The sequence below is a fragment of the Scopulibacillus darangshiensis genome (assembly GCF_004341035.1).
GTDB classification, from domain to species: Bacteria; Bacillota; Bacilli; order Bacillales; family Sporolactobacillaceae; genus Scopulibacillus; species Scopulibacillus darangshiensis.
This window is the reverse complement of sequence record NZ_SLXK01000001.1, coordinates 230,687-319,421: the sequence shown is the minus strand read 5'-3', so window position 1 is coordinate 319,421 and position 88,735 is coordinate 230,687. Positions and strand designations below refer to the sequence as shown.

Sequence of the window (88,735 nt, the reverse complement as noted above, 5' to 3'; positions counted from 1 at the left end):
AAGAAAACTCGCCGATTGGCGAGCCTTTGGTGAAGACAGAGGCGTAGTTGCACTTATGTGCGTCAGAAAGTTATACTTTCTGATTAACTAAAAAATAGCTGGCGAATTGCGCCAGCTATTTTTTCTTATTCACTCACCCAAGTTGTAACTTCTTCCACCGGCTTTTTATCCGTTACTGGCTTATCGCCATTAGGATAGCCGAGATACACATATCCTAGAACAATGCCTTTATCTGATGTACAAAAGCTTTTCTTCATAATATCAGTATATGCTGTATCTCCAGTTCGCCAAATTGCCCCCAAGCCATTAGCATGGGCGGCCAGCAACATATTCTGAACAGCACAGCCTGTGGCCAGAATCTCCTCGATTTCTTTAACCCTTTCCAGCTCACTCGGTTCTGCCGTGACAACAATAATCACCGGTGCACGCAGGGCGGATTTAATGCCCTTTTCATAAGCACTGGCTTTTTCCTCCTCATTTGGATCGACAAGCTTTTCGGTATTAATTTGACCGTAAGCATCGCCAAGCTTCTTTCTGCCGTCCCCTGTTAGAACGGTAAAACGCCAAGGCTCGGTTTTAAAATGATTTGGCGCCCAGCGCGCCGCTTCCAAAACCTTTTCTATTTCGGCTTTTTCCGGCGTCTCCTCTTTAACCCTTCCTAACGACCGTCTCGTATGAATCGCTTCAATGACATCCATGATCTAACCCCTTTCAAATACTTTTTATGTACCCTTTTATATTGTATAACAAATCAAATGGTCATAAAAGAAGGAACATCCCGCCTTTGGCGGAATGTTCCAACTCATAATTCTCTAAAAGAATGGTGCGGCAAACATCATGATAACAATTGCCGCTATGCCGATGCCGATAGCCCAGGCACCCAAAGCACGTGCTCCCTGTTTGCGAGCGATGATTCCGACGATAATTCCTGCGGCGCCCATTACCACCGGCAAGAAAAACAATGCAATAACGGAAAGGACAATGGCCAGCCAGCCAATTCCTGTTCCCGCAGTATCTGTCGCATCATCCGTATCTCTCGTAAACATCCGGGTATTAACAGCTGATTCGGCGGCTGTCTCTTCGTTATAATCAACGCTTTCATCCCTCGCGTATTCTTCATCAAAAGAATCGCGGGTGACATCATCATCGTTGTATAACGATGTTTCCTTGTTAAAGTCGTTAAAGCGATCCTCAGCCATGTTGATCCCTCACTTTCTATTTTAGGATCCTTCTTAGTTTGGCACGATCGACCGCTTTTCATATATGTAAAACATACCAGTCAAAAAAACCATTACTTTTCCAAAAAAGGTAAGGTGAAAATAATTGTTGTTCCTTCTCCAAGAGTACTTTTAATAATAAAATCACCATAATGATCTTCCACAATCTTTTTACAAAGCGGTAAACCGATGCCCGTTCCGGTTTCTTTGGTAGTAAAAAACGGTTTACCTAGCTGATCGAGGACGGATTTCTTCATGCCCGGGCCATTATCGGATATGGTGACGCGATATTCGTCAGTATTAACAGCCGTTTTGATAACAAAATGCCTGTCGGTTTGATTTTCATCAAAGGCTTCAACCGCGTTTCTAAGCAAGTTAAGAATGATTTGTTTGATCATTGAATCATCAAAGTAAATTTTGCGTTCCGTTTTTTCAAAATCATAATCAAAATTAATTTTTCTTAACAAACATTCTGACCGAATGAGCGGTATAAGTGAATTAAAAAGGCCATTCGGGTCTTGAGCCCGTTTTCTTGATGTTTTCCTAGACAGAGATAAAAAGTCCTCAACAATATTGTTCATTCGGTCAATCTCCGACAGAATTGTTTGATAATATTTGCCGATATTATTTGTTAATCCGGATAATTGGATAAACCCTCTTATTACAGAAAGCGGGTTTCTAAGTTCATGGGCAAAGCCCGCTGCAAGATGTGAGACAGACTCCATTTGCTGCTTATGCTTAATTAAGCTGTTGAATTCATTCGTTTCGGTTCGATTATCAATAACAAAAATAATTTGTTCCGTTTCATCAAAATATATAGCATGAATATGAAATAAATTGTCTTTGTGGACATGAAACCATTGGCAGGTTGTTCTCTTGCGCCGAACCTCATTAATCATATTTTTCGCAAGATCACGGAACGAGTAGTCATCATTATGATTTTCCGGCCCGTCCACTTTTGTTGCAAATTCTTGGAAATCATTGTATATAAATTGATTATTCCTATCTACAAGCGCGACCGACACGGTTAAAGTGTTTAATATTATTTCCATTTTCCCTAGTAATGATTTTAACGATGTATCGACTTCATTGATTTCATAGCCCGCAAGTAAGATATGGTTGTCCTTACATTTCCCGCGATAACGGACCTTTTTTATTTTGTCGGAAACCTGATGATACAATACCTTTTCGATGACATCTGTCGAGCTGGTTATTTCTTTAAAAAATAAAAAGGCCTGGTGCCTATGATTTCTGGCAAAAGTGTAAAAAAATTGGTCCCCGATATCCTTAATTAACGCTTGCCCATTAGGATTACTATCTATAATTTTTCCATTCGGGGCAACGCGAAAGCGAATTTCGAACGATAATTCATTTTCAAAGGATTGATTTGTCAGGGTGGAAACTGAAGATTCATAACTGTAAATAACTAACCCCTCCCCTAATGAAATCACAAACATCCAAATAGTATGATATTTAATTATACAAGAATTATGGCGATTTATACAGATGGTTCTGATAGACAAAGTCCGACGAATGCTTGTCATAACTTTGTGGTTTCGATCACTTTTTGTTGAGTCACACTCTTCTAAAGCCCTTCATACCATATAGCAGACTTAAGGTAAGAGGTGAACATTGTGAATCAGATGATTAAACAGCTTGTTAATCAAAAAATCAACAATATGACCCCAGATGAACTGCTTAAAGTAAGCCGGCAATATGGCCTTTCGCTAAGCCGTTCCCAGGGAGCAAAAGTATCCGGGCTGCTAAAGGGAAGAGAAGTTGATATCTTTGATGACCATGAAAGGAAAGCGTTATTGAAAACAATCGCAAAAAATATCGACCCCGGTCTCGCCGTAAGTATGAATAAATTATTTAATCAATTTATTTAAACAGACCAAAATAACACGAGGTCTCCTCGTGTTATTGGTCCATAATGTCTTTAAGTAATCGGTCGTTGAATGTCTGTTCCTTAAGCATATCTATTTCAAATTTATATGGCGGTTTTTTATTTTTTTTGTCCTCACCAACATAGGGTGTCTCAAGGATCTTTGGAATATTTTCGAACTCGGGATGATGGACGATTTTGTTAAGGGCATCGAACCCAATATGCCCGCAACCGATATTTTCATGCCTGTCCTTTCGTGCACCGCAAGGATTTTTGCTGTCATTAACATGGATAACCTTTATACGATCCACGCCGACAATTTTATCAAATTCATTTAGTACACCATCGAAATCATTTATAATATCATAGCCTGCGTCATGGGTATGGCATGTGTCAAAGCAAATCGAGAGCTTGTCATTATGACTAACCCCATCGATAATTTCTGCAAGGTGTTCAAACTGATAGCCGCATTCAGAGCCCTTTCCCGCCATGGTTTCCAAGGCAATTTGCACCTTATCATCCTTTGACAACACATGATTTAAGCCTTCAATGATTTTTTTTATGCCTTTTTCTTCACCTTCACCGACGTGTGAACCTGGATGCAGAACGATTTGGCCCGCACCGATTGCCTCTGTACGATCAATTTCTTTTCGCAAGAAGGATACGCCAATCTCAAAAGTTTCCGGCTTAATCGTGTTTGCGATATTTATAATGTACGGGGCATGAACAACGATATCGTTAATATTGTTTTCCGCCATATGCTTACGCCCTGCTTCAATATTCAGCTTTTCGATCGCTTTCCTCCTCGTGTTCTGCGGTGCTCCGGTGTATATCATAAAAGCTGTAGAACCGTAAGATAACGCTTCTTGACTTGCCCCCAATAGCATTTTGTCTCCACTCATTGATACATGTGAACCAATTTTCAACTAAAACACCCCTTTCAATATGCTATTTTACCATAGTACCATTCGCTTTGGGTATGCCCACACCCATCCCTTGAAAAAGCATAAGATGTTATTGGCATTGTTTCTGTGCTTATTGGAGAGGAGTGAGATAAACATGTTTCCTTTCAAACAAACACCGCAGGTCCCCACACAGCCAATGAATATGGCACAGCCGCCATTCTTCGGCATGGGTTCCGGTATGGGCCCGGGCGCAGGCTCCGGCATGAGTCAATCCCCTTCAGGCTTTGGCGGCATGGGCGGAATTCCGGGAATGATGAACGGGGCCGCAGGGCAGGCGGCTCAAGCTCCCTCGGGTCTTCAATCAATTACAAAGTTCTTGAACCCGGGCGGTCTGGCAGGGAATGCCGGATCTGGGGCGGGAGGCGGCATGAACCTGATGGGGATGTTCCAAAATGTCCAAAAAGTTGTTAAAGGGGCTCAAACGGTCATTCCAATGGTTCAGCGCTATGGCCCTATGGTTAAAAATGTGCCAGCGATGTTTAACATGATGAAAAGTTTTAAGGAAATCAGTCAAATGGATGATAGTGACTCAGATAAAAAAGATGACTCTGCAGATTCGGATCAGGATTCAAACAAAGAAAAGGATTCAAAAACAGACAAAAATCAAGCCGAGGACAAAAAATCAAAGACGAGTAAAAATTCAAAAACATCAAGTGAAAAAGCAAAATCATCAAGTAAAAAAGCAAAATCATCAAGTAAAAAAACCACAGTAAAAAAAACAAGTCAGTCTAACAAAAAAAATGAAAGAAAACCCTCAACACCAAAATTGTATATCTAAAACCGCCGATTCATTGTCTTATTTCATTGCCTCCTTTATAATAAATAAAAGAATACGATACAATCAATTGACTGATCAGCTTCACAAGGAGGCTTATTTTTTATGGATGTTATTAAAGTTTCACCGCGCGGATATTGCTACGGTGTTGTCGATGCTATGGTTATTGCCCGTAAAGCCGCAATGACCGAGGAGCTCCCAAGACCTATTTATATATTAGGCATGATTGTTCATAACCATCATGTAACGGAAGCTTTCGAGGAAGAAGGTATTATTACCCTTGACGGTAAAAAGAGGGTTGAATTGTTAAATGGGATTGAAAAAGGGACTGTGATCTTTACAGCTCATGGGGTCTCCCCGGAAGTGCGGAAGATGGCCGAGGAAAAAGGCCTTACAACAATTGATGCTACATGTCCCGATGTCACGAAGACCCATGATTTAATTAAAGAAAAGAAAAAAGAAGGTTACCATGTCGTATATATTGGTAAAAAGGGCCATCCTGAACCTGAGGGCGCCATTGGTGTTGCCCCGAATATCGTCCACTTGGTTGAAACCCACGAAGATGTGGATAACCTTGAGCTTAATGCTGAAAAAATCATTATTACAAATCAAACAACAATGAGCCAATGGGATGTAAGAGAAATTATGAACCATGTTAAGGAAAAATACCCGCAAGCTCAGATCCATAATGAAATTTGTCTTGCAACACAAACAAGGCAAGAGGCTGTCGCTGAGCAGGCTCAAGAGGCTGACCTTTTGCTTGTCGTCGGCGATCCACGCAGTAACAATTCAAATCGCTTAGCACAGGTTTCTAAGGAAATCGCCGGGACAGAAGCCTACCGGATTGCTGACCTTTCAGAGTTAAAACTCGAGTGGCTCGAAGGTGTTGGAAAAGTGGCTGTAACCGCAGGCGCATCGACGCCAACACAATTGACAAAGGAAGTCATTCTATTTCTGGACCAATATGATCCGGAAGATCCAGCAACATGGGATATTGAAGGAAAAGTATCAAGGGGAAAAAGTATTTTGCCTAAAATAAAAATAAAAAAATAGCTGGTCCTGAAAACCCGGTCCAGCTTTTTTTATATAAACGTAAAAGGATTTGTGTTGACTCCGGAAATGACCACTTCAGTGCTTGAGCCGTTCTCTTGAACCACTTTGTCAAAGAAATCCTTAACAGGCTTCTTTAACACCTTTTCAATATAATGTCCGGCATCTATCAGCATCAAATCATTTAGGATCGCATCATGTGCTGTGTGATAATAGATATCACCGGTTATCAGGACATCCGCGCCTCTGTATTTGGCAAATGGCACAAGACTGTTGCCATCTCCGCCTGAAACAGCTACTTTTTCGATAACGGCATCAGGGTTTCCCGTCATGCGGACGCCATCGAGGCCAAAGCGCCGTTTGACTTCCAAAGCCAAGGCTTTCAATGTGATTGGCTGCTGCAGCTTGCCTATTCTTCCAAGACCATATGTCTCTCCTTGGTTCTCCATCGGAAAAATGTCATAGGCCACTTCTTCATAAGGATGAGCAGCAACCATTTTTTTAATAGCGGTTTTCAGTAAATGATCCGGAACGATCGTCTCAATTTTAACTTCATTCACTTTTTCAAGCTGTCCCTTGGCACCGATATGCGGGTTTGTCCCTTCTCCAGGCAGAAATGTGCCCGTCCCTTCACTATTAAATGTGCAATGACTATAGTTGCCAATCGCTCCCGCACCGGAGGCGCCTAATGCCTGCCGGACAGTTTCAGCGGCTTCCATTGGTACAAAGACAGCTATTTTGTGCAACGGTTCTGTATATGTCGGTTTCAGAATGGCGATGTCCTGTAAGGAAAGCTCCTTCGCTAATAAATCGTTCATTCCTCCCGCCGCAATATCAAAATTCGTATGGGCAACATATACGGCAATATCATGTTTGATGCATTTCGCTACAATCCGGCCCTGTCCTTGATCAGATCGGACATTTTTTAACGGCCGAAAAATCACAGCATGGTGGGCCACAATCAAATCGACGTTTTGCTCGACCGCTTCATCTACCACATTTTCAAGAACATCTAAAGTTACCATGACCTTCCTGACCTTTTTATTCAATGTCCCTATTTGACAGCCGATTTTGTCGTTTTCAAAAGCCAATGTCTTGGGGACCCATGATTCAAAAGCTTGAATCAACGTTTGGGCATGAATGGCATCACTCATTTATTTCACCTTCGATCATCTTTAATTTCGCTTCGAAATGGCACCTTTTTGCCATTATGTCAGGGGATTGATTGGTTTGATCCAGCGACATCAGTATTTGTTTTACCTTATGTGCCTCGCTTAACCATTTTTTCTTAAACACATCCCCGCGTGATTGAAGCAGTTTAGGTCCCATTAATAACTCCCTTCCGTTTAACCCACGATGCTGTTGGTTATAACGGGCAACGATAATCTCATAAATGTGACCGTCTTCTTCCAAAATATCCTCATCAGAGACGTCCCAAGAATGGGAATCCAGCCATCTTCTCAAAGTATCGGAGCCGACGTTCGGCTGAAGAATTAATGTCATATTGTCAGACAGTTTCGACGTGCCTTCATCCAAGATTGTTCGAATAAGACCGCCGCCCATTCCCGCTACGACAATAGTATCGACTGCATCAGCTTTATCAATCACTTCCAAACCATTTCCCATCCTGACCTGGACTGCCTTTTCTAAGCATAAGGATTGTACTTTAGTTATCGCTGATCGATACGGCCCTTCATTCACTTCTCCAGCAACCGCCTTAGCAGCCAGACCCGTTTGACATGCGAAGCATGGTAAATAAGCATGATCCGATCCAATATCCGCCAAAACAGCTCCCTGCCGGATGAATGCTGCCACCCGCCTCAGTCTTTCTGATAATTGTATTGCTTCCATTTTCATCACCATTTACTTATGTATTTGACTCTACTTTATCATAACGAATCCATTGCTTAAAGAAAACTTGGCTTATCGCCAATCTTAATGGCGAAAGCCTTAGTTGCACTTATACTTTATTCCGCTTTTTCGCTTTAGCGAAACTTAAACATTTTTAAAGTATAAAGAAAACGATCACCGGTTAAGTTCGGTGATCGTTTTTGTAGGCTATTTCTTTTTGGACAGCCAATCGGCTACTTTCTGAGCGGCATCTCCTGATATAAGATTACCAGGCATGCCACCGCCGCCATTTTTAATTTGATCTAAAATTTGCTTTTTAGATATTTTAGATCCAATTTTTTGAAGGTTGGGCCCAGCGCCGCCCTCAAGATTTTGTCCGTGGCAAGAGCTGCAGTTTTGGGCGAAAATTTTATCCGGCTTCATTTGTTCCTGTTTTTCGCCGCCGCCGTTCTTCTTAGCTTGACGGTCTTGTACGATATTGCCGCCCCAAACGGATAAGACGATAACAAAAACAATACCCAGTGTTGCGATAAGAGCGAACGGCATGAGTGGATTACGTTTCACCTTAACTTGCCTCCTTATGTATGCATATTTTGCTGTTTATGAGCCTTCAAACCGAATGAATAAAAGAATCCTTTTTTATTTTACTGTAAATTCGCAATTAAGAAAAGGGTTAACGGTGTTTTTTTCCTTATTTTTAATGAACAACATTGTTGCGCTTACCGTAAATTCCTTGAAAAGAAAACTCGCCGATCGGCGAGCAAGACAGCGATTAACGATTAGATCATATCCTTTTTTATTTTAAGTTGCTCCTGTGCCAGGCTCCTAAGTTTATATTTCTGTATTTTTCCCGAGGCCGTCATAGGGTACTGATCGGTGAAAAGGATATGCTTTGGGATTTTGTAAAAGGCAATTTTGCCTTTGCAATAGTCCTTAAGTTTTGCCTCATCAAGGGATGTACCTTGTCTTTTTTGAACGTATGCCACCACAGTTTCACCATACTTTTCATCAGGAATCCCGATGATCTGGACGTCCATAACATCCGGGTGGGAATATAAAAACTCCTCGATTTCACGCGGATAGACATTCTCTCCGCCGCGAATAATCATATCCTTTAGGCGGCCTGTTATTTTATAATAACCATGCCTATCAACCGTCGCCAGGTCGCCTGTATGAAGCCAACCTTCATCGTCAATGGCACTATTTGTGGCAGCGTCATTATTATAATACCCCTTCATGACATGATAGCCTCGCGTGTAAAGTTCCCCTTGAATGTCAATCCCGGATTCTTTTCCAGTCACAGGATCAATCACCTTTGCTTCAACTAATGGAAGCACTTGTCCGACGGTATTCACTTTCCGTTCGATTGAGTCATACGTCCTCGTTTGGGTGATGACCGGAGATGATTCTGTTTGACCGTAAGCAATCGTAATATCCGTCATGCCCATCTCTTCCATAACCTGCTTCATCACCTCAATCGGACAGGTGGAGCCAGCCATAATACCCCGCTTAAGGGTATTAATTCTAAAATCTTCAAAATGAGGATGATTCATCTCTGCGATAAACATCGTCGGCACACCATGCAAAGCTGTACACTTTTCGGCTTCGACAACCCTTAAAACTTCCTCGGGATCAAATGTGACAACAGGCACCATTACAGCCCCTACGGTTACGGATGCCAATGTACTCATAACACATCCAAAACAGTGGAATAAAGGAACGGGAATACACAGGCGGTCCCCATCCTTAAGCCCCATAGCTGTTGCCACTTGGAAGGCATTATTAATAATGTTCAAATGGGTGAGCATGACACCTTTTGGAAATCCGGTCGTTCCCGATGTGTACTGCATGTTAATCACATCACCGGGTTCCAGTGATGTCTCCCTTTCTTTAAGAGCCTTATCTGTGATTTCTTCCCCTAGTCCATTAAGGCTATTAAAATGCAACATATGATCAGGCGGCCCTTCATCACCGATATAAACCATCCTTTGCAGCTTTGGACAGGCACCTGACTTCCATACTTTTATTGCAGTATCTGTATAAGATACTCCTTTATAGGCATCTATCAGGAATAATGTTGTCGTGTCCGATTGTTTTAGTAAATATTCAAGTTCCTTTTCCTGATAACTTGTGTTTACAGTAACAAGCACCGCACCGATCCTTGCGGAGGCAAATTGGAGCAGGATCCACTCCGGAACATTGGTGGCCCAGACAGCAATGTGTTCACCTTTTTTAATCCCTAGTCCCATCAGCCCCTTAGCCAGCCTTGTTGTTTCTTCAAAGAAAGTTTTGTATGTAAAACGGAGACCGCGGCTTGAATATACAACAGCCTCCTGGTCCGCGCTCTGTTTTACCCGATCCGATAGGAGCTCGCCAATTGTTTGATTTATTAACTTTGCCATTCCAATCACCACACCTTAAAAAATCTTTTCTAGCAAATAAGGGTTTTTATCTCTTTATATGACAAAGTTTCTCTCCAATTTTCTAGCCTAACAGCCTATTTCTCTTGCTATGACCATCCGTTGAACCTCAGATGTCCCTTCACCGATTTCAAGCAATTTTGCATCTCTCATGTAGCGCTCAACTTGATATTCTTTCATGTAGCCGTTGCCGCCATGAATTTGAATGGCATCTCGGCAAGTTTCCATACAAATTTCTGATGCGTAAAGTTTGCACATAGATGCCTCTTTTGAAAATTTACGGCCATGATCTTTCAGCCATGCAGCCTTGTACAACATACCTCGGGCTAGTTCTAATTTCATCGCCATGTCGGCGAGTTTAAATTGAATAGCTTGAAACTTTGAAATAGATCTTCCGAATTGTGTTCTTTCTTTGGCGTACGCCAGGGCCTTCTCATAGGCTGCCTGAGCAATGCCAACAGCCATCGCACCAATACCTATCCTTCCCCCGTCTAAAGTAATGAGAAACTGTTTGAAGCCTTCTCCGCGTTTTCCAAGCATGAAGTCTTCAGGGACATGGACATCTTCCACATAAATTTCCGTTGTATCTGATGCGTTCAAACCCATTTTTTCGTACGGTGCTTTGACGGAAAACCCCATTTTATCTGTTGGTACAATAATGGCGCTTATTTCCTTCTTCCCATCTTTTCTTGCGGTAATGGCTGTCACAGGGACAATTTTTGCATAGGAAGCATTTGTGATAAAGCATTTGCTGCCATTAATGACCCATTCGCCATTAACGAGCTTAGCTTCGGTCTCAGTGCCGCCGGCATCCGAACCGGCGTTAGGCTCAGTCAATCCGAAAGCTCCAAGCGATTCACCTGTACAAATTGGGACTAAGTAATCCTTTTTTTGTCCTTCTGTACCAAAGAGATTAAGCGGGGCTCCTCCCAAAGATACATGGGCAGAGTAAGTAATTCCTGTTGAACCGCAAGCCCGGCTTAGCTCTTCCACCGCTATGGCAAAACTAATGGTATCAGCACCGCTTCCCCCGTACTCCTCTGGAAAAGGCAATCCCATAATACCGAGTTTCCCCAACTGATCAAAGATTTCTTTCGGAAACGCCTTATCTTTGTCTCTTTGTTCAGCGCCCGGAGCAACAACTTCATCAGAAAATTCCTTCATCATTTTGTAAATCATTTGTTGCTCATCTGTTAAATCGTAATTCATCTGTCTCTCTCCCTTTCGTGTCACGCGCTTGTATGCGCTTACAACTATTATAAAATGATTGCGCATTGCGTTTCAATCTTTTGAAAAAATTTAAAAAATTTTATATGAAATAATGGGAGTTTAAATAACCGACAGGAGGCTCATCACCCGCTCTTTCCTTTAAAAGAAAATGATTATTTAAAAAACTTGTATTTGCAAATCATAACAAAAGTCAGTAAAATATAGGTAGGAATTAAAAAAACAAGACCCAACAAGATATAACTTAAAAAGAAAAAGCTTACCTTCAAATGAAAGTAAGCTATGGAATGACCTATTCTAGAAAATCTTTAAGTTGTTTGCTTCTGCTTGGGTGACGTAGCTTCCTTAGAGCTTTGGCTTCAATTTGTCTAATGCGTTCCCTGGTTACACCAAAAACTTTACCCACTTCTTCCAAAGTTCTAGTTCGCCCGTCATCCAAACCAAACCGCAGCCGTAAGACGTTTTCTTCTCTATCAGTCAAAGTATCGAGAACATCTTCAAGTTGTTCTTTAAGTAGTTCGTAAGCTGCCGCGTCTGACGGTGCCTGTGCGTCCTGGTCTTCAATAAAATCGCCTAGGTGAGAATCATCCTCTTCGCCAATCGGTGTTTCTAAAGAGACAGGTTCTTGGGCTATTTTCAAGATTTCTCTTACCTTATCCGGCGGCAATTCCATCTCTTTTCCAATTTCTTCAGGTGTAGGTTCACGGCCTAGATCCTGAAGCTGCTGGCGTTGGACGCGGATCAGTTTATTAATCGTTTCAACCATGTGAACTGGAATCCGAATCGTACGCGCCTGATCAGCAATCGCACGAGTAATCGCCTGACGAATCCACCATGTCGCATAGGTGCTGAACTTGAAGCCTTTTTGATAATCAAACTTTTCAACAGCCTTAATGAGGCCCATATTGCCTTCTTGAATCAAATCCAAGAACAGCATGCCGCGGCCTACATAACGCTTAGCAATACTGACAACGAGCCTGAGGTTCGCTTCAGCAAGCCGACGCTTCGCTTCTTCATCGCCTTCTTCAATTCTTGTTGCTAAGTTAATTTCTTCTTCAGCCGATAGCAGGTCAACACGGCCGATTTCTTTTAAATACATTCTTACTGGGTCATTGATTTTGACTCCGGGGGGCACGCTGAGATCGCTGAGGTCAAATTCTTCCTCTTTTTCATTGCCTCCGCTTGGTTCAGCTTCATGGATTTCCTCCATTACATCAACACCTTGATCACCAAGGTATTCATAGAACTCATCCATTTGCTCCGAGTCTTGATCAAATGGCGCCAAACGTTCGGCGATTTCACGATAAGACAGCATACCGCGTTTTTTCCCCGTTTCAACCAGTTGCTCCTTAACTTGATCAATGGTCAGTTCGTGGTCTGTCTTATTTGGTTTCTCAGCCATTTGATCCCCTCCTTCCAATACTCTTAATTCTCATCATTAATGCCTCATCATCTCTTTTTTCATTGAAATGATTTCCGCAAGTAATCTTGCTGCCAGGTCGTCATCATGATTTTGTTCCGCCTTTTTTCTTTCGTCCTCTTTTTCCTCAATTAAAGCGGTATGAGACTGTTTTATAACCTGTTGGATATAATCATCGATTTCTTTTTCAGACGCCCTTTCATTGACCTGCATCATGGCAATGTCAGAAGCAGTCTTCTGTAATTCCGGATCACTCAAACGTTGAATAAATGCACTGATATCCGCTCGTTTTCCTTCAGAATAAAATGCGTATAAATGAGCCGCCAATGCTTGATGGATATCAATGTTAAAAAAGCCGCCTATAGCATCTTGCACCCGCTCTGCGATGTCCACATCTCTCATCATATGTGCGAGCAACTGTCGCTCTGCCATTTGGTAAGCGGGATATAACGTTATTTGGTTTTTATACTTTACTGGCTTTGATAAATCGCGGGCTTTGCCCTTTTTTTGCCGCTGCCGGTAAATTTGGAATTGCTGCTGTTTGAGCGCATCCAGAGAAATCGAAAATTCCTCGGATAGCTGCCTTAAATAATGGTCGCGTTCAACCGCCTGACGAAGATCGGCTATCTCCTTTAATACTTCTTCGATATAGCGCATCCGATCTCCTTCATCTTGCATTTTTCGACCGTTTTTAAGGAAATCCATCTTAAATGCCATAAGTGTCTGGCTGGCCCCTATTACATCGTTCCTAAAACGTTCTCCGCCAAACTTACTAATGTAGTCATCGGGGTCTAGACCTTTTGGTATTTTTGCCACTCTAATTATTCTTCCGCTGTCTTTCAGCATTTCAGCTGCTCTGAAAGTGGCATTAATTCCCGCTTCATCAGAATCGTAGCATATAATAATACTTTCGGCATTTCTAGTTAAAAGTCCTGCCTGTTCCTCAGTTAAAGATGTTCCCATAGAGGCAACAGCATTTGTCACACCGGCCTGATGTGCTTTAATGACATCAACATAACCCTCAAATAAAACCACCTGATTTTTTTGTTTTATAGAAGCTCTTGCCAAATGATAACCGTAGAGCAATTTGCCTTTATGAAAAATCACAGATTCCGGCGTATTCAAATACTTGGGCTTTTCGTCCGTCAGGACTCTCCCGGCAAAGGCAACAGTTTTGCCTCTATGATTCCAGATAGGAAATATAATACGGTTGCGATACCGGTCAAAATATTTATTATCAAACTGACGTGTTGATAAAAGACCAACATCCTCCATAAGTTCTAGAGGCACCCCTCTTTTTTTCAAGAAGCGTGTGGCTGTTTCCCAAGAGTTAACAGCGTAGCCAAGCTGAAACTTGTCAATCGAGGTTTCATCAAACCCCCGTTGTATTAAGTAAGCCTTCCCCGCCTGACCATATCGGGCATCATTAATAAGAAAATGGTAGAACTTTGCTAACAGCTCTAAAGCATGATATAAAGTTTCCTTCTCCCGATTCTTAGGTTCATTCTCACGTCCGGCCGACTCGCGATTTGGTAAATCTACATTTGCCTTTTCACCCAAAAAATAAACAGCTTCAACAAATGACAATCCTTCAATTTCCATAATGAAGGTATAGATGTTGCCGCCGACCCCACAGCCGAAGCAATTAAAAATTTGTTTTTCCGGGGACACAGAGAATGACGGTGTATGTTCATTATGGAAAGGACAAACGGCAAAATAGTTCCTTCCCTGTTTCTTTAATTGAACATATTCACCAATAATCTCAACAATGTCCAGAGATGTTCGTATTTTTTCGATTGTTTCTTCTGGTAACCGCATGTGCCATGCACCACCAATGCGCTTAAATATATTAGCTTTTGCCTTGTAATTGGCTAAGGAGCTCTTCTAAGGTTAGGCAAAAATTCCGGCGGTCTGTTGAACTAAAAGCCTTAGGCCCGCGAATTCGATGACCGGCTGAAAGTTCTTTGTATGACAGGTACCTTCTATGAAGGATATGGGGCATGTCTTCCTCATTTAATAATTTACCGTTTGCTGTTAAAACATAAACCTCCTTGCCCGTTAAAAGGCTGGCAAGTCCCATGTCCTGAGTAACGACAACATCACCCTTTCGGACATGATTGACGATGTAAATATCAGCCGCTTCACGATCAGGATCGACAAAAATCCACTCTGGGCCGCGGTTAGGGCCAAAATGTGCATACGATGCAATAAAAAATGGTGATATGTCATACTTTATTGCCATTTCACGTATTTCATTTTTCACGGGACATGCATCAGCATCTACGAATAGGCGTCTATCCTTTACCATATGTTCTTTATTCTATATCTCCTTATCAAAATCCTTCATGGTAAATCATGTTTAAATTTTTCGAAATTTGTCGAAGGGTAGCCAATTTAACTATCATTGTTATTTTAATCACAAATATGTATTATAATACATTTAAAATATAATCCGCAACTCCTTTGCCTAAATCCTCTAAAAATCCTTATGCCAATAATTACCTACTTTTTACCTAAATATAACGTTAAAATTTTATTTGCCGTCTCTTCCACGGCTCGATTTGATACATCAATGACTTTGCAGCCGATTTTTTCCACGATCCGTTCAAAATGATCCAACTCGGCTTTTATTCTGTTAATTTTTGCGTAATTAGCACCAGCATCAAGTCCTAGAGCGGCAAGTCGTTCTATTCTTATATGATTCAATTGTTCCGCTTGTATCCTAAGACCAAAACATTTTGCCGGGTCAACTTCAAATAATTCTTCTGGGGGATCAACCTCTGGGACCACAGGGACATTTGCTACTTTTAACCTTTTGAGTGCGAGATATTGAGACAATGGTGTTTTTGATGTCCGTGACACGCCGACGAGGACAATATCAGCGCGATGAATGCCCCGGGGATCACGACCGTCATCATACTTTACTGCAAATTCAATGGCTTCAACTCTTTTAAAATAATCTTCATCAAGTTTATGTGTTAAGCCTGGCTTATGTGTTGGGGTTTCAGCGAATATCTGCTCCATTTTATTTATCGTTGCCCCCATTATGTCCACGTATTCGACATGCTGCTCCTTTGCCTGAGCCATAAGATAATTTTTGATTTCAGGCACCACTAGTGTAAAAGCGATCATGGCGGAACTTTCCACTGCTGATCGGATAATCTCATCCACTGTGTCAATATCACTGACGTAAGGGAATTTTTCAACATCGACTTCGATCGCCTGAAATTGGCTCGCCGCTGCTCTAACGACGAACTCGGCGGTTTCTCCCACAGAATCTGATACGATATATATTAAACCACTTTTCTTTTTAAACACTTATGATCCCTCCTATGTATTATTCAAATTCTCCTTCTGCAAGTTCAACAAAAGCGCGGGTGATATTTGTCTTGGTAATCCTGCCTATAACCTCTAAGCCCTTCCCAGTTTCTTTCACAACCGGGAGACCGTCAATTTGCCGCTCAATCAATAATTTTGCAACATCAATAACCAGATCGTCACTGTGGCAAAGTGTGATGTTTGGCATTCTAGACATAATGACACTTACGGGTATCGTAGAGAGATCTTGATTGCCAAGACTAGCTCTTAATAAATCCTTTCTTGAAAGCGCTCCGGTTAATACACTGTCCTTATTGACAACAAACAGTGTTCCGACATCTTCAAGGAACATGGCACATATGGCATCGTAAGCCGATGATGATTCTTGTACGACAACCGGGATCGACTCATATGCACTAACCGTCATTTTTTTCACTTTATCTGTTAATAGCTGTGATTGGGTTTTACCGGTGTAGTAATAACCCACACGCGGTCTTGCGTCCAAGAATCCCGACATTGTCAATATTGCTAAATCGGGTCTTAATGTTGCCCGTGTGACATTTAACTTCTCCGCAATCTGCTCCCCAGTTATCGGACCGCTTTCCTTGGTTATTTCAATAATCATTTTTTGACGTTTGTTCAATTCCATACATTCACCGCCCTTCCATTGTATATTGTTTCATAATATGATCATGCGTCACCCTTTTACAAGGATAACACGTAACCCTCATGTTTTCTTTATATATTCGATTGAAGTAACGGTAACCCTTCTTTTAAAACTTAAATAGAACCCCTTTTCTTTAGATCTTCCTAAAGAAAGGAGTTCGTGTTTATTTCTTCACTATTTTTGTTCAAATGATGCCATTTGATCCAAAAAGCGTTTGGACTTCAGATGCAATCCTGAATACTGATCATAATATACCGTCATAATCCTTTTCATTTCTTTCACGGTTTCTGGTTTTAGATTAATCTTCCCTAGCCGGCTTATATCAATATGCTTGAAAAGCCGGAGCAGACGGGCGGCGGCTGCAGACATTGGCAAAGCATGTTCATCTGTGTGAGCGCAACGCTTGCATAGATAACCGCCTCTATCGACCGAGAAGCTGAAAGGACCAGTCTCTTCCCCGCAATGGACACAACCATCAAACCTTGCTTCAATACCCGCTGGGCCCATCATTTTAACGTCGAAAATGAGGGTCAATACTTCTGGGTCAACCCCTTCTTCAATATAGGTTAAAATCCTAATCAGCAAGTCATATAGAAAGGGATTTCTGACATTTTGTTCGGTTAATTTATCAATAACCTCTACAATGTATGCGGCATAGGCCATTTTAAAAATATCGGCTTTAATATTCCTTAGCGGTTCTATTGTTTCCCCTTGATATAAAGTACCAAGCCCTTTGCTTTTCTGATAAAGAAATTGACCGAAAAACAGGAGCTGACTGGCTGCTGAAAGCCTGCTTTTGGTCTTTTTCGCACCACGGGCCATTAATCCAACCTTCCCATGCTCTTTTGTAAACACGGTTATAATCTTATTGGTTTCTCCATAATTGATCGTTTTAATAACGATCCCTTCCGCTTTCTCCATTTGGAAGCTCACCTTCATTTACTGTGTGGGCTGATCCTCAAGGGCCTCCCAATCATCTATATCTATAAGGTCATCATGTTCACTTTCCATTTCTCTTAACAAAAGATAAGTGTCGATGTTTCCGGTCATGCAAAAGACTCTCCAAGTAAAGTCTAACATGGTTTAACCACCTTTCACACTTTTAACCTTTAATTTAGAGGCTTTCCATACTTTTAGGTTTTACGGAATCAGCAAAAACATGATAAGGAAATATTGTTAATGAAATTATTGGAAGCTTTGTCACGGCATCAAAGGGATTTAGTAGTCTTCCTCATTAAAGCCATAATCACGCAACTGTGATTCTTTATCCCGCCAATTTTTTTGTACCTTAACCCATAACTCCAGAAATACCTTGGACCCGAGAAGGGCTTCGATATCCTGACGGGCGAGTGATCCGACTTTCTTTAACATACCGCCGCTTTTGCCGATGATGATTCCCTTTTGGGAAGCACGTTCGACTATGACGGCAGCTTGGATATAAACGACATCCCGATCTTTCTTATAGGACATCTCATCGATTTCAATAGCGATGGAATGAGGGACTTCTTCCCTCGTTAAATGCAAAATCTTTTCCCTGATCAACTCCGACACTATAAATCGTTCGGGATGATCTGTCACTTGATCATCGGGATAGAATTTTGGCCCCTCTTCTAAGTATGAAGACACTTGTTGTAATAATGTATTCACATTATTGCCTTCTAGTGCGGATATTGGCACAATCTCATCAAATGTGTACTTATTCCGGTACATATCAATCAATGGTAGAAGTTCTTCAGGATGGATTTTATCAATTTTATTCATGATCAGAAACACTGGTGTTTTTGCACGCTCCAGCATATCAATAATATATTGATCCCCTTTGCCATAACCCTGTTCGACATCAACCATAAAAATAACCAGATCAACCTCGTTTAATGTTTTTTGAGCAATTCTTGTCATATATTGGCCAAGCTTATGCTTTGGTTTATGTATGCCGGGTGTGTCGATAAATACAATTTGAGCTTCGTCGGAAGTGTAGACACCGCGAATTTTGTTTCTGGTTGTCTGTGCTTTATCACTCATAATAGCTACTTTTTGTCCTAATACCTGATTTAATAGCGTTGATTTGCCTACATTCGGACGGCCAATCAGTGCAACGAATCCTGATTTAAATGTTGTTGCCATTACCTAGCCTTCTTTCTCTTATTGCAGTGTTGTAAAAATAATCATAAATCCAATGATGGCGGAGAAAATCGAAAACCAAAGGACCGCTCCAGCTGCGATATCCTTAGCCGCCCTTGCTAAAGGGTGAAGTTCTGTACTGATCAAATCAACAGCACGTTCAATCGCGGTATTGATTAACTCAAGGCTTATGACACCTGCCACAAGTATCAAAATGATCATAAAATGGGTCAGACTCACATGGATCATTATCGCGATGATGATCACACATAAGCCAATAACAGCCTGGATTTGCAGATTTCTTTCATGGCGAAAAGCCGAACGGATCCCGGACAGGGCATAACCGACTCTCCTGATAAAGGACACCTATTCGAACCTCGTAAGACCAAATGAGGTCAAAATGTCTTCCTGGAGGCCAAACATTTCTTTCTCATCAGCTTCAGTCATATGATCATAGCCTAGCAGGTGAAGCAGTCCATGAACGACTAAAAACCCAAGTTCACGTTGAAAGGAATGACCGTATGATTCAGCCTGTTCGCTGGCTTTCTGAACTGAAACTATAATGTCACCAAGAACTCTTGGCCCGTCTTCATCGATAATGTCAATTTCATCATCACCCATTTCTTCAAGCGCAAATGAAATGACATCAGTGGGTTGGTCCTTATCACGATACTGGGCATTAATTTCTTGAATTCTCTCGTTATCAACAAAACTCAGTGACAGCTCACACTCACCTTCCATTTTCATAACCTGTCTGGCATGTTCAAGGACATCCAGGACAAGTTGTACGTCGCTTTTTGACAGTTCCTCTGTTTCATCATATAAATCAATTGTTAGGGTCATTCATTCGTCACCTTCTTACGATTCACTTCGTCCGGGTATTCGATTCGCGAATGAAACATGCCTTTTATGGTTTCAAAAATCGATTCCCTGACGAGCTTTAGTTCATTCAAGGTTAAATTGCATTCATCAAATTGCCCGTCTTCCAGTTTTTCATTAAATATCTTTTGGACCAAGGATTCAATTTTTACAGGTGTTGGCTTGGCCATCGATCTTACGGCTGCTTCAATACTGTCAGCTAGCTCCACAACAGCCGCTTCCTTCGTTTGAACTTTAGGGCCGGGGTATCGAAACTCACTTTCCGGTATATCCTGTTTTGTTGCTTCCTGTGCTTTTATATAAAAATATTTTAACAATGACGTGCCATGGTGCTGTTCGGCGATATCGATTATTTCCTTAGGCATTCTATGCTCCCTAAGCATGTCTGCCCCATCATACGGATGAGAAATAATAATCGTCCGGCTGAGCTGCGGTGATATTTTATCATGGGGATTAACATGATTAAATTGATTTTCAATAAAAAAGTGAGGCCTTTTGGTTTTGCCGATGTCATGATAATAAGCGGCGACTCTCGCGAGCAGGCCATTCGCTCCAATTACCTCGCAGGCCCTTTCGGCAAGGTTTGCCACCATCACACTGTGGTGATAGGTGCCAGGTGCATCAATCAGAACTTTGCGCAGCAATGGATGGTTCGGATTTGATAATTCAATTAGTTTCATGGTAGATAAAATGCCAAACGTTGCTTCAAAGAATGGTACAAGACCGATTGTTAAAACAGCCGATAAGAAGCCTGACAGAAGAGCAAGCCCGATATTTAGACCAGTTTCGGCTACATGGAAAGGGCTGTTTTGCAGCATCAATAAGCATAAAACTGTAAGGACATTGACACCGGCTATGATGACACCCGCCCGCAAAATCCTTGGTCTTGTTTCATTGCCCCTTAATACAAGAGCGCCGGCTAGCGATGTCAAAAGAAGATACAAGCCCATCTGGACATCAAAGACAGCTGCTGTGTTTTCTCCCCCAAAAATCAAGCTCCCCGAAAGGGATAATATAATACTTGTAACTATAGCCATTCGCTCCGTAAAAAACATTCGGATCAGGAGCGTACCTGAGGCGAGCGGAATAACATAAATCATTCCCGTTATATGTGTGTAAATGAGATAACTATCGAGCTTAATTAATAACAGCATAAAGATGAAAATGACACTGTAAACCCATAGATCAACCGGGCGGAACTTTTTGCCCTTTTTTTCTTTTAAATGACGGCATTCAAAGACAATCAGAGTTGTCAAGAAGGCCACCATGACAGCAAGACCAATAAAAGGAATGATATTAAAATGATCATCTAGGAGACCGACAACCTTTAATTTGTGCATAACATCGCGTGTGACCAATTCGCCTTTTTTGACGATCACTTCACCCTGATGAATAACAACATTGTCCACTGATTTTGCCGCTTCCTCTTTATTTCGTTTCGTGGCATCAGCATCGAAAACATAGTTAGGGACAATAGCATAGTGTAAGACATCCGTAAGAGCATGGCGCAATTCATCATTTAAAACAGAAGATGGCAATGAAGCGGACGCTTTATTTTGGACACGTTCAAGGTCGCTCCATTTTATTTTATTGCTCATTGCTTCATAAATGGCTGTGCTTGTAATGTCCTGAGCAATGGTTAGCTCTCGTTCTGAAGTAGTTAAAAGGCTTTCTATTGTGTTATTTGATAAATCGTTTCCCGCGGGCTTTGCAAGCTTATCCTTAACAGCCTTTACCTGTCCGTCAAGTGAAGGGGGCTTATGATCACCTGTGTTTTTCTCAGATGAGTTTTTTGCCTTCTTTTTGATTTCGGAAATGACATCAAAAATATCACCGGCTTTTTCTACCTGAATAAGAGCTTCATTTTTATTATAAACATATGATGAAGGAGCGCTAGCTAGCGCCTCCTGCCTTTGAGCCTCAGTCGCTTGTTGATCGACGACTTCGACGGGGGATTGAATATCATTTTTGGCAATTTCATGGAGTGTAACATCTATTTTTTTTGGTGTGACTGAATTGATCATTAGTAAGTACATGACAACACCAAGAAGCAGATAGATCATCCAGGCGGAAAAAGGAGTTAACCTAAATCTCTCTATTATAGAAACAAAAGGTAATCGCTTCATGACTTTCCAATGCCCCCAATATTATCAAATAAGAACGTCTAGCTCTCATAAGCTTCAATAATCTTTTGTACAAGCGGATGCCGAACAACATCGACACGATCCAACTGGATAAATGCAATACCCGGAATATTATCAAGCATATCCTTAGCTGTCTTCAAGCCCGAATGTTTACCTTTAGGTAAATCAACTTGCGTAATGTCACCTGTAACGATCATTTTTGACCCAAATCCGAGACGTGTCAGAAACATTTTCATTTGCTCGGGTGTCGTATTTTGGGCTTCATCAAGAATGACGTAAGCATCCTCCAGTGTCCGCCCCCTCATATAAGCCAATGGTGCAATTTCTATCGTTCCTCTTTCAATTAAACGAAGGGTATGTTCAGCTCCTAACACATCATGTAAGGCATCATACAAAGGCCTTAGGTAGGGATCGACCTTTTCCTTCAGGTCACCAGGCAAAAAGCCTAAGCTTTCCCCCGCCTCAACCGCTGGTCTAGTAAGGACAATTCTTTTAATAATACCCGCTTTCAACGCTGATACAGCTTTAACAACAGCCAAATAGGTTTTTCCTGTTCCAGCCGGACCAATCGCGAAAACCATATCATGCTTGTTCATCGCATTAACATATTTTCTTTGGCCTAATGTTTTAACTCTAATTGGCTTTCCTTTAGCATTTACCGTGATTTCGCCTTCATACAATTCGGCTAATTCTTCAATTAACCCTTCATCAGCAAGCTTTAAGGCATAGACGACATCCCGTTCAGTAATATGTATCCCCCGCCTTATCAAGTCTAATAAAGCATTAAGAATGGATTCCACTTTCCGTAATGTTTCTTCATTTCCTGATACGCTGACCGCCCCGCCTCTGGTCACGATTGATACAGTCAATGTGTCCTCAATGACTTTTAGATTGGCATCTCCTGGTCCAAAAAGGGCTAACGCTTCATTTGCATTATCTAATTCTATATCAATTGTATATAAATCTGCTGGCAATCTTCTCAGTCTCCTTGGATAAACATGTTGTTTACCTTAGTTTACCATAATAAACCTCTTTAATTCCATTCCATATTAAAATAAGAAAAACCCGCCAAATGGCGAGTTCGTGCTGCAAAAAGCTGTTCGCTTTTAATTGTCTTGGCTTTTCTCTTCTTTTTCTTTTTCCTTTTCCTTCGCCTTTTCTATTTTCTCTTGTTGCTCTTCAGGGCTGATCAGATTTTGCACCGCGATATTTTCGTGGACAATATAGAAAATTTTAAGCGTCAAGACACCATCTTTTACATCCTTATTTTCCACTTTTCGGGAAATGATCTTGGCCTTATCAGGGAGCTTGCCCTTTAACTTTTTATATGCTGCTTCTTTGCCGGCCTTAACAGCAGCTTCCTCCGTGAGCTTTTTATTAGCCTGTTCAGTTTGACGATATGTGATGCGTTTATAGGCAATTGGCAGGTCCCAAATCAAGAAATGAACGGGTTTGACTGTGACTTCACGGTCGAATGTTTTATAAGGTTTCTTCTCTAATCCCCATAAAGGCATATCCCAGCCAAAAAGTCTCAATTGATGCTTGGTATAAGTATTGCCCGTATACGTTTTATAGTTTGATTTTAAAGGGACTGCGGTTGTGGACCGATACCAAGTTTCACCGATGACCTTTCCTTTTGCACCAACAAACTTTGGATCCTTTTCATTTCCAATCATTCCTGAAATCAAGAGCTGACCCGGCTGGACAACCTGATCAGGTTCAACGGCAGCTTGACCGTTTTCTACAAATATATCGTAAATGACGGCCTTTTTTGATGCGATTAAATTTCTTGGCCCTGGCTGCTTATCCTCTTTTGGCAATTCTTTCTGAACCACATCCACTCTATAAGTTGTCCCATCCTTTGACACACCAAGCCATGTAACCTTGGTTAATTTCCCTGAGAGGTATGATTCAATATCTTCTGTTGAAGGCAGGAAAAATTCAAAGGCACCGACATGCAGATCATTTTTTTTCAAAAGCTTTCTAATTTCTGATTCAAGCTTAGGGTCAGCCCCAGTTACATCGATGCGCCAGACGATATTCGACAGGACAAATAATATCGCGAGAAACAGAACCATACCGATGATAATGCCTGTCCTTGACAACAGGCGTTTCAATAAGAACGGAAAGCCCTTCCGGTCAACAAAATGAATGCGGCAGTCGGTTGATTTTAAGACTGGTTTAACTTTCCTTATGTCGCTTAAAAGAAGTGAACAGGAAACCGACTTATCATCAATCCGCTTTATATCCCATATGGTAATGCCATTTTTTACACAAAGATTAATAAATTGCTCTGGCAATCTGCCTTTAATCGTCACATTAACATGTCCAAAAAATGCTTCGTTCCAATTCTTTTTCATGACCGCTCCTCCGTTCCCCGTATCATTTTGCTTTTACTTCATTACTCATCTATGAAAAATACTTGTTTTATTAATCCTTCAAGTAAAATCTCTTCCGGTAGGATATTTTTCAATACGAAATTGTCGCCTTTTATTTGCAGGTGGCCATGCTTTAACGACAAACGCAGCTCATTATTGGAGAAGGCTAGGACACCTTTATGATTTTCAATATATATATGTAATTGACCAATGATTGTTATCCTAGGTAAATCCATGACCACGTCCGCAGGCATGTCGGTATGATTTACAAACCATTTTTTAAAGCTGTTTGGCCATTTTTGCACATCATTCACCCGCCTCTATATTCATTTTTATGTACCAACCTGTTCCCCTATCACTTAAAGATAAAGAAAACGAAAAAAGCAAGCACCTTGGCCAAAGTGCTTGCTTTTTTCTTTATTATGCTTTTCTTCGGTTTTTATCAACTGCATAATGCGGATTCTTCGCCCTCGGTTTGGACAGACATTCAGCTAGAATGAAAGCCTCCGCAATTTTTTGTTTGGAAAAGACCTCATGACCCGCTTGATGGACTTGCTTCTTTGCACCTAAAAAAGATGCTGTTTCTTCCGCCTGTTGACTTGTTTTAAAGAGCGGGGCTTTTCCGTCACCGCTTCGTTCAATCATTGACCGATCGATTGTTTTGTTATCATCCTTAGCCGGTACCTGAGATATAACATGCTTTATTTTTGGCTTTTCTCGCTTGTCACTTTGCCTTTTTTCCGTTTGTTTTGCAAATTGGATGATCGAAACAATTGCGATTATGATAATGATCACTACAATGCCCATGTGTCACCCGCTTTATTTGTCCTTTTTATTTTGTCCTTCATTCATATCTCCGACTGAATGACGCATTTCGGTATCAGCTTTGATATTATTATAATTCATATAATCCATAACACCCATATTGCCCTCTTTAAGCGCAGCCGCCATAGCCTGGGGTACCTCGGCTTCCGCTTCAACTACCTTCGCACGCATTTCTTCGACACGGGCGGTCATTTCTTGCTCCTGTGCGACCGCCATGGCGCGTCTTTCTTCGGCTTTTGCCTGAGCAATGTTCTTATCCGCCTCAGCCTGTTCTGTTTGCAGATGCGCGCCAATATTTTTGCCAATATCTACATCGGCAATATCAATGGATAAAATTTCAAATGCAGTTCCGGCGTCAAGACCTTTGGTTAAAACTGTTTGAGAAATCATATCAGGATTCTCAAGCACTTTCTTATGGCTGTCAGATGAACCGATCGTACTGACGACACCTTCGCCGACCCTGGCGATAATCGTATCTTCTCCGGCACCGCCTACGAGCCTGTCGATGTTAGCTCTCACTGTGATTCTTGCCTTAGCCTTCACCTCAATGCCGTCCATTGCGACACCGGCTATGAAAGGCGATTCAATCACCTTAGGATTCACGCTCATTTGAACAGCCTCTAGAACATTACGGCCGGCTAAATCAATCGCCGCACATCTTTCAAAGGTCAATTCAATATTGGCACGGTGGGCAGCGATCAAAGCATTAACAACCCTGTCAACGTTACCCCCAGCCAGATAGTGACTTTCCAGCTGATTGGTATTGATGCTAAGCCCGGCTTTTACTGCTTTAATAAGTGGATTAATGACGCGGCGCGGGATAACCCGGCGCAATCTCATTCCTACCAGTGTAAAGATTCCGATTTTTACCCCTGAAGATAATGCAGAAATCCAAAGCATGATTGGCACAAAAGTAAAGAAAATTGCTAATACAACAATAACAGCAGCTGCGATAAGTAAAATAGTTAATGTTCCCTGATCCAACACATAACCCCCTCTATTACTTTAACTTACCTGTACCTAATATTACGGAACATCTTGCAAAAGGTTTCGTCTTAAACAATAAAAAATCAAGCCCCGTTAAAGATTAAACAAGGCTTGATTCATACTACGATAGTTTATTTTGTACGATGCGGCTGACTTGGCCGCCATCTGCTCGACCCTTGATTTTTGGAATAACGGCATTCATCACTTTGCCCATATCAGCCTTAGATGATGCCCCTACTTTAGTAATCGTTTCATCTATTATTGCCTGAAGCTCTTCTTCCGATAGTTGTTCAGGCATATATAAATCGACCACAGTAATTTCCTTCTTGACACCATCAACTAAATCCTGGCGTCCTGCATTCTCAAACTCCTGGAGGGAGTCTTTCCTCTGTTTGAGTTCGCGGGATAAGACGGTTAGTCCTTCGTCTTCTGATAGTTCCTTACCGAGCTTGATCGATTCATTTTGCAGCGATGCCTTAATCATCCGGATGACTGACAGCTTTACTTTGTCTTTGTCCTTCATCGCTTGCTTCATATCTTGATTCAGACGATCAATTAAGCTCATCAGAACACCTCTTCCTTAAAACTTGCGTTTCTTTCGTGCTGCCTCAGATTTTTTCTTACGGCGAACACTTGGCTTTTCATAATGCTTGCGCTTCTTAACTTCAGCTAAAGTGCCAGACTTTGACACTGAACGTTTGAAGCGTCGTAGTGCGTCTTCAATTGATTCATTTTTGCGTACTTTAGTTTCAACCATCTTGTGTTTCCCTCCCTCCAAAACGCTACAGCTTAAGAGAGACATAAAAAATATGTCTTTTGCAATTATATACGAATAGCCGCAAATGGTCAACTTACAGAATGACCCTTAATTAAGAAATCAAACGAAAGAATTATTGGCCAAAAGCTCCCCTAGCTGCTTTTTTTTCTATTTTTTCCGGATCCTCAATTTGTTCGGTTAATTTTCCTTTTAATTGCTCTGGAATTGGCAGAGCGCGATTGTTTTTTGGTTCAAAGACGACGGTGACGGATTTCCCCTTGGCTATGACGTCCCCTGACTGTTCATCGAATATATCATGATTTAAAACAAAGCTTTTGTTCCCTATTTTTGATACATATGTTTCGACATTGAGATTTTGGTCAAAAAAGGCTTGTTTAATATAATCACAAGATGTTGACACAACAACAAAGCTTAAATCACCGGGTTTTTTGCCGATATGAAAACCTAACTCTTTCATAAAGTCAACTCGCGCTTGTTCAAAATAAATATAATAACTTACATTATTGACGTGTCCAAGTGCATCGGTTTCTCCAAAACGGACTGTGATTTTTGTTTGGTATGTCATGGACCGCCGCCTACATTATTGCAGTCTGGGGCTCGTTGGCATCCATGACCCGCACAAATTGGCCTTCATTATATGGGTAACCGGCTTTAGTAATTTTTACTTTCACCAGCTTGCCTTCCATTTCTGGTCCTACAGGGACTTTAACTTTAAGGTAGTTATCGGTGTAGCCAACATAGTTGCCTGTTGAAGCATCTTTCTTAAAAGGCTCTTCCGGAATGACTTCCAGCACTGCATTTTCGTATTTTGAAGCGTACTCTTTTGCCAGTTGATTAGAAAGTGATATCAATCGTTTGACCCTGTCATGCTTGATATCATCTGGAACCTGATTAACCATTCTCGCAGCTGGCGTTCCCGTTCTTTGTGAATAAGGGAAAACGTGCAGTTCTGAAAACCTTAAACCCCTAATAAACTCAAACGTTTCATTAAACTCTTCTTCCGTTTCACCGGGGAATCCAACAATGACATCTGATGTCAAGGCAAAGTCGGGCAAGGCTTTTCTAAGCTTCTCGATTTTCTCAGCAAAGAATTCTGTTGTATACTTTCTCCTCATCCGCTTAAGGACACTGTTTGAACCCGACTGTACAGGAACGTGGAGGTGTCTGGCAATCACTTTAGATTGGTCGATGACATCAATAACTTCGTCAGTAACCTGACTTGCTTCAATCGATGAAATTCTTAGCCGTTTTAGCCCTTTAACCTTTGCTTCAAGGTCGCGAAGCAGCTGGGCGAAGTTATAATCCTTCATGTCTTCACCATAGCCGGCCGTATGGATGCCTGTTAAGACAATTTCTTTATAACCTGCGTCAACGAGCTTCTGCGCCTGTTCAAGAACAGATTGAGGTTCTCTTGATCTGAGAAGCCCTCTCGCCCATGGAATAATGCAAAAGGTGCAAAAATTATTGCAGCCTTCCTGAATTTTAAGGGATGCCCTTGTCCTGTCCGTGAATGAAGGTACTTCAAGCTCTTCATAGACCCTGGCTTTCATGATGTTATTGACACCATTGATCGGCTCACGTTCTTTTTTATATTGCTCGATATAACCGAGCATTTTTTCCCGGTCTTGGGTTCCGACAACAATGTCCACGCCCGGTATCGCCATTATCTCAGCCGGTGATGTTTGGGCATAACACCCGGTTACACATATGACAGCATTAGGATTCGTACGAATTGCCCGGCGAATCACCTGACGGCTTTTTTTATCGCCAGTATTCGTTACAGTGCATGTATTAATAACATAAACATCAGCATTTGTCTCAAATTCTTTCCTCTTGTAGCCATTCTTTTCGAAAAGCTGCCAAATGGCTTCAGTCTCATAGTGGTTCACTTTACAGCCTAAAGTATGGAAAGCAACAGATGGCATAATTATTTCACCTCATTAATTAATTCAAAGTGGTAGGAAGCGGCAGATAAAACGAATAGCGAAGCCGTTTCAGTTCGCAAAATCCGGTTTCCCAGTCCGCACGGAATAAAATCGGCCCGCTTGAATTCATCCATCTCATTTGGAGAAAGCCCTCCCTCAGGTCCGATGACAACGAGACATTCCTCGCCGGAATCCATGCTATGAAAGACTTCAGGTAAGCCGCCCTGTTTACCCGCCTTTGCAGTCTCCTCATAAGCAACAATTTTATGCTGATATTCAGCACTCATTTTTATTAATGTCTTTATTGAAACCGGTTCGTTGACCATAGGAATCATAGCACGGTGGGATTGCTCAGCAGCTTCCTTGGCAATTTTCCTCAAGCGGTCGAGCTTCTTACCTATTTTGCCTGGCTGCCACTTCACGATAGACCGTTCAGCTTCATAGGGATAAAAGGCTTTGGCTCCACACTCTGTCCCTTTTTGGACAATGTATTCCAATTTATCACCCTTTGGCATCCCTTGAACGATAGTGATGCGAACGGGAAGCTCTTGTGTTTGCGGGCACTCATGGATGATTGCTGCCTCAACCTTTTCGGCGGTTATTTCTGTGATACGGCACAAAAAGGCCTGTTCCATACCGTTGGCACAAATTAGTTCATCACCTGGCCCCATCCGCATGACCTTGTGTATATGTCTGACATCGTCCCCGGTAATGACCACATTGTGTGACAGGATATGTTCCGGAGCGACAAAATATCGTTGCATGGCTCAATTCCTTTGTGCAACAAAAGCGATCCAATCGTCTTCTTCTAAAGTTTTTACAATCGAAAGACCGCTTTGTTCCAGTTTTGTTCGAACATCATCCTTTTTATTATAAATGATACCCGAGGTTATAAAAAAGCCTCCTGATTTTAACAAATTTACCGCATCATCGGATAAACGAATAACGATATCAGCAAGTAAATTGGCGACAATGATATCATAGGACTCGTTAAAGTTATCCACAAGATTATTTTGTTTTACAGTAACACGGTCATGGACCTTATTCAATTTCACATTCAATCTTGCGGATTGGACAGCCACATCATCAAGATCAACAGCCATAACGGACCGAGCCCCAAGCTTTGCGGAAGCGATGCTTAGGACCCCTGTTCCGGTCCCGACATCAAGGATCTCAGCCTTCTCCGGCATTACCGCCTCAAGCGCCTTAATGCAAAGCACAGTGGTTGGATGTGTTCCTGTCCCAAAAGCCATCCCTGGGTCAAGCTCAATAACCAATTCTTTATCACTTGCAGGCTGGTATTCCTCCCACGTTGGAGTAATCGTAATATGGTCGGTTAATTTGACTGGTTTGTAGTACTTTTTCCAGGCGGTCGCCCATTCTTCCTCATTTACTTCACTGATCGTTATCGTATTATGGCCAAGATCAATGTCATGAAGAAGGAGATTATTAATGCCTTGTTTGATCTCTTCAACCGTTTCTCCCAAAAAGCTGTTCACAGGCAGATAAGCCTTTATATAAACGCCTTCAACAGGGTAATCGGCGGGGTCAAGTTCATACACTTCACCTAAGTCAGTCGGCCAATCCTTTTGCAGGTCTTCAGGGTCTTCAATGACCACACCGCTTGAACCTGATTCGTGCAAAACATTCGTTATCGGATCAACGGCCTCTTGAGTCGTATGAATGCATAATTCCGACCATTTCATCAAGTCCAACTCCATTTCTTTTAATCCGCTTTAAAAGCTCGCTTAACTTTTGAAAAAAAATTGTCATTCTGTTCACCATTGACCGCATCACCGCTGATTTCAGCAAGGTCTTTGAACAATTGTTTTTCCTGTTCTGATAGTCGCTTAGGTGTGACAACCCTGACAGTGACGTGCTGGTCGCCTTGTCCGTACCCTCGAACATTTTTAATGCCTTTGCCCTTCAATCTGAATTTCGTTCCAGTTTGTGTTCCAGCCGGAATCTTCAGCTTCACTTTTCCATAAAGGGTCATGACTTCAATCTCATCCCCTAAAGCAACCTGTGCAAAATTAAGCGGGATCTCACAATAGACATCATCGCCCATTCTTTCAAAGAACTTGTGCGTCCGTACATTGAATACGACATAAAGATCTCCTGCCGGACCACCGTTTGCACCAGGTTCACCTTGACCGGAAATACGAATTTGCTGCCCGTCATCTACACCAGCAGGGATTTTTACATGAATCTTCTTATTTGTCTTTATTGTTCCGGATCCGCCACACGTGCTGCATGGGTCCTTAACAGTGGTTCCTTTTCCTTCGCAATAACGGCACACACGACGATTGACAACACGGCCAAAAGGTGTATTCTGCTCTTCATTCAGCTGACCGGAACCATGGCAATGTGGACATGTTTCGGGCTTGGAGCCAGGTTTTGCGCCGCTGCCATGACATGTTCCGCATGTTTCCTCTTTCGGAATATCAATATCGGTTTCCTTGCCAAACGCAGCTTCTTCAAAGCTAAGGCTCATGGTATATTGCAGGTCCGCTCCTTGCCGAGGAGCATTAGGATCCCTTCTTCTTGACCCGCCGCCTCCAAAAAACATATCAAATATATCGCCAAAGCCACCGAAGTCCCCGCCGCCAAAACCTTGCCCGCCGCCGAATCCTTGGTTAGGATCGGTATGGCCGAATTGATCATAATGGGCTTTCTTCTGCGGATCGCTTAGTGTTTCATAAGCATCTTTGGCTTCTTTAAATTTATCTGGCGCATCGGCATCCTTGTTAACATCAGGATGATATTTCCGAGCTAGTTTTCTATATGCTTTCTTAATCTCTTCCTTTGACGCATCACGGTTAACGCCGAGTACATCATAAAAATCTTTTTTACTCATGAAATCACTCCCGAAAAGTCTTCACATAGATAAAATAATAACACCTTTGTTTGCAAAGAAAAAGCCAAAGCCAAGACAAATGTCTGACTTTGACTCTTTTCAACATTTGATTATTTCTTTTCGTCGTCCTTAACTTCTTCGTATTCAGCGTCAACAACATCGTCTTGCCCTTTATTCTCGGCTTGTTCACCCTGAGCTTGCGCTTCTTGTGCGGCTTGCTCATAAAGTTTTACTGACAGCTGCTGGACAACCTCTTGAAGCGCATCTTTTTCTGAACGGATCGCTTCGATATCCGACCCTTCAAGAGCTTTTTGCAAGCTCTCTTTGGCTTCTGTTGCTTTAGCCTTTTCGGCTTCATCCACTTTATCGCCGAGGTCATTTAACGTTTTATCTGTAGTGAAGACCAGCTGGTCCGCTTCATTTCTTAGGTCTACTTCTTCGCGCCGTTTTTTGTCCGCTTCAGCGTTTTCTTCCGCGTCTTTCACCATTTTTTCAATTTCGTCCTCACTTAATCCTGATGAAGATTTAATTGTAATGGATTGTTCTTTGTTTGTGCCTTTATCCTTAGCTTTTACATTAACGATCCCATTGGCATCAATTTCAAATGTCACTTCGATTTGAGGGATTCCTCTCGGTGCCGGCGGAATATCAGTCAGCTGGAAACGACCCAGTGTCTTGTTGTCAGCAGCCATTTCACGTTCACCTTGTAAGACATGGATATCAACAGATGTTTGGTTATCGGCGGCTGTTGAGAAAATTTGTGATTTGCTTGTTGGAATTGTTGTGTTTCTTTCAATCAGTTTTGTAAAGACTGCGCCCATCGTCTCAATTCCAAGTGAAAGTGGTGTGACATCCAAAAGAACAACGTCTTTTACATCACCTGCAAGAACACCGGCCTGAATGGCTGCACCAAGTGCAACAACTTCATCAGGGTTAACGCCTTTATGAGGGTCTTTGCCGGTCAGCTTCTTGATCGCATCCTGTACCGCTGGAATACGTGTTGATCCACCGACAAGAATAACCTTATCAATTTCACTTGATGACATACCGGCATCGGATAAAGCCTGACGGGTTGGGCCCATCGTTCTTTCCACTAAGTCTGAAGAAAGCTCCTCAAATTTCGCGCGGCTCAATGTTAGTTCAAGATGTTTTGGTCCTGAAGCATCAGCGGTGATAAACGGTAGAGAGATTTGGGTTTGGGTCACGCCGGACAAATCCTTTTTCGCTTTTTCCGCTGCATCCTTAAGCCTTTGCAATGCCATTTTATCGTTAGAAAGGTCAATGCCATTTTCCTTCTTAAATTCTTGAGTTAAATAATCAATAATCACCTGGTCGAAGTCATCACCGCCAAGGCGGTTATCTCCAGCCGTTGACCTTACTTCAAAAATCCCATCACCTAATTCAAGAATAGAGACATCGAACGTACCGCCACCTAGGTCATAGACAAGGATCGTTTGGTCTTCGCCTTTTTCAAGACCATAAGCCAGTGAGGCTGCTGTCGGTTCATTGATAATGCGAAGGACATCAAGACCGGCTACTTTACCAGCATCTTTGGTTGCTTGACGCTCAGCATCGTTGAAGTATGCCGGAACGGTAATAACCGCCTGTTCAACCGTTTCCCCAAGATAGGACTCAGCATCAGATTTTAACTTTTGAAGGATAATAGCGGAAACTTCTTGTGGAGTGTATTCTTTGCCTTCAACTTCCACCTTATAATCTGTCCCCATATGTCTTTTGATTGACATGATAGTGTTTGGGTTTGTTACAGCTTGACGCTTTGCCACTTCACCGACTTGACGCTCTCCATTTTTGAAAGAAACGACTGAAGGTGTTGTTCTGTTCCCTTCAGGATTTGGGATAACTGTTGCTTCGCCGCCTTCCATAACAGCAACACAAGAATTTGTTGTGCCTAAGTCAATACCAATAATTTTGCTCATTTCAATAACCCTCCTATGTAAAATAAGGCGGAAAGCCGCCTAAAAAAGCTTTTTAAGAACTTACTTTGACCATGGCTGGCCTAATGACTCGGTCATTAAGAGTGTAACCGGATTGAAGGACTTCAACCACTGTATTTGATTCAAACTCATCACTTTCCACTTTCATAACCGCTTGATGGCTATTAGGATCAAATGGTTTTCCAAGAGCATCAATTTCTTTGACACCTTCTTTTTGCAAAGCATCCTTTAATTGACGAAAAACCATGTCTAATCCTGCCTTTAATCCATTGGTTTCATCCGATTCCGTCTGGATATCGAGTCCCCGCTGAAAATTATCGACGACTGGCAGAAGATCTTCCACTAAATTTTGTGCACCGTATTTCCTATTTTTTATCTTTTCCTCATTCGAACGGCGTTTGAAGTTTTCATAATCTGCTTGCACTCTTAGAAGGCGGTTTTGCAGCGTTTCCTGCTCTTCCCGAAGCTTTTGTATTTCTTCATCACTTTTTTCCGCTTCGATCGTTTCCGCTTTTTCTTCGTTTAAAATTTCTATGTCCTGTTCATCGATCGTAACCTGTTCAGTTTGCTCTTTTGTAACAGTTTCCTGGTCTGCATAATCTTGCTTAGAACGATCTGTCATATACTCACCTCCTAAAAATGTTTCCCCTAATCTCTTTCGTTTAATATTGCCGATAAACTATTTGAAAAAATATCCATCAATGTCACCACCCGGGGATAGGCCATCCTTGTCGGACCGATCACTGCAACGGTACCACAATGTTCACCGCTGACTGAATATGTCGTGGTAATGACACTGCAATCCTTGATCGCAACAAGATCATTTTCTTTGCCAATTTTGATATGCAGACCGGCAGATGGGGTCCGAAGCAGATCGTGAATGATTTCCTTTTTTTCAAATATGTTTAAGAGCGGCAACACTTTATCTATATCCTGGAATTCAGGCTGGGATAAAATGTTGTTTTTGCCTCCATAAAAAATTTTATCAGGCGAGTCAACATTTAATGTTTTCTCCAAAATGGTCATAACTTGATTATAGCTGCTGATGTTTTTTCTCAAAACATTTTTGACTTCCTGCTCAATCTTTTGATTAAGCTGATATAGCGGCACCATTTTAAGCTTTTCATTAAGGATGTTGACGAGTTTTTCAATATCCTGCTCATTAATCCCTGGAGGCAGTGATATCATCCGATTTTCGACATGCCCCGTATCCGTCACTACAATCATTACGGCCCGGTCATCATTTAAATGAATGATCTGGATATGTTTGAGCTTCGTATCCAAAAGCTCGGGACCCATGACAATTGTTGTGTAACTCGTAAAATTAGATAGCATTTCCGCTGTCACTTGGATCAGTTTTTCTAAACCCAAGTATTTCTCAGTAAATGCCGTTTTGATTTTATTCATTTCAGGAGCAGATATCATAACAGGTGACAACAAATGATCAACATAAAAACGGTATCCTTTTTCTGATGGGATTCTGCCTGATGATGAATGGGTCTTTTCCAAAAAGCCCATATCTTCTAAATCAGCTAGTTCGTTACGAATCGTGGCGGAACTGTAATGGACATCATCACGTTTTGAAATGGCACGGGAGCCAACGGGTTCAGCAGAGCGAATATAATCATCGACAAGAACTTGCAACAAAAATAACTGCCGTTCTGTTAACATCCCTCATCACCTCTGTTAGCACTCGAGACCAGTGAGTGCTAATTCTAAAATAAAATTTATCAATGATCGTGATATTTGTCAATCATTTCGTTATTTAATAAATGATTCAAAGACGGTATTTCCCAAGAAAACGCCCTGCTTCGTTAAAGCAACCCTTTTTTCATCTTCAGTCAAAAGGCCCCGCTCTTTTAAATCCGCTAATTCCCTGCTGTAGATATCATCAATAGTTTGATGATATTTAGTGTAAAAAGCCCGTTTACTGACGCCGGATAATTTTCTTAAACCTAAAAACATCTCTTCTTCAATTTTCTCTGTCCGAGTTACCTCATGTGTCGCCGTTCTGGCGTGCCCTTTTTTATTAACCTCGCGAATGTAACTTTTGATAGGACCGGCATTGACAACCCGCTTGTCATTAATATAACCATGGGCACCTGCGCCAAAACCAAAGTATTCATCGTTGTTCCAATAATGAAGGTTATGTCTGCTTTCATGTCCTTTTTTAGCAAAATTGCTGATTTCATAATGGATCAGTCCATTTGCCGCAAGTTCGTTAATAATCAATTCATACATCTGCGCTTCGATGTCTTGACCCGGCAAAACAAGCTTGCCTTTTTTCATGCGGTTATAAAAAATCGTTTTGGGTTCGATTTGAAGAGAATAAATCGAAATATGCTCAGGGTCAAGCCGAAGGGCTTCATTTATAGAAGCCCTTAGCATATCCTCGGTTTGGTTTGGCAGCCCAAACATGAGATCAATGGAAATATTGTCAAAGCCATAATGTCGCGCTTCCTGCATAACATGAATGACATCCCTATTAGTATGCGGCCGGCCAATCTCCGTCAACAAATCATTCTGAAAGGTTTGCACACCTAGGCTTAGACGAGTGACACCATAATTCTTCATCAGCCTCAATTTGGCGTTATCGAGATTCTCAGGGTTCGCTTCCACCGTATATTCCGTTATGCCATTATGATACAAATGGTCTTTTATCATCACCATAAGCTTTTCAAATTGCTCGGTATTAAGGGCGGTCGGTGTTCCCCCTCCGATAAAAATCGTCTCAATCTCGCAACTTCTGGGTTGATTAGTGATTTCCTTTTCAAGAGCGTTAAGATAGTCATCGACCGGCTGCTTTTGGATAAACACCTTATTAAAATCGCAATAATAACAGATATGCTCACAAAATGGTATGTGGACGTATGCCCCTTTAATCATGTTGCATCACAGCCTTTATTTATCTTGATCCATACGAAGAACAGCCATGAACGCTTCTTGGGGCACATCCACTTTGCCGACTGTTTTCATACGTTTTTTACCTTCTTTTTGCTTTTCAAGCAGTTTTCTTTTCCGGGAAATATCCCCGCCGTAACATTTGGCAAGAACGTTCTTCCTTAAAGCCTTAATCGTGGATCGCGCGATAACTTTTTGACCCAAGGTCGCTTGCACTGGTACCTCAAATTGTTGTCTTGGTATCAGTTCTTTCAGTTTCTCTACGATAGCCTTACCTCTTTCATAGGCAAAATCCTTATGGACGATCACGGATAAGGCATCAACTTTCTCACTATTAAGCAGAATATCCATTTTCACAAGATGTGATGGCTTGTAGCCTAAGAACTCATAATCGAGAGAGGCATAACCTTTCGTGTTGGATTTTAATTGATCAAAGAAATCATACACAATTTCCGACAGTGGCAAGTGATAAATCACATTAACACGGTTTTCGCTGAGATAGACCATATCGATAAATTCACCGCGTTTGCCCTGACAAAGCTCCATGACTTGTCCGACATAATCATTTGGTGTCATAATCGTTGCCTTAACGAACGGTTCTTCAATGGTTTCAATATCCTTCTTTTCAGGCATTTTCGAAGGATTGTCAACACGTTCCTTTACTCCGCCGATACGTGTCACGTCATATATAACACTTGGCGCCGTCGTGATTAAATCAATATTAAATTCCCTCTCGATTCGCTCTTGAATAATTTCCATATGCAATAAACCCAGGAAGCCGCAGCGGAAGCCAAATCCCAAAGCATCCGAAGTCTCAGGTTCATACTGAAGGGCAGAATCGTTAAGCTCAAGTCTCTCAAGAGCTTCTCGCAGGTCATTGTATTGTGCTGAATCAATTGGATACAGACCGCAATAGACCATCGGGTTCATCCGACGATAACCTGGCAGCGGGTCGTTTGCGGAATTAACAGCGCTGGTGATCGTGTCACCCACACGTGTATCGCTGACATTCTTAATCGAGGCGGTCAGGAAACCAACATCGCCAACAGTGAGTTCATCTTTGGCAATTGGTTTTGGAGTGAATACGCCGAGTTCAACAACTTCAAAGGTTTTATCAGTCGCCATCATTCGGATTTTATCACCCACTTTTACCGACCCTTCAACAACACGTATATACGTAATAACCCCGCGATAGGAGTCATAGACCGAATCAAAAATCAGTGCTTTTAATGGGGCATCAGGGTCACCCGATGGGGCCGGGATTTTTTCCACAATTTGTTCTAAGATCTCTTCAATGCCGATCCCTGCTTTAGCAGAAGCCAGGACAGCATCGGAGGCATCTAGTCCGATAACATCCTCAACCTCCTGCTTGACGCGTTCGGGTTCAGCACTCGGAAGATCAATTTTATTTATAACCGGAATGATTTCAAGATCATTTTCCAAAGCAAGGTAAACATTGGCAAGCGTCTGCGCCTCGATGCCTTGAGCAGCATCTACAATAAGCAACGCCCCCTCACAGGCAGCCAAACTTCGGGAGACTTCATATGTGAAATCGACATGCCCGGGTGTATCAATCAGATGAAAAATATATTCTTCGCCATCATTTGCTTTATAAACTAATTGGACCGCATTTAATTTAATTGTGATGCCGCGCTCACGTTCAAGGTCCATGGCATCAAGCATTTGTGCTTTCATTTCTCTATGAGTAAGCGCACTCGTCGCTTCCAAAATCCTGTCAGCCAATGTAGACTTTCCGTGGTCTATGTGAGCTATAATTGAAAAATTACGAATCCTAGATTGCCGACTCTTTTTGTTGTCTGACATTATAATCACTCCTACTTATCAAAAAAAAACATACTAGATCGATTATAGCATAAAGGGAAAGGGTCTGACCCCTCTCGGGTCAGACCCCTTTATAAAATCGCCTGAACAATGTTGTCCACAACAGTGGAGGTGATCGTTACGCCGGTTTTGATGACATTAGTCATTACTCCGGTCATGGCTTGTCCAATGCTTGTGACCGGCTGGACCGACCTGCTGTTCTCAAGCCGTTCCGCCCGCTCTGACAGCGTTGGTCCTTCATATTGCGCGGCAGAAGCATTTACCGTTTTTACTGATGTGTTCGAACCGGAAGATTGGATCTGTTCCTTTTGTTCTGATTGTCCCTGGAATGTCGTGGTGCCATCCTTTGCCGTTATCATCCCGTAGATCACGCATAATGATAGTAACACCAGCAAAAACATTGTTTTAAAAAGAAACTTTTTCAAGGTCAATCAGTCCTTTTAAAAAATTTTTAATGACTTGTCCAGTTATCCCAATCAGTTTTATTCATAAATATGATCAAAAGCAAAATGTATGACAGTTAATGTGTATAATGCCCCATATTTTTTTGCCCGACTTCACCATGTAAAGCTGTATTCAGCCCTCCCGCAATAACATTTGCCATATCCTCAACAAAAATATCAACTTCTTTCGGTGTCACCATCATGTTATTGCCAGTTGGTCCTAAAACTTCTTTAATCAGCTGATGCTTTTCTTCATCGGATAATGTACCGACCATGCCTAAGAATGACGCGCGATTCTCTTTACTTGGCATATCTTCGTCAGAGTACTTTTTCTTTTCACCAAATGTCATCCACGCTGGGGTTAAAGCCTTTGATGGCTTATTCTGCTCTTTCATCTCTCTGCCGAAATGCTTAAGCACCATATCAAGCGCATCGCTTGTTATTGTTACTGCATCCACGACAGTCGGAATCCCGATCGCAATGACCGGAATCCCCAAGGTATCCATGCTTAATTCCTTACGGTTATTCCCTACACCTGACCCAGGATGAATCCCTGTATCGGCAATTTGAATCGTCGTATTGACCCGCTCGATGGATCGGGAAGCAAGCGAATCAATGGCTATGACAAAATCGGGCTTGGTTTTTTCTATGACACCGAAGATAATATCGCTCGTCTCAATACCTGTCAGTCCCATGACACCTGGAGCTATGGCACTTACCGGCCGAAACCCTTCTTGTACATTCTGCGGCTGCAGATCAAATAGATGTTTGGTAATCAGAACATTTTCCACAGCATTGGGTCCCAATGCATCGGGAGTGACATTCCAGTTCCCCAATCCAACAATAAGACAGCTGGCGTCCTTAGAGATATTAATTTCTTTTAAAAAAGCGGCAAAGGTTTCAGCGAAAACCCGCTCAACGGTCTCTTGTAATTTAGTATCCTGGTTGCGTATGCCTTGAGCCTCAAACGTTAAATATTTTCCGGCTTTCTTCCCTAGCTTTTCCGCCGCTTTATCATTAATCATCATTTTTGTTAATTTGATGCCGTCCACATTTTCCTCTTTCATATCAATACCGGGAATGGGGGATTGCTTTTGTTGCTTTTGTTCCTCAACAACCATTTCCCGGGCTTCTATAGCAAGGTCAGTTCTAATTTTAAAAGCGTTGATATCCAAATTCTCGCCCACAGAGAGGCCCCCTTCCATTACAATTCCTTATTTAACATTCTGACCTTTTTTAAGTTTTTTCATTCATATTGCAAAAGACCGTTTGCTTTGGTACAATACACTTTGTCAATGAACTGCCTCAAGGAGGTGAAAGTATGCCTAATATTAAATCTGCAATCAAACGCGTTAAAAAGAATGATTCAAATCGTCAGCACAACGTGATGTTCAAATCAGCGATGCGCACATCTATTAAAAATTTCAATGCCAAAGTAGCTGAAAACGACGCAGAAGGTGCAAAGGAAGCATTTTTAGCCGCTACCAAAAAAATTGACAAAGCAGCTAGCAGAGGCTTGATTCATAAAAATAAAGCCGCACGTGAAAAATCACATCTCAGCAAAAAACTTAACGCTCTGATAGCGTAAATGTTTAAACAAAAAAGAGGTATCCATTGTATCATGGACAACCTCTTTTTTATTTCTCCGCTATTGTGTTGTTATTTAGCCAACTTGTGTATCAGCATTTCAAGGGCAAGCTTTTTTTCAACTGCACCGGTTTTCATTTTATAATCCGTTTCAGCACAAATGGCCAAAGCCCTTTTTAAAGTTTCGAGATGATAAAGTTTTGTTTGCCCAGCGGCTAATTTAACGGCGTATGGGTGGATCCCCAATTTGGCTGCCATATTTTTTTGGGTATAGCCTTCCTGTTGGTACAGTCCGACTTGATAAACGATACGAAGCTGCCTTGTGATAATGGCTAAGAGTTTGATCGGTTCTTCTTTTTGTTTAATTAAATCAGCCAGGAGCTTATAGGCATCCACCGGTTGTTTTTTCATGACCATATCGACGAGGTTAAAAATATTATTTTCCAAAGAACGCGCACCTAATTCGATAACAACGCTTTTATCTATAGGGCGTTCGTCACCGCAATAAAGTGCGAATTTCTCCACTTCACTGACAAGCTGCATGAGGTTAGGTCCAACCATAGCCAGCAGCTGATCATGCCCATCCCTTGTATAAAGAGCATTATACTTCTTGGCTGCTGTTTCAAGGATATTGAACAATAAATCGTTTGTTAACTGGGATAATTCAAAAGTTATCCCTTGCTTTCTTGCCAGTTTAACTATTTTTTTTCGCTGATCAAGCTTGTCGTACATTGCGAGGATAATAAAAATGCTGTCTGGCGACGGTTCATTGATGTATTGTTCCAGACGTTTCAGATCGTGATCTACCTTTGACTTTACTTTTGAAGCTGATAAAAAGTGCGGGTTTTCAATAATAACAACCCGCTTTTCCCCAATAAAAGGCAGTGTTTCAGCATCCTCTACAGCTGCTTCAACAGGTGATTCTGTCATGTCATAGACGGATAGGTTAAAATCCTTTTCATCCTTATTTAAGGCTTCATTCACAATTGACTCTTTCATAAATTGTATAAGATAGCTTTGTTTTCCAAATAATAAATAAACTGGTGCCAATGGTTTTTTTACAGTCAAATCCTTTTGGGTAAGCGCCATACTGATCCCTCTCTTTTCAATATTTACTTTAACCCAAATAAAGTGCCCGGGCAAGAAAAAAAGAAGGATCAGCGCACGTTGACTGACCCTTCTGTTTATATAAACGCCGCAAAGAAAAAGCCTAGGACAATAACTTTGCTGACGATGCTCTGGTTGTATTTGTTATGGTATCCTATGCTCATTCAAAGTATGGGTGACAACACTTAGCAATAGATAAAAAATTCTGGAAAGATGGATTTTTCCTGTATTTTAACTTATACTAGATGTGATATAGGAGGGGTGCGCCATGAACGATTTCGAAAAAGATGTCCAAAGCAAGGGCAATGATTTTGTTGATGCATTAAAAGGCTTTAACTATTCATTTGGATTTTTCGCGATTATATTCATCATTGGCATCGTGATCCAACAGATTATGTCGTGACCCTAAAAAGGACCGCACTGGACGCGGTCCTTTAATTAGCGCTTTTAACTGTTTTCACATCAATAAGGCCTTTTTTATTGAATGAAAATTGAACCGCCCCATTCTTATCGGTTCGGATAATCTTCATTTGGCGATTTTCCAGACGGTCTAACACCTCGGGACTGGGATGACCATAGCGATTCCTCTTCCCTACTGAAACAATGGCCACCTTTGGCCTAAGCTCATCCAGCCAGTCTTCAGTCGTTGATGTTTTACTGCCATGGTGGCCAACTTTTAGAATATCTACCGGTAAATGCCGATAATGTGTCAAGATATTCATCTCCCCTTCTTTTTCCAAATCACCTGTAAATAACCATGATACCCCCCCAAGGTCGGTCAGAACAACAAGGGAATCATTGTTAGAATCCTCCATTCCGTCCATTGGAGAGATGACTGAAAATTGATAATCGCCGAACTTCAGAATGTCTCCCGCCCTCACCCTTTTTATCTTTGTTCCTTTTTTAGCTGCCCTTTGAAACAGCTGTTCTTCCTTCTTTTCTACCTGAAAATAGTCGCTGATCACGATTTGCCTAATCTTAATTTTTCCAGCAAGAGATTTGAACCCGCCAATATGATCATAATCACGATGGGTTAGGATCAGCATATCAATTTGGCTAATCCCCTTTGCTTTTAATTCATGCAGAACGACATCGCGGCCGACCTCAAAAGGATGCGCCTTTCTTTCCCATTCCGGCTTCTTAAAGGGCAATATGCCCCCTGTGTCTATAAGGATGTTCCCTCGATGGAATGGCAGCTCAATGAGAATACTGTCTCCCTGACCCACATCCAAAAAGGTGACTTTGCCTGTGGAATGTAACATATTTACAACCGTACAGGTAAAATAAGTAACTATAAAAAAAGATACCAAGAACATAACCGCACGCTTTCCTTTGGCTTTTTCCCACAGGCAAAGAGATAGATATGCGCCAAGGCAAATCATCATGAGTAGACCAAACGGCGGTGAACCAAAGGTGAGTGTAGTAAAAGGGACTTTTTGAAGAGCGATAAGCAAGCGATGCGCATTTTCTAGGATGATATTCAGCATGACAGCCGGTCCGTGGGACAATGATGCTGTTATGTGCCCCGTTAAAAAAGTGACAAATGCTAATGGCAGAACAATATATGTTATAAGTGGGATAAAAATAAGATTTACAAGAAAACTTAAAAGAGAAAGTTCGTAAAAATGATAGATCACAATCGGGAAGGAAGCCAACTGGGCAATGATAGTTATGACTACTAGCCTGGTCAACGAAGAGACATATTTCTTAGCAACAGAAGGTGCTGACAAAAGGATGGAAAAAGTGACCAAAAAGGATAATTGAAAGCCGAGCTGGTAGAGAAAGTGAGGATTAAAGATAACCATAACGCCGCATACAAAACTAATGATATCAAGCGAATTCATTTTAATCTTAAAAAGAGACCCTATTATAACAGCCTCCGCCGTCAACCCAGCACGAATAACTGAAGGTGCACCGCCAGTTAACACGATATATATCGGGATGATCACCATAAGGCCTATCATGATGTGCTCTCTAATAAACCCCAGTCTTAACGCTATGAGATAAAAGGCTCCGATAATTAATCCAACATGTAAGCCCGATACAGCCAAAAGGTGGATAATGCCGAGTGACTGATAGGCATTAATGACATCCTGATCCATGCCCATTCGCTCACCAAAAACAAGGGCATTGATCATTTCACTAACCGGAGGATGATAACGTTGGCTCACTTCATACACCATGTTTTGTCTGTATTGCTTTAAGTGATCATATAATGTTAAGGCGGTATTCCTGCATGAGTTAATTTTGTTTGCTTCGAGAATCCAGAATATGCGTTGATGAAGCAAGTAGGCTTTATAATCGAAGGCATGGAAGTTAGAAGAAGGGTCGGGAGCGCTTAGCTGGCCGGGGGTTACACAATGCTGCCCGACCTTAAGGCGCTTTGAGAGACTCAGCTTTTCTTTATTGCTTTTTAGACGATAAGTCAATAACACCGTTTCACCTTCCCTTAGTTTGTATGGGAAAGATAAACGATTACCGTCAATTTTGGGTATTTCGTTTATTTTACCCGTAAAAAGCGTTTGACTCGGATTTAACGAGGATTCGGAAGGCAGAAACAATAAGATACTAACAGAGGTTAAGAAAGTGACCGCGAGGAACGCAAAGCCAAGCAACACATGTTTATAAAACAAATAACAGCCAAGTATGATTAAGCAGCCAAGCGGTATTAAGAATCTTTCACCTAATAAAACCCATTCGGAAAGGACGGCTGCGAGGGCTAAGAAATGGCATCTGCCCAAAAGCTTCGCCATTTAAACCCCATTTGAAAAAAGCCTTTGTGCCTGCTGATAAATATCGGTTATCTCCTGTTGTTCAATACCGGCGTCTTCAAGCTTTTTCAAAACATTAGCGATAATAACCAAGTTATCCTCATTATGCTCTACTTCTTTGTCAAAAAAATTCTCAAATGGCACACGCTTCACTTCAACGTCAGCATCTCTAAAAAGCTGTATGGCATAAGGATGGTTTTTATAATCATTGGCATAATAAATCACCTTAATGCCGCTTTGGATGATGGCTTTGCAGCATTGCAGACAAGGAAAATGCGTCACATAAAGCTCTGCCCCTTGAGTTGGCACGCCAAATTTTGCGCATTGGATCACCGCATTCATTTCGGCATGGATAGTCCGGACACAATGACCGTCGATCACATAACAGCCTTCATCGATGCAATGGACCCCTCCCGATATAGACCCGTTGTATCCTCCAGCAATGATACGCTTGTCCCGAACGATTGCAGCACCTACCGCTAACCTCGTGCACGTGCTCCGGTTTGCAAGCAAATGGCTTTGTGCCATAAAATATTGATCCCATGATAATCTATTCATAGTGACACCTCTCATCGATAAAAAATGACATACCCATATTCTTTCACCATTTTTATTTGCCGTCAATATCATTAATTGACAACAGCTTTTTCTTTAATTTTTTCAAGAGATTTATCCCCTATCCCCGTAACATTCAGCAGATCCTGAACCGAACGAAATGTGCCATGTTCCTCACGATAGCTTAAGATCGCTTCGGCCTTAGCCGGTCCTACACCGGGCAATTTTTCCAAGTCCTCCTTTGTCGCTGTATTTAAATTAATTTTCTGTTCACCTGCAATGCCATTTTCATTTGAGTTTGCTGTTTGTCCTGGGACTGCAGGCTTTTCTTCACCCTTTGCAGGAACATAAACAACCATTTCATCATTTAATTTCTGAGCAAGATTAATCTGCTTTTCATCTGCTTGTGAATTAAATCCACCAGCTTTCCTAATGGCATCAACCACTCTTTCTCCGCCCATCATCTTGTAGACACCAGGCTTTTTTACTGCACCTTTAACATCTATAACTAATTGAACGGGCTGTTTTTGAGTGTTTTGTTTTTGTGACTCATTACTTTTGTTATCCTTATTTTCCTGGTCGCCTTTTTCATTTGTCTTAACAACGGGTTCCGGCGCATTAAGAATATCCTGCCGGGGCGTCTCTTGCTTTTGATACACGACGATCAGTATGACAATAAGCACTGCAGCACCAATAAAATAAGGTAATTTTTCTTTTCTGAACAAATAAATCTCACCTCACAGGCATTCATAAAAGATAGGTGTTCAACATAGAGTGGTATAGGAATAGCAGTCAAGAAGGGGGCAAAAATTATGAAACTCGGTATTATCGGCACCGGGAATATGGGAACGATTTTGGTTCAATCACTAATAGAAAGCACGGCTCTCCCTCCAGCCGATTTGGTGATTACCAATCGCACTTTAACGAAGGCTAATAAATTAAAATCAGATTATCCAGACCTTACAGTGGTTCAAACTGCGAACGAAGCTGCAAAGCTGGCTGATATCGTCTTCGTTTGCATCAAACCATTGGACATTCAGCCACTGCTGGAACAATTAAGAGGAGTGCTCAAGCCTCATCAGCTTCTTGTTTCAATTACCAGCCCTGTAAGAGTTGATCAAGTTGAATCCATTGTGGATTGTCATGTGGCAAGGGTTATACCAAGCATCACTAACAGATCACTTTCGGGCTCGACGCTTATAACATTTGGAGAAAGCTGCGGGGATTACCAAAAAGAACTTCTAACAGAATTAGTAAGTTACATGTCAAAACCCGTCTTGATCGATGAAGCTGTTACGAGAGTAGCATCCGATATTTCCAGTTGCGGTCCTGCCTTTTTGTGCTTTTTGTTCGAACATTTTATTGATGCTGCAGTTAAGGAAACTGGCATATCTAAAGAACAAGCAACGTTGCTAACTAGCGAAATGGTTGTCGGCTTAGGAAAGCTCTTGGAGAAAGATATCTATTCATTGGAGAGCTTACAGGAAAAGGTGACAGTTAAAGGCGGTGTAACTGGGGTTGGTCTTGATGTGTTAGAAAATGAAATAGGGGATATGTTTGAACAACTGTTCCGTCAAACCCAAAATAAGTTTGCAGAGGATCACGAGGCAGTGGATAAACAGTTTGACTATCATAAAAAGATTTAGGATGAGGGATGTCCCTAGGCATCCCTTTTTCCCTTTTGTTTATTATTTCTCCCTCAAGAGCCTAAATCCTTTTTTGCTATAAAAAAAACTCTTTCCGATTCTTCATTCGGGGCAAGGGATGTGAAATCAGCCGAAAGATTCAAGCAGCATAGCCCCGCTTCCTGAAGTGCATTAAGATATTCCTTAACCGAATACGTCTTTTGGAAATGCGTTTCATCAAACCTTTGGTAAAGGCCTGACGGCAGTTCACTAAAGAAAGTTAAATCATGGTAAACACTATTTGGTTCAGGGCCAGGAAATGATTCCCAAATATAAGCCACTTTGTCCTCATTTAAACAAAATTGCCGGTTAACGAATAGCTCGTTGATCTTATGTAATGAGTGCACATCAAATAATAGAAGGCCTCCTCCGTTAAGATGCTCATAAACCTTAATAAAGGTTTCTTTCACATCATTAAGACTCTCCAAATAATTTAATGAATCACAAAAAATAATAGCCATATCAAATGTATCAGAAAGTGATAATTCCCGCATATCCTGCTGAAATAACGGAAAAAGCCTATTATCCTCCAGGGCTTTTTCCTGGGCAATCGCCAGCATATCATCAGAAATATCAACGCCTGTCAATGCGTAGCCAAGCTGTGCAAGCCTTAGACTGATCTCACCTGTACCGCATCCGATATCAAGAATGTGATGAATCGGGCGATCAGCAAATTTTGATGCCCTTTTGACAAATGTAACCCATTGATCATACGGGGCATCCTCCATTAAATCATCATAAAGGCGTGAAAATTGTTCGTAAGCCATTATAATCCCCTACAACAGCCTATTTTCTACTGTAATCATTGGCGCATCGCCCCACAATTTTTCAAGCTTATAGTAATCTCGCTCATCCCTATGGAAAATGTGGATAATGACATCACCCATATCAACAAGCACCCATCTCGCCTGATCATAGCCTTCCATTCGTCTGACGGGAATGTCTTTTTCAGCTGCCGCTTCCTTTAAACCCCTAGCAATAGCCTGTACCTGCTTTTCAGAATTACCGTGACAAATCATAAAATAATCGGCCATGACTGAAATCCCCTGCATATTTAATATAACCGGATCGTGGGCCTTTTTATCATCGGCAATCTCAGCAACATAATTTAGAAGTTGTTCGCCATGCATCATATAACCTTCTTCCTTGTTTTTTCTATTAAATCATTATAAGCGTAGATCGTATCTGGATGGATTTGCTGTCGTCTTGCAACCAAAAAAACGATAGTGTTCTCAAGCGCTTTTGCACAGGCAAGATCAAGACTTTTTTCAGCTGTGGCCCGCACCTCATCAACACCTGGAAAATTCCTGCCGGGTTCAATGTAATCCGCCAAAAAAACAATCTTATCAAGCAGTGTCATATCTTTTTTTCCTGTCGTATGCCATTTCATCGCTTCGAGAATGTCGTGATCTGTGATGTTCAGCTCTTCCTCTGCATACACTGCCCCAACCGAGGCATGCCATAAAGATAAATGATATTGAAGAAGCTCATCCGCAATATCATTGCGCCGCCTGATCGTTTCAGCCATCTTTGTTTTTGAAAAGTATTTCGCAATATCATGGAGCATTGCGGCGAGGCCCGCCTTATCAATATCACCATTAAATCGCTTTGCCAGCCCTTGTGCCGCCTCTACTACACCTAATGTATGGTCAAATCTTTTGGCAGGTAAAATACCTTTTACAATTTTTTGCGCCTCTTCAATTTTCATATACATGGTTCTCCTCTATATACTTTCTGACTTACTTTTTCGGCAGCTCAATTTTCTTGTTTTCATTAGATTCTTTATAAAGAATAATGGTACTGCCTATAACTTGAACAACCTCAGCGCCTGTCCCCTCAGCTAGCTGTATGCCGGCTTCGCGAACGTCTTCCATTGTATTTTGCAAGAGGTTGATCTTGATTAGCTCCCTTGCTTCAAGCGCAGCATTTACTTCATGAACCATTGTTTCATGAAGACCTGATTTGCCAATTTGGAAAATGGGTTTAAGATGATGCGCCTCTCTTTGTAAAAATCTTTTCTGCTTATTTGTCAGCATGGCTAACCTCCAGTGTCTGTTCTAAATAGGTTAATATATCCTGTGTTTCGGGAAGATAGCCGAACCAATGTTCGAACGCCAGAGCCCCTTGGTACATTAACATTGGCAGGCCGTTCAATGTTTGCAGTCCCATAGCCCGCCCCTCACGAAGCCATTTCGTTGTCAGCGGCTTGTAAATAAGATCGGCAATAACGGTGTTGCTGCTGCAATTCGTAAGTTTAATCGGGGTCTGATCACTTCTTGGAGCGAGACCAACCGATGTCGCATTAATAATAAGGTCGTAACAATGAAGCACTTCCTCTGCTTCCGTCAATGTTTTAACAGCGGATTCTCCAAATCGCAGGCAGGAGGCGCTGAGATCTTCAGCTTTTGATACCGTTCGATTAGCAAAATCAATCCGCCCTCCTGTATGCTTGGCCAACGTTAATCCAACGGCTCGCGCGGCCCCGCCCGCTCCGAGAATGAGAATATTAGGCTTCCTTTTAAGAACTTCCGGAAAAGCCTCCTTAAGACTATGAAGAAAACCTAACCCATCTGTATTGTAGCCGATAAGCTTGTTATCGGCATACGCAACCGTATTAACCGCACCAAGCAGCCGTGCTTCTTCATCAATGTCATCTAATAATGGGATAATGTTAATTTTATGGGGAATTGTGACATTAAAACCTTTTATCCCTAGCGCCCTAAACCCCGCTACTGCCTTTTTTAAATCTGCTGACATGACTTTAAAAGCATGATAATGGTGGGACAATCCATACTTTTTATACCAAAAACTATGCATCGCCGGTGAAAGACTGTGTTCGATTGGATCACCAATAACCCCTAATAGCTGATTCATTCACTCACCCTTTAAGAAACTTTATGATTAACTAATAATTGATGGGCGAATCGTCACACCGATATCTTCCGGTGCATAAGCGCTGAGCTTCGCCCCTGTGCCCTTTATCGTTATCCAGCCCAATCCTGAAAATACAATGTCCATCTCTTTATCTTTAACTGAAAAATCATAGCGTTTCAGTTTGGGCACTTCACCTTTATAATCGCTCGGCGGAGCAAGAAGTTTTCCAAATTGTGTCTGATATAATTCGTCGGCTTTTTCCTGCTTTGTACGGTGAATATACATATCATTGGAAACATAACAAACAACCGAACGCCTTCCTCCATTAAGGTAATCAAGCCGCGCGAGCCCACCCAAAAACAAGGTTTGATCTTCGTTTATCTGGTAAACTTTAGGCTTGACTTCCTTCCGCGGCATGACCAATTTATAATCTTTCTTACTAATAAAATGTGCAGCTTGATGATGATTAACAATGCCGGGTGTGTCATATAAGATTTGTTCTTCATCAAGAGGAATATCAATGAAATTCAATGTTGTTCCTGGAAATTGTGATGTTGTGATGGTTAACTGTTCCCCTCCCCCGCCGAATTGTTTTATCAGTTGATTAATAAAGGTTGATTTACCTACATTTGTACAACCTACAACATAAACATCTTTTCCTTCGCGATAGTCATCGATGGCATCAGCCACTTCCTCAATGCCAATCCCTTTTTCCGCGCTCATCAACAGCGTGTCAATGGGTTTTAGCCCAAGCTCTTTTGCCGATTGCTTCATCCAATTGATGAGCTTATTATGATTTGTTGATTTAGGCAGCAGATCCACTTTATTTCCTACAAGCAAAATGTCATTGTCCCCGACAAAACGGTGGAGACCCGGTACCCAGCTGCCATTGAAATCAAATATGTCAACGATTTTAACAACCAATGAGTCAGTTTTTCCAATTTCCGACAACAGTTTTAGAAAGTCATCATCCGTCATTGATACATCTTGAATTTCGTTATAATGTTTTAGCCGGAAACACCGCTGACAAATAATCACATCTCTCTTTAATGCAGACGGAGGAGCGAACCCAATATTTTCTTTATCCTCCGTTTGAATTGGCACACCGCAGCCGGCGCATACTATTTTTTCTGTCATTGTCTTAATCCTCCCAATCAACCCAGCCTTTTCTTTTCATGGCTGATAGAAGATACCTCTCCATTTTTCTATTGAATTTTGTTGCCCAACCGTCCGATTTAGCAACGGGTACGACTAATATCGTATAAACACCGAGCCTGTTGCCTCCAAGGACATCAGTTAATAGCTGATCACCAATGACAACGATTTCTTCACGCTTCAATCCCATATCTTTGATCGCTTTTTTGAAAGCTTTCGTCATCGGTTTTCTCGCTTTATATATATAAGGCGTGTCAATCGGGTTAGAGAAGTCTCTAACTCTTGCTTCGTTATTATTGGATACAATAGTGACCTTAATTCCCTCTTGTCTCATTTCCTCAAACCATATTTGCAGCTCGGGAGTAGCTTCAGGACTGTCCCAGGCGACAAGTGTATTATCTAGGTCGGTGATGATGCCCTTGATACCGCGTTCAGCCAAGATTTCTGGACGGATATCAAGAATTCTATTTGCATGCTCATTTGGCAAAAAATGCTTTAACAATAAAAAACACCTCATATCTTCTCTTCGACTTCTATTTTCCCACAACATGTTTATTTTACCAAGTGCCCGTGCTTTCACAACACTTTTTATCAAATTTTAGAGAAACTAACCAATAAACCTCTTTAAATTGCTCCATTATAATTCGACAAAATATAACAGGGATAGGACTTCCCATTATTTTTAAAAAAACCATTCTATGATTAACCAGAGATAATAAGACTAAAAAACGTTCGACAAATATTGACAGAGATTCTCACCTGTGGATAACCTTATGCACAATACCCACATTTGTACATCAACCTTTTCCGAAGTTATAAACAACCTGTCAACAAGATATCCACTTGCAACTGTGGATATCAGAACGGTTGTTCTTAAGTGTACTTCATGGTAACATTCAATTTATCGAAACAAACAAGTTATTTAAGACACTATAATGCGACACAGCGTTTTTAATTATAATGGACAAGTTTTCTTTTATCAAAGGAGGTGTGACGCCGGATACACGGCCGTCAAATGGAAAAGCTGTCAGATGATCTCCTTATTGAATCTTACTTAAAGGCACGGGAGCTGCAATTAAGCAAGGAGTTTATTCGCTTAATTGAGCAGGAAATTCATAGAAGAGCCCTTGACGGAAGGGTAAAAAAAATCATTTAAAAAACGAGCGAATTCGCTCGTTTTTTTATTAATGTTTTAATTGAAACAAGAAATAATGTAAAATGAGTTTGGGTACATATTAACTGGGGGTGGAACACTTGAAGAATGTGATTATACACAAACTTGAAAAATATGTTTTTACAGAAGCACAGCTTAAAGGCGCATGGGCAAGACATAACAAAGGGAAATCCTATCGGGAATTGACCAATGAACAGTTAATGGCCTTGGCCAAGAAAATATTTAAAAATGCTTCCCATAGTGAACTTGAGGAATTTTCCTTAGATTCAAGCTGGAGGACGAAGCATGATATCACGGGTAAAATGATAGCTGATGATGACAGTGAAGCTGACATGCATACGGAATTAATTGATACCGAAGAGCCTAAGGTTCAAGCCAACGACATTTTTATTGATCGAATGCTTCAGCTCGAATGTGACACATGCGGTTTTCAATTTTACATCGGCGATTTAAGCGCTGACATTACCAAACTGACATGCCCTGTTGATGGTAATAAAGTTAAGCAAATCCAAAAGCTAAAGTCACTGAACCAAATAACCGAGAAATAAGCGGAAAAACACTATAAAAGGAGCATATTTCGATGCAGGCAACCATCGCTGTAATCATTTTTCTTGTAACCTACGCGATTATTATCACTGAAAAAATAAACCGGGCAGTCATCGCTCTCGCCGGTGCCGCTTTAATGGTGCTGTTTGGCATTGTTGATCTCCATACAGCATTTACAGAGCACATCGAGTGGAATACGATCACTTTACTCATAGGCATGATGATTTTAGTTAACATTACGAATAAGACGGGAATATTTCAATATGCCTCGGTCAAAGCGGCCAAGTTAGTAAAAGGTGAACCGGTGAAAATTCTGATTATACTTTCTATTTTAACCGCTGTGGCTTCGGCTTTCTTAGACAACGTCACAACGGTCTTACTGGTCGTCCCAGTCACATTTTCAATTACTCGTATCTTGGGGGTTAAACCTTTTCCTTTTCTTATTTCTGAAGTGTTATTTTCTAATATCGGCGGCACAGCGACATTGATCGGCGACCCGCCCAACATAATGATTGGGTCGGCGAATAAGCATTTGACCTTTAATACATTCCTATTGAATCTAGCACCTGTCATTATTATTATTGGTTTTGTGACTTTATTGATTCTGTATTTTATGTACAGAAAACATCTTAAAGTAAATGAGGATAAGAAAAAAGAATTAATGGCTATCGATGAAAACGAATTTATTAAAGACCGAAAGCTTATGATAAAATCTTTGATCGTCCTCGGACTAACAATATTGGGGTTTATTCTTCACTCCCTTGTCCCTCATCTGGAAGCAGCAACGGTGGCAATATCCGGAGCCACACTTCTACTATTAATTGGTGTAAAGGAGAACGATATTGATGAGATTTTATCTTCCGTTGAATGGGTGACCATTTTCTTTTTTGCCGGACTCTTTACCCTTGTCGGCGGTCTTGTTGATGCGGGAATCATTGAATCACTGGCAAAGAAAGCTCTTGATTTAACCGGTGGCGATATTACCATTGCATCCCTTTTGATACTTTGGGTTTCGGGTATCGCTTCGGGAACGATCGACAATATTCCGTATGTTGCAACCATGATCCCGCTAATACAAGATATGGCTGAAGGTATGCATTTGTCTCCGGATTCCCCGCAAATAAATGCTTTATGGTGGTCTTTATCCTTAGGAGCGTGTCTTGGCGGCAATATGACATTAATTGGGGCATCGGCTAACGTTATTGTTGCGGGTCTTGCCAACCGTGAAGGCCATGGGTTTTCATATATGGATTTCTTAAAAATAGGTGCTCCTTTAACCATTGTGGCGTTGATTATATCAACGGTTTATATTTATCTAAGATACCTGGTGCCATTACAGATGTAAAGAAAACTTGGCTTACGCCCGCACCTTTAATGGCGAAAGTCTTAGTTGCCCTTATGTGCGTTAGAAAGTTTATACTTTCTTATTAACTAAAAACTTATTAACTAAAAAACCCCTTCCGAACAAGGAAGGGGTCTCTTTGTATTTAGTAAACGTAAGCAGCACCAACAATAATCAAAAGGATAAATAGAACAACGATTAAGGCAAATCCTGCTCCATATCCGCCGCCACCAGCATAGCTCATTCATATCAGCTCCTTTAATTATCGGTTCAAGATTAATATATGACCATAAGCTGTAGTTGACCGGGCTAACGCGGAATAAGGGAGCTGACTATTAAATTTGGGCTTCTGCCAAGCTTTTTCTAAAAACCGGTACATATTTTACCTTTTTTTATACAAGACTAAGTGCACACGAACTAATAAAGCAGGTGATTATTGTGCATGGATCTTGGTTATCATTGTTGCCCTTTCTTGTCGTCATTCCCATCTCTATTTTTACAAAACAGGTTCAACCGGGCTTATTTGTTGCTTTAATTTTGGGGAGTTATCTTGTTGAACCATCCTTGCTCGGCGGTATCAAACAAGCCCTAACTTACGTTGTCGATAATACGGTAAAGTCCAACAATATTAGAATCATACTCTTTCTCTATATGTTTGCCGGGCTAATTAATATGGTTAAAATGGCAGGCGGTATCAAAGGGTTTGTTGAACTTGTCAGCGATAAGGTGAAAACTAAAAAAAGCGCTATGATATTAACTTGGGTTTCCACCATGGCGACATTCAGCGATCCGGATTTCCGCATCGTGACGATTGCACCGATTATGAAAGCATTAAAAAACCGTTTGAACATGTCATCCCGTCGAATCGGCATCGTGATTGAAGTCACATCAAACCCAATTGTAGCGCTAGTTCCTATTGCTACAGGCTTCGTGGGATATATGGTGACAGTCATTGGAACATCACTTCAGCACGCTGGCATTCACAGGGCGCCATATAAAACGTATGTGGAAAGTATCCCTTTTAATTTTTTCTCTTTCGTCATTGTGTTAGTTGGACTATATTACACCTTTTTTATGCATAAAAAGCATGATAAAGAAACGGAATTATCACAGGCTGCGGCAGATCATGACACAGGGGATCAAAAGGCGTCCAAAGAGACGTCCAAAGAAAAAAACAAACCCGTGCCCTCTCCTTTGCCTGACCCAACGATGGCAAAGAAAAATGCGCAGGGAGAAAATAAGGAGCAGGGTACTGGAGAAACGCAGCTTAATCCCCAGACAACAATGTCGGCTGATAGGGACGAACCAGCGTTTCCAGGTATTGTTCCCGACACATTTTTGCACGACGGTGATCAAGGACATGTTATCCAATCAATGGATCAAAATCAGCAAAATTTTAATGAAGAGTATTCAAGACATCTTGATTCAGCGGATATTGCCAACCAAAAGCACATGGAGCAGCATGGAAATCCTAATGAAAAGCAAGGTGAAGAGGATCTGCAAGATGTAAAGAAAGGCTATGATGAGGAAACGCCTTCACGCCCATGGAATTTGATTCTTCCGATTATAGTGGTCCTGCTTTTAACACTCTTTCTCAGCTGGTGGGACGGCCATAATAAAGCCAACAGCTTCTTCGGTGCCTTTATCAAAAGCGATGCACTGGGTGTGATGCTTGAGGCTCTGCTTATTACACTCATTCTGACCATTGTATTCTTCATGTTCCAAAAATTTGCTGTATCGAAAATCGTGACCCACTTCGTTAATGGCGGTAACCAGCTCATGTCAGTTATAGTCTTGTTAACATTAATTTGGGGCGTATCGGCAGTTTCCGAAGACCTCGGCTTTTCACAATATATTACGGATCATGTTAAGGGCTGGATTCCAAGCATGCTTGTTGCTCCCGTACTGTTCCTCCTCGGTGCTCTTATATCCTATTTTATCGGATCGTCTTGGGGAACATGGGGTTTGCTGATGCCTTTAGGTATTATGCTAGCCCATCAATCGGGTTCAAATCTCTTATTAGTTATCGGTGCCGTTTTCGCCAGCGGAACCTTTGGAGCCTTTGCTTCGCCGCTTAGTGACAACACGGTTACACTCTGTACGATCATGGATCTCCCTGTTATGAAATACGCCCGTTCCAAGCTTGTGCCGGCCCTAATCGCGGCCGGAATTACCGCTCTGCTATTCGCCGGAGCATCGTTTATTATGTAAGAAAAAGGGCCGGGTCTTGTTTCTGGCCCCAAATACAAAAAACATAACCAGGACAGACACGATCACCCACCTCTTCACATAGTAATAAAGAGAGATGTGAGCCCAATTGGAGGTGGAAAGGGTGTTATCCTTAATTGGCGGCATGGCATACTTATTGAAGGAATTCTGGCTTTTCGTATCATACGTTAGGAACAATGCTTTTCCACAACCGCTTCCAGAAGAGGAAGAACGGCAGTGCCTGGAAAAAATGGCTGAAGGAGACCCTGATGCACGGAACCGTTTGATTGAGCATAATCTCAGGCTCGTTGCACACATCGTAAAAAAGTTTGAAAACACAAAAGAAGATAGTGAAGATCTTATCTCTATTGGCACCATCGGGTTGATCAAAGCGATAGAAAGCTATTCCCCGGGAAAAGGAACGAAACTCGCGACATATGCGGCAAGATGCATTGAAAATGAGATTCTGATGCATTTAAGAGGGCTCAAAAAGACAAGAAAAGATGTGTCATTAAACGATCCCATCGGTCAGGATAAAGAGGGAAATGAGATCTCCCTCATCGATGTCCTAAAATCCAAAAATAAGGATGTCGTCGAAGAAATAACATTAAATATGGAAAAAAGGAAAGTGTATGAATACCTGCACATCCTCGATGACAGGGAAAAAGAAGTTGTGATTGCCCGTTTTGGTTTAGACAATCGAAAAGAACTGACTCAAAGGGAAATTGCCAAGAAGCTCAATATATCGCGAAGCTATGTTTCCAGGATAGAAAAGAGAGCGTTAATGAAGCTTTTTAATGAGTTTTACCGGCAGCCTTATAAGAAGTCGCGCTAAAGAAAACTTGCCGATTGGCGAGCCTGGCGAAGACAGAGGCGTAAAGGCCAGACCCGGGACTAAAGGCCCGGGTCTGGCCCTTTCCTCTCTATCTGGTTTGCTAACTGTTCTTTGTTTGTGATCACATCTGCAAGCGAGTAGTGGTCAAGTGTCTGCAAATAATGGTGCAATGCTTCAGCAAACATGGATTTGGCACGGCATACCGGACTGATGATACAGGCATCACGTCCGGCATCAAAGCATTCGACAATGTGAAAATCATCTTCCGTGTGGCGTACAACCCAGCCAATATTAATGTCCTTAGGCAATTTTGCCAATCTGATTCCCCCGCTTCTTCCTCTTGTTGTATGAACAAGACCAAGCTGCCCCAATTTGTGGATAACTTTTTTTAAATGGTTTTTCGATATTTTAAATGCGTCAGCAATTTCTTGTATGCTGATTTTTTCTTTCTCAGGCAAAGCACCAAGAGTAATCAAGACACGAATGGAATAATCTGTATAGCTCGTTAGTCTCATTATCATCCTTCTCCTAATTGTTCTCACTGGTAGTATATCCGATTGCAGCTTCTTTTGCCTACATATAAGACTGAACGGCAAGATTCAATAAAACGACACAAAAGGTGTATTTTAAATACACCTTTTAGGATTATAATAAAAATGTAAAAACAAGGGGGTAGTAATATGGATCAACAAACAATTGATATCGTCAAAGCCACTGTGCCTGTATTAGAGGAAAAAGGTGATGCTATTACAGTCAGCTTCTATAATCATCTATTCAGTGAACACCCTGAACTATATAATGTCTTTAATCAAACACATCAAAAACAACAAAAACAACAGAGAGCATTGGCTCAAGCCGTTCTGGCAGCCGCCAAGCATATTGACAAGCTTGAAGCTATATTAGGATCAGTCAAAGGAATCGCGCATAAACACCGCAGCATCGGTGTCAAGCCTGAGCATTATCCGATCGTTGGAGAAAATCTGTTATGGGCTATAAAAGATGTTCTTGGTGATGCGGCGACGGATGAGATTATGCAGGCCTGGGAGATCGCCTACGGGGAGATTGCCAAAGTATTCATTGCCATTGAAGATGCGTTGCGTGAGGAAGTGAAGAATCGTCATGGCTGGAACGGCTACTTGCCTTTTAAAGTTGACCGGAAAGTGGAGGAAAGCAGCGTGATTACTTCTTTTTATCTAAAACCGGTTAACGGGCAAGAGCTGCCGGAATTTGAAGCCGGCCAGTATATAAGTATTAAATTGGATATCCCCGGTGAAAAATATACACACATCCGCCAGTACAGCCTTTCCGATGCTCCCGGAACAGGTTATTTTCGCATTAGTGTCAAACGTGAGGATGCACGGGATCCATTTCCTGAAGGTGTAGTAACCAATTATCTTCATGAGTCTGTAAAGGTTGGTGATGTATTGCAAATCAGCGCGCCAGCCGGCGATTTTACCTTGGACCATACTCCAGACAAACCGCTAGTCTTAATCAGTGGCGGCGTTGGGCAAACACCTATGATGAGCATGTTAAAACAAGCGGTAAATCAAACGCCCGAACGTAACATCACTTGGGTTCACGCGGCTGTCAACGGAACAACCCATGCCTTTGCAAAGGATGTTGTTAAACTTGATCAACAGCATAAAAATCTGCAGACCTTCTTTTGCTATGAAGCTCCGACTGAATCTGATCAAGAACGATGCTTATATGCAAAAACAGGCTATATTGATGGTGAATGGCTTGCTCAAGTCATCATTGATAAAAACGCTGATTATTATTTCTGCGGGCCAAAGCCTTTTATGAAAGCAATATACACTATTTTAAAACATTGGGAAATTGAAGATGAAAACATCCATTTCGAATTCTTCGGCCCTCAAGATCAGTTGGTTGAAAAAGAAACAGCGACAACCGGTGCTTAATAAAAAAAGTCAGATAAAGGAAACTTGGCGGCAATCCAAGTTTCCTTTGCCCTTATAAAAATCGGTTATTTTCTATGCGGCGTGTTATTATATCTTCTCTGAGTTCTTTGATACGCATTTTATCTTCATATTCCGACATCGTCATTTTTCTCTTTTTTAACGATACTGTGAGAGTAAAAACGAAAAGATTCATTTTTAACATGCGTTTCCCTCCCTTCTTTTTTCGGTTCCCTTCATAAAAAATTTGTCTCCTCCTCGAACCAATTGCTCCCTGATAACGGTAATAAAGCCATAAAAATGTACCTCCTTATATCAAATTTATTTATATAAAGGACATCAGGTTTGTCATCAAACCATCCTTCCTTATACCCCTTTGTAAAACAAAAACCACCGGGCCGTCATAGCCTGGTGGTTTTGTATAAAACATATCATACCCATAGCCTTTGCTCGAAAGCAAAGAATATCAGAAGGCATAAAAAAACCGCAGGCTATACTGGCCTGCGATGGCTGTGTCAGTTCATATCAATGTGATCAACTGCAGTGTAGCATCATCCGCGAGGCCGAGTGGTGATTAGAATATTTAATTGCTGTTGTGGTCTTGCTGTTATTTTTCATCATGACACTCGAGTCCTCCTTTTCTTTTTCAAGTACACTAATGATTATATATGGGATTTTTTTCTTTGTAAACCTCTTTTTTTACTCTTTCTAAAATTTAATTTCTATTGGAACGGGATATGTTGTGCATGCTTGCTAAGCAGATCCTCCCGAATTTTCTTGACACGCTTTTGATCATCATATTCTTCCATAGTCATCCTTTTTTTATTTAATGTAAGAGTGATCGTAAAGGCAAACAAATGAATATGAAGGATTCGTTTCCCGTCGCGTTCACTCACTTGTTGATTATACATTTGTGATTTGGACCTTAACTTCTTTTCATCTGAATAGGATAACACTTCCATATATCAGGCTCCCTTCTTAATGTCAATCTTTCGGCTTAATACAAAGCGCAAGATTATATATACGTGGGAAAAAGGGTTTCGTGCATCCATTTTTTAATGCATGAGAAGACCACCCCAATAGTATATGGAGCGGTCTGATCAATTAGACTATGAAAATAATAAGCAATACTTATATGCTGCGAATCAACCCTCCGTCTATTAAGAAAGCGTCGCCGGTCATATATGTACAAGCATCTGATGCCAGGAAAGTGACAACTTTCGCGAATTCTTCGGGCTGTCCATAACGTCCCAGCGGTATTTGTTGCTCCGATTCCTCTCGAATGTCCGCCAATGTTCGCCCAGTACGGTCAGCCTTGTCCTGATCCAAGTGTGTGACCCTGTCAGTGGCAATTCTTCCCGGTGCAACAGTATGAATCAGAATATTATCCGGTGCAAGCTCTTCTGCTAGGGTTTTTGCCATGCCTACAATGCCTAATCTAAATGTATTTGACAGGATTAAATTTGGAATCGGCTGTTTAATGGAAGAAGATGTAATATTAATGATGCGACCGCCGCCATTTTCCTTCATCGACGGCACGACCTCCCGAATCATACGGACATAGCTTAACAGATTTAATTCGAATGCATGCTGCCAATCCTGATCCGTCACCTCCGAAAAACCTCCGGCTGGCGGACCTCCAGCGTTATTCAGAAGAATATCGATTGAGCCGAATTGATGGATCGTTTCTTGAACAAGAGCCCTCAAGTCCTCTTCATTTTTGACATCGGCCCGGCAGAACGCAACCTTTCCTTGACCGTCCCTGCTAAGCTCATCTTGTACTGCCTTAAGCCTCTCTTCGCGTCTTGCGGCAATCATAACATTCGCACCTTCTTTAACAAGCTCCTTGGCTATCGCTTTGCCTAATCCCTGGCTTGAAGCCATCACTAACGCATTCTTTCCGGATAATCCGAGATCCATGTTCATCATCCTTTCAATTTTTATATTTTTTCTAATCAAGTCTTACAAGCTGTGACATATGTATTAGGGTATGGGGGTGTCGCACATCATGAGCATCACAACAATTGTTGTCGGTTTGATTGCTCTCTTTACTTTAATAGGCTTTATCAGCCATGTCCAAATCAGTGTTATCGTCAAAAAATGGCTGGAGGAAATTAATGCTTTATCACTTAGCGGTGACAGCCGCACAGTGCCGTCACAATGGCTGCATAACACCATTGAGGAATATAAAACGTATCATTTGGCAGGGACAGAAGTCAACACACAGGCATTGATTGAAAAGCATTTGTTAAAGGAAAGGATTTTAATTGCAGGTCTTATTAAAGCGCCCATCGGCAACTGTGCCAAGCTTTTGCAGCATCTTCCCGCATTCACCATTATTCTCGGTGTTATGGGGACATTTGTCGGGTTAACACTTTCCATGTTTTCAATGCAGGAAACCCTTTTGTCACTTGGAAATGCCTCATCTAGTAGTTCGCTTTCCATGGATAATATCCTTCAGGCGATCACAGCTCCCTTCAAAGGGATGAGCCTCGCTTTTATAACAAGTATTGCCGGAATTAGTGCCGCTCTGTTTTTGAATATATTGCACGCCGGGTTTCTCTCGGGTGGCCAATCGATCAGCTACTTAACAAACAAACTTTATACAGAATGCGAAGCTTGGCTTGACCATCAGCTGCAAATGAAATTAATGAGTGACAAACCGCAAGACTCGTTTGAAAAAATACTTGACCGGCTTGCTAACAAAGTCCATGAGAGCTTCCATGAAACGGTCGGCGATTTTGCTCACGATATGGTCAATTTCACCGAAAAGCTTGATGGCGCAATGAACGACGTTCAGGGAATTCTAAAATCCCAACGGCAATATAGTGATGCCTTTGCTGTCTCGACTGAAGAACTCAAATCTTTTGGTGAAAAGTTTGAGCAATCAACCAAACAATTCGATGAAACCAATCATGGTGTGGGAGCAAGTATAGAACGCCTAAAAGAAAATGTTGACCGTGTTTTTCAGCATCAGGAAAGGGAGCAGAAACGGATCGAACAATATTACAAACAAACTCAGAACTCTATCGAACAGTCAAACAAAAAAGCAGAGGAGGTTTCCAGGCAAACACAGGCTTTCATTGATCACGGAAATAAGAAAAATGAAGAGCTTGTCCGCCAAATGCAGGCCTATATAGATCAAGAAGATAAAAAGATTGAGGAGCTGTCGCGGCAGTTCTTGCGCGCAGCGGAGCAGCAAATGCAAGGCTTTCATGATAAATATGACAATGCTGAAGGCTTGCTGTCGCGCAAGCAGGAAGATTGGCTTTACCAACATCAAGATATGAATGGCCGTTATGCTAAGGCGTCAGATGACTTCGCAACATCCGTCGATCAGCTCGAGAAATCACTTTATAATATGTTTGAAAAAGTGAAAAGAGATATACTTGAGCAAATGAAATACCAAAATGACAGGCAAGCGTCGATGATGACCAATGAGGCAGGACGGCAGGATACGCGGGAGCTCATTCGCAGTGTGGAAACATTGTCCCATCGCATGGACCAATACCAATCAGATTATCAGCGCTATTTACAGGGCTATGAAAACGCTTTATACAAAATCGCTGCTCAGCTGGAACAAAGCAGTCAAACAACAGCCAGACTTTCATCACGGACCTTGCCATCAAGGGTGATTGACTCATGAGAAAACGCGGCCGCTTTCTCCAAGATTCTGAACTTGAAGAACATTACTGGCCTTCCTTCACCGATATGATGGCCATGGTTGTTCTCGTTTTTCTTTTTATAACTGTCATCGCATTTGTACAAAGCATCTATACAGCGTATGATCAAACACAAATCAAAAGTGAACTATCTAAAGTTACTAATGTTAAAAAGCATATATCCGATGTCATTAATCAAAAACTGCAAGATCAAGTTGGAAAAGATAAAATTACCCGGGGGCCAAATAATACAATATCTGTTGAAGGGGATGTTTTATTTAAAACAGCAAGTGCCGAAATCAGCGGCAAAGGCAAGCATGTGTTGAACAATGTTGCTGACGCGTTAGTTAATATTATTGATAATAAGGAACTTAGCCAATACATTTATATCATTCTTGTCGAAGGTCATACCGATTCGGTTCCATATGATAATTGGACATTGTCGGAGGATCGTGCCGTCAGCGTCATTAAATATTTGCAAAAGGCAAACCCCAAACTCCAGGAGGACCGTTACGCCAAATATTTGGCAGCGACCGGTTATTCGAAATATAAACCGATTGCAAAAGGTCACAGCGCTGAAGCCAAACAAAAGAATCGCCGCATCTCATTTCAAATTATCTTGGATGATAACAAATGGCAAAATAAAATAAAAGATATCATGGCACATAAATAAAAAAATCGGGCGAACGTACAAATTGCAATCAAAGCTTCACTCATTCATTATAGGACTCAGATGCCGCTATCTCTATAAAAAGACCCCCTTTTTTGAGGTGATAGGACCCAGGTTCCGTTATTTGCGAAAAATTAACTCAAATGGCCTCTTGAATGACCGAATAACTCCACACAGTCCGATATGTTCATAAAATATGGCATTTTGTCACAAATAGCTGAACAACAGTCCGATAAAAATCCTAACATCCACTTCACGGTGAGGTGCAGACGGCCTTTTTGCCAATTAACCCCAAAATCATCGACTTTTTTTAAAATTAACTCCAAACCGACATTAAAAAGCAGGTTCTGCTCGCGGAACCTGCTTTTAAAAACTATTAAGCTTTTTTTTGGCCTTACGCATTTGCTGGTAAAATACTAGTGCAATGATAATAGCACCAAGACTTGAAAACATAAGCACTTCACTTTTAAATATCGTTTTTCCATCAAATGGTACAAGCGTACCAATATATAAGAATGCTCCCAGGAACATAAAAATTAAACTAAAACGCTGGTTGTCTGTTATTTTTACTTGCAGATCTTTTTGCTTTTTTTCATCCATTCGTATCCCCTCCCATTTTACTGTAACATGAATGGACCGGTTATCTGACCGGTAATTGTTGTCAATGGGAAGGGCGGAAAGCCGCAAGTTATCTTTCCAAAGCCTGCTTTAGATCCGCAATGAGATCTTCGCTATCTTCAATGCCGACTGAGATGCGGATAAGGCCGTCGGCAATCCCGAGCTCGTCACGCCTATCCTTTGGAATTGAGGCATGGGTCATTTTCGCTGGAACCGAAATAAGGCTCTCTACAGCGCCTAGGCTTTCTGCAAGTGTGAAATATCTAACCTTCTTCAACAAGTGATCGGCGGCTTCACCACTTCCAACGTCAAATGAAATCATGCCGCCAAATCCGTCAGACTGATTTTTGGCGATATCATGACCCGGGTGTGATGGCAAGCCAGGATAGTAGACCTTTTCTACTTTGGGATGATCGCTGAGAAAACTGGCGACATCTTTGGCTCCCTTTTCTATCGCTTCCATTCGCAAGCCAAGCGTTTTAATTCCCCGAATCAATAACCAGGAATCCTGTGGTCCAAGAACACCGCCTGCGGAATTCTGAATAAAGTGGAGCTCTTCGGCTAATTTCTCCGAGTTAACAGCAACGAGTCCTGAGACAACATCACTATGGCCGCCGATATATTTTGTCGCGCTGTGGAGGACAATATCTGCGCCAAGGTCAAGCGGATGCTGCCAGTATGGCGTATTAAACGTATTGTCAACAACCAATAGGAGATTATGAACATTCGCTATTTCTTTCATTTTCCTTAAATCAGTAATTTTTAACAATGGATTCGTCGGTGTTTCGATATATATTGCACGGGTTTTGTCAGTAATGGCTTCTTTCACCTGATCAGGATCGCTCGTATTCACAAACGTTGATGTGATGCCGAGTCTACTCAGCACTTTGGTCATCACCCGATAGGTTCCCCCATATACATCATCAGTCATCACCACATGATCACCTGAATTGAACAGCATCATGATCGATGTGATTGCAGCCATACCTGAGCCAAATGCAAATCCGGAAACACCGTTCTCCAAATCCTTGATTAGTTCTTCTAAAGCGTGTCTTGTAGGGTTGCCGGTTCTGGAATATTCGTAGCCGCGATGCTCTCCGATGCCATCTTGTTTGTATGTGCTCGTTTGATAAATTGGAACAGATACTGCCCCTGTCTGTTCGTCACCGGTAATGCCGGCATGAATCATCTTCGTTCTTGGTTTCATCTATAACCCACCTTGATAAATTTTTTGGTTTAAATAACGATCACTTGAATCCGGGAAAATCGTGACAATATTTGTGTTCTTTTTGGCATTTTTCGCTTCAAGAAGGGCAGCATGCAGCACTGACCCTGAAGAGCTTCCAACAAGAAGCCCTTCTTTCTCGGCCAGCTCTTTAACGCGGCGGAAGGCATCATCATCAGAAATGGTCCAGATCGCATTAAAATAATCCGGTTTCATATAATCAGGCAGAAACTCCATCCCTATACCCTCCGTTTTATGCGGCGCAGATTTGCCTCCATTTAAAATAGATCCTTCGGGTTCAACAATGGCTGTCTTAACATCCGGCTTTTGATCTTTTAAATATTCGGCTGTCCCCATAAAGGTGCCGCCCGTCCCCGCGCCGGCAATAAATACATCGATTTCCCCGTCCATTTGACGCCAAATCTCAGGACCAAGCGTTTTATAATAAGTCCTCGGATTAGCAGGATTGGCGAACTGTTGCGGACAGTAAGAATTTGGCACTTCATTCAATAATGCTTTCGCCTTTTTGATTGCACCTTTCATCCCCTCTTCCGTCGGGGTGTTAACGACTTTGGCGCCAAGCGCTCTCATTATTTCCTGTTTTTCGACACTGAACTTTTCTGGAACACAGAATATCACATCGATATTACGGCCAACAGCCGCGAGTGCTAAGCCAATCCCGGTGTTTCCGGCTGTCGGTTCAATTAGTGTCCCGCCTTCAGTGATTTTCCCGCTGCTTAACGCACATTTTAGCAGTTCTTGACCAAGCCGATCTTTGATGCTTCCTCCCGGATTGAAAAACTCAAGCTTTGCAAACAAACGAACCCCCTCAGGAAGGGGGAATGCTGTGATTTCAACCACTGGTGTTTGGCCTACTAATTCATGGACATTTTTATAGACATTCATCAGCTGTTATTCTCCAAAAACCTGTGTCCACTCATCCTTGCTTTCGAGCATGCGTTTGGCGATTTTCTGTGCACCTTCAAGACTGTGGTTTGCTGCCCAGCCGCATTGCACTTCATTACAGGCTGGCACTTCGGTTGCATTCAAAACATCATTTAACGTTTTTTCAAGTGCATCCAAAACATCATCATAGCTGTCATTATTTAACAATGAAAAGTAGAAGCCTGTTTGACAGCCCATCGGTCCAATATCGACAACATTATCAATATGATTGCGGATATTTTCGGCCATAAGGTGCTCGATTGAATGCAAACCAGGCATATCCATGTGGTCTTTATTAGGCTGGCAAAAACGGACATCATATTTATAAATTTTATCACCGTGTGTCCCTTCAGTGACGCCAACAAGCCTGACATATGGCGCCTTAACTTTTGTATGGTCCAAGTTAAAGCTTTCAACATTCATTTTCTTAGGCATGAGCCTTCAACTCCTTTAACATTGATAAAATGTGACCCGCGGAATGTTTCGCTGCCGTTTCCAGAAATTGTTCAAATGATACCCCGGCATCCTTGCCGGCAATATCCGATAATGATCGGATGATGACAAACGGTGTGCCGAATTGATGACAGACTTGAGCGATGGCTCCCGCTTCCATCTCGGCTGCCTGCAAGACAGGGAATTTCGATTTTACAAAGGCGACCCGCTCAGAATCCGACATGAATGAATCACCGGTGGCGATCAAACCTTTAACAACTTTTGCGTCTAAATTGTTTTTAGCTGCCCTTTCGGCAATGTCTATGAGAAAGGGGTCAGGCTGAAAAAAAGCAGGCATTTGCGGCACCTGGCCGTATTCGTAGCCAAAGACGCACGCATCAACATCATGGTAACGGACCTCTGTTGATATCACAACATCGCCGACTGCAAGCGTTTGATCAAAGCCGCCGGCTGAGCCGGTATTAATGATGTAGTCCGGCTGGTATTCCCGTATTAATAGCGTTGTGCCAACCGCGGCATTGACTTTGCCGATCCCTGATTTTAATAATATGACATCATGGGAGAAAAGCCTGCCTGTATAGAAGTGACAGCCTGCTGCTTCTTTTTCTTCAAGGTTTTCTATTCGATTTCTTAGAATATCAACTTCTTCATCCATTGCTCCAATAAGGCCAATCTTCATATCATGCTCCTTTTATTCCTTTTTCGCACATATCAGCCAAACAAATCGGTTGAGCTGCTTAAACTCGGCGTGGAATTGATTTTTTTCAAATATTTTTTCCATCGTTTCCCTTAAAGGATAGTACTCTGCTTGCAGATCAGCTAACAGGTTATGGTGTCCCTTTTGTTCTGCCCAATCCAAAATCTCCTGTTTCGCTACCTTATCGTCGAACATGGTATCTGCAAATACTATTTTACCATCTGCAGGAAGCAGTTGGCTATATGCGCGAATGGCCGTCTCTTTTTCCCTGTCTGTCAAATGGTGAAAAGCATAAGAACTGACAATCGTATTTATTTCTTTTTTAAATGCCGGGTAGGTCAAAAAGTCGCCATCGCAGAGGTCCAAGTCAGGAAACTTTTCCTTTGCTTTATCCCTCATGCCCTTTGAAGGTTCTACACCGAAAACCTTATGTCCATTCAAGAGAAGCTTTTCCGTCAAATTACCGGTCCCTACACCAAATTCAAGGATAGTCCCTTTAGAGAAATTCGCTACAATCTGCAAAATACCATCGTAGTTATCGAACACCTCTTGATACTCAATGTCATTGCCGCTTACTGTTTCATCATATTTTTCAGCCCAAACATCAAATAAATCAATAAACTCTCTCCCCATAATTTATGATCAACTCCATTTTATAATGGCTATTTTTTATTCCTACTATTAAACTATGAATAGTTGGTTTTATGGTTACAAACTTAACACACCCTTGAAGGAATTGCAATAATTGAACATGTGAGGCTTAATAAATAACCCAGTGGTAAAATCAAAAGGGGAGGAAATTCGGGCCCTCCCCTTTAACTATTTCTCGCTTTCCACTCTCGTCAACTTCAAATGAACAGACATTCTTGTTCCCTTTCCCGGCTCACTATCTACCTGAATGATACCCTTATGCATACTGATAATTTTTTTGACAATGGACAGTCCTAATCCGCTGCCATTAACTGAGCGTGTCCGTGATTTGTCCGCTTTATAAAAACGTTCAAAAATATGAGCCAGATTTTCCTTTGATATGCCTATGCCTGTATCTGAAATTCGGACCACAGCCTCTTGATCATTTTTCTGTAATTCAACCTTGATCCGCGCGTCTTCAGGTGTGAATTTAATGCTGTTATTGATCAGGTTATTCCAAACCTGATTCATCAGCTCACGGTCGGCTATGATTTCTGTTTTGTCCAAGGAAATATCCATTTCAATCGACTTATCAGTCCATTGGGGTTCGAACGCTAGAACAATTTCCCGCAATTGATGGTCAAGCCTATATGGTACACGTTCGAATGGATGGTGCTCAGATTCGAGTGAAGTCAGCTTCAATAAATTATCACTGAGCTTCGATAACCTTCTGCTTTCCAATTCAATAATATCTGCATAATGCTTGCGCTCGCTTGGACTTAATTCATCATTCTGCAATATTTTCGCAAACCCGCTAATTGAGGTCAGCGGGGATTGAATTTCATGTGAGACGTTTGATACAAATTCCTGGCGCATCGTCTCCATTTGATTTAACTCGCTAGCCATGTGATTGATGTTCTCGGCAAGGTCACCAAAAGGATTCTTACCATTGTTTGAATCAATCTTAAGATTAACGTTAAAATCCCCACGGGCAATTTGCTGCATGGCATCCTTCAATGTTTGGAACATAAGAAATCTTTTTTGATTTAATCCGGTAAATTTAGAAATACAAATGGCGACACAGAAAAAAATAACAAACCCGAGCAGGGAGTTAATAAGTTCTTTGACAAAATCATTTGGCTCTACGCCGACTCCATTATAAATGGCGGAGGTGATGAAAAAGGCAATGGACCAACACACCACAATCAAAGCCGGAATATACGTGAATCCCAAAACATGGCGGACTTTAGACCCGATTTTCATGAACCCGCCTCCAACCGATATCCTAATCCCCGGACGGTTTTGATTGTGAACCCATGTGGTTCTCCGGAAAATCTTTGCCGCAAGCGTTTGATATGAACATCCACTGTCCGTTCATCACCCTCATAATCATATCCCCAAATATCTTCAATTAACTGTTCTCTAGAAAATGTTTTGCCTGGATAGCTTGCTAAAGTAAAAAGAAGGTCAAATTCTTTTAAGGGAAGTGTCAAATGCGTATCACCACAAGATGCTTCATGCGATTTACGATTCAGCGTAACGTTCCCTATATGGACAATTTGCAAAACGGAGATGCGGTAACGTTTAAGCAATGCTTTTACCCTGACCACAAGCTCCATTGGTTCAAAAGGCTTAACAAGGTAGTCGTCGGTCCCAAGCTCAAATCCTTTCAGCTTTTGTGCTGTTTCGCCTTTGGCCGTGAGCATGAGCAAAGGGAAATCATAGTATTCCCTAAGCTCACGGCAAAGCTCCCAGCCATCCATCTTAGGCATCATAATGTCAAGAATGGCCAAATCGACCTTATTGGACGCCAAACATTTAAGAGCATCTTCTCCGTCCTCTGCCTCGAAAATATCAAAACCCTCTTTCTGCAGGAACAGTCCAACGAGTTCACGGATATTAGGGTCATCATCCACAATCAATATTTTAGTCATGTTTGCCATTCCTTTACACTTAATAATTAAATACGCAATACTTTACATTGATCATACAATACATTTATGAACTCAATATGAACGCATTTAGATAGAAAAACAACCCCTTCTAAAAAGGGGTTGTTTGTTTGACTATTATGATGGTTTTTGTACGTTGTCAGCTTGCCATTGTCCGTCTTTGTAAACAAGATGGACAATGAATTTCTTATTCGGTGTATTCTTTGCGCTGACACGTCCCAATGAGCTGTTTGGTCCCCCGCCATTCCCTAACCAAAAGATTGTCATATTGCCAGATGGAATGCCTGTCGCCTCAGAAAGGGCGGCAACCTGAGCGTTCCAATCCGATGAACCTTTATCATATGAGGCACGGTGTTCACTATCAGGGACGTCTTCTTGGGTCTTAGAATCTTCCTCTTTATTGGCTTTATCGGCGTCTTCTTTATTAGCATTTTTATCCTTTTGATCAGCATTTGAATCATCTGCCGAAACATCCGAAGAACTATCATCATTACTTACATTCGATTGCTCGTCATTGGACTTTCCATTATTATCATCCGATGACCCATCATTACTTTTTTGATCCGCACTCGTTTGAGGATTGTGCTGTTCCTCATGTGAGTTATTTGTTGAAGCTGATTGATCGGTTGGTTTCAGCAAAGAGATTAATATAATACCGCCGATAACTAAAATCATAACCGACACAATGCCAATAGCCCAATTGAGGACCTTGTCAGCCTTCTTTTTATTTCTTGAAGAACGTGATGCTCCCATTAATCATGTCCTCCTTACCAGAGAATATATTCCATTGTAACATCTTTATATCATTCGTGGCTAAAATAATTATCATGTCCGCTAAAAAATATACAAATCAAATATTATTTTACATGTTGATTTTACTCGTTTGATACGATTCCTGTCAAATAAACACTAGTTTTGACACATTGCAGGAATAAACCTTGTCAAAGGCTAATAGAATGAATTAAGAGGTCAAGTTAAACTATATACGGAAGGGAGCGTTAGGGCAACCCCCATTATTAGATTCAATGCCCGTACACTATGAATTATGCTAAATTTGACAAAAAGATTTCCACGCTAGTAACTTTCGATACGATTGGCTATGACCGTGAAACGGAAAAGCTGCAAATTAAATTTTATGATGGCACATTGGAAACTTATGCAGATGTCCCTGAAGAAATTGTGTTTGCTTTTCTTTTATCCTTTGATAAAGAAGCCTTTTATAAAAGGAACATAAAAAGTCAAATGATGTTATATGGCACCGAGACACTTAATGTCTGACTCGTCTCGGTGTTTTATTTATTTCAAGATCGATAATATAAAGAAAACCCAAATATAAAGAAAACCCAGCTCATCGCCAAGTTTTCTCTATACTTTAAGTATGGATTTATTTCACTTCAACAATCTTAACCCGGATGTCTCCACCAGGTGTCGCTACGTTAACCTCTTCACCAACCGAAAGACCGATAAGGCTTTTTGCCATAGGGGAGTCATTCGAAATTTTACCTTCAAAAGGGTCGGATTCGGCACTCCCGACAATCATATACGTTTCTTCATCACCGTCTGGAAGCTCCTTGAAAGTAACGGATTTACCGATTTTAACAACATCAGTTGTTTCGTCATCCTCAATAATTTCAGCATTGCGGATCATTTGTTCAAGCTGCTGAATTCGTGATTCGACAAAAGCCTGCTCATCCTTAGCTGCATCATACTCGGAATTCTCAGATAGATCACCGAAGCTTCTTGCGATCTTAATCCGTTCCACTACTTCCTTTCTCTTCTCTGTTTTTAATTGATCTAATTCATGCTCTAGTTTTTCTTTACCTTCCGCTGTCATATAATGCTTTTTTTCTTCAGCCATGAGATCCACTCCCTTTACAATTACCAATATAAATATTTTTGTAATATCTGATCCATTCTTGCCTTAAGCTAAAGCTGCAGCATCCAGAACTGAGCGAATTTTGGTGACCATTAAGTCAATCGCTACTACATTTTGCCCGCCTTCTGGAATGATGATGTCAGCATAACGCTTAGTAGGTTCAACAAATTGAAGGTGCATTGGCCTTACTACAGTAATGTATTGATTAATAACAGATTCAACTGAACGCCCGCGCTCCTCCGTGTCTCTTAGCAGCCTGCGGATTATTCTTAAATCAGAGTCAGTATCGACAAAAACTTTAATATCCATAAGGTCGCGCAATCTTTTATCTTCAAGAATTAAAATACCTTCAAGAATAATGACATCTTTGGGCCGGACAGGAATAATTTTATCAGATCTTGTATGAACTGTATAGTCATATACCGGCTTTTCAATGGGTTCAAAGTCGAGGAGCCTTTGCAAATGGGCAATTAAGAGATCATGATCAAATGCTAGCGGGTGATCATAGTTCGTCAGCAGCCGTTCTTCCATTGTTTTATGATCCTGGGCTTTATAATATGCGTCCTGTTCTATGATCGTAATTGATTGGTTAGGAAAACTCCGATAAACTTCTTTTGCAACTGTTGTCTTTCCGGAGCCAGTCCCCCCGGCGACACCAATTATTATCGGTTTCTTGTTCATCTTTATAAAATCCTTTCTCATATATCTTTCTTTTCTCTCCTTGAACTGATCGCTAAACCATCCCCGACAGTCAAATAGACAGTATCAAACTGATCATTCTCACTTAGCCAATGGTTAAAATCGTTAACTTTATTGGCAAGCCGTTCCAACCGCTTACTTACGGCCGTCTCAGGTTCAGCAGCAAACCCGCGGAACAGGATATTATCAGTAATGATTAAGCCCTTTAATGTTAAAAGCGGTGCATACAATTCAAAAAAATGCTGGTACTGCCCCTTTGCGGCATCAATGAAAATTATGTCATATGGGCCTTGCTCAACTGTATCATGATGACGTTCCATGGCATCAGCATGAACAAGATGGACAGAATCTTGGACACCCATGGATAAGATATTTTTTTTAGCCTCATGAAACATGTCATCATCCCTTTCAACAGTGATGATTTTCGAACGTTTCCTGGATGCCAGCGCCATTTTAATGGCTGAAAATCCGACCGCTGTCCCGATCTCTAAAATCCTTTCTGGCTTTAGCCATTTAATCATGTGCTGAACGAGCGCCATTGCTTCCGGCTGCATGATGGGAATTCCGCGTTCCCTAGCCTCGGATTCAAGCCCCTTCAACTCTTTATTATCCTCATTTACAAAAGAGGCAACATAGCTTGCTGCCTTACTAAAGTCCATAGCACACCTCATTTTATAACGTTAAATAAAGGGAGATGCTAACGTCACTCCCCTTTATTTTTTATTTTATCCCATTCACTTCCATATTTCTTGACGACTGCCTGATGTTCCTTATATGTTTTTGAGAAAATAACCTCACCGTTTGGCCGAGCGAAGAAATATAAATAATTAGTAGAAACTGGATTTAAAGCTGCTTTAATTGCACTTTCACTTGGATTATCAATTGGTCCTACCGGAAGACCCTTATTTCGATAAGTGTTATAAGGAGATTTAATGTCTAAATCTTTATAATACGTATGGACCAAATGTTTTTGCTTCGCATACGAAATAGTCGGATCCGTTTGCAGGCGCATGCCTTTTTGTAATCGGTTATAGAATACACCTGAGATTTCTTTTCGATGCTTAGTTGTTGATGCTTCCTCTTCTAAAAGCGATGCCATTGTTAAAATTTTATGAACCGAGCCTAATTGGCTCTCCTGAATGTCTTGATCATATTTTTTGAGAATGGCCTGAGTCTTGTCAAGCATTTTCCTAATCATGTCATCTAAAGATGGGTTCTTCTTATAAAAGCTGTATGTTGCCGGAAACAAATATCCTTCCAAAGGATATTTAATCTCCTTGTTTAAAATCTCATCTTTTAAGAAAGGATACTCTTTCATATAGTGGTTCTCGATATACTTTCGGTCGCGCATCTTATTTAAAATATCTTTTTCATTAAGATCGGTTTGTTTTGCTATCCGGCGAGCAATGTCCTTCACCCAAAAGCCTTCAGGGATCGAGAGCACAACCGCTGCTTTTTGCTTACCACTTTGCATGGCCGAAACGATTTCACTGACCGTCATAGAGGGTGAAAGCAAATAAGTGCCCGCCTTTAAACCCGTTTCATTTTTGTACCTTGAGTAAAATTGAAAAACAAGACCGTTCCGAATGACTCCTTGGTCCTCTAGTATGTTCCCTATTGCTGCAGCTGATGCCCCCCTGGGGATGATAACAGTTATTTTCTTGTGGCTTGCTGCATTGACTGGCTGCAGGGCACGGTGAACATAGTAATATCCAGCTCCCGCCGCTGCCAGCACGAATATAATAAAGCATATTATAATACTTAAAAAAAGACGGCGGACGCGTTTTTTCCCTTTTGTCCGGTCTTGAATTGGCTTAAATCGATCATCAGAATCCGACACCAGTTGACACACCCCTTTCGACATTCCTCATCCATTATACACTAGAGGTTGACATGTCTGAAGAGGTATCAACATTTTTTGTAAATTAAAAAGCATGAACGCTAAAGTGCAAAAAGGAAGCCCCATAATAGGGACTCCACTCATGTTTATACATCATTTTCTGCTAAAAAAGTGTTGAACATTTCTTCAACCATATCCCATTCTTGATCAGTTTCAATTGGGTAAAGGCTGAATTCGCCATCTGAATCCTCAAACCTAAAGCCAAACACTTCTTCCATTTCCTCGTCATCATCAGTTTCCTCAGATTCCACAGGTTTTACTACCATGTAGGATTTATCAGTGTCGTCAACATCAAATGTGAAAAGAATGTCAAATAGGTGCTCCTCGCCATTCTCATCAGGAATGATAATACGCTCTTGTTCTTCAGTCATTACATTTACCCTCCAATTCCATTTCGATCAAGATAACTTTGAAGTATAATCACCGCTGCCATCTTGTCGATTACTTTCTTTCGTTTTTTTCTGCTGACATCTGCTGTAATCAACATCTTTTCCGCGGCCATAGTTGTCAACCGTTCATCCCAAAGGTCAACGGGAAGGTCATACTTTTTGTTTATTTTGTTTGCAAAAGCGGTGCTCGCCTTTCCGCGTTCACCCACATCCCCGTTCATATGTTTCGGAAGGCCAACCACGACCTTGTGGATGTCATATTCCTCTATCAATTCAGATAAGCGTTCAAAGATAAGGTGTTGTGTGTGTTCCTGATAGTTGATGGTTTCAATCCCCTGGGCGGTTAACCCCAGTGCATCACTGATCGCCACCCCTACAGTCTTGGTTCCGTAATCCAATGCCATAATTCTCATGCTTACTCTCCATGTCTGTTCAAATATGAAGTTACCAATTCCTCAATAATCTCATCCCGTTCAATACGGCGGATTAAATTTCTTGCATCTTGATGGCGGGGAATATACGCCGGGTCACCTGATAATAAATAACCCACAATTTGGTTAATGGGATTATACCCTTTGTCTTGCAAGGCACTGTAGACCTTAAATAAAACTTCCCTTGCATCACTCTTGTCGGGTTCTTCATTAAAATTAAATTTCATTGTCTTGTCCATATTGAGCATCCCCCTCATCACAATATCTACACTAAGCTTTTAATCCAATTCGGTACGACGGCAAGTGCATCATCAACTTGTGCTGGATTTTTTCCGCCGGCTTGGGCCATATCCGGCCTGCCTCCGCCACCGCCTCCACAAGCTGCGGCAACTTCTTTGATAAGTTTACCAGCATGGTAGCCTTCAGATATAAGATCTTTTGTCACACCGCCTGCAAGGTTCACCTTTCCATCATTCACCGCTGCCAAAACAATAATACCTGATTTCAGCTCATTTTTTAGTTGATCGACCATTGAGCGCAAATGATTCATGTCAGATACATTGACCCTTTTCGCAATAAATTTAACACCATTTTCTTCTTGCACGGTCTGTATAAGATCATTTGCCTCTGCATTACCTAATTTCGCTGTTAAGGAGGCATTATCCTTTTCCAAATCCTTAATTTGTTTTTGCAGGGCATCAATTCGTGCCGGAACCTGATCCACGTTTGTTTTGAGCTGATGGGCAACGGTCTGAAGCTCAAAGGCGAATTGATTAAGCCGCTCATATGCCGCCTGTCCTGTGACAGCCTCGATCCTGCGTGTACCTGCACCAATGCCTGCTTCAGATACAATTTTGAACAAACCAATCTCAGCAGTGTTGTTTACATGGCAGCCGCCGCATAGCTCAAGACTGTAATCAGCTATTTTTACAACACGAACGACGTCACCATATTTCTCCCCAAATAGTGCCATCGCCCCCATAGCCTTTGCTTCAGCTATAGGCTTTTGCATCGTTTCGACAGCAAGCTGTTCCCATATCCTTTCATTGACACTTCTCTCAATCTCTTTCAGTTCATCTTCAATCACCTGTCCGAAATGGGAAAAGTCAAATCTTAGCCGCTCCGGGGTAACAAGTGAGCCGGCTTGGTTAACATGACTGCCTAGTGTATCTTTTAAAGCCTGATGAAGCAGGTGGGTTGCCGTGTGATTTTTCTCCGTTGCCCGGCGCATTCCGCTATTCACCTCAGCTGCTAACCTGTCCCCGGATTTCACTTTACCCTTTGTGATCATTACTGAATGCAGGTTTTGACCATTAGGTGCCTTCTGAACATCTTTAACAGTAAGTGCTGTTGATTCATTTTCCAGTACGCCATGATCCGCGATTTGTCCGCCGCTTTCCGCATAGAAAGGCGTCTGATCTAATATGACTTGTACTTCCTCACCAGCTGAAGCAAAATCAACAATATCATGACCCTTAATAATCACTTTAATATGGGACGGGAAATCATTCTTGCTGTAACCAATGAATTCACTTGGAACAGTTATTTCTCTTAACGTCTCATTTTGAACCTGCATGGAATCCGTTGTTTGCCGGGCTGATCTAGCCCGTTTCCTTTGTGCATCTAATGCCTTTTCGAAACCTTCATGGTCAATGTTGAGCCCTTCATGTTGGGCATATTCTTCCGTTAATTCGACAGGAAAACCAAAGGTGTCATAGAGTTTGAACACGTCCTCACCTGATATCGTTTGACGATTGTTCGCTTTTTCCTTGGCAATCACATCTTTAAGAATTACGAGCCCCTCATGAATCGTTTCGTGGAAGCGTTCCTCTTCGCCTCGAATGACCTTTTGGATAAATGCTGATTTTTCCACAACTTCACCATAAAAGTCCTTCATAATATCAGCCACAACAGGAACAAGCTCATACATGAACGGTTTATTAATGCCGAGTTCCATAGCAAATCGGACTGCACGCCTGATTAAGCGGCGAAGGACATAGCCTCGTCCTTCATTCGAAGGCAACGCCCCGTCAGACACGGCGAAGGAAACGCTTCGCACATGGTCAGCAATGACTTTAAAAGCCGTATCTTTCTCTTTTTGGACGCCGTATTTAACACCTGATATTTGTTCAATCTTGTTAATGATCGGCAAAAACAAATCCGTATCAAAATTGGTCTTGGCATCTTGAATGACTGACACGACACGTTCAAGCCCCATGCCTGTATCGATGTTTTTCTTAGGGAGCGGCGTATAGCTGCCATCGGGATTATGGTTATATTGCGAGAAAACCAGATTCCAAATTTCCAGATGCCGCTCATTCTCCCCGCCTGGGAACAGCTCGGGATCATTCGGATCATTGCCGAAAGCTTCGCCTCTATCATAGAAAATTTCCGTGTTTGGCCCGCTGGGACCTTCACCGATGTCCCAAAAGTTTTCTTCAAGACGAATGATTTTATCTTCTGGCAATCCGACTTTATCATGCCAAATGGCATAAGCCTCATCATCTTCCGGATGAATCGTCACGGCAAGCTTTTCCTGATCAAACCCAATCCATTCGGGGCTAGTCAAAAACTCCCAAGCCCAGATAATGGCCTCTTCTTTGAAATAATCACCTATCGAAAAATTGCCTAGCATTTCGAAGAATGTATGGTGCCTTGCTGTATAGCCAACATTCTCAATATCATTTGTACGAATCGCCTTTTGGGCGTTGACAATGCGGGGATTCTCAGGGACGACACGTCCATCAAAATATTTTTTTAATGTTGCAACGCCGCTGTTGATCCATAACAGTGATGGATCTTCGACTGGAACGAGCGATGCGCTTGGTTCAACCCTATGCCCTTTCTCTTTAAAGAAATCAAGAAACATTTGTCTCACATCTGCAGACATCAGCTTTTTCATAGAATAACCTCCCGAAATTTTTTTAGACACCAAAAAGCCCCCATCCCTAATACAGGGACGAGAGCCTTTAAAAACCCGCGCGGTACCACCCCGGTTGCAGACTTAAATAGATCTGCCGCCTCGAGAGACGTTAACGGGTCAAACCGGCAAGGATTAGTTGCTCTTAAGAGTAGCGTTCCGCCGGCCATCATTCAGAATTCTTTCAGCGCATGAATTCCTCTCTGTCAATGGGCTCTTTGGCGAAAGGGCTCTTTCATCGATTTCATGTTCATATAGGTGCCTTTCGGCTATTTTTTCCACTAACTATGAAGACATTATAGATGAGAATCGTTTGGTTTGTCAATTTTATTATGCTGCCTGCGAAAATATTTAATCACCACACGGATAATCACAAAAACCGGCACAGCAAATAACATACCGATAACCCCTGCGATTTCCCCGCCGATCAAAAGCGACAGCATGATATAGACGGGATGGACATCCACACTTTTTCCAACGACTAGAGGACCAATGACATTTCCTTCAAGCAGTTGCAAGACACCGATCAAAATGAGAACAAAAACAACTGTCTTTAGGGAGATAGTCGCCGCCATAAAGATAACAGGTATGGCGCCAATCAGCGGCCCAAAATAAGGGATAATATCCGTAATGCCGATAAATATGCTTAGCAACATAGGGTAAGGGACCTTCAAGAGCCATAACCCTAAAAAAGCGATGACAGCCAGAATGAGACAAACATACAGCTGTCCTCTTATATATTTTCCGAGCGAATCATCAATGTTATGAAGAAGCTCTCTTCCTGGATGCCGCCATTTCCTTGGTGTCATGGCCGAAACACCTTTTTTTACGCCATCAAAGTCTTTTAAAAAATAAAAGGCTAAAAAGGGAATGATAATTAATGTAAAAAATGATTGGAACACCCATGTGACAGCCCCGATAATCTTTTTGACGAAGCGATTGACACTTATTTCACCTTTTTTCAACACGCCGTTAAAGTGATCGTGTACGGCTTCAGGTGTTGATTGATAAAAATCATTCAAGTGATCGTGGTAAATCGCTGTATATTCAGGGATCTGCTTATCAAAGCTTTTAAGCTGATGGATGACAGCTGGAGCACCTTTAAATAGCCCGTAGCCTGTTACACCGAAGAATATAAGATAAAGTAAAATAATCGCGAGTGATCTTGGAATACCTTTTTTATGACATTTTTCGACGATAGGATGAAACAGGTAAGCGATCAGAGCGGCAATCACAAAAGGAAATAATATTGCGGCCAAAAAATGAAAGATAATGCCTAGAAACGGGATGAGTTTATAAAGGAGATAGCCGTTCAGGAAAATGAGCAATAATATGGTTAACCGTTTGATCCATTCGATCGCTGACCATTTTGTCATGACAAAAATCCCTCCAGCTATTAGTGTGACCCATTTTCTCACACAATATCACGGGAGAGATTCTGAAAAATATCTATCTTTAAAAGCCGTTCGATTCGGCACGAAGCTGGTCTTCTTGGAACAGATCATCGAGTTCAGTCAGACTGCCATCTTCCTCTACTTGGTTCAAAGACAGCTTTCCATCCACGAGCGTCAGTTCTATGAAGCAACCCCAGCAATAATATTGATTGACACCAATTTTGCCTAAGTTTTTATCCGCACAGTTCGGACATTTCACATGCGTTCACCTCTATTGCAGGACTTTTATAAAAAAATTATGTTACTAGCATGATTGTCCGTAAAAATAAATTTTATACTATTAAAACGTTTTGTATGGCTCGTCCTCTGCAGCCGGAATTTCAGTAACAATCTCCTCACCCTCGGGAAAAGGAATAGACTCAGATGCGCTGCCTAACCTTTCTTTCAGTTTTCCGGCGAGCTTTGAGTGCCGTCTGTCAACATCACTCCGATCCACCGCATATTCGAATGCCCTTTGGTCACCGCATAAAATCAAATATTCTTTGCTTCGGGTCACAGCCGTATAAATAAGATTTCGCCGGAGCATCCGGTGATAGCCTTTGACAACCGGCAGGACAACGATCGGAAATTCACTTCCCTGTGACTTATGAATAGAACAGCAATAAGCGAGGGTGATCTGAGTCAAGTCCCTTTTGAGATAACTCACTTCTATGCCATCAAATGAAACGACAACCGTTTCCTCTTTATCCGTTGTTTCCTTGGCAGTAAAAATCGCCACAATTTCACCTATATCGCCATTAAACACTTGCTGATCGGGATTATTAACCAGCTGAAGGACTTTATCACCGATGCGGTACAATTTATCCCCAAATGTGAGCTCCCGCTTTTGTTCTGAAGGCGGGTTGAATAATGCCTGAAGAGCTGTATTGATCGCTTCTATTCCGGCACTGCCTCTGTACATGGGTGCTAGCACCTGAATATCTTTTGGCGAAAAGCCTTTTTGATGGGCATTTTTGCAAACCTGACAAATCGCATCGACAATTTGATTCTGATGACAGCCAAAGAAGCGGCGGTCATCCTTTGGCTGAAGCAAATCATCAGGCAAACCTCCGCCTTTAATGGCGTGGGCGAGATCAATAATGGAAGACCCTTCTGATTGACGATAAATGTCGTTGAGACGGACTGTAGGCATCATTTCCGAATGAAGAAAATCCCGTAAAATTTGCCCTGGACCAACCGATGGCAGCTGGTCTTCATCACCGACAATAACAACCTGGATATCAGGGGGCAAAGATTTAAATAGCTGGTTGGCAAGCCAAATATCGACCATCGACATTTCATCAATAATGAGCAACCGGCCTTTAATCGGGTTTTCGTCATCATGATCATAGCCCGATCCCCCCTTCCATCCCAGTAATCTATGGATCGTAACAGCTGGCAGCCCAGTCGATTCACTCATCCGTTTGGCTGCACGCCCTGTCGGTGCGACGAGCAACACCGGGAAAGGGTTATCCTCATCATAGTCCTTGGTATTCAATGACACCCCATGAAGTTCAGCATACACATCAACAATGCCTTTGATGACCGTTGTTTTGCCGGTCCCCGGTCCCCCGGTCAAGAGCATGACAGGGGACTCAATCGCCTGCTTGATCGCCTCTTTTTGCGATGGAGCATATTGCATCTCAAGCCGTTCCTCAAGCTCTCCTAGCGCGGTTAAAAACTCCGTTTCTGAAAATTCATCCCTAAAAGCTGTTTGTTCCGTAATCTTTTTGATGCTCGTTACAATACCTTTTTCGGCAAAATATAATGATGGCAAATAGACATCCTTATCTTCTAACACGAGCTTTCCGTCTTCTTCAAGAACATCGATTTCTCTGGCGACATCAGTATCTGTCACCGGTTCATTCGGTGTTGATAATAGTTTTTGCGCTTGCTTAATCAATTCATCATAAGGCATGAAGACATTGCCGTCATCGAGCGCCCGTTCGTTCAACCAGAACAGACAGCCTGCTTGGATCCGATCAGGGTGGTTCCCTGACATACCCAATGCTTTGCCAAGCTCATCCGCCCGCTGAAAACCAATCCCTTCAATATCCTGTACGAGCTGATAGGGATTATCTCTGATCATATCCAGAGTCAAATGTCCATATGCTTGATAAATTTTCATTGATAGCTGAGGACCAAAACCATAGTCAGACAAAGCGATCATTATTTTTTCCAGCCCCTGATGTTCGATGAGAATCTCATACAACAGCTTGGCTTTTTCTTCCGTGAGTTTTGATACATCGTCAAGACAAGCCGGGTCATCCAGGATTTTAGAAATGGCGTCTTCACCAAGTGTGTCCATTATATTTTCCGCTGTTTTTTCCCCAATACCCGGAAAGAGATCCCCAGATAAATATTGAACCATCCCGGCTTTTGATTGCGGCAGCAGCTTTCGGTATTGGTCGACTTCATATTGCTTGCCGTATTTGGGATGAACTTTTATTTTCCCCCTAAAATGATACGCTTCATGTAAGTGAATCATGGGGAAAAAGCCGATAACGACAATTTCTTTTTCTTCAACTTGCTCATTCGTTTCCTCTATTTTCACCTGCATGACTGTATAGGCATTATCATTATTCTGAAAGATAATCCGGTGTGGTGTGCCTTTAATATACTTTTGCTCCTCTGAAAAAAGGTCGAATGAAGATTGGTCGGCCATAACCTTGTTCCCTCGCTTTTAGTTCTGTTCATTTTCTCGCTGATCAATTTGTTGAATACCGTTCGCCGCTAGGAGATGATCCTTCTGAATGGATAAAGCCTTATGGAAGTAAGCTCGTGCTTTATCATCGTGATCACGGTATAAAGCTGCCACACCCAGGTTATAAAATGCGTCCGCATGTTTTGGATCCTTATCCGCCACATGCTGAAACTGGCTTTCGGCCATATCAACCTGACCAATACGGGCAAGACAAAGGCCATATTGAAAGCGGGCAGCAATATCTTCCCCGTTCAATTCAACAGCTCTTTGAAAAGCGGCTAAAGCACCAGTAGTTTTGTCTAGATGGGTTAAGGACATACCGGTCATATAAAACACATCATCATCATTTAAGCCCAAGTCTACCGCACGTTGAAATTGTCCTAAGGCATCTTGATAACGTCCAAGTTCATACAATGCATTCCCAAATCCGAATGCTGCGGATGCATGGTTGTCATCGAGCTCAACTGCTTTTTCATAAAAAGGGATTGCCCGCTCAGGTTGTTTAACAGCGATTAACAAATTACCAAAGTTTGTATAACCAACAGGGTCGGACGGATCACCCTCTATCGCATCATTAAAGGATTTTGCCGCTTCTTCATAACGGCGATGCTTCATATGTTCAAGACCTTGCTCAATCAATTCTTGCATCTAACCCACTCCCACGCTTCCGTACATAAGTTCCAATTATAGTATATCAAAAATAACATCTTTTTTTCAGGGTCTCATCCAGTTTTCCAGAAGCCTAATATTCTATAATTTCGAAGAAAAAGACTCAAACCTCATGAAAGGGTTGAGTCTACAAAATCGAGATGCGGTTTCGCTTCTTGATTTAGAATGGTATCAATCGTCCCGCCGCCGAGGCAGACGTCGCCATCATAAAAAACAACAGATTGACCTGGTGTAATGGCTCGTTCGGGCTCATTGAAAATCACTTTAACGCAATCAGCCGATTCAATAAAGACTTTAACTGGACGATCTTCTTGACGGTAACGGAATTTAGCAGTGCAAGAAAATACCTTTTCCTCAGGCACTCCGTTGATCCAGTTCACTGACTCGGCCATTAACCCTTCCGAATAGAGGGCTTTATTATGAAATCCCGCCGCAACATAAAGTATATTTTTTTTAAGGTCCCTGCCGCAAACAAACCACGGGCCGCCTGGACCGCCAATACCGAGTCCCTGTCGCTGACCATTAGTATAGTACATCAGGCCGTCATGATACCCCTTAAGTTCTCCGTCAATTGTCCTGATTTCGCCCTTCTTGGCGGGAAGATAATGCTTGAGAAATTCTTTGAAATCCCTTTCGCCAATAAAACAAATACCCGTACTGTCTTTTTTTGATGCGGTTGCCAGATGATGTTCTTTGGCAATGTCACGCACCTCGGGTTTGGACAATTCCCCTAACGGAAACATCGTCTTAGCTAGTTGGGTCTCGGATAATTGATTTAGAAAATAAGTCTGATCTTTGTTACGATCGACACCCCTAAGCATTTGAACGTTATTGTCTTCCCCATTAACTCTAGCATAGTGCCCTGTGGCAACATAATCTGCCCCAAGTGTCATAGCGTGATCAAGGAAGGCTTTGAACTTAATTTCTTTGTTGCACATCACATCTGGGTTAGGTGTCCGTCCAGCCTTATATTCCTCTAAGAAGTAGCTGAACACCTTATCCCAATATTCTTTTTCAAAATTGACAGCATAATACGGGATGCCTATTTGGCTCGCTACTTTGGCTACATCCTCATAATCCTCCGTTGCCGTGCAAACCCCGTTTTCATCTGTATCATCCCAGTTTTTCATAAAGATGCCGACAACATCATAGCCTTGTTGCTTAAGAAGCAGGGCCGTAACAGAGGAATCAACGCCTCCCGACATGCCGACAACAACCCTGGTTTCACCCGGTGATTTTGTCACCGTCGTCCACCACCTTTACAAGTTAATAAGAAAGTATAAACTTTCTTACGCACATAAGTGCAACTACGCCTCTGGCTTCGCCAATCGGCGAGTTTTCTTTAGTTAATCAGAAAGTATAACTTTCTGACGCACATAAGTGCAACTACGCCTCTGGCTTCGCCAATCGGCGAGTTTTCTTTATCTATTGTTTCATCCGTTTAACCGTTTTGGCAATAATAGCTGCAGCCTTTTGGATGGCTTCAGTTGATAAACCATAACCAAAACTGATCCTGACCGAAGCCTTTGCCCGCTCTGATTCTTTTCCATACATCGCCGTTAAGACATGTGAGGGTTCAATGGACCCAGCTGTACAGGCCGAACCGCTGGATACTGCCACCCCAGCCAAATCCAAGTTAACCAGTAACGCCTCCACATTTGTTCCAGGAAAATAGAGATTTAATATATGTGGCAGAAAATGGTCGGGGTCACCGTTTATTTTATATTCGATATCGTTTTTTTCAAGTGTATTTAACAAAATCTTGCGATATGCAAAATAAGTATCCATGCGTGGAAGAATACTTTCGGCCGATATTTCCGCAGCTTTTTGCAAACCGACAATTCCGGGAACATTCTGAGTCCCTGGCCGACGCTTTCTCTCCTGCTCACCGCCGTACGAATAAGGGGAAATAGGGACCCCTTCACGGACATATAAGAGACCGGCACCCTTTGGCCCGTTAATCTTATGAGCCGTTAGTGAGAGCAAATCAATGGGCGCTTCTCTTACATCGATGTCTATTGTTCCAAACGCTTGCACCGCATCGGTATGAAACAGCGCCTGGTGCGGCCTAAGTAAATGAGCGATTTCTCTTATAGGCTGCAGTGTACCCACCTCGTTATTGCCATAGACCAGTGTGACAAGAATTGTATCGTCACGGAGCGCCTGCTGGATATCATTTAAATCAAGTCTCCCGTTACTGTTCACATCCAGATATGTCACCTCAAAACCTTGTTCTTCAAGGTTTTGGCATGTATGCAGAACAGCATGATGTTCTATTTTCGATGTAATGATATGTTTACCCTTTTCCTGATTGGCTAAGGCCGCGCCAATAATAGCCATATTATCAGCCTCGGTCCCTCCGCTTGTAAAGACAATATTTTTCCCTTCCGTTCCAATTTGCCTCCCAAGCGCATCTCTCGCTTCATCAATCACTTTTCTCGCTTCACGTCCGAATTGATGAATGCTTGAAGGGTTGCCGAAGATCTTTTGATAGACATCGACCATTTCTTCAAGAACTTCAGGATGAACAGGGGTTGTCGCAGCATGGTCTAAATAAATTGCTTCCAAATCCGACACTTCCTTTTGAACATTATATATAGAACATATACGGATCCTGTACTTGGTGATCATGGTCAAAGTGTATCAAATCATCAAGCGTTGTGTTTTCCAATACATCCTTTACTGCATCTCTTATTTTTAACCAGAGCTCTCTTTTGGCCGGATCATCATCATCCATCACCTCTACAGGACGGATCGGCCCTTCCAGAACCCTTATAATGTCAGCAGCGGTAATGTCTCTTGTCCCCTTGGCTAGGACATACCCGCCATAGGCACCCCTTATGCTTTTCACAAGCCCCGCATTTCGGAGCGGAGCGATAAGCTGCTCTAAATAGTGTTCTGATAGCTCATGGTCACTGGCTATAGACTTTAATGAAAGCGGACCTTTGCCGTCGTTTTTACCTAAGGCCATCATGATGGTCAGTCCATATCGCCCTTTTGTGGAAATTTTCACATCCAACACCTCTTCCCACTAGTATTGACTAATTTATAGTATACCGGCAAAAATTTGCCTACATGTGTTCCGTTTTATCGTTAATTATTTGATAAAATTGATCTGATGGCTATCAACTTTAAGTTAAAACGTTCACAAATCTAACCTATTATAGCATGAAATCCCTCATTCTTGCATTTCCAATGACTCTGTAGTATTTTTCTCCAAGAACCATCATTCATTACAAAGTCATTTTATTATTGGTGTGTTACCGATTAACAGAAAGGACGATAGAGATGGATCTGTTCGATTTTTCACCTGATCAAGATAAACAATCTCACAGGAAGCCGCTGGCCAATAGAATGAGGCCAAGGACACTGGAAGAATTCATCGGTCAAGATCATATTGTTGGGGAAGGCCGCCTGCTTAGGCGAGCTATTAAGGCTGATAAATTAACGCCAATGATCTTTTTTGGACCGCCTGGAACAGGAAAAACGACATTAGCTCAAATTATCGCTAATACAACATCAGCACACTTTCAGCAGCTTAACGCGGTCACTTCAGGTGTCGGGGATATAAGACATGTGATTTCAGACGCAAAGGAACGGCTAAAATATGATGAACAAAAGACTGTTCTTTTTATTGATGAAATTCATCGTTTTAATAAAAGCCAACAGGATGCGCTTCTGCCGTCAGTTGAAGACGGCACAATCATTTTAATCGGTGCAACAACGGAAAGCCCAATGTTTGAAATTAATCCGGCACTGCTTTCCCGGTCCCGGCTATTCCGCTTTTCGCCGTTAACAGACGATGATGTAGCCACCATGTTAACTCAGGCACTAAAAGACAAAGAAAGGGGCTATGGCTCTCATCCGATTAAAATCGATGATGATGCGATAGAGCATCTTGTCCATGTCGCAAATGGCGACGGCAGAACGGCATTGCACGCTCTTGAACTTGCTGTTTTAACAACGGATCCTGACAACAGCGGCGCCATTCACATCGATGTAACTGTTGCGGAAGAGTCAATCCAGGAAAGAGTGCTGCAATATGATAAAACGGGTGATAACCATTATGATACCGTTTCCGCCTTCATTAAAAGCATGCGGGGCTCTGATCCTGATGCGACATTATTTTGGCTGGCGAAAATGATAACAGCGGGCGAGGATCCTAAATTCATAGCCAGAAGAATTTATGTCCATGCTGCAGAGGATGTCGGTCTTGCCGATCCCAATGCATTGCTTATTGCCCAATCCGCGGCTTATGCCGTAGACTATATTGGGTTCCCTGAAGCAAGAATTCCTCTTGCGGAAGCGGCATTGTACATTGCCACCGCACCCAAAAGCAACGCGGTTGTGACAGGAATCGATCAAGCCATGGCAGCTGTTAAAAAGGAAAAAACAGGGCAGGTGCCGATTCATCTCCGTGATGCGCATTATAAAGGCGCAAAGAGTCTTGGACATGGAAAAGGGTATAAATATCCCCACGATTTCGATGACGGTTATGTCCCGCAGAGTTATCTGCCTGATCACCTTGTGTCCCGCCAATTTTATAGACCAGTCGAGAGAGGCTATGAAAAGGCTATCCAAAAGCGGCTAGATTACTTTATTAGGAGAAAAAAAGAGGAACAATAAATGATTCTAGTAACTTTTTTCCCCGTTCCATAGAAAAATAACGTTGGGCACGTATAATTCAGGTTCCTTTTGTCAATGATTTCTACCAAAGAAAATTTTAAGGAGAGGTCACCATGACAAAAGTAAGACAAGATGCCTGGTCTCATGAAGATGATCTATTATTAGCAGAAACAGTCCTAAGACATATTCGGGAAGGCAGCACACAGCTCGTCGCTTTTGAAGAAGTCGGCGATAAATTAAACCGAACCGGAGCCGCCTGTGGTTTTCGCTGGAATGCGATTGTCCGGAGAAAATATGAACAAGCGATAGAGATCGCCAAAAAGCAAAGGAAGCAAAGGAAGCGGGCTGAACAACAAGAACGCAGCCAGACTTGGCAAACTGCCTCCGCGAAGCCTTTCATTCACCCTGAATCAGCTGGGGGGGGCCATGACACGCTCGAGCACGATGAGATGAATGACGCTGTAATGCCTATGTACGAAGAAGCTGTTAATGACAGCCGCCCGTTAACCATGAATGCTGTCATACATTTTCTAGAAAACTTACAAATGAATGATAGATCAAGCCAGCGGTTAGCTAAAGAAAACAACTTATTGCAGGAACAAAACAAACATCTTGAAGCAAAAGTTACTGAACTTGAAAAACAGTTAGAAAAGCTGGAGGAAAAGCATCACACCATTGAGGAAGATTATCAATCACTGATTAGCATCATGGACCGGGCAAGACGTATGGTAATTTTTCAAGATCAAGAGGAGTCAGCAAGCCCTGCCTTCAAGATGGACAAGAATGGTAACTTAGAGAAAATTGCGAAATAAAAAAGACGGCAAATCGCCGTCTTTTATTTATATTTATATTTGTATTTATCATCGCTTAAAATAGAATGAGAGTCCCAACTGTGCCGTATAAAAACCCTAGTTTTGAAACCCGCTCCCAGCAGGTGGGTGCCCTGTTCCATCTTTTGTACGTCCTTCATAGAGGCATGCACTCCGGATGGAAACAACAAGCTCCCGATCAAAAAATGTTCGGTCAAAACATTTGGTTCATTACGTACACTTTAGGACTCTCAATTACTGTATCTGTATCATAGCATAAGATTTTATATTCCGCAAGATCATAAGCTGTCCAATTATTAACGTTTTTCAGATAAGTAGAGGGATACACGGGACAACCCGTGTCATTTTGCTCTATATATCCGCCTTGACTTCCTTTAGACCTGCAGTCGACTTTAATTGAAGTTCTTCTAACTGGCGATCACTGACGGCGCTTGGTGCCTTCGTTAACAAACATGATGCGCTCGCTGTTTTTGGGAATGCAATCGTATCACGAAGGTTAGATCTGCCTGCAAGGATCATAACAAGCCGGTCAAGCCCCAGTGCCACTCCGCCATGCGGCGGTGTGCCATATTCGAAAGCCTCCAGTAAAAATCCGAATTGTTCTTCAGCCTCTTCTTTAGAAAACCCTAGTGCTTTAAACATCTTTTCCTGAACGTCTCTTTGATAGATACGCGCTGACCCTCCGCCAAGTTCATAACCGTTAAGAACAAGATCATAGGCTTGTGCCCGGACCTCACCCGGTGCCATTTCAAGCTTCTTAAGGTCTTCTGCCATAGGCATAGTAAAAGGATGATGTTCGGCTACATAGCGCCCTGCCTCTT

Annotated in this window: 97 protein-coding genes and 1 other RNA gene (1 of these 98 only partly in view); 17 read left to right on the top strand and 81 right to left on the bottom strand. The window is 41.8% G+C overall.

What is annotated here, in order from left to right; translation table 11 throughout:
* Positions 1-125: 125 nt before the first annotated feature.
* The 3 genes from EV207_RS01675 to EV207_RS01665 all read right to left on the bottom strand — a co-directional run bounded on the left by EV207_RS01675 (position 126) and on the right by EV207_RS01665 (position 2,668).
* Positions 126-698 (bottom strand): nitroreductase family protein, encoded by a 573-nt coding sequence (locus EV207_RS01675; protein WP_132742952.1) that lies wholly within the window; start codon positions 696-698, stop codon positions 126-128.
* A 114-nt stretch (positions 699-812) separates the two neighbouring features.
* Positions 813-1,199, bottom strand: a complete 387-nt coding sequence (locus EV207_RS01670) for a DUF4190 domain-containing protein (RefSeq protein ID WP_207902901.1) — start codon at positions 1,197-1,199, stop codon at positions 813-815.
* 92 nt (positions 1,200-1,291) lie between these two features.
* Positions 1,292-2,668: a two-component system sensor histidine kinase NtrB gene (locus EV207_RS01665; protein WP_165886803.1), complete on the bottom strand. Its 1,377-nt coding sequence runs from the start codon at positions 2,666-2,668 to the stop codon at positions 1,292-1,294.
* 192 nt (positions 2,669-2,860) lie between these two features.
* On the opposite strand from EV207_RS01665, the gene EV207_RS01660 reads away from it, so the two are divergent.
* Entirely contained in the window at positions 2,861-3,106 is a 246-nt protein-coding gene (locus tag EV207_RS01660) for a DUF2624 domain-containing protein (protein ID WP_132743004.1), read from the top strand.
* A 31-nt stretch (positions 3,107-3,137) separates the two neighbouring features.
* On the opposite strand, the gene EV207_RS01655 is transcribed toward EV207_RS01660, so the two are convergent.
* Complete coding sequence (locus tag EV207_RS01655) at positions 3,138-4,028, bottom strand: deoxyribonuclease IV (protein ID WP_132742948.1); 891 nt, start codon at positions 4,026-4,028, stop codon at positions 3,138-3,140.
* Between the two features lie 133 nt (positions 4,029-4,161).
* On the opposite strand from EV207_RS01655, the gene vrrA reads away from it, so the two are divergent.
* Entirely contained in the window at positions 4,162-4,845 is a 684-nt protein-coding gene (vrrA, locus tag EV207_RS01650) for a VrrA/YqfQ family protein (RefSeq protein ID WP_165886802.1), read from the top strand.
* A 102-nt stretch (positions 4,846-4,947) separates the two neighbouring features.
* On the top strand, positions 4,948-5,895 hold the full coding sequence (locus EV207_RS01645; protein ID WP_132742944.1) for a 4-hydroxy-3-methylbut-2-enyl diphosphate reductase: 948 nt from the start codon (positions 4,948-4,950) through the stop codon (positions 5,893-5,895).
* Between the two features lie 29 nt (positions 5,896-5,924).
* Here the strand turns inward: EV207_RS01645 and EV207_RS01640 are convergent, their stop codons facing one another.
* The 35 genes from EV207_RS01640 to gpr all read right to left on the bottom strand — a co-directional run bounded on the left by EV207_RS01640 (position 5,925) and on the right by gpr (position 40,017).
* Positions 5,925-7,046, bottom strand: coding sequence for a Nif3-like dinuclear metal center hexameric protein (locus tag EV207_RS01640; protein WP_132742942.1), 1,122 nt, complete (start codon positions 7,044-7,046; stop codon positions 5,925-5,927).
* Positions 7,039-7,743 (bottom strand): tRNA (adenine(22)-N(1))-methyltransferase, encoded by a 705-nt coding sequence (locus tag EV207_RS01635; RefSeq protein ID WP_132742940.1) that lies wholly within the window; start codon positions 7,741-7,743, stop codon positions 7,039-7,041. Before EV207_RS01635 ends, EV207_RS01640 begins: the two co-directional genes overlap by 8 nt.
* Positions 7,744-7,950: 207 nt before the next feature.
* Complete coding sequence (gene cccA, locus EV207_RS01630) at positions 7,951-8,307, bottom strand: cytochrome c550 (RefSeq protein WP_132742938.1); 357 nt, start codon at positions 8,305-8,307, stop codon at positions 7,951-7,953.
* Between the two features lie 215 nt (positions 8,308-8,522).
* Complete coding sequence (locus tag EV207_RS01625) at positions 8,523-10,145, bottom strand: AMP-binding protein (RefSeq protein WP_132742936.1); 1,623 nt, start codon at positions 10,143-10,145, stop codon at positions 8,523-8,525.
* A gap of 87 nt (positions 10,146-10,232) precedes the next feature.
* Positions 10,233-11,372 carry an acyl-CoA dehydrogenase family protein gene (locus tag EV207_RS01620; RefSeq protein WP_132742935.1) on the bottom strand — a complete coding sequence of 380 codons (1,140 nt, stop codon included), beginning with the start codon at positions 11,370-11,372 and terminating at the stop codon, positions 10,233-10,235.
* Positions 11,373-11,682: 310 nt separating this feature from the next.
* On the bottom strand, positions 11,683-12,792 hold the full coding sequence (gene rpoD, locus EV207_RS01615) for an RNA polymerase sigma factor RpoD (RefSeq protein ID WP_132742933.1): 1,110 nt from the start codon (positions 12,790-12,792) through the stop codon (positions 11,683-11,685).
* 36 nt (positions 12,793-12,828) lie between these two features.
* Positions 12,829-14,628, bottom strand: coding sequence for a DNA primase (gene dnaG, locus EV207_RS01610; RefSeq protein ID WP_132742931.1), 1,800 nt, complete (start codon positions 14,626-14,628; stop codon positions 12,829-12,831).
* Between the two features lie 31 nt (positions 14,629-14,659).
* Entirely contained in the window at positions 14,660-15,118 is a 459-nt protein-coding gene (locus tag EV207_RS01605; RefSeq protein ID WP_132742929.1) for a YaiI/YqxD family protein, read from the bottom strand.
* Positions 15,119-15,312: 194 nt separating this feature from the next.
* Positions 15,313-16,128, bottom strand: a complete 816-nt coding sequence (locus EV207_RS01600) for a pyruvate, water dikinase regulatory protein (protein ID WP_132742927.1) — start codon at positions 16,126-16,128, stop codon at positions 15,313-15,315.
* A gap of 19 nt (positions 16,129-16,147) precedes the next feature.
* Positions 16,148-16,777 (bottom strand): transcriptional regulator CcpN, encoded by a 630-nt coding sequence (ccpN, locus tag EV207_RS01595; RefSeq protein WP_132742925.1) that lies wholly within the window; start codon positions 16,775-16,777, stop codon positions 16,148-16,150.
* Between the two features lie 192 nt (positions 16,778-16,969).
* Positions 16,970-17,716: a DNA repair protein RecO gene (recO, locus tag EV207_RS01590; RefSeq protein WP_132742923.1), complete on the bottom strand. Its 747-nt coding sequence runs from the start codon at positions 17,714-17,716 to the stop codon at positions 16,970-16,972.
* 18 nt (positions 17,717-17,734) lie between these two features.
* Entirely contained in the window at positions 17,735-17,875 is a 141-nt protein-coding gene (locus tag EV207_RS01585; RefSeq protein WP_132742921.1) for a YqzL family protein, read from the bottom strand.
* Positions 17,876-18,013: 138 nt separating this feature from the next.
* Entirely contained in the window at positions 18,014-18,919 is a 906-nt protein-coding gene (gene era, locus EV207_RS01580) for a GTPase Era (RefSeq protein WP_132742919.1), read from the bottom strand.
* Positions 18,920-18,937: 18 nt separating this feature from the next.
* On the bottom strand, positions 18,938-19,282 hold the full coding sequence (locus EV207_RS01575) for a diacylglycerol kinase family protein (RefSeq protein ID WP_132742917.1): 345 nt from the start codon (positions 19,280-19,282) through the stop codon (positions 18,938-18,940).
* Positions 19,283-19,759, bottom strand: coding sequence for an rRNA maturation RNase YbeY (gene ybeY, locus EV207_RS01570; protein WP_132742915.1), 477 nt, complete (start codon positions 19,757-19,759; stop codon positions 19,283-19,285).
* Positions 19,756-21,921, bottom strand: a complete 2,166-nt coding sequence (locus EV207_RS01565; protein ID WP_132742913.1) for an HD family phosphohydrolase — start codon at positions 21,919-21,921, stop codon at positions 19,756-19,758. The genes ybeY and EV207_RS01565 overlap by 4 nt, the downstream gene beginning before the upstream one ends.
* 38 nt (positions 21,922-21,959) lie before the next feature.
* Complete coding sequence (locus EV207_RS01560) at positions 21,960-22,913, bottom strand: PhoH family protein (protein WP_132742911.1); 954 nt, start codon at positions 22,911-22,913, stop codon at positions 21,960-21,962.
* A gap of 132 nt (positions 22,914-23,045) precedes the next feature.
* Positions 23,046-24,299: a sporulation protein YqfD gene (gene yqfD, locus EV207_RS01555; RefSeq protein ID WP_132742909.1), complete on the bottom strand. Its 1,254-nt coding sequence runs from the start codon at positions 24,297-24,299 to the stop codon at positions 23,046-23,048.
* 41 nt (positions 24,300-24,340) lie between these two features.
* The gene (gene yqfC / locus EV207_RS01550) at positions 24,341-24,622 is read right to left on the bottom strand and encodes a sporulation protein YqfC (protein ID WP_279389153.1); all 282 of its coding nucleotides are present in this window, start codon (positions 24,620-24,622) and stop codon (positions 24,341-24,343) included.
* A gap of 115 nt (positions 24,623-24,737) precedes the next feature.
* Positions 24,738-25,124, bottom strand: a complete 387-nt coding sequence (locus tag EV207_RS01545) for a hypothetical protein (RefSeq protein WP_132742907.1) — start codon at positions 25,122-25,124, stop codon at positions 24,738-24,740.
* A gap of 12 nt (positions 25,125-25,136) precedes the next feature.
* A complete protein-coding gene (floA, locus tag EV207_RS01540; RefSeq protein ID WP_132742905.1) occupies positions 25,137-26,126 on the bottom strand; it encodes a flotillin-like protein FloA in 990 nt (329 codons plus the stop codon).
* Positions 26,127-26,250: 124 nt separating this feature from the next.
* Positions 26,251-26,694 carry a GatB/YqeY domain-containing protein gene (locus EV207_RS01535; protein WP_132742903.1) on the bottom strand — a complete coding sequence of 148 codons (444 nt, stop codon included), beginning with the start codon at positions 26,692-26,694 and terminating at the stop codon, positions 26,251-26,253.
* Positions 26,695-26,709: 15 nt separating this feature from the next.
* Positions 26,710-26,886 (bottom strand): 30S ribosomal protein S21, encoded by a 177-nt coding sequence (gene rpsU / locus EV207_RS01530; RefSeq protein ID WP_132742901.1) that lies wholly within the window; start codon positions 26,884-26,886, stop codon positions 26,710-26,712.
* A gap of 133 nt (positions 26,887-27,019) precedes the next feature.
* Entirely contained in the window at positions 27,020-27,472 is a 453-nt protein-coding gene (locus EV207_RS01525; protein ID WP_132742899.1) for an acyl-CoA thioesterase, read from the bottom strand.
* A 10-nt stretch (positions 27,473-27,482) separates the two neighbouring features.
* Positions 27,483-28,832 carry a tRNA (N(6)-L-threonylcarbamoyladenosine(37)-C(2))-methylthiotransferase MtaB gene (gene mtaB, locus EV207_RS01520; RefSeq protein ID WP_132742897.1) on the bottom strand — a complete coding sequence of 450 codons (1,350 nt, stop codon included), beginning with the start codon at positions 28,830-28,832 and terminating at the stop codon, positions 27,483-27,485.
* 2 nt (positions 28,833-28,834) lie between these two features.
* Positions 28,835-29,596 (bottom strand): 16S rRNA (uracil(1498)-N(3))-methyltransferase, encoded by a 762-nt coding sequence (locus tag EV207_RS01515; RefSeq protein ID WP_132742895.1) that lies wholly within the window; start codon positions 29,594-29,596, stop codon positions 28,835-28,837.
* A gap of 3 nt (positions 29,597-29,599) precedes the next feature.
* A complete protein-coding gene (gene prmA / locus EV207_RS01510; RefSeq protein WP_132742893.1) occupies positions 29,600-30,538 on the bottom strand; it encodes a 50S ribosomal protein L11 methyltransferase in 939 nt (312 codons plus the stop codon).
* Positions 30,539-30,558: 20 nt separating this feature from the next.
* Complete coding sequence (gene dnaJ, locus EV207_RS01505; RefSeq protein ID WP_132742891.1) at positions 30,559-31,689, bottom strand: molecular chaperone DnaJ; 1,131 nt, start codon at positions 31,687-31,689, stop codon at positions 30,559-30,561.
* A 110-nt stretch (positions 31,690-31,799) separates the two neighbouring features.
* A complete protein-coding gene (dnaK, locus tag EV207_RS01500) occupies positions 31,800-33,626 on the bottom strand; it encodes a molecular chaperone DnaK (protein WP_132742889.1) in 1,827 nt (608 codons plus the stop codon).
* 52 nt (positions 33,627-33,678) lie between these two features.
* Complete coding sequence (grpE, locus tag EV207_RS01495) at positions 33,679-34,266, bottom strand: nucleotide exchange factor GrpE (protein ID WP_132742887.1); 588 nt, start codon at positions 34,264-34,266, stop codon at positions 33,679-33,681.
* A gap of 26 nt (positions 34,267-34,292) precedes the next feature.
* Positions 34,293-35,315, bottom strand: coding sequence for a heat-inducible transcriptional repressor HrcA (gene hrcA, locus EV207_RS01490; RefSeq protein ID WP_132742885.1), 1,023 nt, complete (start codon positions 35,313-35,315; stop codon positions 34,293-34,295).
* 90 nt (positions 35,316-35,405) lie between these two features.
* Positions 35,406-36,527 (bottom strand): radical SAM family heme chaperone HemW, encoded by a 1,122-nt coding sequence (gene hemW / locus EV207_RS01485; RefSeq protein WP_132743000.1) that lies wholly within the window; start codon positions 36,525-36,527, stop codon positions 35,406-35,408.
* An 18-nt stretch (positions 36,528-36,545) separates the two neighbouring features.
* Positions 36,546-38,369 carry a translation elongation factor 4 gene (gene lepA, locus EV207_RS01480; protein ID WP_132742883.1) on the bottom strand — a complete coding sequence of 608 codons (1,824 nt, stop codon included), beginning with the start codon at positions 38,367-38,369 and terminating at the stop codon, positions 36,546-36,548.
* A gap of 89 nt (positions 38,370-38,458) precedes the next feature.
* The gene (locus EV207_RS01475) at positions 38,459-38,812 is read right to left on the bottom strand and encodes a DUF3679 domain-containing protein (protein ID WP_132742881.1); all 354 of its coding nucleotides are present in this window, start codon (positions 38,810-38,812) and stop codon (positions 38,459-38,461) included.
* A 95-nt stretch (positions 38,813-38,907) separates the two neighbouring features.
* Positions 38,908-40,017: a GPR endopeptidase gene (gene gpr, locus EV207_RS01470; RefSeq protein WP_132742880.1), complete on the bottom strand. Its 1,110-nt coding sequence runs from the start codon at positions 40,015-40,017 to the stop codon at positions 38,908-38,910.
* Between the two features lie 134 nt (positions 40,018-40,151).
* Between gpr and rpsT the strand changes: the two genes are divergently transcribed.
* Positions 40,152-40,418 (top strand): 30S ribosomal protein S20, encoded by a 267-nt coding sequence (rpsT, locus tag EV207_RS01465; RefSeq protein WP_132742878.1) that lies wholly within the window; start codon positions 40,152-40,154, stop codon positions 40,416-40,418.
* Positions 40,419-40,489: 71 nt separating this feature from the next.
* On the opposite strand, the gene holA is transcribed toward rpsT, so the two are convergent.
* On the bottom strand, positions 40,490-41,506 hold the full coding sequence (gene holA / locus EV207_RS01460) for a DNA polymerase III subunit delta (protein ID WP_132742876.1): 1,017 nt from the start codon (positions 41,504-41,506) through the stop codon (positions 40,490-40,492).
* Between the two features lie 286 nt (positions 41,507-41,792).
* On the opposite strand from holA, the gene EV207_RS01455 reads away from it, so the two are divergent.
* Positions 41,793-41,927: a YqzM family protein gene (locus EV207_RS01455; protein WP_132742874.1), complete on the top strand. Its 135-nt coding sequence runs from the start codon at positions 41,793-41,795 to the stop codon at positions 41,925-41,927.
* Positions 41,928-41,958: 31 nt separating this feature from the next.
* On the opposite strand, the gene EV207_RS01450 is transcribed toward EV207_RS01455, so the two are convergent.
* From EV207_RS01450 to EV207_RS01440, 3 genes are all read right to left on the bottom strand, one after another.
* Complete coding sequence (locus EV207_RS01450) at positions 41,959-44,277, bottom strand: DNA internalization-related competence protein ComEC/Rec2 (RefSeq protein ID WP_132742872.1); 2,319 nt, start codon at positions 44,275-44,277, stop codon at positions 41,959-41,961.
* A complete protein-coding gene (locus tag EV207_RS01445) occupies positions 44,278-44,853 on the bottom strand; it encodes a ComE operon protein 2 (RefSeq protein ID WP_132742870.1) in 576 nt (191 codons plus the stop codon).
* Between the two features lie 71 nt (positions 44,854-44,924).
* Positions 44,925-45,575: a helix-hairpin-helix domain-containing protein gene (locus EV207_RS01440; RefSeq protein ID WP_132742868.1), complete on the bottom strand. Its 651-nt coding sequence runs from the start codon at positions 45,573-45,575 to the stop codon at positions 44,925-44,927.
* A gap of 87 nt (positions 45,576-45,662) precedes the next feature.
* Between EV207_RS01440 and comER the strand changes: the two genes are divergently transcribed.
* Positions 45,663-46,496, top strand: a complete 834-nt coding sequence (gene comER / locus EV207_RS01435; protein ID WP_132742866.1) for a late competence protein ComER — start codon at positions 45,663-45,665, stop codon at positions 46,494-46,496.
* A gap of 53 nt (positions 46,497-46,549) precedes the next feature.
* Here comER and EV207_RS01430 read toward each other — a convergent pair whose 3' ends face one another.
* From EV207_RS01430 to EV207_RS01400, 7 genes are read right to left on the bottom strand one after another with little or no spacing between them, the layout of a single operon-like run.
* Positions 46,550-47,302 carry a class I SAM-dependent DNA methyltransferase gene (locus EV207_RS01430; RefSeq protein ID WP_132742864.1) on the bottom strand — a complete coding sequence of 251 codons (753 nt, stop codon included), beginning with the start codon at positions 47,300-47,302 and terminating at the stop codon, positions 46,550-46,552.
* Between the two features lie 9 nt (positions 47,303-47,311).
* Positions 47,312-47,665: a ribosome silencing factor gene (rsfS, locus tag EV207_RS01425; RefSeq protein ID WP_132742998.1), complete on the bottom strand. Its 354-nt coding sequence runs from the start codon at positions 47,663-47,665 to the stop codon at positions 47,312-47,314.
* Positions 47,665-48,243, bottom strand: coding sequence for a bis(5'-nucleosyl)-tetraphosphatase (symmetrical) YqeK (gene yqeK / locus EV207_RS01420; protein WP_132742862.1), 579 nt, complete (start codon positions 48,241-48,243; stop codon positions 47,665-47,667). Before yqeK ends, rsfS begins: the two co-directional genes overlap by 1 nt.
* 31 nt (positions 48,244-48,274) lie before the next feature.
* A complete protein-coding gene (gene yhbY / locus EV207_RS01415) occupies positions 48,275-48,571 on the bottom strand; it encodes a ribosome assembly RNA-binding protein YhbY (RefSeq protein ID WP_132742860.1) in 297 nt (98 codons plus the stop codon).
* A complete protein-coding gene (gene aroE / locus EV207_RS01410) occupies positions 48,558-49,409 on the bottom strand; it encodes a shikimate dehydrogenase (RefSeq protein WP_132742858.1) in 852 nt (283 codons plus the stop codon). Before aroE ends, yhbY begins: the two co-directional genes overlap by 14 nt.
* Positions 49,410-49,436: 27 nt before the next feature.
* Entirely contained in the window at positions 49,437-50,546 is a 1,110-nt protein-coding gene (yqeH, locus tag EV207_RS01405; RefSeq protein WP_132742856.1) for a ribosome biogenesis GTPase YqeH, read from the bottom strand.
* Positions 50,547-50,550: 4 nt separating this feature from the next.
* A complete protein-coding gene (locus tag EV207_RS01400) occupies positions 50,551-51,081 on the bottom strand; it encodes a YqeG family HAD IIIA-type phosphatase (RefSeq protein ID WP_207902900.1) in 531 nt (176 codons plus the stop codon).
* 498 nt (positions 51,082-51,579) lie between these two features.
* Here EV207_RS01400 and sda point away from each other — a divergent pair, with 498 nt between their 5' ends.
* From sda to EV207_RS01385, 3 genes are all read left to right on the top strand, one after another.
* On the top strand, positions 51,580-51,720 hold the full coding sequence (gene sda, locus EV207_RS01395) for a sporulation histidine kinase inhibitor Sda (protein WP_132742852.1): 141 nt from the start codon (positions 51,580-51,582) through the stop codon (positions 51,718-51,720).
* Between the two features lie 98 nt (positions 51,721-51,818).
* The gene (locus tag EV207_RS01390; RefSeq protein ID WP_207902899.1) at positions 51,819-52,286 is read left to right on the top strand and encodes a hypothetical protein; all 468 of its coding nucleotides are present in this window, start codon (positions 51,819-51,821) and stop codon (positions 52,284-52,286) included.
* Positions 52,287-52,318: 32 nt separating this feature from the next.
* Positions 52,319-53,629, top strand: a complete 1,311-nt coding sequence (locus tag EV207_RS01385) for an ArsB/NhaD family transporter (protein WP_132742850.1) — start codon at positions 52,319-52,321, stop codon at positions 53,627-53,629.
* A gap of 142 nt (positions 53,630-53,771) precedes the next feature.
* Here the strand turns inward: EV207_RS01385 and EV207_RS01380 are convergent, their stop codons facing one another.
* Positions 53,772-53,870 carry a YjcZ family sporulation protein gene (locus tag EV207_RS01380; RefSeq protein ID WP_132742848.1) on the bottom strand — a complete coding sequence of 33 codons (99 nt, stop codon included), beginning with the start codon at positions 53,868-53,870 and terminating at the stop codon, positions 53,772-53,774.
* Between the two features lie 194 nt (positions 53,871-54,064).
* Here EV207_RS01380 and EV207_RS23340 point away from each other — a divergent pair, with 194 nt between their 5' ends.
* Both EV207_RS23340 and sigK read left to right on the top strand, forming a co-directional pair.
* On the top strand, positions 54,065-55,837 hold the full coding sequence (locus EV207_RS23340; protein WP_243646903.1) for a Na+/H+ antiporter NhaC family protein: 1,773 nt from the start codon (positions 54,065-54,067) through the stop codon (positions 55,835-55,837).
* A gap of 142 nt (positions 55,838-55,979) precedes the next feature.
* Positions 55,980-56,669: an RNA polymerase sporulation sigma factor SigK gene (gene sigK / locus EV207_RS01365; RefSeq protein ID WP_424511332.1), complete on the top strand. Its 690-nt coding sequence runs from the start codon at positions 55,980-55,982 to the stop codon at positions 56,667-56,669.
* Between the two features lie 59 nt (positions 56,670-56,728).
* Here the strand turns inward: sigK and EV207_RS01360 are convergent, their stop codons facing one another.
* Positions 56,729-57,184, bottom strand: coding sequence for an RrF2 family transcriptional regulator (locus EV207_RS01360; protein ID WP_132742844.1), 456 nt, complete (start codon positions 57,182-57,184; stop codon positions 56,729-56,731).
* Between the two features lie 165 nt (positions 57,185-57,349).
* On the opposite strand from EV207_RS01360, the gene hmpA reads away from it, so the two are divergent.
* The gene (gene hmpA, locus EV207_RS01355) at positions 57,350-58,588 is read left to right on the top strand and encodes an NO-inducible flavohemoprotein (RefSeq protein ID WP_132742842.1); all 1,239 of its coding nucleotides are present in this window, start codon (positions 57,350-57,352) and stop codon (positions 58,586-58,588) included.
* Positions 58,589-58,640: 52 nt separating this feature from the next.
* On the opposite strand, the gene EV207_RS01350 is transcribed toward hmpA, so the two are convergent.
* The 3 genes from EV207_RS01350 to EV207_RS01340 form a co-directional block, all read right to left on the bottom strand.
* Positions 58,641-58,790, bottom strand: coding sequence for a YrzI family small protein (locus EV207_RS01350; protein ID WP_132742840.1), 150 nt, complete (start codon positions 58,788-58,790; stop codon positions 58,641-58,643).
* 517 nt (positions 58,791-59,307) lie between these two features.
* Positions 59,308-59,547: a YrzI family small protein gene (locus EV207_RS01345; protein WP_132742838.1), complete on the bottom strand. Its 240-nt coding sequence runs from the start codon at positions 59,545-59,547 to the stop codon at positions 59,308-59,310.
* 169 nt (positions 59,548-59,716) lie between these two features.
* A complete protein-coding gene (locus EV207_RS01340; protein WP_132742836.1) occupies positions 59,717-60,505 on the bottom strand; it encodes an SDR family oxidoreductase in 789 nt (262 codons plus the stop codon).
* Between the two features lie 88 nt (positions 60,506-60,593).
* Here EV207_RS01340 and EV207_RS01335 point away from each other — a divergent pair, with 88 nt between their 5' ends.
* Positions 60,594-62,231, top strand: coding sequence for a hypothetical protein (locus tag EV207_RS01335; protein ID WP_132742834.1), 1,638 nt, complete (start codon positions 60,594-60,596; stop codon positions 62,229-62,231).
* Entirely contained in the window at positions 62,228-62,920 is a 693-nt protein-coding gene (locus EV207_RS01330; RefSeq protein ID WP_132742832.1) for an OmpA/MotB family protein, read from the top strand. The genes EV207_RS01335 and EV207_RS01330 overlap by 4 nt, the downstream gene beginning before the upstream one ends.
* A gap of 363 nt (positions 62,921-63,283) precedes the next feature.
* Here EV207_RS01330 and EV207_RS01325 read toward each other — a convergent pair whose 3' ends face one another.
* From EV207_RS01325 to EV207_RS01285, 9 genes are all read right to left on the bottom strand, one after another.
* Positions 63,284-63,517 carry a YrhC family protein gene (locus EV207_RS01325; RefSeq protein ID WP_132742830.1) on the bottom strand — a complete coding sequence of 78 codons (234 nt, stop codon included), beginning with the start codon at positions 63,515-63,517 and terminating at the stop codon, positions 63,284-63,286.
* An 88-nt stretch (positions 63,518-63,605) separates the two neighbouring features.
* The gene (locus tag EV207_RS01320; RefSeq protein WP_132742828.1) at positions 63,606-64,742 is read right to left on the bottom strand and encodes a bifunctional cystathionine gamma-lyase/homocysteine desulfhydrase; all 1,137 of its coding nucleotides are present in this window, start codon (positions 64,740-64,742) and stop codon (positions 63,606-63,608) included.
* A complete protein-coding gene (locus tag EV207_RS01315; RefSeq protein ID WP_132742826.1) occupies positions 64,743-65,666 on the bottom strand; it encodes a PLP-dependent cysteine synthase family protein in 924 nt (307 codons plus the stop codon).
* 6 nt (positions 65,667-65,672) lie between these two features.
* Positions 65,673-66,140 carry an S-ribosylhomocysteine lyase gene (locus EV207_RS01310; RefSeq protein WP_132742824.1) on the bottom strand — a complete coding sequence of 156 codons (468 nt, stop codon included), beginning with the start codon at positions 66,138-66,140 and terminating at the stop codon, positions 65,673-65,675.
* On the bottom strand, positions 66,133-66,837 hold the full coding sequence (gene mtnN, locus EV207_RS01305) for a 5'-methylthioadenosine/S-adenosylhomocysteine nucleosidase (RefSeq protein ID WP_132742822.1): 705 nt from the start codon (positions 66,835-66,837) through the stop codon (positions 66,133-66,135). The genes EV207_RS01310 and mtnN overlap by 8 nt, the downstream gene beginning before the upstream one ends.
* Before the next feature lie 12 nt (positions 66,838-66,849).
* Positions 66,850-67,488, bottom strand: coding sequence for a class I SAM-dependent DNA methyltransferase (locus EV207_RS01300; protein ID WP_132742821.1), 639 nt, complete (start codon positions 67,486-67,488; stop codon positions 66,850-66,852).
* Positions 67,489-67,674: 186 nt separating this feature from the next.
* Entirely contained in the window at positions 67,675-68,748 is a 1,074-nt protein-coding gene (locus EV207_RS01295) for a HAMP domain-containing sensor histidine kinase (protein WP_132742819.1), read from the bottom strand.
* The gene (locus tag EV207_RS01290) at positions 68,745-69,419 is read right to left on the bottom strand and encodes a response regulator transcription factor (RefSeq protein ID WP_132742817.1); all 675 of its coding nucleotides are present in this window, start codon (positions 69,417-69,419) and stop codon (positions 68,745-68,747) included. Before EV207_RS01290 ends, EV207_RS01295 begins: the two co-directional genes overlap by 4 nt.
* 135 nt (positions 69,420-69,554) lie before the next feature.
* Positions 69,555-70,190 carry a YrrS family protein gene (locus EV207_RS01285; RefSeq protein ID WP_132742815.1) on the bottom strand — a complete coding sequence of 212 codons (636 nt, stop codon included), beginning with the start codon at positions 70,188-70,190 and terminating at the stop codon, positions 69,555-69,557.
* Positions 70,191-70,475: 285 nt separating this feature from the next.
* On the opposite strand from EV207_RS01285, the gene EV207_RS01280 reads away from it, so the two are divergent.
* On the top strand, positions 70,476-70,715 hold the full coding sequence (locus EV207_RS01280; RefSeq protein ID WP_132742813.1) for a KTSC domain-containing protein: 240 nt from the start codon (positions 70,476-70,478) through the stop codon (positions 70,713-70,715).
* Positions 70,716-70,821: 106 nt separating this feature from the next.
* Here EV207_RS01280 and greA read toward each other — a convergent pair whose 3' ends face one another.
* The 15 genes from greA to cymR all read right to left on the bottom strand — a co-directional run bounded on the left by greA (position 70,822) and on the right by cymR (position 85,471).
* Positions 70,822-71,295, bottom strand: a complete 474-nt coding sequence (gene greA, locus EV207_RS01275; protein WP_132742811.1) for a transcription elongation factor GreA — start codon at positions 71,293-71,295, stop codon at positions 70,822-70,824.
* 63 nt (positions 71,296-71,358) lie between these two features.
* Positions 71,359-72,015 (bottom strand): uridine kinase, encoded by a 657-nt coding sequence (gene udk, locus EV207_RS01270; RefSeq protein ID WP_165886801.1) that lies wholly within the window; start codon positions 72,013-72,015, stop codon positions 71,359-71,361.
* Complete coding sequence (locus EV207_RS01265; protein WP_165886800.1) at positions 72,012-72,671, bottom strand: O-methyltransferase; 660 nt, start codon at positions 72,669-72,671, stop codon at positions 72,012-72,014. The genes udk and EV207_RS01265 overlap by 4 nt, the downstream gene beginning before the upstream one ends.
* A gap of 44 nt (positions 72,672-72,715) precedes the next feature.
* The gene (mltG, locus tag EV207_RS01260; protein WP_165886799.1) at positions 72,716-73,852 is read right to left on the bottom strand and encodes an endolytic transglycosylase MltG; all 1,137 of its coding nucleotides are present in this window, start codon (positions 73,850-73,852) and stop codon (positions 72,716-72,718) included.
* Positions 73,853-73,998: 146 nt separating this feature from the next.
* Entirely contained in the window at positions 73,999-74,283 is a 285-nt protein-coding gene (locus EV207_RS01255) for a DUF1292 domain-containing protein (protein ID WP_132742803.1), read from the bottom strand.
* A 5-nt stretch (positions 74,284-74,288) separates the two neighbouring features.
* Positions 74,289-74,714, bottom strand: a complete 426-nt coding sequence (ruvX, locus tag EV207_RS01250) for a Holliday junction resolvase RuvX (RefSeq protein ID WP_132742801.1) — start codon at positions 74,712-74,714, stop codon at positions 74,289-74,291.
* 2 nt (positions 74,715-74,716) lie between these two features.
* Positions 74,717-74,980 (bottom strand): IreB family regulatory phosphoprotein, encoded by a 264-nt coding sequence (locus EV207_RS01245; RefSeq protein ID WP_132742799.1) that lies wholly within the window; start codon positions 74,978-74,980, stop codon positions 74,717-74,719.
* A 17-nt stretch (positions 74,981-74,997) separates the two neighbouring features.
* Complete coding sequence (gene alaS / locus EV207_RS01240) at positions 74,998-77,634, bottom strand: alanine--tRNA ligase (RefSeq protein ID WP_132742797.1); 2,637 nt, start codon at positions 77,632-77,634, stop codon at positions 74,998-75,000.
* A 314-nt stretch (positions 77,635-77,948) separates the two neighbouring features.
* Complete coding sequence (locus tag EV207_RS01235) at positions 77,949-79,028, bottom strand: AI-2E family transporter (RefSeq protein WP_132742795.1); 1,080 nt, start codon at positions 79,026-79,028, stop codon at positions 77,949-77,951.
* A 79-nt stretch (positions 79,029-79,107) separates the two neighbouring features.
* Positions 79,108-79,305, bottom strand: a complete 198-nt coding sequence (locus EV207_RS01230; RefSeq protein WP_132742793.1) for a hypothetical protein — start codon at positions 79,303-79,305, stop codon at positions 79,108-79,110.
* A gap of 81 nt (positions 79,306-79,386) precedes the next feature.
* Positions 79,387-81,750, bottom strand: coding sequence for an SF1B family DNA helicase RecD2 (gene recD2, locus EV207_RS01225; protein WP_132742791.1), 2,364 nt, complete (start codon positions 81,748-81,750; stop codon positions 79,387-79,389).
* A gap of 18 nt (positions 81,751-81,768) precedes the next feature.
* Positions 81,769-82,437, bottom strand: a complete 669-nt coding sequence (locus tag EV207_RS01220; RefSeq protein WP_132742789.1) for a tetratricopeptide repeat protein — start codon at positions 82,435-82,437, stop codon at positions 81,769-81,771.
* Between the two features lie 131 nt (positions 82,438-82,568).
* Entirely contained in the window at positions 82,569-83,702 is a 1,134-nt protein-coding gene (gene mnmA, locus EV207_RS01215) for a tRNA 2-thiouridine(34) synthase MnmA (RefSeq protein WP_132742787.1), read from the bottom strand.
* 181 nt (positions 83,703-83,883) lie between these two features.
* Positions 83,884-85,026, bottom strand: a complete 1,143-nt coding sequence (locus EV207_RS01210) for a cysteine desulfurase family protein (protein WP_132742785.1) — start codon at positions 85,024-85,026, stop codon at positions 83,884-83,886.
* Between the two features lie 22 nt (positions 85,027-85,048).
* Positions 85,049-85,471 (bottom strand): cysteine metabolism transcriptional regulator CymR, encoded by a 423-nt coding sequence (gene cymR / locus EV207_RS01205; protein WP_132742783.1) that lies wholly within the window; start codon positions 85,469-85,471, stop codon positions 85,049-85,051.
* Between the two features lie 275 nt (positions 85,472-85,746).
* Here cymR and EV207_RS01200 point away from each other — a divergent pair, with 275 nt between their 5' ends.
* Together EV207_RS01200 and EV207_RS01195 are read left to right on the top strand one after the other, a co-directional pair.
* Positions 85,747-87,084: an AAA family ATPase gene (locus tag EV207_RS01200; RefSeq protein WP_132742781.1), complete on the top strand. Its 1,338-nt coding sequence runs from the start codon at positions 85,747-85,749 to the stop codon at positions 87,082-87,084.
* 113 nt (positions 87,085-87,197) lie between these two features.
* A complete protein-coding gene (locus EV207_RS01195) occupies positions 87,198-87,896 on the top strand; it encodes an RsfA family transcriptional regulator (protein ID WP_132742779.1) in 699 nt (232 codons plus the stop codon).
* Positions 87,897-87,963: 67 nt separating this feature from the next.
* Here EV207_RS01195 and ssrS read toward each other — a convergent pair.
* A non-coding RNA gene (gene ssrS / locus EV207_RS01190) (6S RNA) lies at positions 87,964-88,145 on the bottom strand.
* A gap of 120 nt (positions 88,146-88,265) precedes the next feature.
* Positions 88,266-88,735 carry the 3' portion of an aspartate--tRNA ligase gene (aspS, locus tag EV207_RS01185; protein ID WP_132742777.1) on the bottom strand. The gene runs 1,318 nt beyond the window's last position, so 470 of the gene's 1,788 nt are visible here — the last part of the coding sequence; its start codon lies off the right edge, out of view — the gene reads right to left on this strand; it ends in the stop codon at positions 88,266-88,268.

Excerpts from the sequence above, each read along its gene's own strand:
- EV207_RS01675 (WP_132742952.1), bottom strand. The coding sequence starts at position 698 with ATGGATGTCATTGAAGCGATTCATACGAGACGGTCGTTAGGAAGGGTT.
- EV207_RS01670 (WP_207902901.1), bottom strand. The coding sequence starts at position 1,199 with ATGGCTGAGGATCGCTTTAACGACTTTAACAAGGAAACATCGTTATAC.
- EV207_RS01660 (WP_132743004.1), top strand. The coding sequence starts at position 2,861 with ATGATTAAACAGCTTGTTAATCAAAAAATCAACAATATGACCCCAGAT.
- vrrA (WP_165886802.1), top strand. The coding sequence starts at position 4,162 with ATGTTTCCTTTCAAACAAACACCGCAGGTCCCCACACAGCCAATGAAT.
- EV207_RS01645 (WP_132742944.1), top strand. The coding sequence starts at position 4,948 with ATGGATGTTATTAAAGTTTCACCGCGCGGATATTGCTACGGTGTTGTC.
- EV207_RS01640 (WP_132742942.1), bottom strand. The coding sequence starts at position 7,046 with ATGAGTGATGCCATTCATGCCCAAACGTTGATTCAAGCTTTTGAATCA.
- EV207_RS01635 (WP_132742940.1), bottom strand. The coding sequence starts at position 7,743 with ATGGAAGCAATACAATTATCAGAAAGACTGAGGCGGGTGGCAGCATTC.
- EV207_RS01625 (WP_132742936.1), bottom strand. The coding sequence starts at position 10,145 with ATGGCAAAGTTAATAAATCAAACAATTGGCGAGCTCCTATCGGATCGG.
- EV207_RS01620 (WP_132742935.1), bottom strand. The coding sequence starts at position 11,372 with ATGAATTACGATTTAACAGATGAGCAACAAATGATTTACAAAATGATG.
- rpoD (WP_132742933.1), bottom strand. The coding sequence starts at position 12,792 with ATGGCTGAGAAACCAAATAAGACAGACCACGAACTGACCATTGATCAA.
- dnaG (WP_132742931.1), bottom strand. The coding sequence starts at position 14,628 with ATGCGGTTACCAGAAGAAACAATCGAAAAAATACGAACATCTCTGGAC.
- EV207_RS01605 (WP_132742929.1), bottom strand. The coding sequence starts at position 15,118 with ATGGTAAAGGATAGACGCCTATTCGTAGATGCTGATGCATGTCCCGTG.
- ccpN (WP_132742925.1), bottom strand. The coding sequence starts at position 16,777 with ATGGAATTGAACAAACGTCAAAAAATGATTATTGAAATAACCAAGGAA.
- recO (WP_132742923.1), bottom strand. The coding sequence starts at position 17,716 with ATGGAGAAAGCGGAAGGGATCGTTATTAAAACGATCAATTATGGAGAA.
- EV207_RS01585 (WP_132742921.1), bottom strand. The coding sequence starts at position 17,875 with ATGTTAGACTTTACTTGGAGAGTCTTTTGCATGACCGGAAACATCGAC.
- era (WP_132742919.1), bottom strand. The coding sequence starts at position 18,919 with ATGGCAACAACATTTAAATCAGGATTCGTTGCACTGATTGGCCGTCCG.
- ybeY (WP_132742915.1), bottom strand. The coding sequence starts at position 19,759 with ATGACCCTAACAATTGATTTATATGATGAAACAGAGGAACTGTCAAAA.
- EV207_RS01565 (WP_132742913.1), bottom strand. The coding sequence starts at position 21,921 with ATGAAGCGATTACCTTTTGTTTCTATAATAGAGAGATTTAGGTTAACT.
- yqfD (WP_132742909.1), bottom strand. The coding sequence starts at position 24,299 with ATGAAAAAGAATTGGAACGAAGCATTTTTTGGACATGTTAATGTGACG.
- EV207_RS01545 (WP_132742907.1), bottom strand. The coding sequence starts at position 25,124 with ATGGGCATTGTAGTGATCATTATCATAATCGCAATTGTTTCGATCATC.
- EV207_RS01535 (WP_132742903.1), bottom strand. The coding sequence starts at position 26,694 with ATGAGCTTAATTGATCGTCTGAATCAAGATATGAAGCAAGCGATGAAG.
- rpsU (WP_132742901.1), bottom strand. The coding sequence starts at position 26,886 with ATGGTTGAAACTAAAGTACGCAAAAATGAATCAATTGAAGACGCACTA.
- EV207_RS01525 (WP_132742899.1), bottom strand. The coding sequence starts at position 27,472 with ATGACATACCAAACAAAAATCACAGTCCGTTTTGGAGAAACCGATGCA.
- mtaB (WP_132742897.1), bottom strand. The coding sequence starts at position 28,832 with ATGCCATCTGTTGCTTTCCATACTTTAGGCTGTAAAGTGAACCACTAT.
- EV207_RS01515 (WP_132742895.1), bottom strand. The coding sequence starts at position 29,596 with ATGCAACGATATTTTGTCGCTCCGGAACATATCCTGTCACACAATGTG.
- prmA (WP_132742893.1), bottom strand. The coding sequence starts at position 30,538 with ATGAAATGGTCGGAATTATGCATTCATACGACTCAAGAGGCCGTTGAT.
- dnaJ (WP_132742891.1), bottom strand. The coding sequence starts at position 31,689 with ATGAGTAAAAAAGATTTTTATGATGTACTCGGCGTTAACCGTGATGCG.
- dnaK (WP_132742889.1), bottom strand. The coding sequence starts at position 33,626 with ATGAGCAAAATTATTGGTATTGACTTAGGCACAACAAATTCTTGTGTT.
- grpE (WP_132742887.1), bottom strand. The coding sequence starts at position 34,266 with ATGACAGATCGTTCTAAGCAAGATTATGCAGACCAGGAAACTGTTACA.
- hrcA (WP_132742885.1), bottom strand. The coding sequence starts at position 35,315 with ATGTTAACAGAACGGCAGTTATTTTTGTTGCAAGTTCTTGTCGATGAT.
- lepA (WP_132742883.1), bottom strand. The coding sequence starts at position 38,369 with ATGTCAGACAACAAAAAGAGTCGGCAATCTAGGATTCGTAATTTTTCA.
- rpsT (WP_132742878.1), top strand. The coding sequence starts at position 40,152 with ATGCCTAATATTAAATCTGCAATCAAACGCGTTAAAAAGAATGATTCA.
- holA (WP_132742876.1), bottom strand. The coding sequence starts at position 41,506 with ATGGCGCTTACCCAAAAGGATTTGACTGTAAAAAAACCATTGGCACCA.
- EV207_RS01455 (WP_132742874.1), top strand. The coding sequence starts at position 41,793 with ATGAACGATTTCGAAAAAGATGTCCAAAGCAAGGGCAATGATTTTGTT.
- EV207_RS01450 (WP_132742872.1), bottom strand. The coding sequence starts at position 44,277 with ATGGCGAAGCTTTTGGGCAGATGCCATTTCTTAGCCCTCGCAGCCGTC.
- EV207_RS01445 (WP_132742870.1), bottom strand. The coding sequence starts at position 44,853 with ATGAATAGATTATCATGGGATCAATATTTTATGGCACAAAGCCATTTG.
- comER (WP_132742866.1), top strand. The coding sequence starts at position 45,663 with ATGAAACTCGGTATTATCGGCACCGGGAATATGGGAACGATTTTGGTT.
- EV207_RS01430 (WP_132742864.1), bottom strand. The coding sequence starts at position 47,302 with ATGGCTTACGAACAATTTTCACGCCTTTATGATGATTTAATGGAGGAT.
- rsfS (WP_132742998.1), bottom strand. The coding sequence starts at position 47,665 with ATGCATGGCGAACAACTTCTAAATTATGTTGCTGAGATTGCCGATGAT.
- yqeK (WP_132742862.1), bottom strand. The coding sequence starts at position 48,243 with ATGAAAATTGAAGAGGCGCAAAAAATTGTAAAAGGTATTTTACCTGCC.
- yhbY (WP_132742860.1), bottom strand. The coding sequence starts at position 48,571 with ATGCTGACAAATAAGCAGAAAAGATTTTTACAAAGAGAGGCGCATCAT.
- aroE (WP_132742858.1), bottom strand. The coding sequence starts at position 49,409 with ATGAATCAGCTATTAGGGGTTATTGGTGATCCAATCGAACACAGTCTT.
- yqeH (WP_132742856.1), bottom strand. The coding sequence starts at position 50,546 with ATGACAGAAAAAATAGTATGCGCCGGCTGCGGTGTGCCAATTCAAACG.
- EV207_RS01400 (WP_207902900.1), bottom strand. The coding sequence starts at position 51,081 with ATGAGGTGTTTTTTATTGTTAAAGCATTTTTTGCCAAATGAGCATGCA.
- sda (WP_132742852.1), top strand. The coding sequence starts at position 51,580 with ATGGAAAAGCTGTCAGATGATCTCCTTATTGAATCTTACTTAAAGGCA.
- EV207_RS01385 (WP_132742850.1), top strand. The coding sequence starts at position 52,319 with ATGCAGGCAACCATCGCTGTAATCATTTTTCTTGTAACCTACGCGATT.
- EV207_RS01380 (WP_132742848.1), bottom strand. The coding sequence starts at position 53,870 with ATGAGCTATGCTGGTGGCGGCGGATATGGAGCAGGATTTGCCTTAATC.
- sigK (WP_424511332.1), top strand. The coding sequence starts at position 55,980 with ATGGCATACTTATTGAAGGAATTCTGGCTTTTCGTATCATACGTTAGG.
- EV207_RS01360 (WP_132742844.1), bottom strand. The coding sequence starts at position 57,184 with ATGAGACTAACGAGCTATACAGATTATTCCATTCGTGTCTTGATTACT.
- hmpA (WP_132742842.1), top strand. The coding sequence starts at position 57,350 with ATGGATCAACAAACAATTGATATCGTCAAAGCCACTGTGCCTGTATTA.
- EV207_RS01350 (WP_132742840.1), bottom strand. The coding sequence starts at position 58,790 with ATGTTAAAAATGAATCTTTTCGTTTTTACTCTCACAGTATCGTTAAAA.
- EV207_RS01345 (WP_132742838.1), bottom strand. The coding sequence starts at position 59,547 with ATGGAAGTGTTATCCTATTCAGATGAAAAGAAGTTAAGGTCCAAATCA.
- EV207_RS01340 (WP_132742836.1), bottom strand. The coding sequence starts at position 60,505 with ATGGATCTCGGATTATCCGGAAAGAATGCGTTAGTGATGGCTTCAAGC.
- EV207_RS01335 (WP_132742834.1), top strand. The coding sequence starts at position 60,594 with ATGAGCATCACAACAATTGTTGTCGGTTTGATTGCTCTCTTTACTTTA.
- EV207_RS01330 (WP_132742832.1), top strand. The coding sequence starts at position 62,228 with ATGAGAAAACGCGGCCGCTTTCTCCAAGATTCTGAACTTGAAGAACAT.
- EV207_RS01325 (WP_132742830.1), bottom strand. The coding sequence starts at position 63,517 with ATGGATGAAAAAAAGCAAAAAGATCTGCAAGTAAAAATAACAGACAAC.
- EV207_RS01320 (WP_132742828.1), bottom strand. The coding sequence starts at position 64,742 with ATGAAACCAAGAACGAAGATGATTCATGCCGGCATTACCGGTGACGAA.
- EV207_RS01315 (WP_132742826.1), bottom strand. The coding sequence starts at position 65,666 with ATGAATGTCTATAAAAATGTCCATGAATTAGTAGGCCAAACACCAGTG.
- EV207_RS01310 (WP_132742824.1), bottom strand. The coding sequence starts at position 66,140 with ATGCCTAAGAAAATGAATGTTGAAAGCTTTAACTTGGACCATACAAAA.
- mtnN (WP_132742822.1), bottom strand. The coding sequence starts at position 66,837 with ATGAAGATTGGCCTTATTGGAGCAATGGATGAAGAAGTTGATATTCTA.
- EV207_RS01300 (WP_132742821.1), bottom strand. The coding sequence starts at position 67,488 with ATGGGGAGAGAGTTTATTGATTTATTTGATGTTTGGGCTGAAAAATAT.
- EV207_RS01295 (WP_132742819.1), bottom strand. The coding sequence starts at position 68,748 with ATGAAAATCGGGTCTAAAGTCCGCCATGTTTTGGGATTCACGTATATT.
- EV207_RS01290 (WP_132742817.1), bottom strand. The coding sequence starts at position 69,419 with ATGACTAAAATATTGATTGTGGATGATGACCCTAATATCCGTGAACTC.
- EV207_RS01285 (WP_132742815.1), bottom strand. The coding sequence starts at position 70,190 with ATGGGAGCATCACGTTCTTCAAGAAATAAAAAGAAGGCTGACAAGGTC.
- EV207_RS01280 (WP_132742813.1), top strand. The coding sequence starts at position 70,476 with ATGAATTATGCTAAATTTGACAAAAAGATTTCCACGCTAGTAACTTTC.
- greA (WP_132742811.1), bottom strand. The coding sequence starts at position 71,295 with ATGGCTGAAGAAAAAAAGCATTATATGACAGCGGAAGGTAAAGAAAAA.
- udk (WP_165886801.1), bottom strand. The coding sequence starts at position 72,015 with ATGAGAAAGGATTTTATAAAGATGAACAAGAAACCGATAATAATTGGT.
- EV207_RS01265 (WP_165886800.1), bottom strand. The coding sequence starts at position 72,671 with ATGGACTTTAGTAAGGCAGCAAGCTATGTTGCCTCTTTTGTAAATGAG.
- EV207_RS01255 (WP_132742803.1), bottom strand. The coding sequence starts at position 74,283 with ATGACTGAAGAACAAGAGCGTATTATCATTCCTGATGAGAATGGCGAG.
- ruvX (WP_132742801.1), bottom strand. The coding sequence starts at position 74,714 with ATGAGAATTATGGCATTGGATTACGGAACCAAGACTGTAGGGGTGGCG.
- EV207_RS01245 (WP_132742799.1), bottom strand. The coding sequence starts at position 74,980 with ATGCTCAATATGGACAAGACAATGAAATTTAATTTTAATGAAGAACCC.
- alaS (WP_132742797.1), bottom strand. The coding sequence starts at position 77,634 with ATGAAAAAGCTGATGTCTGCAGATGTGAGACAAATGTTTCTTGATTTC.
- EV207_RS01235 (WP_132742795.1), bottom strand. The coding sequence starts at position 79,028 with ATGACAAAATGGTCAGCGATCGAATGGATCAAACGGTTAACCATATTA.
- recD2 (WP_132742791.1), bottom strand. The coding sequence starts at position 81,750 with ATGGCCGACCAATCTTCATTCGACCTTTTTTCAGAGGAGCAAAAGTAT.
- EV207_RS01220 (WP_132742789.1), bottom strand. The coding sequence starts at position 82,437 with ATGCAAGAATTGATTGAGCAAGGTCTTGAACATATGAAGCATCGCCGT.
- EV207_RS01200 (WP_132742781.1), top strand. The coding sequence starts at position 85,747 with ATGGATCTGTTCGATTTTTCACCTGATCAAGATAAACAATCTCACAGG.
- EV207_RS01195 (WP_132742779.1), top strand. The coding sequence starts at position 87,198 with ATGACAAAAGTAAGACAAGATGCCTGGTCTCATGAAGATGATCTATTA.